Origin of the sequence: Sphingomonas oleivorans (genome assembly GCF_003050615.1) — a bacterium.
Classification (GTDB): Bacteria; Pseudomonadota; Alphaproteobacteria; order Sphingomonadales; family Sphingomonadaceae; genus Sphingomonas_H; species Sphingomonas_H oleivorans.
Genome location: NZ_NWBU01000007.1, coordinates 56222 through 168006, shown reverse-complemented (window position 1 = coordinate 168006; position 111785 = coordinate 56222). Strand labels below are relative to the sequence as shown.

General features: G+C 67.2%; 113 protein-coding genes, 1 tRNA gene and 1 pseudogene (2 of these 115 running past the window's edge). 37 read left to right on the top strand and 78 right to left on the bottom strand.

Features of this window, described 5'->3' with window-relative positions:
- From purL to bfr, 4 genes are all read left to right on the top strand, one after another.
- On the top strand, positions 1-1473 hold the 3' portion of the coding sequence (gene purL / locus CLG96_RS09045) for a phosphoribosylformylglycinamidine synthase subunit PurL (RefSeq protein WP_107967682.1). Its footprint begins 747 nt before the window's first position; 1473 of the gene's 2220 nt are visible here — the last part of the coding sequence; the start codon falls outside the window, past its left edge; its stop codon occupies positions 1471-1473.
- A gap of 192 nt (positions 1474-1665) precedes the next feature.
- Positions 1666-2940, top strand: coding sequence for a DUF418 domain-containing protein (locus tag CLG96_RS09040; protein WP_107967551.1), 1275 nt, complete (start codon positions 1666-1668; stop codon positions 2938-2940).
- Positions 2941-2979: 39 nt separating this feature from the next.
- Positions 2980-3150, top strand: a complete 171-nt coding sequence (locus CLG96_RS09035) for a (2Fe-2S)-binding protein (protein WP_107967681.1) — start codon at positions 2980-2982, stop codon at positions 3148-3150.
- Between the two features lie 102 nt (positions 3151-3252).
- Entirely contained in the window at positions 3253-3738 is a 486-nt protein-coding gene (bfr, locus tag CLG96_RS09030) for a bacterioferritin (RefSeq protein WP_107967550.1), read from the top strand.
- A 31-nt stretch (positions 3739-3769) separates the two neighbouring features.
- On the opposite strand, the gene CLG96_RS09025 is transcribed toward bfr, so the two are convergent.
- The 6 genes from CLG96_RS09025 to CLG96_RS09000 all read right to left on the bottom strand — a co-directional run bounded on the left by CLG96_RS09025 (position 3770) and on the right by CLG96_RS09000 (position 8992).
- The gene (locus tag CLG96_RS09025) at positions 3770-3985 is read right to left on the bottom strand and encodes a sulfurtransferase TusA family protein (RefSeq protein WP_279330599.1); all 216 of its coding nucleotides are present in this window, start codon (positions 3983-3985) and stop codon (positions 3770-3772) included.
- Complete coding sequence (gene der, locus CLG96_RS09020) at positions 3982-5337, bottom strand: ribosome biogenesis GTPase Der (protein WP_107967549.1); 1356 nt, start codon at positions 5335-5337, stop codon at positions 3982-3984. Before der ends, CLG96_RS09025 begins: the two co-directional genes overlap by 4 nt.
- A gap of 125 nt (positions 5338-5462) precedes the next feature.
- Positions 5463-6776 (bottom strand): PQQ-like beta-propeller repeat protein, encoded by a 1314-nt coding sequence (locus CLG96_RS09015; protein ID WP_107967548.1) that lies wholly within the window; start codon positions 6774-6776, stop codon positions 5463-5465.
- Between the two features lie 5 nt (positions 6777-6781).
- A complete protein-coding gene (locus CLG96_RS09010; protein WP_107967547.1) occupies positions 6782-7492 on the bottom strand; it encodes a tetratricopeptide repeat protein in 711 nt (236 codons plus the stop codon).
- Positions 7493-7580: 88 nt separating this feature from the next.
- Positions 7581-7973 carry a RidA family protein gene (locus CLG96_RS09005; RefSeq protein ID WP_107967546.1) on the bottom strand — a complete coding sequence of 131 codons (393 nt, stop codon included), beginning with the start codon at positions 7971-7973 and terminating at the stop codon, positions 7581-7583.
- 209 nt (positions 7974-8182) lie between these two features.
- Entirely contained in the window at positions 8183-8992 is an 810-nt protein-coding gene (locus tag CLG96_RS09000) for a flagellin N-terminal helical domain-containing protein (RefSeq protein ID WP_107967545.1), read from the bottom strand.
- A 280-nt stretch (positions 8993-9272) separates the two neighbouring features.
- On the opposite strand from CLG96_RS09000, the gene CLG96_RS08995 reads away from it, so the two are divergent.
- The 20 genes from CLG96_RS08995 to CLG96_RS08900 all read left to right on the top strand — a co-directional run bounded on the left by CLG96_RS08995 (position 9273) and on the right by CLG96_RS08900 (position 27360).
- The gene (locus tag CLG96_RS08995; protein WP_107967544.1) at positions 9273-10523 is read left to right on the top strand and encodes a sigma-54 interaction domain-containing protein; all 1251 of its coding nucleotides are present in this window, start codon (positions 9273-9275) and stop codon (positions 10521-10523) included.
- 11 nt (positions 10524-10534) lie between these two features.
- Positions 10535-10876 (top strand): flagellar hook-basal body complex protein FliE, encoded by a 342-nt coding sequence (gene fliE, locus CLG96_RS08990; protein WP_107967543.1) that lies wholly within the window; start codon positions 10535-10537, stop codon positions 10874-10876.
- Between the two features lies 1 nt (position 10877).
- Positions 10878-12590 (top strand): flagellar basal-body MS-ring/collar protein FliF, encoded by a 1713-nt coding sequence (gene fliF, locus CLG96_RS08985; RefSeq protein WP_107967542.1) that lies wholly within the window; start codon positions 10878-10880, stop codon positions 12588-12590.
- Positions 12583-13605: a flagellar motor switch protein FliG gene (fliG, locus tag CLG96_RS08980; RefSeq protein WP_107967541.1), complete on the top strand. Its 1023-nt coding sequence runs from the start codon at positions 12583-12585 to the stop codon at positions 13603-13605. Before fliF ends, fliG begins: the two co-directional genes overlap by 8 nt.
- Complete coding sequence (locus CLG96_RS08975; protein ID WP_107967540.1) at positions 13598-14257, top strand: FliH/SctL family protein; 660 nt, start codon at positions 13598-13600, stop codon at positions 14255-14257. The genes fliG and CLG96_RS08975 overlap by 8 nt, the downstream gene beginning before the upstream one ends.
- Positions 14258-14326: 69 nt before the next feature.
- Entirely contained in the window at positions 14327-15655 is a 1329-nt protein-coding gene (locus CLG96_RS08970) for a FliI/YscN family ATPase (RefSeq protein ID WP_423828195.1), read from the top strand.
- Complete coding sequence (locus tag CLG96_RS08965) at positions 15652-16083, top strand: flagellar FliJ family protein (RefSeq protein WP_107967539.1); 432 nt, start codon at positions 15652-15654, stop codon at positions 16081-16083. Before CLG96_RS08970 ends, CLG96_RS08965 begins: the two co-directional genes overlap by 4 nt.
- Before the next feature lie 1007 nt (positions 16084-17090).
- Entirely contained in the window at positions 17091-17807 is a 717-nt protein-coding gene (locus CLG96_RS18740) for a flagellar hook-length control protein FliK (RefSeq protein WP_165799608.1), read from the top strand.
- Between the two features lie 13 nt (positions 17808-17820).
- Positions 17821-18387 (top strand): flagellar basal body-associated FliL family protein, encoded by a 567-nt coding sequence (locus tag CLG96_RS08955; protein WP_107967537.1) that lies wholly within the window; start codon positions 17821-17823, stop codon positions 18385-18387.
- Positions 18384-19376 (top strand): flagellar motor switch protein FliM, encoded by a 993-nt coding sequence (locus tag CLG96_RS08950; RefSeq protein ID WP_107967536.1) that lies wholly within the window; start codon positions 18384-18386, stop codon positions 19374-19376. Before CLG96_RS08955 ends, CLG96_RS08950 begins: the two co-directional genes overlap by 4 nt.
- On the top strand, positions 19376-19696 hold the full coding sequence (gene fliN, locus CLG96_RS08945) for a flagellar motor switch protein FliN (protein WP_107967535.1): 321 nt from the start codon (positions 19376-19378) through the stop codon (positions 19694-19696). The genes CLG96_RS08950 and fliN overlap by 1 nt, the downstream gene beginning before the upstream one ends.
- A complete protein-coding gene (locus CLG96_RS08940) occupies positions 19693-19980 on the top strand; it encodes a flagellar biosynthetic protein FliO (RefSeq protein ID WP_107967534.1) in 288 nt (95 codons plus the stop codon). The genes fliN and CLG96_RS08940 overlap by 4 nt, the downstream gene beginning before the upstream one ends.
- A 13-nt stretch (positions 19981-19993) precedes the next feature.
- The gene (gene fliP, locus CLG96_RS08935) at positions 19994-20785 is read left to right on the top strand and encodes a flagellar type III secretion system pore protein FliP (protein WP_165799607.1); all 792 of its coding nucleotides are present in this window, start codon (positions 19994-19996) and stop codon (positions 20783-20785) included.
- Positions 20778-21059 (top strand): flagellar biosynthesis protein FliQ, encoded by a 282-nt coding sequence (fliQ, locus tag CLG96_RS08930; protein WP_107967532.1) that lies wholly within the window; start codon positions 20778-20780, stop codon positions 21057-21059. Before fliP ends, fliQ begins: the two co-directional genes overlap by 8 nt.
- Complete coding sequence (gene fliR, locus CLG96_RS08925; protein ID WP_107967531.1) at positions 21056-21838, top strand: flagellar biosynthetic protein FliR; 783 nt, start codon at positions 21056-21058, stop codon at positions 21836-21838. Before fliQ ends, fliR begins: the two co-directional genes overlap by 4 nt.
- A 3-nt stretch (positions 21839-21841) precedes the next feature.
- Positions 21842-22981, top strand: coding sequence for a flagellar type III secretion system protein FlhB (gene flhB, locus CLG96_RS08920; RefSeq protein WP_107967530.1), 1140 nt, complete (start codon positions 21842-21844; stop codon positions 22979-22981).
- Between the two features lie 109 nt (positions 22982-23090).
- Positions 23091-24704 carry a flagellar filament capping protein FliD gene (gene fliD / locus CLG96_RS08915; RefSeq protein WP_107967529.1) on the top strand — a complete coding sequence of 538 codons (1614 nt, stop codon included), beginning with the start codon at positions 23091-23093 and terminating at the stop codon, positions 24702-24704.
- A gap of 20 nt (positions 24705-24724) precedes the next feature.
- Positions 24725-25120, top strand: coding sequence for a flagellar export chaperone FliS (locus CLG96_RS08910; RefSeq protein WP_107967528.1), 396 nt, complete (start codon positions 24725-24727; stop codon positions 25118-25120).
- 118 nt (positions 25121-25238) lie between these two features.
- Positions 25239-25856: a YitT family protein gene (locus tag CLG96_RS08905; RefSeq protein WP_107967527.1), complete on the top strand. Its 618-nt coding sequence runs from the start codon at positions 25239-25241 to the stop codon at positions 25854-25856.
- 1 nt (position 25857) lies between these two features.
- Positions 25858-27360, top strand: a complete 1503-nt coding sequence (locus CLG96_RS08900; protein ID WP_243395713.1) for an adenosine deaminase family protein — start codon at positions 25858-25860, stop codon at positions 27358-27360.
- Positions 27361-27405: 45 nt separating this feature from the next.
- On the opposite strand, the gene CLG96_RS08895 is transcribed toward CLG96_RS08900, so the two are convergent.
- From CLG96_RS08895 to CLG96_RS08805, 19 genes are all read right to left on the bottom strand, one after another.
- Complete coding sequence (locus tag CLG96_RS08895) at positions 27406-27927, bottom strand: phosphoribosyltransferase (protein WP_107967526.1); 522 nt, start codon at positions 27925-27927, stop codon at positions 27406-27408.
- A gap of 86 nt (positions 27928-28013) precedes the next feature.
- Positions 28014-29036, bottom strand: coding sequence for an adenosine deaminase (locus CLG96_RS08890; RefSeq protein WP_107967525.1), 1023 nt, complete (start codon positions 29034-29036; stop codon positions 28014-28016).
- A gap of 54 nt (positions 29037-29090) precedes the next feature.
- Entirely contained in the window at positions 29091-30386 is a 1296-nt protein-coding gene (gene guaD / locus CLG96_RS08885; RefSeq protein WP_107967524.1) for a guanine deaminase, read from the bottom strand.
- Positions 30383-31285 (bottom strand): xanthine dehydrogenase accessory protein XdhC, encoded by a 903-nt coding sequence (gene xdhC / locus CLG96_RS08880; RefSeq protein ID WP_107967523.1) that lies wholly within the window; start codon positions 31283-31285, stop codon positions 30383-30385. Before xdhC ends, guaD begins: the two co-directional genes overlap by 4 nt.
- Positions 31286-31298: 13 nt before the next feature.
- Positions 31299-33611: a xanthine dehydrogenase molybdopterin binding subunit gene (gene xdhB / locus CLG96_RS08875; RefSeq protein WP_107967522.1), complete on the bottom strand. Its 2313-nt coding sequence runs from the start codon at positions 33609-33611 to the stop codon at positions 31299-31301.
- A complete protein-coding gene (xdhA, locus tag CLG96_RS08870; protein ID WP_107967521.1) occupies positions 33604-35052 on the bottom strand; it encodes a xanthine dehydrogenase small subunit in 1449 nt (482 codons plus the stop codon). The genes xdhB and xdhA overlap by 8 nt, the downstream gene beginning before the upstream one ends.
- A 1-nt stretch (position 35053) precedes the next feature.
- The gene (gene uraH / locus CLG96_RS08865) at positions 35054-35389 is read right to left on the bottom strand and encodes a hydroxyisourate hydrolase (protein WP_107967677.1); all 336 of its coding nucleotides are present in this window, start codon (positions 35387-35389) and stop codon (positions 35054-35056) included.
- The gene (locus tag CLG96_RS08860; protein ID WP_107967520.1) at positions 35386-36825 is read right to left on the bottom strand and encodes an FAD/NAD(P)-binding protein; all 1440 of its coding nucleotides are present in this window, start codon (positions 36823-36825) and stop codon (positions 35386-35388) included. The genes uraH and CLG96_RS08860 overlap by 4 nt, the downstream gene beginning before the upstream one ends.
- A complete protein-coding gene (gene uraD, locus CLG96_RS08855) occupies positions 36822-37328 on the bottom strand; it encodes a 2-oxo-4-hydroxy-4-carboxy-5-ureidoimidazoline decarboxylase (RefSeq protein WP_107967519.1) in 507 nt (168 codons plus the stop codon). Before uraD ends, CLG96_RS08860 begins: the two co-directional genes overlap by 4 nt.
- A complete protein-coding gene (gene puuE / locus CLG96_RS08850; protein WP_107967518.1) occupies positions 37325-38215 on the bottom strand; it encodes an allantoinase PuuE in 891 nt (296 codons plus the stop codon). The genes uraD and puuE overlap by 4 nt, the downstream gene beginning before the upstream one ends.
- Positions 38212-39438 (bottom strand): pyridoxal-phosphate-dependent aminotransferase family protein, encoded by a 1227-nt coding sequence (locus CLG96_RS08845; RefSeq protein WP_107967517.1) that lies wholly within the window; start codon positions 39436-39438, stop codon positions 38212-38214. Before CLG96_RS08845 ends, puuE begins: the two co-directional genes overlap by 4 nt.
- On the bottom strand, positions 39431-40684 hold the full coding sequence (locus tag CLG96_RS08840; RefSeq protein ID WP_107967516.1) for an allantoate amidohydrolase: 1254 nt from the start codon (positions 40682-40684) through the stop codon (positions 39431-39433). The genes CLG96_RS08845 and CLG96_RS08840 overlap by 8 nt, the downstream gene beginning before the upstream one ends.
- Positions 40678-42255, bottom strand: coding sequence for a gamma-glutamyltransferase family protein (locus CLG96_RS08835; protein ID WP_107967515.1), 1578 nt, complete (start codon positions 42253-42255; stop codon positions 40678-40680). The genes CLG96_RS08840 and CLG96_RS08835 overlap by 7 nt, the downstream gene beginning before the upstream one ends.
- A 9-nt stretch (positions 42256-42264) precedes the next feature.
- Entirely contained in the window at positions 42265-43356 is a 1092-nt protein-coding gene (locus tag CLG96_RS08830; protein ID WP_107967514.1) for a purine-nucleoside phosphorylase, read from the bottom strand.
- 28 nt (positions 43357-43384) lie between these two features.
- Positions 43385-44719 carry an NCS2 family permease gene (locus tag CLG96_RS08825; protein WP_107967513.1) on the bottom strand — a complete coding sequence of 445 codons (1335 nt, stop codon included), beginning with the start codon at positions 44717-44719 and terminating at the stop codon, positions 43385-43387.
- Positions 44720-44868: 149 nt separating this feature from the next.
- Positions 44869-45156, bottom strand: a complete 288-nt coding sequence (locus CLG96_RS08820; protein ID WP_107967512.1) for a hypothetical protein — start codon at positions 45154-45156, stop codon at positions 44869-44871.
- 195 nt (positions 45157-45351) lie between these two features.
- Positions 45352-46716, bottom strand: coding sequence for an AtzE family amidohydrolase (locus CLG96_RS08815; protein ID WP_107967511.1), 1365 nt, complete (start codon positions 46714-46716; stop codon positions 45352-45354).
- On the bottom strand, positions 46713-46898 hold the full coding sequence (locus CLG96_RS08810) for a DUF4089 domain-containing protein (protein WP_107967510.1): 186 nt from the start codon (positions 46896-46898) through the stop codon (positions 46713-46715). Before CLG96_RS08810 ends, CLG96_RS08815 begins: the two co-directional genes overlap by 4 nt.
- Before the next feature lie 55 nt (positions 46899-46953).
- A complete protein-coding gene (locus tag CLG96_RS08805) occupies positions 46954-48138 on the bottom strand; it encodes an acetyl-CoA C-acyltransferase (RefSeq protein WP_107967509.1) in 1185 nt (394 codons plus the stop codon).
- A gap of 238 nt (positions 48139-48376) precedes the next feature.
- On the opposite strand from CLG96_RS08805, the gene CLG96_RS08800 reads away from it, so the two are divergent.
- Together CLG96_RS08800 and CLG96_RS08795 are read left to right on the top strand one after the other, a co-directional pair.
- Entirely contained in the window at positions 48377-49615 is a 1239-nt protein-coding gene (locus CLG96_RS08800; protein WP_133175383.1) for a L,D-transpeptidase family protein, read from the top strand.
- Between the two features lie 48 nt (positions 49616-49663).
- Positions 49664-50290, top strand: a complete 627-nt coding sequence (locus tag CLG96_RS08795) for a murein L,D-transpeptidase catalytic domain family protein (protein WP_107967507.1) — start codon at positions 49664-49666, stop codon at positions 50288-50290.
- A 12-nt stretch (positions 50291-50302) separates the two neighbouring features.
- Here CLG96_RS08795 and CLG96_RS08790 read toward each other — a convergent pair whose 3' ends face one another.
- From CLG96_RS08790 to CLG96_RS08755, 8 genes are all read right to left on the bottom strand, one after another.
- The gene (locus tag CLG96_RS08790) at positions 50303-51463 is read right to left on the bottom strand and encodes a serine hydrolase (RefSeq protein WP_107967506.1); all 1161 of its coding nucleotides are present in this window, start codon (positions 51461-51463) and stop codon (positions 50303-50305) included.
- 232 nt (positions 51464-51695) lie between these two features.
- Positions 51696-53558, bottom strand: a complete 1863-nt coding sequence (gene pepF, locus CLG96_RS08785) for an oligoendopeptidase F (protein WP_107967676.1) — start codon at positions 53556-53558, stop codon at positions 51696-51698.
- 156 nt (positions 53559-53714) lie between these two features.
- A complete protein-coding gene (gene proC / locus CLG96_RS08780) occupies positions 53715-54533 on the bottom strand; it encodes a pyrroline-5-carboxylate reductase (protein ID WP_107967505.1) in 819 nt (272 codons plus the stop codon).
- 8 nt (positions 54534-54541) lie between these two features.
- Positions 54542-55051: a type III secretion system chaperone family protein gene (locus tag CLG96_RS08775; protein WP_107967504.1), complete on the bottom strand. Its 510-nt coding sequence runs from the start codon at positions 55049-55051 to the stop codon at positions 54542-54544.
- Positions 55052-55180: 129 nt separating this feature from the next.
- Positions 55181-55480: an accessory factor UbiK family protein gene (locus CLG96_RS08770; RefSeq protein ID WP_107967675.1), complete on the bottom strand. Its 300-nt coding sequence runs from the start codon at positions 55478-55480 to the stop codon at positions 55181-55183.
- A 104-nt stretch (positions 55481-55584) separates the two neighbouring features.
- Entirely contained in the window at positions 55585-58683 is a 3099-nt protein-coding gene (locus tag CLG96_RS08765; protein WP_107967503.1) for an efflux RND transporter permease subunit, read from the bottom strand.
- 12 nt (positions 58684-58695) lie between these two features.
- The gene (locus tag CLG96_RS08760) at positions 58696-59751 is read right to left on the bottom strand and encodes an efflux RND transporter periplasmic adaptor subunit (protein WP_107967502.1); all 1056 of its coding nucleotides are present in this window, start codon (positions 59749-59751) and stop codon (positions 58696-58698) included.
- A 108-nt stretch (positions 59752-59859) separates the two neighbouring features.
- A complete protein-coding gene (locus tag CLG96_RS08755; RefSeq protein WP_107967501.1) occupies positions 59860-60609 on the bottom strand; it encodes a TlyA family RNA methyltransferase in 750 nt (249 codons plus the stop codon).
- Positions 60610-60769: 160 nt separating this feature from the next.
- On the opposite strand from CLG96_RS08755, the gene CLG96_RS08750 reads away from it, so the two are divergent.
- A complete protein-coding gene (locus tag CLG96_RS08750; RefSeq protein WP_243395709.1) occupies positions 60770-61432 on the top strand; it encodes an RBBP9/YdeN family alpha/beta hydrolase in 663 nt (220 codons plus the stop codon).
- Between the two features lie 118 nt (positions 61433-61550).
- Here CLG96_RS08750 and dxs read toward each other — a convergent pair whose 3' ends face one another.
- The 3 genes from dxs to CLG96_RS08735 all read right to left on the bottom strand — a co-directional run bounded on the left by dxs (position 61551) and on the right by CLG96_RS08735 (position 64465).
- The gene (gene dxs, locus CLG96_RS08745; protein WP_107967499.1) at positions 61551-63476 is read right to left on the bottom strand and encodes a 1-deoxy-D-xylulose-5-phosphate synthase; all 1926 of its coding nucleotides are present in this window, start codon (positions 63474-63476) and stop codon (positions 61551-61553) included.
- A gap of 85 nt (positions 63477-63561) precedes the next feature.
- On the bottom strand, positions 63562-64023 hold the full coding sequence (locus CLG96_RS08740) for a Fur family transcriptional regulator (protein WP_107967498.1): 462 nt from the start codon (positions 64021-64023) through the stop codon (positions 63562-63564).
- Between the two features lie 73 nt (positions 64024-64096).
- A complete protein-coding gene (locus CLG96_RS08735) occupies positions 64097-64465 on the bottom strand; it encodes a MerC domain-containing protein (protein WP_107967674.1) in 369 nt (122 codons plus the stop codon).
- 119 nt (positions 64466-64584) lie between these two features.
- On the opposite strand from CLG96_RS08735, the gene CLG96_RS08730 reads away from it, so the two are divergent.
- From CLG96_RS08730 to CLG96_RS08715, 4 genes are all read left to right on the top strand, one after another.
- On the top strand, positions 64585-65622 hold the full coding sequence (locus CLG96_RS08730) for a COX15/CtaA family protein (protein ID WP_107967497.1): 1038 nt from the start codon (positions 64585-64587) through the stop codon (positions 65620-65622).
- Between the two features lie 280 nt (positions 65623-65902).
- On the top strand, positions 65903-66382 hold the full coding sequence (rplM, locus tag CLG96_RS08725) for a 50S ribosomal protein L13 (protein WP_107967496.1): 480 nt from the start codon (positions 65903-65905) through the stop codon (positions 66380-66382).
- Positions 66382-66930, top strand: coding sequence for a 30S ribosomal protein S9 (gene rpsI, locus CLG96_RS08720; protein ID WP_107967495.1), 549 nt, complete (start codon positions 66382-66384; stop codon positions 66928-66930). The genes rplM and rpsI overlap by 1 nt, the downstream gene beginning before the upstream one ends.
- Positions 66931-67291: 361 nt before the next feature.
- Complete coding sequence (locus tag CLG96_RS08715; RefSeq protein WP_107967494.1) at positions 67292-68155, top strand: GGDEF domain-containing protein; 864 nt, start codon at positions 67292-67294, stop codon at positions 68153-68155.
- 65 nt (positions 68156-68220) lie between these two features.
- On the opposite strand, the gene CLG96_RS08710 is transcribed toward CLG96_RS08715, so the two are convergent.
- Genes CLG96_RS08710 through CLG96_RS08700 form a run of 3 tightly spaced genes read right to left on the bottom strand, consistent with a single transcriptional unit; the run spans position 68221 to position 71037 of the window.
- A complete protein-coding gene (locus CLG96_RS08710) occupies positions 68221-69441 on the bottom strand; it encodes a serine hydrolase domain-containing protein (RefSeq protein ID WP_165799606.1) in 1221 nt (406 codons plus the stop codon).
- Between the two features lie 42 nt (positions 69442-69483).
- Positions 69484-70236, bottom strand: coding sequence for a metallophosphoesterase family protein (locus CLG96_RS08705; RefSeq protein ID WP_107967673.1), 753 nt, complete (start codon positions 70234-70236; stop codon positions 69484-69486).
- Between the two features lie 60 nt (positions 70237-70296).
- Complete coding sequence (locus CLG96_RS08700; RefSeq protein ID WP_107967672.1) at positions 70297-71037, bottom strand: SDR family oxidoreductase; 741 nt, start codon at positions 71035-71037, stop codon at positions 70297-70299.
- Positions 71038-71156: 119 nt separating this feature from the next.
- Between CLG96_RS08700 and CLG96_RS19175 the strand changes: the two are divergent.
- Positions 71157-71285: pseudogene (locus CLG96_RS19175) on the top strand (helix-turn-helix domain-containing protein); the annotation flags it as partial.
- A gap of 182 nt (positions 71286-71467) precedes the next feature.
- Positions 71468-72058 carry a LysR substrate-binding domain-containing protein gene (locus CLG96_RS08695; protein ID WP_243395708.1) on the top strand — a complete coding sequence of 197 codons (591 nt, stop codon included), beginning with the start codon at positions 71468-71470 and terminating at the stop codon, positions 72056-72058.
- A gap of 34 nt (positions 72059-72092) precedes the next feature.
- Here CLG96_RS08695 and CLG96_RS08690 read toward each other — a convergent pair.
- The 7 genes from CLG96_RS08690 to CLG96_RS08660 all read right to left on the bottom strand — a co-directional run bounded on the left by CLG96_RS08690 (position 72093) and on the right by CLG96_RS08660 (position 78408).
- Positions 72093-72166 (bottom strand) — tRNA-Gly (locus CLG96_RS08690).
- Between the two features lie 78 nt (positions 72167-72244).
- Positions 72245-73015, bottom strand: coding sequence for an exodeoxyribonuclease III (locus CLG96_RS08685; protein WP_107967492.1), 771 nt, complete (start codon positions 73013-73015; stop codon positions 72245-72247).
- 51 nt (positions 73016-73066) lie between these two features.
- Positions 73067-73402, bottom strand: coding sequence for a HesB/IscA family protein (locus tag CLG96_RS08680; protein ID WP_107967491.1), 336 nt, complete (start codon positions 73400-73402; stop codon positions 73067-73069).
- Between the two features lie 78 nt (positions 73403-73480).
- Positions 73481-74269 carry a M23 family metallopeptidase gene (locus CLG96_RS08675; RefSeq protein WP_243395707.1) on the bottom strand — a complete coding sequence of 263 codons (789 nt, stop codon included), beginning with the start codon at positions 74267-74269 and terminating at the stop codon, positions 73481-73483.
- Between the two features lie 84 nt (positions 74270-74353).
- On the bottom strand, positions 74354-75214 hold the full coding sequence (locus CLG96_RS08670) for a ferritin-like domain-containing protein (protein WP_107967671.1): 861 nt from the start codon (positions 75212-75214) through the stop codon (positions 74354-74356).
- Positions 75208-75687: a peroxiredoxin gene (locus CLG96_RS08665; RefSeq protein ID WP_107967489.1), complete on the bottom strand. Its 480-nt coding sequence runs from the start codon at positions 75685-75687 to the stop codon at positions 75208-75210. The genes CLG96_RS08670 and CLG96_RS08665 overlap by 7 nt, the downstream gene beginning before the upstream one ends.
- A gap of 27 nt (positions 75688-75714) precedes the next feature.
- Positions 75715-78408, bottom strand: coding sequence for a bifunctional [glutamine synthetase] adenylyltransferase/[glutamine synthetase]-adenylyl-L-tyrosine phosphorylase (locus CLG96_RS08660; RefSeq protein ID WP_107967670.1), 2694 nt, complete (start codon positions 78406-78408; stop codon positions 75715-75717).
- A gap of 77 nt (positions 78409-78485) precedes the next feature.
- Between CLG96_RS08660 and CLG96_RS08655 the strand changes: the two genes are divergently transcribed.
- Complete coding sequence (locus CLG96_RS08655; RefSeq protein WP_107967488.1) at positions 78486-78665, top strand: hypothetical protein; 180 nt, start codon at positions 78486-78488, stop codon at positions 78663-78665.
- Positions 78666-78682: 17 nt separating this feature from the next.
- Here the strand turns inward: CLG96_RS08655 and CLG96_RS08650 are convergent, their stop codons facing one another.
- The 3 genes from CLG96_RS08650 to CLG96_RS08645 all read right to left on the bottom strand — a co-directional run bounded on the left by CLG96_RS08650 (position 78683) and on the right by CLG96_RS08645 (position 80509).
- Entirely contained in the window at positions 78683-79327 is a 645-nt protein-coding gene (locus tag CLG96_RS08650) for a sigma-70 family RNA polymerase sigma factor (protein WP_107967487.1), read from the bottom strand.
- A gap of 102 nt (positions 79328-79429) precedes the next feature.
- Positions 79430-79573, bottom strand: a complete 144-nt coding sequence (locus tag CLG96_RS18735) for a hypothetical protein (RefSeq protein WP_165799605.1) — start codon at positions 79571-79573, stop codon at positions 79430-79432.
- 138 nt (positions 79574-79711) lie between these two features.
- Positions 79712-80509, bottom strand: coding sequence for a response regulator (locus tag CLG96_RS08645; RefSeq protein WP_107967486.1), 798 nt, complete (start codon positions 80507-80509; stop codon positions 79712-79714).
- Positions 80510-80912: 403 nt separating this feature from the next.
- Here CLG96_RS08645 and CLG96_RS18730 point away from each other — a divergent pair, with 403 nt between their 5' ends.
- Together CLG96_RS18730 and CLG96_RS08640 are read left to right on the top strand one after the other, a co-directional pair.
- Positions 80913-81059, top strand: coding sequence for a NepR family anti-sigma factor (locus tag CLG96_RS18730; protein WP_243395706.1), 147 nt, complete (start codon positions 80913-80915; stop codon positions 81057-81059).
- Positions 81060-81080: 21 nt separating this feature from the next.
- Positions 81081-82658: a sensor histidine kinase gene (locus CLG96_RS08640; protein ID WP_107967485.1), complete on the top strand. Its 1578-nt coding sequence runs from the start codon at positions 81081-81083 to the stop codon at positions 82656-82658.
- A gap of 7 nt (positions 82659-82665) precedes the next feature.
- On the opposite strand, the gene CLG96_RS18725 is transcribed toward CLG96_RS08640, so the two are convergent.
- On the bottom strand, positions 82666-82827 hold the full coding sequence (locus CLG96_RS18725; RefSeq protein ID WP_165799604.1) for a hypothetical protein: 162 nt from the start codon (positions 82825-82827) through the stop codon (positions 82666-82668).
- Positions 82828-83201: 374 nt separating this feature from the next.
- On the opposite strand from CLG96_RS18725, the gene CLG96_RS08635 reads away from it, so the two are divergent.
- Positions 83202-83336, top strand: a complete 135-nt coding sequence (locus CLG96_RS08635) for an entericidin A/B family lipoprotein (protein ID WP_107967484.1) — start codon at positions 83202-83204, stop codon at positions 83334-83336.
- 57 nt (positions 83337-83393) lie between these two features.
- Here the strand turns inward: CLG96_RS08635 and tatC are convergent, their stop codons facing one another.
- From tatC to CLG96_RS08500, 28 genes are all read right to left on the bottom strand, one after another.
- On the bottom strand, positions 83394-84161 hold the full coding sequence (tatC, locus tag CLG96_RS08630) for a twin-arginine translocase subunit TatC (protein WP_107967669.1): 768 nt from the start codon (positions 84159-84161) through the stop codon (positions 83394-83396).
- A gap of 5 nt (positions 84162-84166) precedes the next feature.
- Positions 84167-84538, bottom strand: coding sequence for a Sec-independent protein translocase protein TatB (tatB, locus tag CLG96_RS08625; RefSeq protein ID WP_107967483.1), 372 nt, complete (start codon positions 84536-84538; stop codon positions 84167-84169).
- 104 nt (positions 84539-84642) lie between these two features.
- On the bottom strand, positions 84643-84897 hold the full coding sequence (locus tag CLG96_RS08620) for a twin-arginine translocase TatA/TatE family subunit (RefSeq protein WP_107967482.1): 255 nt from the start codon (positions 84895-84897) through the stop codon (positions 84643-84645).
- Between the two features lie 31 nt (positions 84898-84928).
- Complete coding sequence (gene scpB, locus CLG96_RS08615) at positions 84929-85498, bottom strand: SMC-Scp complex subunit ScpB (RefSeq protein WP_107967481.1); 570 nt, start codon at positions 85496-85498, stop codon at positions 84929-84931.
- On the bottom strand, positions 85495-86256 hold the full coding sequence (locus tag CLG96_RS08610; RefSeq protein WP_107967480.1) for a segregation and condensation protein A: 762 nt from the start codon (positions 86254-86256) through the stop codon (positions 85495-85497). The genes scpB and CLG96_RS08610 overlap by 4 nt, the downstream gene beginning before the upstream one ends.
- Before the next feature lie 49 nt (positions 86257-86305).
- The gene (gene nagZ, locus CLG96_RS08605) at positions 86306-87313 is read right to left on the bottom strand and encodes a beta-N-acetylhexosaminidase (RefSeq protein ID WP_107967479.1); all 1008 of its coding nucleotides are present in this window, start codon (positions 87311-87313) and stop codon (positions 86306-86308) included.
- 57 nt (positions 87314-87370) lie between these two features.
- Positions 87371-88132, bottom strand: a complete 762-nt coding sequence (locus tag CLG96_RS08600) for an SPOR domain-containing protein (protein ID WP_107967478.1) — start codon at positions 88130-88132, stop codon at positions 87371-87373.
- A complete protein-coding gene (argS, locus tag CLG96_RS08595; protein ID WP_243395705.1) occupies positions 88132-89862 on the bottom strand; it encodes an arginine--tRNA ligase in 1731 nt (576 codons plus the stop codon). The genes CLG96_RS08600 and argS overlap by 1 nt, the downstream gene beginning before the upstream one ends.
- Before the next feature lie 108 nt (positions 89863-89970).
- Positions 89971-90129 carry a hypothetical protein gene (locus tag CLG96_RS18720; RefSeq protein WP_165799603.1) on the bottom strand — a complete coding sequence of 53 codons (159 nt, stop codon included), beginning with the start codon at positions 90127-90129 and terminating at the stop codon, positions 89971-89973.
- A 93-nt stretch (positions 90130-90222) separates the two neighbouring features.
- On the bottom strand, positions 90223-91389 hold the full coding sequence (locus CLG96_RS08590; protein ID WP_107967668.1) for a deoxyguanosinetriphosphate triphosphohydrolase: 1167 nt from the start codon (positions 91387-91389) through the stop codon (positions 90223-90225).
- Positions 91390-91444: 55 nt separating this feature from the next.
- Positions 91445-92806 (bottom strand): SPOR domain-containing protein, encoded by a 1362-nt coding sequence (locus CLG96_RS08585; protein WP_243395704.1) that lies wholly within the window; start codon positions 92804-92806, stop codon positions 91445-91447.
- A 177-nt stretch (positions 92807-92983) separates the two neighbouring features.
- The gene (ftsZ, locus tag CLG96_RS08580; RefSeq protein WP_107967475.1) at positions 92984-94510 is read right to left on the bottom strand and encodes a cell division protein FtsZ; all 1527 of its coding nucleotides are present in this window, start codon (positions 94508-94510) and stop codon (positions 92984-92986) included.
- A gap of 129 nt (positions 94511-94639) precedes the next feature.
- Entirely contained in the window at positions 94640-95902 is a 1263-nt protein-coding gene (gene ftsA, locus CLG96_RS08575; RefSeq protein WP_107967474.1) for a cell division protein FtsA, read from the bottom strand.
- A 19-nt stretch (positions 95903-95921) separates the two neighbouring features.
- Entirely contained in the window at positions 95922-96833 is a 912-nt protein-coding gene (locus tag CLG96_RS08570) for a cell division protein FtsQ/DivIB (protein WP_107967473.1), read from the bottom strand.
- The gene (locus tag CLG96_RS08565; RefSeq protein WP_107967472.1) at positions 96830-97753 is read right to left on the bottom strand and encodes a D-alanine--D-alanine ligase; all 924 of its coding nucleotides are present in this window, start codon (positions 97751-97753) and stop codon (positions 96830-96832) included. The genes CLG96_RS08570 and CLG96_RS08565 overlap by 4 nt, the downstream gene beginning before the upstream one ends.
- Positions 97750-98652 carry a UDP-N-acetylmuramate dehydrogenase gene (gene murB, locus CLG96_RS08560; protein WP_107967471.1) on the bottom strand — a complete coding sequence of 301 codons (903 nt, stop codon included), beginning with the start codon at positions 98650-98652 and terminating at the stop codon, positions 97750-97752. Before murB ends, CLG96_RS08565 begins: the two co-directional genes overlap by 4 nt.
- The gene (gene murC, locus CLG96_RS08555) at positions 98649-100064 is read right to left on the bottom strand and encodes a UDP-N-acetylmuramate--L-alanine ligase (protein ID WP_107967470.1); all 1416 of its coding nucleotides are present in this window, start codon (positions 100062-100064) and stop codon (positions 98649-98651) included. Before murC ends, murB begins: the two co-directional genes overlap by 4 nt.
- Positions 100061-101236 (bottom strand): undecaprenyldiphospho-muramoylpentapeptide beta-N-acetylglucosaminyltransferase, encoded by a 1176-nt coding sequence (murG, locus tag CLG96_RS08550; RefSeq protein ID WP_243395703.1) that lies wholly within the window; start codon positions 101234-101236, stop codon positions 100061-100063. The genes murC and murG overlap by 4 nt, the downstream gene beginning before the upstream one ends.
- Entirely contained in the window at positions 101233-102486 is a 1254-nt protein-coding gene (locus tag CLG96_RS08545; RefSeq protein WP_107967468.1) for an FtsW/RodA/SpoVE family cell cycle protein, read from the bottom strand. Before CLG96_RS08545 ends, murG begins: the two co-directional genes overlap by 4 nt.
- On the bottom strand, positions 102486-103793 hold the full coding sequence (gene murD, locus CLG96_RS08540; RefSeq protein ID WP_107967467.1) for a UDP-N-acetylmuramoyl-L-alanine--D-glutamate ligase: 1308 nt from the start codon (positions 103791-103793) through the stop codon (positions 102486-102488). Before murD ends, CLG96_RS08545 begins: the two co-directional genes overlap by 1 nt.
- The gene (gene mraY / locus CLG96_RS08535) at positions 103790-104860 is read right to left on the bottom strand and encodes a phospho-N-acetylmuramoyl-pentapeptide-transferase (RefSeq protein WP_107967466.1); all 1071 of its coding nucleotides are present in this window, start codon (positions 104858-104860) and stop codon (positions 103790-103792) included. The genes murD and mraY overlap by 4 nt, the downstream gene beginning before the upstream one ends.
- Positions 104848-106248 carry a UDP-N-acetylmuramoyl-tripeptide--D-alanyl-D-alanine ligase gene (locus CLG96_RS08530; RefSeq protein ID WP_107967465.1) on the bottom strand — a complete coding sequence of 467 codons (1401 nt, stop codon included), beginning with the start codon at positions 106246-106248 and terminating at the stop codon, positions 104848-104850. Before CLG96_RS08530 ends, mraY begins: the two co-directional genes overlap by 13 nt.
- Positions 106245-107687 (bottom strand): UDP-N-acetylmuramoyl-L-alanyl-D-glutamate--2,6-diaminopimelate ligase, encoded by a 1443-nt coding sequence (locus CLG96_RS08525; RefSeq protein WP_107967464.1) that lies wholly within the window; start codon positions 107685-107687, stop codon positions 106245-106247. Before CLG96_RS08525 ends, CLG96_RS08530 begins: the two co-directional genes overlap by 4 nt.
- Positions 107674-109398 (bottom strand): peptidoglycan D,D-transpeptidase FtsI family protein, encoded by a 1725-nt coding sequence (locus tag CLG96_RS08520; protein ID WP_107967463.1) that lies wholly within the window; start codon positions 109396-109398, stop codon positions 107674-107676. The genes CLG96_RS08525 and CLG96_RS08520 overlap by 14 nt, the downstream gene beginning before the upstream one ends.
- Complete coding sequence (locus CLG96_RS08515) at positions 109395-109958, bottom strand: hypothetical protein (protein WP_107967462.1); 564 nt, start codon at positions 109956-109958, stop codon at positions 109395-109397. Before CLG96_RS08515 ends, CLG96_RS08520 begins: the two co-directional genes overlap by 4 nt.
- Positions 109955-110920, bottom strand: coding sequence for a 16S rRNA (cytosine(1402)-N(4))-methyltransferase RsmH (rsmH, locus tag CLG96_RS08510; RefSeq protein ID WP_107967461.1), 966 nt, complete (start codon positions 110918-110920; stop codon positions 109955-109957). Before rsmH ends, CLG96_RS08515 begins: the two co-directional genes overlap by 4 nt.
- A complete protein-coding gene (locus tag CLG96_RS08505) occupies positions 110917-111435 on the bottom strand; it encodes a division/cell wall cluster transcriptional repressor MraZ (protein WP_107967460.1) in 519 nt (172 codons plus the stop codon). Before CLG96_RS08505 ends, rsmH begins: the two co-directional genes overlap by 4 nt.
- A gap of 299 nt (positions 111436-111734) precedes the next feature.
- A protein-coding gene (locus CLG96_RS08500; protein ID WP_107967459.1) for a Gldg family protein crosses the window boundary here: on the bottom strand, positions 111735-111785 show its final stretch. 1188 nt of this gene lie beyond the right edge of the window; only the last 51 of its 1239 coding nucleotides appear in the window; its start codon lies off the right edge, out of view — the gene reads right to left on this strand; its stop codon occupies positions 111735-111737.

Below are 111785 nucleotides of genomic sequence, written 5' to 3'. Positions count from 1 at the left end.
CTGATCGAGGCCTGCCTCGAGCTGATGGCCTCCGACGCGATCGTCGCGATCCAGGATATGGGCGCGGCGGGCCTCACCTCCTCCTCGGTCGAGATGGCGTCCAAGGGCGGCGTCGGCATCGACCTCGACATGGACACGGTCCCCTGCCGCGAAGAGGGGATGACGCCCTATGAGATGATGCTCTCCGAATCGCAGGAGCGGATGCTGATGGTGCTGAAGCCCGGCCGCGAGGCCGAGGCGGAGGCGATCTTCCGCAAATGGGAGCTGGATTTCGCCGTCATCGGCCGCGTCACCGATACGGGCCGCATGGTGCTGAAGTTCAAGGGCGAGACGGTGTGCGACATTCCGCTCGGCCCGCTTGCCGACGATGCGCCCAGCTATGACCGCCCCTGGGTCCCAACCCCCAAGCCCGCGCCGCTGGGCGAGGTGCCGGCCGCAGGCGATATCGGCGAAAATCTGCTCCGGCTGATGGCCTCGCCCGATCTCGCCAGCCGCCGCTGGATCTGGGAGCAGTACGACCATATGGTCGGCGCGGACACGCTTCAGCGCCCCGGCGGCGACGCGGCCGTGGTCCGCGTCCACGGCACGGACAAGGCGCTGGCGATCAGCACCGATTGCACGCCGCGCTATTGCTATGCCGATCCGGTCGAGGGCGGCAGGCAGGCGATCGCCGAATGCTGGCGCAACATCACCGCCGTCGGCGCCAAGCCGCTCGCCACCACCGACTGCATGAATTTCGGCAATCCGCAGCGGCCCGAGATAATGGGCCAGTTCGTCGGCTGCATCGAGGGCATGGCCGAAGCCTGCGCCGCGCTCGACTTCCCGATCGTCTCGGGCAATGTCTCGCTCTACAATGAGACCAAGGCCGAGGACGGCAGCGGCTCCGCTATCCTGCCCACCCCCGCCATCGGCGGTGTCGGCCTGCTTCAGGACTGGTCCAAATCCGCCACCATCGCCTTCAAGGCTGAGGGCGATGCGATCCTGCTGATCGGCGCGGCATCGGCCGAAAATGGCGGCCATCTCGGCCAGTCGCTCTGGCTGCGCGAGATTGCCGGCCGCGAGGCGGGACCGCCGCCGCCGGTCGATCTTTCCGCCGAGCGCCGCAATGGCGATTTCGTGCGTGCGGCGATCCTCGCCGGCCAGGTCGATGCCGTGCATGACATTGCGGACGGCGGCCTGCTCGTCGCCGCTACCGAAATGGCACTCGCCGGCGGGATCGGCGCGACGCTCGACGCCGGATCGGCGCCGCTCCATGGCTGGGCCTTCGGCGAGGATCAGGCGCGTTATCTCATCACCACCTCCGATGCGACAGCACTCCTCGCCGCCGCGGCCGAAGCCGGCGTCCCTGCTACGATCATCGGCCGCACCGGGGGCGAGGCGATCGTCGCCGGCGGCGCCAATGTCCCGCTCGCCGATCTCCGCCGCGCCTATGAAGGCTTCTTCCCGGCGCTGATGGGCACCACCATCGCCTGACCTTTCCGTCGCCCCGGCCTTCGCCGGGGCGACACGTGGATCCAAAACGAGTGGGTCAATCAGCCGCCGCGCGCCTCAGCACTTCTCCCCCGCTCAAGCCCCGGCTTTTCTACACGGCCTCAACCTGTCATCCTCCGACCGGGCCCGCCTGATGGACCCGTTGGCTGGCGGTTGAGACCTTCCTTTCCTGGCATGACTTTTACTGACCTTCCGGGCGCGGGCGAACGCCATCACACGCTCGACGGCCTGCGCGGCGTGGCTGTCATGGGCATATTGCTCATGAACATCGTCGCCTTCGCCATGCCGTTTGCCGCCTATGACAATCCTGCGGCCTATGGCAGCACCAGGCCGGCCGACATTGCCGTCTGGGCGATCAACTTCGTGCTCACCGACGGCAAGATGCGCGCGCTCTTCTCGCTGCTGTTCGGCGCGAGCATGCTGCTCGTCATCCAGCGCGCCGAGGCAGCGGGACGGAACGCCGCCAAGGTCCATTATTCGCGGATGATCTGGCTGCTCGTCTTCGGCCTGATCCATCTCTACCTGATCTGGTTCGGTGACATTCTCGTCCATTATGCGCTGATCGGGATGATCGCCTTCCTGTTCCGCGACAAGGATGCGGCTTCGCTCCGCCGATGGGGGATCGGCCTCCTCCTTTTCCAATTGCTGCTCATGGTGCAGAGCTTCGGCGAGGTCGCCGCGATCTCGCATGCCGCCCATCTGCCCGGCGCGGACGCGGCAGCGGTGGCGACATGGGAGAATCTTCGCGAGGATATCGGCGTCCCCTCGCCCGCCGATATCGCCGAGGATCTGGCCCTCCATCGCGACGGCTATATCGGCATCCTGATCGACCGGCTGACGGACGATTATGGGACGCCGATCGATCAATTGGAATTTTCCGGCTTCGAGACGCTGGGGCTGATGCTGCTCGGCATGGCCGGCTTGAAGAGCGGCTTTCTCACCGGCCGGCTCGATCGGGCGCGGTACCGGCGCACGGCGATCCTCGGCTATGCGCTCGGCCTTCCGCCGATGATCCTACTCGCCTGGCTCTCCATCCGGTCCGGCTTCGATGATCTGTTGACCTATGGCGCCGTCAATGTCGCCGCCATGCCGTTCCGCTGGATCCTGCTCGCCGCGCACACCTCGCTCATCATCCTCTGGCTGACGCGGGGATCAAGCCCGCTTCGTACGCGCGTGATCGCCGTCGGCCGTGCCGCCTTCACCAACTATCTCGGCACCAGCATCGTCATGACCACTTTATTCTATGGCTATGGCCTCGGCCTTTACGGCCATGTGGCCAGGGCCTGGCTCTATCCGATCGTCTTCGTTGCCTGGCTGGGCATGCTGCTGTGGAGCCGGCCCTGGCTGGACCGATTCGCCTATGGTCCGCTCGAATGGCTGTGGCGGTCGCTGGCGCGGCGGGCGCCCCAGCCGATGCGACGAAAGGCGCCCTCCGCTATTGCGAGTTAGTCTCAGTAGCGCTACTTACCGATTCAAGGAGTGGCGCTGATGGTTGTTTGCGTTTGCAATGCGATCCGGGAAAATGATGTGCGGGCGGCGGCCCGCAAGGGGCATGACAGCCCCTGTAGTGCCTATGCCTCGCTTGGCCGGCGCGCCCGTTGCGGCCAATGCGTGCCATTCGCACGGCAGATCATCGCCTCCGAACGTGCTACTGCGTAACTCTCTCAACCCGATTTTCCGGCGGAAAATCGCGGTTTTTTCGGTGTCAATGTAGGTTTCCGTCGGTTAGGCTTCTCGCCTGTCCAAGGTCGGAGGCCTGCCATGAAGGGTGACGAAAAGGTCATCGAATATCTCAACGTCGCTCTCAAGAATGAGCTGACGGCGATCAACCAATATTTCCTTCATTATCGCCTGCTCGACCATTGGGGGATCGAGCGTCTCGCCAAATTCGAATATGGCGAGTCGATCGACGAGATGAAGCATGCCGACGAGCTGTCGAAGCGCATCCTCTTCCTCGAGGGTCTGCCCAACTTCCAGCTTCTCGGCCGCCTCCGCATCGGCGAAACGGTGGAGGAGATCCTCCGCGCCGATCTCGAGTTGGAGAATGAGGCGCTGCCCCTGCTCCGCGAGGCGATCGCCCATTGCGAGCAGGTGCGTGACTATATCAGCCGCGACCTTCTGAAGCAGATCCTCGACAGCGAGGAGGAGCATGTCGACCATCTGGAGCGGCAGTTCGACATGATCGAACGGATGGGCATCCAGAATTATATCCAGCTCCAATCGAAGCCGGCCGACGAAGCGGAGTGATCCGGCCCGTGAACAGGCGGGCCAGGGAGCGCTATTTCGTTACGATGAAGGCGTGATCCTGGTCCGCCGGCCGGACCGTCCAGCCATGATGATCGGCCAGCGCCGCTATCTCGCCCGGTGCGATCGGATCGTCGGCCAGGATCAGGAGGCGCATTCCCTCCCCCGCCTCGCGCATCGCCCGCGCGAGGCGGAGCGCCGGCCAGGGGCAGCGCATCCCCCGTGCATCGATCACCCTGTCGGGCGTCACCGGTCGAACGGATTGCGGGGCGCCCTGACGGTCAGCCGCACGGGCACCGCGCCGAAGCCCAGGTCGCGGCGAATGCCGTTCACCAGATAGCGGCGATAGCTTTCGGGAAGCTGATCCACCCGCGTTCCGAACAGCACGAAGCTCGGCGGGCGCGTCCTCGCCTGCGTCAGATAGCGCAGCTTGATCCGCTTGCCCCCCGGCGCGGGCGGCGGATTCTGCTCGATCGCGCGTTCGAACCAGCGGTTGAGCTGGCCGGTCGAAACGCGGCGCGACCAGGCATCACGCGTCTGGAAGGCGACGTCGATCAGCTGATCGATGCCCCGCCCGGTGAAGGCCGAGACGGTCAGCAGCGGCAGGCCCTTCACCTGCGCCAGTCCCTCGTCGAGCGCGGCGCGGACGCCCTGGAACAGAGCCGGCGGATTATCCGCCACATCCCATTTGTTGAGCGCGATCACCAGCGCGCGCCCTTCCTGGAGCACCTGATCGGCGATGCGCAGATCCTGCGCCTCCAGCCCCCGGGTGGCATCGAGCAGCAGCACGACCACCTCGGCAAAGTCGATCGAATGGCGCGTATCGGCGGCCGAAAGCCGCTCCAGCTTATCCTCCACCTTCGCCTTGCGGCGCAGGCCCGCAGTGTCGATCAGGCGGACGGGACGGCCCTGCCATTCCCAGTCGATCGAGATCGAATCGCGGGTGATGCCGGCCTCGGGCCCGGTGATCATCCGCTCCTCGCCCAGCATGCGATTAACCAGCGTGGACTTGCCCGCATTGGGCCGCCCGACGATAGCGAGCTTCAGCGGACCGTCCTCCGCCGGCTCCTCCTCTTCCTGCTCCTCGCTCCCATCGTCCGGCCGGTCGATATGGGGCAGCAGCGCCTCGAACAGATCAGCCATGCCCTCGCCATGCTCGGCGGAGAAGGGAACGGGATCGCCGAAGCCGAGGCCGAACGCCTCCAGCACGCCGCTCTCGCCCGCCCGGCCCTCGGCCTTGTTGGCGAGCAGGATGACGGGCGTGTCGCCCGAACGCAGCCAGCGAGCGATCTCCTCGTCGAGCGGCGTCACGCCCGCCCGCGAATCGATCAGGAACAGGGCGACATCGGCCTGTATGACCGCGGCCTGCGTCTGGGCACGCATGCGGCCGGGCAGCGTCTCGGGATCGTCTTCCTCGAAGCCCGCCGTGTCGATCACGCGGAAATCGAGGCCGAGCAGGTTCGCATCGCCCTCGCGCCGATCGCGCGTGACGCCCGGACGGTCATCGACCAGCGCGAGCCGCTTGCCGACGAGCCGGTTGAAGAGGGTGGACTTGCCGACATTCGGACGGCCGACAATGGCGACGAGAGGGAGCTTGGCCATGGATTTTTCCTAGCGCTCTCGCGCCCAAATAAAAATGCCGATCCCGCCGAGACGAGAATCCGGCTCCGAGAGAAACGCGGACTCCCGCCCCGGCGGGACGGACGAAGGATGGAAAGGGTCGCGGCTCAGCGCCAGGCGGAAAGCCGCCCATCATTATCGAGCACGAACAGCGTGTTGTCCGCCACCACGGGCGGCAGATTGACCGACGCGCCGATGCGCGTGGCGGTGCCGATCTTGCCGTCCTCGAGCGCGACATTCTGGAGCACGCCTTCCGTGCTGGCGACGAGCAGGCGCGATCCGGCGATGATCGGCCCGGTCCAGCCGATCGCGCCGCTCCGCTTCTTCTCATTCTTCCAGCGCGGAAGCTGCGTGATCCAGCGCACCTTGCCGTTGACGCGGGCGATGCACAGCAGCTTGGCCTCGTCGGTGACGACGAACAGCCATTCGCCCGCCACCCAGGGGGTGGAGATGCCGGCGACGTTCAGCTCCCACAGGCGCTGGCCGGTGATCAGGTCCATCGCCACCATGCGGCCGCCCTGCCCCACGGCATAGACGCGGCCCTGATCGATGACGGGGCTGGCGTCGATGTCCGACAGGCTGGAGACGGAGGTGGAGATGCTCGTGCGGGAAAGCTGATCCTGCCAGACGGCGCGGCCATTTTCGTAGCGGAAAGCGGTGAGCTCGCCCGAAGAGAAGCCGGCGACGACCGTGCCCTGCGCCACCGCCGGTGCGGCGACACCGAACACGCCCGCCGTCTCCAGCGTCGCGGCCTCGTTCCACACCGTCTCGCCATTTTCCGGCTTGAGCGCGAAGATCTGATTGTCCTGGCTCAGCACATAGATATTGCCGCTGCCGATCGACGGCGCGCCCCGCAGCGGGCCGCCGGGGCGGACCTTCCAGAGCTGCTTGCCGGTCGCGGCCTCGAGCGCCACCGCATCGCCCAGGCCCGTCGTGGCATAGAGGCGGCCTTCCTCATAGCTCACGCCGCCGCCGAACAGCGACCCACGATTCTCCCGATCGTCGCTCAGCTTGGCCGACCAGAGGAGCGCTCCGCTCTTCACGTCGAAAGCACGGACGACCGCCTGGATATCGATCGCATAGACGCGGCCTTCCGCCACGACGGGCGAGGCAGCGAGGCGCGCCTTGGGCGTGCTGCCGGCGATCTTGGCGGTCCAGGCGCGGCCGAGCGCAGCGGCGAGCGAGGGATTGCCCATCGACTTGGCGGCATTGCCCCCGGGCTGCGTCCAGCCATTATTCACCTCGGGCGCCGGCACGGACACGGGCAGGTCGGCGAGGCTGGGATCGACCTCCGCACCTGTCTCCGCCGTAAGCACCGGCAGGCGCTCGCCGAGCACCGCCGTCTTGGGCTTATTCTCCCCGCCCCTGCCGCAGCCGGCGAGCGCCGTGACCGTCATCAGGCCGATAATGATGCGCTTCATTCGGATCATTCCTTGCTGGGCGAGGCCGGTTGCGCCGGCGCGGCCGAGGCGGGCACTGCGAGCAACGCGGCCATGCGCTGGGCGCGCTGGCGGATGGTTTCGGGCACCGTCTCATCCTTCTGCAGCGCCGCGAAGATCGGGGCGGCGGCCTGCGGACGGTTCATCTTGAGATGGGCCATGGCGGTCATCTCGCCGGCGCTGCCGAACCAGGGATTGCCGGCCACCGCGAGCGGCTTCAGCCGATCGATCACCGCGGCCGGGGGCAGCGTATCGAATTCCACGGCCGTGCCGCGGACGAGCGCCAGATCGCGAAATTCCTGCGGCAGGCTCGCATCGGCCGCCACCGCGCGATAGGCGGCTGCGGCGCCCTTCATATCGCCCTTCTCAACCGCGCTGGCGGCGAGCGTGAGCTTGGCCGCGGCGCGATAGCCGTCGCGCGGCGAATTGACGAGCGGGTCCAGCTTCGACCGGGCGGCGTTGGCCTTATTCTCGTTGAGGTCCGCGATCGCCTGGGTGAACTGCTCGCTGTCGAGCCCGGCCTTCTTCGCCCGATCCGCCTGCCACCACAGGAAGGCGGCGAGCGCGGCCAGGCCGATGACGATCAGCGCAACCAGGATACGGCCATAGCGTTGCCAGAAACCCTTCAACTGTTCCCGGCGCAGTTCCTCATCCACCTCACGGAAGAAGGCGTCTTCATTCTGGGGCGTCAGAGCCAAACCTAATCTCCAAGAACAGCCGCCCAAACCCCGGGCGCGCGCCCTTCTAGCGAGGAGCGCGGCTGAACGAAAGCTGTGCGGCGCAGGATCAGGGCCAGCCGGCCTGTCGGCGGGCGGTCACCTCTATCTCCACCTTCATCTCCGGCTTGACGAGACCGACGACAAGCGCGGTCGCCGCAGGGCGGATCTCGCCAAATGCATCGCCCAGCACGGGCCCGACCTCGTTCCAATAGGCCGCGTCGGAGAAATAATAAGTGGCGCGCACGACATGGGCGAGCGTGAAGCCAGCCTCGCCCAGCGCCTTCTCGATCGTCGCAAGCGCGTTGCGCGCCTGGTCCGCCGCCCGCTCCGGCATGGTCATGGTGGCATAATCATAGCCGGTCGTGCCGGAGACGAAACACCAGTCGCCATCGACGACCGCGCGGGAATAGCCGACACTCTTCTCAAAGGGCGATCCGCTCGAAATCAGTTTCCGTGTCATCGATTGGGCCACCCTCTTGCAACGCCGCTTCCCGCGCGCCGCCTTAGGCGCCTTCGCGGCGCGGCCGCAAGCGACCTGAACGACCGCACTCCGCCACGCAGGGACTCGAGGCATTCTATATATAGGAACGGATGCAGCCAGGCATGACGAAACCCCCGGCGCCGGATGTGCGGCGCCGGGGGTCTTTCCCGAGCGGGTCGGGAAGCCGTTTAGCGGAGCAGGCTCATCACGCCCTGCTGGCTCTGATTGGCCTGGGCGAGCATCGCCGTCGAAGCCTGGCTGAGGATCTGCGCCTTGGCGAGGTTGGTCGTCTCGGCGGAGAAGTCCGCATCCTCGATCCGCGAACGCGCGTCCGACAGGTTGGTGACGTTCGAGGTCAGGTTGTTGACCGTTGATTCGAGGCGGCTCTGCGCGGCGCCGAGCGAGGCGCGGGTCGTGGCGACCGCCTTCAGGGCGGTGTCGGTGTCGGTCAGCGCCGTGGCGGCGCCGGCAGCGGTGGAGATATCGGAACCGACCGCCGCACTGAGATCGAAGCCCTTGACGACGAGGGCCGTCTGATCACCCGAATTGGCGCCCGTCTGGATGTTGAGCGTCACGTCGGCCGTGCCGAACACGGTCACGCCGTTGAACTTGGTCTTGGTCGTGATGTCCGTGATCTGCGCGGTCAGCTCCGTGACTTCCGCCTGGAGGTTGGTGCGGTCGTCGGCGGAATAGGTGCCGCTGGCGCTCTGCACGGCCAGTTCGCGCACGCGCTGGAGCATGTTGGTCACTTCGCCCAGCGCGCCTTCGGCTGTCTGCGCCAGCGAGATGCCGTCATTGGCGTTACGGATCGCCTGGCTCATGCCGCGGATCGACGAGGTCATCGAGCTGGCGATGGCGAGGCCGGCGGCATCGTCCTTCGAGCTGTTGATGCGCTTGCCGGACGAAAGGCGCTCCATCGCGGTCGCAAGCTGGCTGTTGGCCATGCGCGAGGCATTCTGGGCACGAAGCGCGCTGGAATTGGTGTTGATGACGGTCATTCGTAAATCCTTTCCCGCTCAAGATTGGCGCCTCGAGGGAAATCGTCGGCAGCCACGATCCGGGTAACGACGCCCGCCGGAAGAGCTTAAATCGAAAGCTGAAATTTTTTGGCCGGGCCGGCCATCCGCGCGGAACGGAACGACGCGCAGGCACGGTCACGCGCACGCCCGCTTGCGGGGACGCGGGTCGCGCAGGCCATTAAGAGCTCCTTAGTTAATTGGCACGTAACGCTGTGCCAACGAACGGGCGGCAGGGGGCCGCCTTATCCGGGGGAGCGCTATGAGCGACATCGGCTTGAGCAATCTGGCGGCGGAAACCCATCCCGCGCTCGCGGCGTGGCTCGCCGGGACCGGCCTGCCGACCGCCCGAGTCGCCGCCGCCACGCCTGCCCCGCGCGATGCGATTCGCATCCTTCACATCACCGAACGATCCCATGCTCGGCATCGCGACATATTGGTCGATCTGGCCGAAGGCACCCCGGTCTTCACCGCCGCGGCCGACGGCCAGCCTGCGACCGTGCGATTCGGTTTCGAAGACATGGCGTTCGGCCATGCGCTCATCGCCGAGTTGGTCCGTCCCGCCGAGCGCCCTGCCTGTGGTGAACCCGAAAGCGCCGCCTTCCTGGCCATGGCCGCCCGGATCGCCGTCGCCGATGCCACCGCGCTGCTGCTGGGCGAAACCGGCACCGGCAAGGAAGGGCTCGCCCGCTTCATCCACGCCTCCTCGCCCCGCGCGGCGCGGCCCTTCGTCGCAGTCAATTGCGCGGCGCTGCCCGAAACGATGCTGGAGGCGATGCTGTTCGGCCATCAGAAGGGCAGCTTCACCGGCGCCGCCGGCGCGAGCGAAGGGCTGTTCCGCGCGGCGGACGGCGGCACGCTGCTGCTCGACGAGGTGGCCGAGCTGCCCCTCGCGCTCCAGGCCAAGCTGCTCCGCGCGCTGCAGGAGCGCGAGGTACTGCCCGTCGGCGCCACCAAGAGCATTTCCGTCGACGTGCGCGTGATCGCGGCAGCCAACCGCGATCTTGCCACCGAGGTAGCCCAAGGCCGCTTCCGCGCGGACCTTTACTGGCGGCTCAATGTCATGCCGCTCCAGCTCAAGCCGCTCGGCGCCCGCCGGCTCGACATCCGCGCGCTCGTCGCGACGCTGATGCTGCGCCATGCGCGGCCGGGCGAGGCCTTCCCCTGGCCGACCGCCGCTGCGCTCGACCGGCTGATGGCGCATGACTGGCCGGGCAATGTCCGCGAGCTCGAAAATGTGATCCAGCGTGCCATGCTGCTGCGCAGCGGCGAGCGTATCGAGGCGGAGGATCTGGCGATCGATGCCGCGCTCCTCCCCCGCCCTGCCGCCGAAACCGCAACCACGGCCCACGCGCCCATCCGCCTCGCCGAAGCCGCCCGCAGCTCCGAGGCGCGCGCGATCCAGGATGCGCTGACCGCGACCGGCGGGCATCGCGTCCGCGCCGCCGAGCGCCTCGGCATAAGCGAGCGGACGCTGCGCTATCGCCTCGCCTCGCTGCGTGCCGCGGCATGAGGAGCTGACCCATGAAGCCCATCGACACGAGCGGCCTGATGGCCATGCGCGCCGCGATCCTGCAGCAGAACAGCGCGCTTCAGAAGGCGGCCGCGCCGCCCGCGAAGCTGGATGGCGCCGCCGAAGCCAAGGGCACGGACTTCACCGGCGCGCTCAAGCAGGCGCTCGGCCAGGTCAATGAGCTCCAGGCCAAATCTGCCGCCGCGACGGAAAGCTTCGAGCGCGGCGAGACCACCGACATCGCCGCCGTGATGCTTGCCCGCGAACAATCGTCGGTCGGCTTCCAGGCCACCCTCCAGGTCCGCAACAAACTATTGTCCGCCTACAAGGACATTATGAGCATGCCGGTGTGACATGAGCGAATTGGCCCTCACCTCCGGCGGTTCGCCCCGCCTTCCCGCGCCGCTTGCCACCGGCGGGATCGGCACCGTGCTGGAACGCATCCGCACCTTCACGGCCCAGCCTGCCGTCGCCAAAAGCCTGCCGACGATCGCTATCGTGGCACTTCTCGGTCTCGCCGCGCTCGTCTGGATGGCGATGAGCCAGCCGCCGCAGCGCGACCTTTTCCGCGGCCTTTCCGACGCGGACAAGGCGGCGGTGGTCGAGACGCTGAAATCGGCCGGGATCGACTATGGCATCGATCGCGACAGCGGCGCGCTCACCGTCTCCGAGAGCGATTTCCATCAGGCGCGGATGATGCTGGCGCAGGCCGGCCTGCCCAAGAGCGCGCCGGACGGCGATGCGATGATTTCCTCGCTGCCCATGGGCGCCAGCCGCGCCGTGGAGAATGAGCGGCTGCGCGGCGCACGCGAGCTGGATCTCGCCCGCACGATCGAGGCGATCGACGCGATCGAGAGCGCCAAGGTGCATCTCGCGGTCGAGCAGCCGAGCGTGTTCCTGCGCGAACGGTCCAAGGCGGCGGCCTCGGTGATGGTGCGCATGCATGCCGGCCGCACGCTCAGCGAGGGCCAGGTCCAGGCGATCGTCAATCTCGTCGCCTCTTCGGTGCCGGGCCTGTCGCCCGACGGCGTGTCGGTGGTCGACCAGGCCGGCCGGCTGCTGTCGCGCACGGGCGAGGCCGACGCCGGCGCCCCGGACAAGCAGGTGGAGATCCAGCAGCGGATCGAGGCGCGCTATCTGGAAGCGCTTACCAAGCTGCTCAGCCCGATCGTCGGCGAAGGCAATTTCACCGCCGAGGTGCATGCCGATCTCGATTTCGCCGAGGTGCAGGCGACGCGCGAGACCTATCCCAAGGATACCGCCGTGATCCGCGAGGAACAGGGCGGCTGGACCAATGATGCGGGCGCCAAGGAAGCGGGCGGCATTCCGGGCGCAATCGCCAATCAGGCGCCCGAGGCCGCGCAGGTGACCGCCGCCCCCGGCCAGACGCTCACTCCGCCCGTCCCCGGCGCGACCGCCGCGGCCGGCACCACCCGCACGTCCGAAAATTATAATCGCAGCTTCCAGCTCGGCCGCGAAGTTTCCATCACGCGCAATCCGGTGGGCACGGTCAGGCGCCTGTCGGTTGCGGTCGCGCTCAAGCAGGGCGCCAAGCCGCGGAGCGTCGCGGAGCTCGCCGCGCTCGAAAATCTGGTCAAGGGCGCGGTCGGTTTCGATCAGGCGCGCGGCGACCAGATCGCGCTCACCTCCCGCACCTTCGCGCCCGTCGAGGCGGCGGAAGCCCCGAAATGGTGGGATGCGCCCTGGGTTGCGACCGCCGCACGCAACGGATCGGCGCTGCTGATCGCGGCGCTGCTCATCTTCGGCCTCGCCCGGCCGATGCTCCGGCGCCGCGCTTTGGCCGCCGAGGCCGCCGCGGCGGAAGCTGCGGCCATGCAGACGCCCAAATCGGTGATCGGCAATGAGATCGGCGCCGCCATCGCCAGCGAGGCGCTGGCCGATCCGGATCGGCCGGTGACGCTCGACATGATCGAGGCGGCGCCGGGCTATGCGGATCGCGCAGCACTCATCCGCAATTTCGTCCGCCAGGATCCGGCGCGCGCAGCACTCGTCGTGCGCGACCTGATCCGCAGCGACATGCCCCGCGGAGAAGAGCAGAATGGCTGATCCGGCGCTTCTTCCCAACCTGCCCGTTCCCGGCGGCAGCGAGGCCGCCGCGATCCTGCTGATGCTGCTCGAGGAAGCTGAGGCTGCCGAGGTGCTGAGCCGGCTGGAGCCTGAGGAGGTGCAGCATCTGGGTGGCGCGATGTTCGGCGTGGCCGATGTTTCGGAGCCGCAGGTGAATGGCGTGCTCGACCTGTTCGTCGAACGCGCCCGCGCCCGCACCACGCTCGGCTTCGACGCCAATCGCCAGATCCGCGGCATGATGGAGCGCGCGCTTGGGCCCGACCGGGCGGACGACATGCTCTCCCGCATCGCGCCACCGACACGGACCGGCACGCTCGAAGCGCTGAAATGGATGGATGCGCGCACCATCGCCAGCCTCGTCGAGCAGGAACATCCACAAATTGCTGCGCTGCTGCTCACCCATCTCGAGCCGCCGGTCGCGGCGGACGTGCTCCAGTTGCTGGACGAGGCGATGCAGGCCGACGTGGTCTATCGCATCGCCACGCTCGGCCCCGTCACGCCGCAGGCGCTGGACGATCTCGAAAAGCTGCTGATGCGCCCCGTCCCCCGCGCCCGGATCGGCAATATGACGAAGCGCGGCGGCACCAGCGAGGCGGCGCAGATCGTCAATAATTCGCGCAAGAGCGCGGAAGAGCGGATCATCAAGGCGCTCGCCAAGCTCGACAAGAATCTCGCCCGCACGATCGAGGAGGAGATGTTCGTCTTCGAAAATCTCCTGTCGCTCGACGACAAGGCGATGGGCACGCTGCTCCGCGCGATCGAGAGCAACATACTGGTGGTCGCGCTCAAGGGCGCGGACGAGCGGATGAGGACCAAGATGTTCGGCTGCATGTCCAGCCGCGCCGCCCAGTCGATCCAGGACGAGATCGCCGAACGCGGGCCGACGCGCCTGGCCGAGGTGCAGGAAGCGCAGAAGGAAGTGCTCGCCGTCGCCCGCCGCCTTGCCAGCGAAGGCGCGATCATTCTCGGCGGCAAGGGAGAGGATTATGTCTGAATTCTGGTCGCCCGACGCGATCGGCGCCGCCGTGCGCGTACCCGTCTGGACGCAGCCCGAAGGCCGGAGCTTCGCTGCGCCGAAGCCGATCGCCAATCGCTTCACCCCATGGCAATCCGAACCGGCGGAGCCCGCCGCCCCGATCGACGAGGATGCGGGCGAGCCCCCGATCGAGATCGTCGATCCGGACCGCATCCGTGCCGAAGCTTTCGCCGAGGGCTTTGACGAGGGGCGCCGCACGGTGGAGATGGAGGTTGCCGCGGAGCGTGACGCCGTCCGCCGGCTGGTGGAAAGGCTGGAAACGCTGAAGCCCGAGGCGCCGCACGCGCTCGCGGCACTGCTGTCCGAATCGGTGAAGCGCCTGGTGCGCCAGATCGTCGGCGAAGTCTCGATCGATCCCGATCTGTTGCTCGATCGCGCCCGGGCCGCAGCCGAATTCATCACCGACGATGCGGCACCCCGGCGGATGCGGCTTCACCCCGCCGACCATGCCCGGCTGCAGGGCGCGCGCATCGATATCGAGCTCGTCGCCGATCCCGGGCTGGCGGAAGGCACGGTGCTGCTCGAAACCGATACGGGCTGGATCGAGGATGGGCCCGAGGTGCGGCTGGAAAGGCTGCGCGCCGCGCTCGATCGCGCGGGCGTGCGGTAAACCCCTTCTTTACCAACCCGCCGCCATGCTGCTCCCCTGTCAGTCACCCGGCCCGGAGCGATCGCATCCATGACCAGCCTTGCCGCCCGCGCCGCGACCATGCTCGATCAGGTCGATATTTCCGGCATGGGCCCGCGCCGCATCGGCCGGCTCGCCGCCTTTGACGGGCTCATGCTCGAAGCGACCGGCTTCCAGCAGCCGATCGGCGCCAATGCGCGCGTGATCGATGCGGACGGCCATGCAGCACTTGCCGAGGTCGTCGGCTTCCGGGGCGATCGCACGCTGCTGATGGCGCTCGATGCCGATGCGCCGCACAGTTGCGGCGCACGCGTCGAGCCGGATCGGCGGGGCACGAAGGTCGATGTCGGCGAAGGGCTGCTCGGCCGCGTCGTCGACGCGCTCGGCAACCCACTAGACGGGCTGGGGCCGATCGCCACCAAGTCGCGCTGGCCGCTCGCGGGAAGGCGCGGCAACCCGCTCGATCGCGCGCGCGTCGTCGAGCCGTTCGACCTGGGCGTGCGCGCGGTCAATGCGCTGCTTACCGCCGGCGTGGGACAGCGTATCGCGATCATGGCGGGATCGGGCGTCGGCAAATCCGTGCTGATGGGGCAAATGATCGCGGGCGCGGACGCGGATGTGATCGTCGTCGGCCTGATCGGCGAGCGTAGCCGCGAGGTGAGCGATTTCCTGGCCACCAAGCTTTCGGGCGAGGTCAGGGGCAAGAGCGTGGTCGTAGCGGTCCCGGCCGATCATCCGCCGCTGCTGCGCCTGCGCGCCGCGATGCGGGCCACCGCCATCGCCGAACATTTCCGCGCCCAGGGCAAGCGCGTGCTGCTGCTGATCGACAGCCTCACCCGCGTTGCCCATGCGCAGCGCGAGATCGGCCTTTCGCTGGGCGAGCCGCCGACGATGAAAGGCTATCCGCCCTCCGCGCTCGGCCTGATCCCGCGTCTTGTCGAGCGTGCCGGCGCCGATGCGCGTTCGGGCGGATCGATCACCGCGCTCTACACGGTGCTCGCCGACGGCGACGATACCGACGATCCGATCGTGGATACCGCCCGCGCCATCGTCGACGGGCATATCGTGCTCAGCCGCGCGCTCGCCGAGCAAGGCGTCTTCCCCGCGATCGACGTGGGCAAGTCGCTGTCGCGCGTGATGGCGGACATTGTCGGCGCGGACCATGCCGCCGCCGCGCGCACGCTGCGCCGGCTTTGGTCGGCCTATGAGGAAAATCGCGACCTGATCCTGATGGGCGCCTATCGCGAGGGCAGCGATCCGATGATCGACGCGGCGATCGCGCATCATCCGCTGATCCTCGATTTCCTGCGCCAGGGGCAGAAGGAACGGATCGACATGAATGTCGCCATCGCCACGCTGATCGGGAGCTTCGGGGCATGAAGGCGCTCGCCGACCGCCGCGCGCGCGTCGTCCGCGTCCGCCGCGTCCAGCATCTCCAGGCCGCAAGCGAGGCCGCCAACGCCCAGGGGCGCCTCGACCAGCTCGAGGACAATGCCGCGCGGCTGACGGCGCTGCGCTCCAGCCTTTCGGTTGCTCCGGGCATGTCGAGCGGCGCCGCGCTCGCCAATGCGGTCGAGCTCGCGCAGCGGCTCGATATGGCGCGCGAGGGACTGGCCAGCGCGATCAGCAACGCCCGCACCGTCGCCGCCGATCGCGCCGCCGACCGGCTCGACGCGCGCCGCCGGCAGGAAAGCGCCGAGAAGCTGGAGATGCGCGCCGTGGCGGAAATGCAGCGCATGATCGAATTGCGCATGTCCAGCTTCGCCCGCCTTCGCCCGGCGCGGCCTGGAGAGGAGGATGAGGCATGATCGGTGGCAGCTTACCGCTTCCCTCCGTCCCGACTATGCTACCGGGTGGCGACACGCCCGCGCCCGTCCCTACAGACGATCAGGCGAATATCTTCGCTGCGCTGCTCCAGTCATTGCAGCCTGAAGGACAGGCCTCCCGGGCGGAGAGTGTTACCGCGTTGCCCGATATAGGCGGGGATGAGAAGGACTTGGCCGAAACGGCGGCGCCCGAGGTCCTAGAGACGCCCGTTTCGCCGGATCCTAACCAGCTACCACTGTCCATCGCCGCGGCACCCCTCCTCGTCGCGGCTGTCGCGCCCCTGCCCGCGACAGAGGCGCGGGAGATTCCGATCGACAACGCTCCGGCCGGAAAGACCATCGAGCCCCTCGCGGCGCTTCCCGGCCGGACCTCTCGCCCGGAACCGGCCCCTACCCTGCTCACGGACATGCCGGCGATCGAACGGCAGGCGCCCGCGCCATCGCCCGAAACCATTCCGCCAATTGCCGAGAATATCGGGAATATAACGCCACCCATTAGCCATGCTGCGCAAAGGGCGAGCATTCCGGCGCCAGCTCCGTCAGCCGCGCCCGCCGCGTTCGCCTCGGCACCCGATATGGCACAAGCGGCCGCCACGGATCCCCAGCCCGGCCCGGACCACTCTATGCAGCGCCCGGCGGATGCCACCGCCTCGGCTGACGCGCAAAGGACCATGCGCGACACATTGTCGCCCGACATCGCCACGACAATTGGGAAAATGTTACCGGAACCGGCCGTTCCGAATGGTGGTGAATTGCAGCTGCCTGCTCGCGACCGGACCAGTGCTGCTGCACCATCGCCCATAGCAGCCATGGAGATCTCGCCTCGCGCGCAGCAGGCCGAGGCACCGGGCGAAAGGAAGCCGGTCCCACTCCCGCCAGCTCCCGCATCGGCCGCTCCGAGGGAAAGCGGGCTCCCGGTCAGCCGACCGACATCTCCCATCCAGACGGCATCGCCGCCCGCACCGGCCTATCCAATCCTCGCGGCATTGATGGAGTCCACGCCGGCTGCACAGACGCCGTCGCCGGACATGGCGATGCCGCGCGCGCGCATCGGCGCTCCGATGCGCGACACCGCCCCGCTGCCTGCCACCCAGCCCGATCCGACGACGCCCGATCTGATCACAGTCGCTCCGGACACCCCGGCCGCCATTCCGCCCCAGCCCATCCCCGCTGCGCCGATGTCCCCAATCATATCCGACACACCAAATAGGTCCGACACAGGCCTCACGACGGATCCGCGTCCGGCGCCCGCCGATCTCGTGCTGCAAAGCCAGCTCGACCTCGCCCATGACGGCGCCTGGCTGGACGGGCTTGCCCGCGACATCGTCCATGCCGCTGCGCGGGAGACGGAGCTGCGTTTCCATCTCAATCCCGAGCATCTCGGCACGCTCAAGATCGAGCTGCAAAATGGGGCGGACGGCACGGCGGTGCGGCTGACCGCCGATACGGAGGCCGCGCGCCAGATATTGGCCGATGCCCAGCCGCGCCTGATCGCCGAGGCGCGCGCGCAGGGCGTGCGGATCAGCGAGGCGCATGTCGATCTCGGCCAGCAACAGCCCGGCGGCCAACAGCCACAATTTGGCGGGCAGCATCCGCAGCAGCAGCATCGTACCCGCGAGGATTGGCAACCTTTTAACCATATCCGGCGACAAGCAGCCGAAGCGGTGAGCGAATCGAGCAGCGACACCGCCGAACGCTACGCATGACCGAGGACCAGCGATGAGTGACGCGACCGCCGCCCCCGCACCGAAGAAGGGCGGCAAGTTCAAAACGATCATAATCTATGGCGTGGGCGCGCTCGTGCTGCTGGGCGGCGGCGTCGGCGGCGGCATCTATGCGGCCGGATCGGGTCTTGTCGGCAGCAAGGCCAAGCATGAGGAGTCGAACAAACCCAGGCTCGTCATGAAGGGCGAGGAAGGCCATGAAGTGCCGAAGATCGAGGAGTCCTCGGCTCCCGATCCTTCGCGCTTCCGCGCAACCTATTATCCGATGGAACAGAGCTTCACCTCGAACCTGCGCGATTCGGACGGCTTCGTGCAGATCGGGCTCGGCGTCTCGACCTATTATGACGAGCGGGTGATCGAAAATCTCAAGCGCAACGACATGCCCGTCCGCTCCGCGGTGCTGATGACGCTGGCCGATCAGGATTCTGAAAGCATCACCACCAACCAGGGCAAGAAGGCGCTGCAGGCCGCACTCAAAAAGTCGATCAACGACGTGCTCAAGGCCAAGGAAGGCTTTGGCGGGATCGAGGACGTCTATTTCACGAGCTTCATCATCCAATGACCGGCATTTCCCCGGCCCTCGACGAAACGGAAACCGCCATCCTGAGGGATGAACTGGCCGATGCCGCGCCCGGCGCGCCCTTTTCGCGGGACGTGCGCAAATTCGCCCTGGGCCGGGAAAGCGTCCACCCGACGGCGCGGCTGTCCGGGCTCCGGCGGATGGGTGATCGGCTGGCGCGCGGGCTTCGCTCGGTGATCGAGCCCTTGGCAAATGCCCGGACGCAGGTCACGGCGCTTGCGCCGGAGACGCAGCGTTTCGACCAATGGATGCACGCGCAGCCCGATTTCACCTCGCTCAGCCTCTATCGCCTCCGCCCCCTGAAGGGCGGCATGTTGATCGCGCTGGAGCCGAACTTCATCGCGGCATTGGTCGACAGCTTCTATGGCGGCAGCGGCATCGTCGCGGCCAAGACGGTGCGCGAGTTCACGCCCAGCGAGGAACGGCTGCTGAGCCGGTTGACCGATGCGATCGTCGCAGCACTCGTCGAAGCCTGGGCGGAGGTGACGCCGCTCGCGCCCCAGCTCGTCTCGCGCGAGACGAATCCAGCCCATGCGGCGCTCGTCCGGCCCGACGAGGCCGTGGCGGTGCAGAAATTCACTGTGCAGCCGGGCGTGATCGGGCCCAGCAGCGTCGCCATCCTCTATCCACTGGCGACGCTCCGCCCGATCGAGGAGGAACTGGCCGCCAAGACGGATGAGGATGCCACGCCCGGAAAAGACGCATGGCGCGCGCGCCTCGCCACCGCACTGGAACAGGTGCGCCTGCCCGTGCGCAGCGTGCTGGCACGGCCCGAAATCTCCGTCTCGCAACTGCTCGCACTCAAGCCCGGCGATGTGATCCCGATCACGCTTTTTCCCCGCGCGCCGCTGATCGCCGGCACGAAGCGGCTTGCCGAAGGCGTGATCGGCGAGCAGGAGGGGCGCGCCGCGCTCATGATCGAGAGGATGGGCGACAAGATGAGCGACAAGAGCCGGAGGGGAGAGGCGTGATGAGCGACATGACCGGAAATCCGTTCGGTTCGCCCGATGGCGCGCTGGCCGAGCGCAACTACCGGCTGCTCGCCGATATTCCGCTCCGCCTGTCGGTCGAAGTGGGCAGCACCTCGCTCAAGCTCGCCGAGCTCATGGATCTGGCCGAGGGCAGCGTGGTCGAGCTCGACCGCCAGGCCAATGAGCTGCTCGACATATTGGTCAACGGCACGCTCGTCGCGCGCGGCGAGGTGGTGACGGTGAACGGACGGTTCGGCATAAGGGTGGTCGAGGTGGTCGCTGCCGATGCGCGGCTTACGGGGATCGAACGCCGGGCATGATGCTGGATTATCTGTTGCGATTGCTGCTGCTCGTGCCGCTGGTGGGCGGGCTGGCATTCGGCACATTATGGCTGCTTCGTAAGCTTCAGCCGGGCCTGTCGGGCTTCGGCCAGCGCGAACGCGCGGTCAGGCTGGTCGATGCGATTCCCGTCGGCGCGACGGGGCGGCTGGCTGTGGTCGAATTCGCCGACAAGCGCCTGCTGGTCGCGATCTCCCGCGGCCGCATCGAGAAGCTGGCCGAGGCGCCCGCCCCCAAATTCTCCCTGCCCGATGCCGACGCATAAGGCGGCCTTGGCCATGCCGTCCCGTCCGTTCGTGCCGCGATGGGCCGCAAGATCATTGGCGGTAGCGGCGGTGGCCCTGCTCCTCGCCACGCCGGCTTTCTCCGCAGTCGGCGGCGCGGTGCAGTCCGGCACGATCGATCGCGCGCTGAACACCATCTCGGGCGACGGGCGGCCGCTTTCGCTGTCGCTCCAGATCCTGCTGCTGATGAGCCTGCTGACGGTGCTGCCGTCGCTGGTGCTGATGATGACGAGCTTCACGCGCATCATCATCGTGCTGTCGATCCTGCGCCAGGCGCTCGGCCTGCAACAGACGCCGCCCAATCAGGTGCTGGTCGGCCTCGCCCTGTTCCTCTCGCTGTTTGTGATGCGGCCGGCGATCGACCAGATCGGCCAGACCGCCTACACCCCCTATGGCGCCGGGCAGATCAACATGGAACAGGCGATCCAGCGCTCCGGCATGGTGCTGCACGGCTTCATGGTCCGCCAGACGCGGCAGACCGATCTCAAGCTCTTCGCCGATCTCGCCCAATCGCCGCCCTTCGCCAAGTCGGCGGACATACCCTTCTCGATCCTGCTGCCGGCCTTCGTGACGAGCGAACTCAAGACCGCGTTCCAGATCGGCTTCCTTATCTTCCTGCCCTTCCTGATCATCGATCTGGTCGTCGCCTCCACGCTGATGGCGCTCGGCATGATGATGCTCTCGCCCTCGATCGTGTCCATGCCGTTCAAGCTGCTGCTGTTCGTGCTGGTCGATGGCTGGGCGCTGACGATGGGCTCGCTCGCAGGGTCCTTCCAGGGTGGATAGCGCCGACAGCGCCGACTATTTCATCGGCGTCGCGCAGCAGGCGCTGTGGGTGCTGTCGCTCGCTTCCGCGCCGATCCTGATCCCGGCGCTGGTGGCGGGGCTGATCCTTGGCATGATCCAGGCGGCGACCTCGATCAACGAACAGACTTTGAGCTTCGTGCCCAAGCTGATCATCGTCGGCCTCGCGCTCGCGCTGTTCGGCGGCGCGATCATGATGCTGCTCGTCGATTTCACGCGCGACATGTTCGCGCGCATCCCCGAACTGATGCGATGATCCCGGGCGGCTTCGCCGGCGTCGAAGCGCAGCTCTGGCTGTGGCTGGTGGCGATGATCCGGCCCGGCGCCGCCTTCCTCGTCGCGCCCGTCTTCGGCGCGGAAGGCGTTCCGGTGCAGCTCCGGCTGATCATCTCGCTCGCAATCGGCATGCCTGCGCTCGATCTCGTCCCCTTCGCGCTGCCCGATGACGGGCTCGCCTCCTTCGCAGGCGTGGCGCTGGTGGCAAGCGAGGTGATGGCCGGGCTAGCATTGGGCTTCGCGGTGCAGATCGGCTTTTCCGCCGCACTGCTCGCGGGCGAGACGATCGGCAACGCCATGGGGCTGGGCTTCGCCGGCATGGTCGATCCCTTGTCCGGCGCCTCGACGCCCGCGCTGGGCCAGTTGCTGTCGATCATCGCCACCTTCCTGTTCCTCGCCATGGGCGGCCATCTCGCGCTCGCCGCGATCATCATCGAAAGCTATCGCGCGCTGCCGCCCGGCCAGGCATGGCTGGGCGCGGAGAGCATCCATGGGCTGGCCCTGTTCGGAGGCGACCTGTTCGCCGCCGGCCTCGCCATCGCGCTGCCGGTCGGCTTCTCGCTGGTGCTGGTGCAAATCGTGATGGGCATGCTCGCTCGCTCGGCCCCGGCAATGAACCTCTTTTCGGTGGGCCTGCCCGCAACGCTGCTCGCTGGCCTCGTGCTGATGGCCATCGCCGCCCCCTCGATGGGCGAAGGTATCACCGCCGCGATCGAGCGCGGCCTCGCCACCGCCCGACAGATCGCCACGGGACGCTGAGCGATGGCCGAAACGCCCGATCGCGACGAGAAGACCGAAGCCCCGACCGAAAAGCGCCGCCGCGACGCGATCGAGAAGGGTGACGTCCTCCAGTCCAGGGAATTGGGCACCGCGCTGGTGGTGCTCGCGGGCGCCGCCTGGTTCGCACTCGCCGGACCATGGATGCTCACCGCCTGCCAGACGATGCTGGTCGACGCGCTCAGCTTCGATCGGTCGACGATCGAGAATTTCGATCCGCTGGGAACGATCGTGCGGATGCTGGCGGGCGTGGCGCTCCCCCTCGCCTCGCTCTTCGCGCTCACCCTGGTCGCCGCGATCGGCACGCCCGCACTGCTGGGCTCACTCGGCTTCCGCTGGAGTGCGATCGCCTTCAAGGGCGGCAAGCTCAATCCCGCCTCGGGCATCAAGCGCATCTTCGGGCTCCAGGGGCTGATCGAGCTCGGCAAGTCGCTCGCCAAGGTGATGCTGATGGGCGCCGTCGGCTATTGGCTGCTCTCGGGCCGCATCGCCGGGCTCACCGCGCTCGGCCGGCAGGATCTGCGCGCAGCGCTCGGCGAGATCGGCAACACCTTCGTCTTCGCGATATTGGTGATGGCGCTGGCGCTCGCAGCTATCGCCGGCATGGATATCCCCGCGCAGGTCTTCCAGCGCGGCGGGCGGCTGCGCATGACCAAGCAGGAGGTGAAGGACGAACATAAGCAGAGCGAAGGCTCGCCCGAGCTGAAGGCGCAGCTTCGCCGCCGCCAGCATGAGGTGCTGCGCGGTTCCGCCCGCACCGCCGTCACCGAAGCGAGCGTCGTGCTCACCAACCCCACCCATTTCGCGGTGGCGCTGCGCTATCGCCCCGGCTTCGATGCCGCGCCGATCGTCGTCGCGCGCGGCAAGGGCGCCACCGCCCAGGCGATCCGTGCGCTGGCCGAGGAGAATGCCGTGCCCGTGCTCCATTATCCGCAGCTCGCCCGCGCCATCTATTTCACCGCGCGCGCAGGCCAGCTGATCCGCGAGGATCTCTATATGGCGGTGGCGACGGTGCTCGCCTTCGTCTTCAATCTCGACCGGGCGATGGCGGATGGGATCGCGCAACCGGATATCGAAGTGCCACCCGAGGCGCGCTTCGACGAAAATGGCCGGCCCAGCACCTGATCCTCCCGCCCGATAAACCGCATCTTAACCGGCAAGCGGCAATATCGCCGTCCGGCACTAAACACGCGCGCTCCCGCGCCGTTAACAGCGAGGAACGGAGGGTGGAGCCATGCCATCGATCGCAAGCAGCCTGGGGATCGGCTCGGGCATCGACACCAGCGCGCTGATCGACCAGCTCGCCAACGCCTCCCGCGCACCCAAGGAAGCCGTGATCAAGCAACGCGAGGATGCGAACAGCGCGCGCATCTCCTCGCTCGCTTCCGCCAGCAACGGCATCAGCAATTTCACCTCCGCCCTCTCCACGCTGATCTCCGGCGGCACGCTCCTTACCCAGCCGAACAGTTCGGATACGAGCATCCTGACCGCGAGCGCGCTTCCCGGCGCGCGGATCGGATCGCTTTCGACACAGATCGAGGTGCGCCAGATCGCCCAGGCCCAGTCGCTGGTTTCCGACTATCTGGCGGACGCGACGACGGCGCCGGTCGGCAAGGGACAGCTCACCATCACGACCGCATCCGGCGACCATGTCATCACGATCAACGACGGCAATAACAGCCTGTCCGGCCTCGCCAGCGCGATCAACGCGGCCGCGGCGGGCGTCACGGCGAGTGTCGTCAACGACGCCAATGGCGCGCGCCTGATCGTGAAGGGCGCAACCGGCAGCGCCAATGGCTTCTCGCTCACCCCGGCGGCGGATGCCGAACCCGGCCTCGCCCGCTTCTCCTATGGCGCTGCCACCCCCGGCATGACGCGCGCGCAGGCGGCGCAGGACGCGATCGTCAAGATGGACGGGGTGGAGGTCGTCCGCGCCTCCAACAGCCTGACGGACTTGATCGAAGGCGTGACGATCGACCTCAAATCGGCGCGGCCCGGCACCTCCGTCACGCTCGGCGCGACCCGGCCGACCGCTTCGATCAAACAGGCGGTGCAGGATTTCGCCGCCGCCTATAATGAGCTGAAGACGGTGCTCGATGCCGCGACGGCTGCCGGCGCAGGCGGATCGAGCGCGGGCCCGCTGCGCGGCGATCCCGGTATTCGCGAGATGCAGCGCCAGCTCGCCCGGCTCACATCGACCACGCTCAGCAGCGGCGATGGCCCCACCACGCTGGCGGAGATCGGCGTCTACACCAATCGCGACGGCACGCTCGGCGTCGATATCGGCAAGCTCGACGCGATCCTCGCCTCCGATCCGGACGGCGTGGAAGCGCTGTTCAACCCCACGCAGCGCAGCGACAATCCGGCGGTCAAGATTGTGAGCCCGATGGGACGCGCCAAGCCCGGCACCTATGTGCTGACGGGCCTCGTCGCTGCGACCGGATCGACCGGCCCCTCGGGCACGATCGCGGGCAAGCCCGGCCTGCCGCTTGCGGGAAACCGCCTTGCCGCATCGATCACCTCGCCCGCGAGCGGCCTCGTGATCGAGCCGCTGGCCAATGTGGCGGGCGCCACCATCACCGTCGATCTGGGGCTGGGCGGCGCGCTGCAACAGATCCGCGATGCGCTGCTCGCCCCTCGCGGGCCGCTCAGCCGCACGCAGGACCGGCTTGCGGCCGAAGGCAAGACAATCAGCGAGGATCGCATCAAGATGGAGATGCGCCAGACCGCCTATCGCGATCAGCTCGTCAAATCCTTCACCGCGATGGATTCGCGCGTCACGGCCTACAAGGCGACGCAAAGCTATCTGGAACAGCAGATCGCGATCTGGACCAACGGCAACGACTGATTCCCAAGAGGACCAAGAAGATGTTCAGGGCAAGGGGATATGGCGGGGCAGGCGCGAGCGCGCGCTATCGCGACATCGATGTGGCGAGCCGCGTCGAAGGCGCAACGCCGCACGGGCTGGTCGCGATCCTGTTCGACGAGCTGCTGAAGGCGCTCGAGATGCTGATCGTGCATCAGCGCCAGGGCGATCTTGCCCGGCGCAACGAGCGGCAGGCGCGCGCGCTTTCCATCCTCCATGGCCTGGAAGCGTCGCTGGATTTCGATCGCGGCGGGGAGATTGCGAACAGCCTGTCGCAAATCTATCGCGAGGCGCGGCGGCTGATCGCGCTCGGCGTGCGCGATGGCGATGTCGCGCCGATCGAGCAGGCGCGCGCCATGCTGGCCGACATAGCCGGGGCCTGGACCAGCATCGGCTGATCGCCTGTCTGCGGATCGAAGCGACGCGATCCGCACCCCATATTTTTCGCGCCGCAGCATTGATCCCCCCGCGCCTTGCCGCCAATGTCGCGCCCATTGTGAAGGCGTTGGGGGCGCAATGGATCGGACAGGCGAAAGCAGAAGCATTCGGCATTCGCCCGCGGAAGATGCGCATGCGCTGCTGCTCAGCACCTCCTTCATCGCAGTCGGCCTGTTCCTGCTGCATGCGGCGGGGCTGACGACCGGCGGCCTGGCCGGCATCGCGCTGCTCGCCTCCTATTTCGTGGCGCTGCCCGCGGGCATGCTGTTCGTGCTGCTCAACATCCCTTTCTATTTCTTCGCCTGGCGCGGGCTCGGCATGGCCTTCGCGATCAAGACGATGATCGTCTCGCTGCTGATCGGCGGCATGGCGCTGATGCTGCCCAGGCTGATCATGCTGGCGGGGCTCAACGATTATTTCGCGGCGATCTTCGGCGGCACGATCATCGGCATGGGCATTCTGGGGCTCGCGCGGCACCGGGCGAGCGTCGGCGGGGTCGGCGTCCTCGCCCTCTATCTTCAGGAGCGGCGCGGCATCCGTGCCGGCATCGTCCAGATGGCGGCGGACGTCGCCATCGTGCTGGCCTCGCTGGTCGTGCTCGCTCCCGCCCGCGCGCTGCTTTCGATCGTCAGCGCGGTGGCGGTCAATCTCGTTCTCGCAATCTATCACAAGCCGGGGCGCTATGCAGGTTATTAGGATGATCGGAGCAGCATTGCTGCTCGCCACGGCGGGGACAACCCCCGCCGCACCGCCGCAAACGGACGAGGCGCGCACCGCCGCGCTGTTCGACAAGGTCGCAGGGAACGGGCCCGCGCTCCGCGTATTCCTGAGGGGGATGCCCAAGGGCGGCGACCTGCACAATCATCTGTGGGGCGCCATCTATGCGGAGGATTTCCTGCGCTGGGCGGCGGACGATGATCTGTGCGTCGTGCCTGCGCGCAGCACCCTGGCGCCCGGGCCGTGCGCCGCGCCCGATACGGTGCCCGCGCGCGGCCTCGGCCAGCGCGACCCGGCGCTGTACGGGCGCATGGTCGATGCCTTCTCCACCCGCTGGCACGAAGCGGGCGTGGGCGACGACGCCATAACGGGGCATGAGCGCTTCTTCTCCACCTTCGGCCGCTTCGCCGCGATCGGCGTGCGCGCCATGCCGCGCATGCTGGCGGCCGCGCGCGCGGAAGCGGCGGCGGATCATCTCGCCTATGTCGAGCTGATGCAGAATCCCAGCCAGGCGGGCGAGGCCGGCCGGCTCGCCGCGTCGCTGCCATGGAATTCCACCGATCTGGCGGCGAACCTGCGCGGGATCGAGGCGGAGCTACCCCGCCTCGTCACCGCCGCGCGCGCGGAGATGGATCGAGCGGAGGCGGAGGCGCGGCGGATCGGCGGATGCGACGATGCCTCCCCCGCCCCGGCCTGCGCCGTCACGGTGCGCTATATCGCGACGGTCGATCGCTCGCAGCCGCCCGCAACCGCCTTCGGCCAGATGGCGCTGGGCTTCGCGCTGGCGGAGGCCGATCCCCGCTTCCCCGGCATCACCATCCTGGCGCCCGAAGACCTGCCCGTGGCGGTGGCCGATTATCGGCTGCACATGCAGATGTTCCGCTTCCTCCACAGCCGCTATCCCAAGGCGAAGCTGACGCTCCATGCGGGCGAGCTGGTGCAGGGGCTGGTGCCGCCGGCGGACCTGTCCTTCCACATTAGCGACGCGATCGAGACGGCGGGCGCACGGCGGATCGGCCATGGCGTCGCGATCGCGCATGAAAAGGATGCCCCCGCGCTCCTCGCCCGCATGGCGCGCGAGAAGATCGCGGTGGAGATCAACCTCACCAGCAATGCGGTCATACTGGGCGTGAAGGGGCGCGATCATCCGCTCGCCCTCTATCGCGCGGCGGGCGTGCCGGTGGTGCTTTCCACCGACGATCAGGGCGTCTCGCGCAGCGACATGACCAACGAATATTTCCGCGCCGCGATCGAGCAGGGGCTGCGCTATGCCGATCTCAAGAAGATGGCGCGTGACAGCCTGGAATATTCCTTTCTGCCGGGCGCGAGCCTCTGGACAGGGAATGGCCGCGTGCCCGTCTGCGCGACGATGACGGAAGCGTGCCGCGCCTATCTGGGGAAGAATGAGAAGGCCGCGATCCAGTGGCGGCTGGAGCAGGATTTCACCGCCTTCGAGCGGGAAATCCTGAAGTCCAAACTATAAGGGAAGGGCCCTCTCCCGATCCTGTCACGGGAGAGGGCGTTTCGTTCAGGCCAGCCGCTCGGGCACGGCGCCTGCATCCTCGACGAGCGTATCCCGGCCCGACATCGCTTCCCAGGGGAAGACGAACCAGTCCTTGTTGACGTCGCGATCGATCTCACGCGACCAATAATCGACCATCGCGCGCGAACGGACATTGTTGATCAGCACCGCGACGCGGACATTCGCCGGATCGCCGCCATTGGCACTCAACGCCTCGCGCAGATAGACGATCGTCGATCCGCTGTCGTTGATATCGTCGACGAACAGGATGCGCTCGCCTCCCTGCGTCTGGCGCGCCAGCTTGGCGAGCAGCTCGTCGGCAAAGCCATAGACTTTCGAGCTGTGATCGACCGACAGCATCGAAATGCCCGTGCGATGCGACAGATAGGCACCGGGCACCAGCCCGCCGCGGCCGATGCCGACGACGAAGTCCGGTATCCAGTCGCCGTCCAGAAGCCTGACGGCGAGCGCCTTCACGTCGGCGACGAAATCATCATAGGGGATGTAGGAAAGGTTCGGCTGGGACATGATCCGCCCTTTATCTGCCCTGTTGCGTCAGGGGAAGTTGCCAAACTGCATCATCATCGCGAATCCCGGCCCGCCGCACGATCGATTCACTGCCCCCGGCCGGCCACATAGGCGTCGATCGCCGCCAGATGCGCCGACACCTCCCCATCGGGCAGGAAGGAGCCGAGAAAGCTGTGGCGCGCGAGCGTCACGAAATCCTGCGCGCTGAGCGTGCCGTTGCCGGCGATCGCGCGATAATTGTCGTTCACATAGCCGCCGAAATAAGCGGGATCGTCCGAATTGATCGTCGCGCGCAGGCCCAGGCGCAACATCCGCTCGATCGGATGCTGGCGAATATCCTCCACCACGCACAGCTTGAGGTTGGAGAGCGGACAGACGGTCAGCGTCATGCCCGATCGCGCGAGGCGCGTGACGAGCAGCGGGTCCTCGAGCGATCGATTGCCATGGTCGAGCCGATCGATTTCCAGCAGGTCGAGCGCCTGGGCGACATATTCGGGCGGCCCCTCCTCGCCTGCATGGGCAACCAGCTTCAGCCCGTGCGAGCGCGCGGCGGCGAAGACGCGGGCGAACTTCTCCGGCGGATGGCCAAGCTCCGAAGAATCGAGCCCGACGCCTGCGATGCGATCATAATAAGGCGCCGCCTGCTCCAGCGTCTCGAACGCGTCGGCTTCCTCCAGATGGCGCAGGAAGCAGAGGATCAGCCTGGAGGTGATGCCATGTTCCGCTTGCGCATCCGCCATGCCGGCGAGCAACCCGTCCGCGACCACGCCGAAGGGGATGCCGCGCGCGGTATGCGTCTGCGGATCGAAGAAGATTTCGGCATGGCGCACATTATCCGCCGCCGCGCGCGCGAAATAGGCACGGGCGAGGTCGCGGAAATCCTCCTCGGTGCGCAGCACGTTCGCGCCCTGATAGTAAATATCGAGAAAATCCTGCAGGCGCGAAAAGCTATAGGCGGCACGCACCTCCTCCACCGAGGCGAAGGGGATGTCGATCCGGTTGCGCCGGGCGAATTCGAACATCTGCTCGGGCTCGAGGCTGCCCTCGATATGGAGATGGAGCTCGGCCTTGGGCAGGCCGGCGACGAAACTGTCGAGATCGCTGGTCATATCCGCTTGTGCCTTATCTTGCCGCCGTCATGCCAGCGAAAGCTGGCAAGACGATCAGGCATTGCGCGCATGCGCCAGCCGGCCCGCCACATAGGTTTGCGCCACCGCCCGGTCGTCGCCCAATATCTGGAGCGCGAAGAGCCGGTCGTGAAGCGTTTCCGCCGCGGCGCTGCGCCGCGCGAGAAGCGGCGTCGCGGCAGGATCGAGGACGAGGAAATCCGCCTCATATCCCGGCGCAAGCGCGCCGATGCGATCGCCCAGCCCCAATGTGCGCGCGCCGCCCAAGGTCGCCAGATAGAGCGCGCGGAAGGGATCGAGGCTGGCCCCGCGCATCTGGCAGACCTTATAGGCCTCCCCAAGCGTGTGGAGGATCGAGAAGCTGGTGCCCGCGCCGACATCGGTGCCCATTCCGGCCTTCACGCCATGCGCATCCGCCCGCGCCAAATCGAACAGGCCCGATCCGAGGAACAGGTTGGAGGTGGGGCAGAAGGCGATCGAGGCCCCTGCCCGCCCCATATGCGCCATCGCCGCATCATCGAGATGGATGCAGTGCGCGAAGACCGAGCGATCCCCGACCAGCCCGAAACGGTCATAGACGTCCAGATAATCGCGCGCCGTGGGGAAACGGCCGGCGACCGCGGCGATCTCGCCCCTATTTTCGGAAAGATGCGTGTGCATCAGCACGTCGCGATGCGTCGCCACCATCGCGCCGGCATCGGCGAGCTGCGCGTCGCTGGAGGTCAGCACGAAGCGCGGCGTGACGGCATAGCCCAGCCGCCCGCGCCCACGATAGGCGGCGATCAGCGCCTCGCTGTCGGCCCGGCCGCCTGCCACCGTATCGCGCAGTCCGTCGGGCGCGCCCTGATCCATCAGCACCTTGCCCGAGACGATACGCATGTTGCGGGCCAGCGCCGCGTCGAACAGCGCCTCGACCGACGCCTTGTGAACCGTTGCGAAGACGAGCGCGCTGGTGGTGCCGTTGCGCAGCAACTCGTCGAGGAAGAAAGCCGCGACCTCGTCCGCATGCGTACGATCGGCGAAGGCACGCTCAGCCGGGAAGATATGGCGATCGAGCCAGTCGAGCAGTTGCTCGCCATGCGCGGCGATGCGGTCGGTCTGCGGATAATGGACGTGCGTATCGACAAAGCCGGGCACGATCAGCCCGCCAAGCTCGGTGACGGGCACGCCATCATATTTCCAGGCGAGATCCGAATAGCGGCCGACATCGGCGATGACGCCGTCCTCGACGACGATCATCCCCTTCGGGTGATGGACGACCGCGCCTTCCCCACCGCGCAGCGGATCGTCCAGCGTGGTCAATATCTCGCCGCGATAGGCGTGGACGGTCATGCCGCGCCTCTCAGCATCAACAGTTCTGCCGCCACCGCCACGGCGATCACCTCCGGTTCCTTGCCGGCGATGCCGGGCACGCCGATCGGGCAATGCAGCCGGGCGATCGCCGCCTCGCCATATCCGTCCTTGGCCAACCGCGAAAGGAAGCGTGCGCGCTTGGTGGCCGATCCGATCAGGCCGACAAAGGATGCCCTCCCGTCGAGCGCGGCGGAGACGAGGCGATAGTCGAGTCCATGATCGTGGGTCATTATCAATATCGGCCCATCGGCACGGCGGGCGCGCTCGGCAAGGGCGTCGTCGTCGAGGATCGTGACGCCCGAAGGCACGTCCGCGCGGTTGTCATACCAGTGGAGATCGAATGGCAGGCCGGGCAGGATGCGGGCGAGCGCGGCGCCGACATGGCCAGCCCCGAACAGGTGAAGCGGCATGAGATCGGCGCCGATCCGCTCGACAACGCGGTCGCCGGGCATGGGACGAGGCCCCCGGGCCTCCGCCCTGGCCGGATCATTGCCGGGTTCCGTGCCGCGGAAAGTGCGGCGCAATCCGCCTTCCTCGAAAATCGTTTCCAGCAGCCCCGTGCCGTCGCGCACCGCCGCCAGCCATTCCGCCTGCCCCATATCGACATGCTCGATCAGCAGCCGCACGCGCCCGCCGCAACATTGGCCGAGCAGCGGCCCCAGCGGATAATCCTGGACCCGCCATGCACCGGCCGGCTGATCCAGCAGCAGCCGCGCCTGCTCGATCGCGCGATATTCCAGATTGCCGCCGCCGATCGTGCCGATCGTCATTCCATGCGTCACGATCATCCGCGTGCCCGCCTCGCGCGGCACGGAGCCTTCGGTGGCGAGGATGGTGACGAGCGCTGCATCCTTCCCCTTATCCAGCAGATCGAGCATGGGCGAAGCCCAGTCAGGCACGGCCGCGCAGATCCGCTATGGCAGCGAGGACGCGCTCGGGCGTCGCCGGCGCATCGAGCCTTGGCAGGCCCTTGCCCGGTGCCGTGGCTGCAACCGCATGGGTAAGCGCGGAGAAGACGGATATGGCGAGCATGAAAGGCGGCTCGCCCACCGCCTTGGAGCGATGGATCGTCTCCTCCGCATTGCGGCCGCCCTGCCATAGCTGGATGTTCATCACCGGCGGCCGATCGCCGGCGGTCGGGATCTTGTAGGTGGACGGCGCATGGGTGAGCAGCCGGCCGTCGGCCGCGAACACCAGTTCCTCGGTGGTGAGCCAGCCCATGCCCTGGATGAAGCCGCCCTCCACCTGGCCGAGGTCGATCGCCGGATTGAGCGAGCGGCCGACATCATGGAGGATATCGACGCGGAGCACGCGATGCTCGCCCGTCAGCGTGTCGATCGCCACCTCGGAAACCGCCGCGCCATAAGCGAAATAATAAAAGGGCCGGCCGCGATGGCTGGCGCGATCATAGCCGATCTTGGGCGTGGCATAATAGCCCGTCGAGGAAAGCGAGATGCGGCCGAGATAGGCCATGCGGCAGAGCGTCGCGAAATCGATCGTCTCATCACCGGCATGGACCTGACCGCCCGCGAAGAGGACCTCGTCCGCGCGGCAGCCATTGCGCTGCGCGATGAAGGCGGCCAGCCGATCGCGGATCACGCTGGCGGCGTTGAACGCGGCCATGCCGTTCATGTCCGCGCCGGAGGAAGCGGCGGTGGCCGATGTGTTGGGCACCTTGTCGGTCACGGTCGCGGATACGCGAATGCGTTCGATGCCCACGCCGAACACGTCGGCCACGACCTGCGCGACCTTGATGAACAGGCCTTGCCCCATCTCCGTCCCGCCATGGTTCAGATGGATCGAACCATCGGCATAGACATGGACCAGCGCACCCGCCTGATTGAGGAAGGTGGTGGTGAAGCTGATGCCGAACTTCACCGGCGTCAGCGCGATGCCGCGCTTCAGATGGGAGCTGCCCGCATTGAATTCGGCGATGGCGGCACGGCGGGCTGCATAGTCGGACGAAGCGGCCAGCTCGTCGATGAGCTGCGGCGCGACATTGTCCTCGACGGCCATATGATAGGGCGTGATGTCCCGCCCCGGGCCGTAGAAATTGGCGCGGCGCACCTCCAGCGGATCCTTGCCGAGCGCAGCGGCGACATGGTCCATCACCCGCTCGATCGCGATCATCCCCTGCGGGCCGCCAAAGCCGCGAAAGGCCGTGTTGGACACGGTATGCGTCTTGAAACGGTGGGAGAGGATCTCGACCGCGTCCAGATAATAGCAATTGTCCGAATGGAACATCGCCCGATCGTTGATCGCCATCGACAAATCGGCGGTCGATCCGCAGCGCGAGGCGAGGTCGAGCGCAATGCCCGTTATGCAGCCCGCCCCATCGAAGCCGACATCATAGGAAATGTCGAAGTCGTGGCGCTTGCCCGTCATCACCATATCGTCGTCGCGATCGGCGCGGATCTTGGCGGGACGCCCGGTCTTGGCAGCGACGAGCGCGGCAGCCGCGGCGAAGAGCGCTGCCTGCGTCTCCTTGCCGCCGAATGCGCCCCCCATGCGGCGCACCTCGACCGTCACATCCGCATCGGCGAGTCCCAGCACCTTGGCGACGAGATGCTGCACCTCGCTCGGATGCTGGGTGGAGCTCAGCACATGAACGGCGCCGGCCTCGCGCGGCGTGGCGAGCGCGATCTGCGCCTCCAGATAGAAATGATCCTGTCCGCCAATCTCCAGCCTGCCCTGCAGCCGATGCGGCGCAGCGGCGAGCGCGGCGGCGGCATCGCCGCGCGCCATGCGCTGCGCCTCCTCGATGATCGATCCGGCGGCGCGCGCCTCCTCGATCGTGATATGCGCGGGCAGCGCTTCATATTCGACCTTCGCCAGCAGCGCGGCGCGGCGCGCGGCCTCGGCGCTGGTCGCGGCGACGACGAACAGCGACTGGCCGACGCAGACCACCTCGCCATCCGCGAACAGCCAGTCGTCGCCCATCACCGGGCTCACATCATTCTTGCCGGGAATGTCCTCGGCCGAGAATACGGCGACCACGCCCGGCGCGGCGCGGACGGGAGCGAGGTCCATCGCCACGATCCGGCCATGCGCCACGCTGCTCTTGCCGAAGGCAAGATGGAGCAGGCGCGGCGACTCCGGCAGGTCGTCCGCATAGAGCGCACGTCCGGAGACATGCTGCTCGGCGCTGTCATGCGGCAGTGGCTGGCGCACGATGCGCAATGGCCGGGGCTCGACATCAGCCATGGATCGGCTCCAGCGCGAGAAGGCTTTCAGGCGCCTGCTGCTCGATCCACAGGCGGCGCAGCAGGTTGGCGGCGGCGGTGAGACGATAGTCGGCCGAGCCGCGCACGTCGGTCAATGGCGTATAATCCTGCGCGAGCGCCGCGGCGGCGGCCTCGATCGTCGTCTCGCTCCAGGGCTGTCCGGCCAGCGCCGCTTCGGCATTGTGCGCACGGGCAGGGGTGCCTGCCATGCCGCCGAAGGCGATGCGGGCGGAGACTATCCTGCCCGCCTCGATCGTCAGCGCGAATGCGCCGCAGACGGCGGAAATGTCGCTGTCGAAACGCTTGGAAAGCTTGACGATGCGGATCAGCGTGCCGGGCGCGGGGCGCGGCACGGTCACGCTCTCGACGAACTCGCCGGGTACGCGATCCTGCTTGCCATAGGCGATGAAATAATCCTCCAGCGGGATCTGACGCCGTTCGGCCCCGCGCCGCAGGGTCAGTGTGGCGCCGAGCGCGATCAGCGCGGGGGGCGTGTCGCCGATGGGAGAGCCGTTGGCGATATTTCCGCCGATCGTGCCGGAATTGCGGACCTGGACGGCGCCGATGCGGCGGATAAGCTCGCCCAGATCGGGGTGGAGACGGGTGAGCGCGGCATGCGCCTCTGAATAGCGGACATTTGCGCCGAGGCGGACATGCCCTTCTTCTTCCTCGATAATTTTGAGGTCGGCGACATCGCCGAGCCAGATGATGTCGGGCAGGACGCGATGCTGCTTCGTCACCCACAGGCCGACATCGGTGGCGCCGGCAACGATGCGGGCGTCGGGATGGTCGAGCAAAATCTGCGCCAGCTCGTCCGAAGTGCGCGGGGCGAACCAGCGGCGATCACTATCGGCGAGCGGATCGCGCCAGGAAAGCTCCAGAGGCCGGTCGCGATCGAGCGAACGCAGCGCAGAGACAATGGCGTCCTCTTCGGACGGCGCGACTTCCGCCTCCTCCGCGACGGCGAGGATCGGGCCATAGCCGGTGCAGCGGCAGAGATTGCCCGCGAGCAGATCCTTGGCCGGAACCGCCGTGCCCGCCGCGCCGACGGTGCGCGCATAGAGCGACATGATGATGCCCGGCGTGCAGAAGCCGCATTGCGAGCCATGCTTTTCCACCATCGCCCGCTGCACGGGATGGAGCGTGCCGCCGCGCGACAGGCTCTCCACCGTCATCAGCGCGCGGCCATCGAGCATCGGCACGAAGAGGATGCAGGCATTGACCGCGCGCCACGCCACGCGATCGCCGTCAAGCTCGCCCAGCAGAACGGTGCAGGCGCCGCAATCCCCCTCGGCGCAGCCCTCCTTGGTACCGGTGCGGCCAAGCCTGTAGCGCAACAGATCGAGCACGGTTGCGGTGGGATCGACGTCGCGAAGCGTCTGAACCTCGCCGTCGAGCAGGAAGCGGATCGAGTCTCCCATCTCAGCTTCCCCTGTACGTCGAATAGCCGAAGGGCGAGACGAGCAGCGGCACATGATAATGGCCGTCCGGATCCGCCACGCCGAAATCGATCGCGACCACGTCCAGGAAGGGTGGATCGGGCAGATCCGCGCCCTGCGCCCGGAAATAATCGGCCACCGCAAATTCGATGCGGTAGCGGCCGCGCTCGAGCGGCTCCGGCAACAGGCCGGGGCAACGCCCATCATCATTGGTGACGCCCTGATGGATGAGCCGCCCCTCGCGCATCAGCCGCACGGCGACGCCTGCCGCCGGCCGGCCATGAGCAGTGTCGAGGACATGGGTGGTAAGGCCGGTCATGCGCGCAGCGCCTCCGCGGGCGGAGTCCATTCGCCAAGGAACTCCGGCTCGGCATAATCATGGTAAGCGGCAAGCGCCGCCTCGCGATCGTCGAGGAAAAGCTGTCCGGCAATGCCGTTCACCAGCTTCGGAATCGCATATTTGAGGCCGGACAGGGCCGAGGCCGAAATGCCTAGGCTGATAAGCCCCGAATAGTTGAAGGCGAACAGGCCATGCAACCGCGCCTGCCCCTCCGCACTATCCGAGAGATATTCGAAGCTCGGCCCCAGATAGGGATGATCGTCCACCACGGGATTGGCGATCTCGACCGGCGGCGAATAGCGATCGCGCCAGCGGGCGATATCGCCGGCGACAAGGCCAAGCTCGGGCCGGAGCGCCGGATCGGTGACGAGGCCGGTCGACAGCACAAGGAAGTCGTGCGTGAAGCGGCCTTTGGGCGTCGTCACGACCACGCCTGCCGGCGTTTCCTCCACGTCCAGCCAGGGCGAGCCGAGATGCAGCGCGAAGCCGGGCCAGGCCGCCGCGCGCTCGAACGTATCGTTGGTCGGCGGCTGGTTGCGCGTCATGAAGCTCGCCATCACCGCATATTTGGCGGCATCGTCGAGCGCGGTGAAGCGGCCGATCAGGCCCGACGCCTCCATATAGCGGATCGGATTGACGCGCGGCAGCACCTGGCGGCGGACATAGACATGCGCCTCGGCCACGCCCTGCCCCAGCGCGAACTGGGCATTGTCGAAAGCGGACGCGCCGCCACCCAATATGCCAATGCTCTTGCCCGCCAGCGCCGCATAATCGACCGCCTCGGAGGTGTGAGCGTAACGCGAGCGGGGCAGCTTCTCCGCGATCATCGGCGGGGTATGCCATTCGCCGCCGCCCTGAATGCCGGTAGCGAGCACCACCTTGCGCGCGAGCAATATTCCCGAGGCGGGAGCCCCGGCGCCCTCGACATGAAGGCGATGGACGCCGTTTTCCTGCGGCTCGATGCGCGTGAGGCGCACCTCGTTGCGCACCGGAAGGTCCAGCACCTCGCGATACCAGCGCAGATAGTCCATCCAGTCGCCGCGCGGGATCTTGCCGATCGCCTCCCAGCCCTCGGTCCCATGCTGCGCCTCCCAGAAAGCGCGGAAGGTGAGTGACGGAATGCCGAGATCGATCGAGGTGATCTGCTTGGGCGTGCGCAGCGTCACCATTCGGGCATAGGTGATCCACGGCCCTTCCTGGCCCGCCGGATTTTCGTCGATGACGAGGATGTTGGAGATACGCTCGCGCATCAGGCCGAAGGCGGCGCCGAGCCCGCTCTGGCCGCCACCGACGATCAGCACATCATAGACATGCTCGCCGGAAGCATGGGTCCGCGGCCGGGTCCAGTCCGGCGCGCCATGATCGAGTGCCGCGAGATCGGCACGGACGCGTTCGTTGAGGTCTGCGAGGCTCATGCCGAAACCTTGTCATAGAGGCGCAGGCGGACGATCTCGCCTACCTGCTCGATCGCGGTCGTCAGTTCCGTTTCCCCGTCATTTTCGAGCCGTCGCTCCATCGCCGCCAATATTCCCGCCTTGTCCGTCAGCCGGACGCAGATGATGAAGGGGAAGCCAAAGCGCGCGCCATAGGCCGCATTCAGCGCATGAAACCGCTCAAACTCCGCCGGAGTCAAGCGATCGAGCCCGGCCGAGGCCTGCTCGGCGGTGGATTCGGCGGTCAGCGTCCGGTCGATCGCCGCCTTGCCCGCAAGCTCGGGGTGAGCGCGGACCAGCGCCAGCCGCTCCTCGTCCGTGGCATCGGCCACCACCTGCATCAAGGCGGCATGCATGTCCGCCATTTCGGTGAAGGGGCGGCGATCGGCGGCGGCGGCCACGATCCAGGGCGAATGTTCGAACAGGAAACCGAAGGTCGCGACGAAGCTGTCGCGATCCATCGCGTCTATCTCGTCGATCGTCATGCCGGGTGTACCTCCAGCCAGTGGCGCGCAATATCGATGCGGCGCGCGATCCATGCCCCTTCATGCGCCAGCACATGATCGAGGAAGCGCGCCACCGCCAGCGCCCGACCCGGGCGGCCGGCGATGCGGCAATGGAGGCCGATCGACATCATCCGCCCCCCTTCCGCATAAAGCATGTCGAATGTGTCGCGCAGATAGCGGAAAAACTGCTCACCCTCGCTGAAGCCATTATAGGCGACGATCTTCATGTCGTTGGCGTCGAGCGTATAGGGCACGATCAGCTGCGCGCGGCCATGCTGCCGGTCATAATAAGGCAGATCATCCGCATAGGAATCGGCATCATAGACGAAGCCTCCTTCCTCCGCGACGAGGCGTGCGGTGTTGGGGCTGGTGCGGCCCTGATACCAGCCGAGCGGACGGCTGCCGGTGACGCGGGTGTGAAGTGCCACCGCCTCGGCGATATGCGCGCGCTCCACATGCTCGGGGATATTCTGATAGTCGATCCAGCGCAGGCCGTGGCTGGCAATCTCCCAGTCGGCGTCGAGCATCGCCTCGACCGCCGCCGGGTTGCGTTCCATGGCAGAGGCGACGCCGAACACGGTAAGCGGCGCGCGCCGCGCGGTGAACAGCCGGTGCAGCCGCCAGAAGCCGGCGCGGGAGCCATATTCGTAGAGGCTCTCCATCGCCATGGCGCGCGCGCCAACTTGGGCTTGCGCGCCGACCATCTCGGACAGGAAGGCTTCCGATCCGGCATCGCCATGGAGGATGCTGTTCTCGCCCCCTTCCTCATAGTTGAGGACGAACTGGACGGCGATGCGCGCACCGCCGGGCCATTTCGCGTCGGGGGGCGAGCCGGCATAGCCGAGGAGATCGCGCGGATAGCTCATGACGCGTAGCTTTCGAGCGCGGCATCGACCCCGGCGCCGGACTTCACCGGGAAGCCTTCGGCCCGCAGCACGGCTTCGAGCGCGCCGAGCGTGATCAGGACCTTATGCTTCATCGCATTATATCCCATCGCGCCGATGCGCCAGATCCGCCCCTGGAGCGGGCCGAAGGCGGTGCCGATCTCGATCTCGAAATCCTCGCGCATGCGGGTGCGGACGCGTTCGCCATCGACGCCATCGGGGATGTAGACGCCGGTGACGTTGCTCATCCGATAGGCATCGTCGCCGAAGACGGTGAGGCCCATCGCGCGCAGGCCGGCGGTGACGGCGCGGCCAGCGGCGGCATGGCGGGCGAAGCGTGCCTCCAGCCCCTCGGCCAGCGCGATCCGGGCGCATTCGCGCGCGCCATAAAGCATGGTCGTCGCCTCCGTATGGTGGTTGAGGCGCTTTTCCGACCAATAATCCATGATCATCGCGAGATCGAAATAGTTGGACGCGATGCGCGGGCGGCCGCCATCCGAAAGATCGTCGCGCCGTATGCCCTTCTCGGTATGGCGGCGGGCGAAGATGAAGTCCGCCGCGCGATCCGAAATGGTGATCGGCGCCGATCCGGAGGGGCCGCCCATGCATTTCTGGAGCCCGCCGGTGACGATATCCGCGCCCCAGGCGTCCGTTTCCACGGCCATGCCGCCGAGCGTCGCGGTCGCATCGACATAGGAGAGCGCGCCCGCCGCGCGGCAGATCTCGCCCAGGCCGATGAGCGGCTGCGCCATGGTGGTGGAGGTATCGCCATGGACGCAGGCGACGACCTGTGGGCGGACCCGCGCGATCGCGTCCGCGATCCGCTCCATCGGCACGACCGCACCCCATTCGGCATCGACCGTCTCGATCCGGCCGCCCGCCCGCTCGACAATCTCGGACAGGAGCAGGCCGAAGCGGCCCGCGCGGACGATGAGGACGGTGGCACCGGGCTCGACCAGCGAGACGAGCGCCGCCTCGATCCCCGCCCGCGCCGTACCGTCGATCAGCATCGTCCAGCGGTTCTCGGTCATGAAGACGCGGCGATAGAGCGCCATCGTCTCGTTCATATAAGCAGTGAATTCAGGATCGAACTGGCCGAGCAGGTCCGCCGACATGGCGCGCAGCACGCGCGGATGGGCGTTGACCGGCCCCGGCCCCATCAACAATCGCTGCGGCGGATCGATCTCGCCATAAAGTTCAGGCATGTTTTTCTCCAAGGCGATCGATGAAGCCGAGCATGGCGCGGAGCGCGAGCTCGACATCCTCCGGCTCGACGCTTTCGGCGGGATTGTGGCTGATGCCGCCGGCGCAGCGGATGAAGAGCATGGCGGTGGGGCAGAGCGCGGCCATCACCATCGCATCATGCCCCGCGCCCGAGACGAGCCGGCGGACGGGCTGGCCGACGGAGGCGACCGCTTCGTCCAGCAGGTCCATCAGCGCGGGATCGCAGGGGCTGGCGGCAAGATCCTGCACCTGCTCGATTTCGAGCGTGACGCCGCGCGTTTCGGCGATCATGTCGAGCGCGGCGTGGATCGCCAAAGCGGCATCGTTGCGCACCGTCTCGTCGCCGGAGCGCACGTCGATCGAGAAATCGACGCGGCCGGGGACGACATTGACCGCACCGGGAGCGACCGTCATCCGGCCAACGGTGGCGACCAGATCGGCGGGACCTTCCCTGGCGATACGCTCGACCGCCAGCACCATTTCGGCGGCGGCCGTGAGGGCGTCACGACGGAGCGGCATCGCGGTCGTGCCGGCATGGCCGGCCCTGCCGCTGATGCGCGCCTGGAAGCGGAGCTGAGCGGCGATGCCGGTGACGACGCCGAGCGCCAGCCCTTCGGCCTCGAGCACGGGGCCCTGCTCGATATGCGCCTCGAGGAAGGCGATGCTGGTGCCCGGCGCGCGGGCGGCCTCGGCGAGCCGGCCGGAGGCAGGGAATGCCTCAAGCGCGGCGGCGAGGCCGATGCCGTTGCGATCCGCCACATCGAGCGACTGGTCGCCCAGCGTGCCCGCCACCGCGCGGCTGCACAGCATCGAGGCGGGGAAGCGCGACCCCTCCTCGTCGCCGAAGGCGAGAATCTCGATCGCGAAGGGCAGGCGCCGGCCCGCCGCATTCAGTGCCGCGACGCATTCGATCCCGAGCATCACGCCGAGCGGCCCGTCATAGCGGCCGGCATCGCGCACGCTGTCGATATGGCTGCCGATCAGCAGCGCGGGCGCGTCCGGCGTCGCCCCCTCATAGCGGCCGATCAGATTGGCGGCGGGATCGAGGCGGACGGTCATGCCCGCTTCCTCCATCCAGCCCCGGAGCGCATCGAGCGCGGCGGCATGGGCCCGGCTCAGATAGGAGCGGAAGAGCATGTCGGGCTCGTCCGTATAGGGCCCCTGCCCCAGCGCGTCGCAACGCGCGACCGCGCGCGCGCCACCGGGAATGTCGAGCGCGCTCACCATGAAGCCACCGCCCCGTCGCTGCGCGGATCGGCGGCGCCCTCGAGCAGGCCATTGTCGTGGCGCACGATCGCGCCGGCATGACCCATCATCGCGGTGAAGGGAGCGACCAGCTCGACATCATGGCCGGCCGCACGAAGCTGATCATAAAGCATCGGATCGAAACGGTCCTCCAGCTTGAGCGTCACGCTCTCCTCACCCCAGGTGCGACCGAGCAGCCAGCGTGGTGCCGTCACCGCCTGCTGCAGCGGCATGCCGAAACGGGCATAGCGGGAGAAGATCGCCGCCTGCGTCTGCGGCTGCCCCTCGCCACCCATCGTGCCGTAGATCATCGTCCGCCCGTCATCGAAGCGGGCAAGCGCGGGATTGAGCGTATGGAAAGGCTTGCGGCCGGGCCTCAGCGCGTTCCAGCCATCCGCGGCGAGACGGAAGCTGCTGCCGCGATTCTGCCAGGTGATGCCCGTGCGGGGCAGCACCACGCCCGATCCGAACTCGAAATAGGTGGACTGGATGACGCTCGCCACCCGCCCCTCTCCGTCGATCGCGCCGAACCAGACGGTGTCGCCCGCCGCCGGCGGCTGGGGCCAGCCAAGCGCGCGCGCCGGATCGATCCGCGCGGCCATGGCGTCGATCGCGGCGCGATCGTCGAGCAGATATTGCGCATCGACCGTCATATAGGCGGGATCGCCGACATGCCTGTCGCGGAAGAGGAAGGCCTGCTTGGTCGCCTCGACCAGCCCATGGACATGCGCGAAGCCGTCCGCCGCCTCCGCCTCCAGCCGGTCGAACAGGGCGAGGATCAGGAGCGAGGCCACGCCCTGCGTCGACGGCGGCATGTTGAACAGCCGCGCGCCGCGGATCGCGACCGACAGCGGATCGCGCACTTCCGCCCGGTGCGAAGCGAGATCGAGCGCGGTGACGGGGCTGCCAACGGCGGACAGATCGGCCGCGAGGTCGCGCGCGATGGAGCCCGAATAGAAGCTTTGCGGCCCTTCCTCGGCGATACGACGAAGCGTGCGGGCAAGCGTCGGCTGGCGATGGATCGCGCCTTCGGCAAGCGGCCTGCCTTCATCCATGAAATGTTCGGCATAGCCGGGCACGTCGCGCAGCTCGGCGGCCTTGGCGCGGGCGATCTCCGCCCCGCCCGCCGTGACCGCGACGCCTGATTCGGCATGGTGGATGGCATCGCGCAGCAGCCGAGCAAGCGACAGCGTGCCGCCTCCCAGATTGAGCGCCGCCGCCCAGCCCGAGACGGTGCCCGCCACCGTGTTCGCGGCGAGCGGGCCACGCCACGGTATCGTGGAATGGCCGGCATAGAGATCGAGCGTGGCGGCCCCGGCGGCGGCACCGCAGGCGTCGATCGCATGGACGGCGCCGCCCGGCTCGGCCACCAGCCAGAAGCCGTCGCCGCCGAGCCCCGTCATGTGCGGGTAGACCACCGCCAGGGCCGCCGCCATGGCAACCCCCGCCTCGATCGCATTGCCGCCGTCCCTCAATACATCCAGCCCCGCCTGGCTGGCGAGGTGGTGCGGCGAGGTGACCATGCCGCGAAGCGATCGAGGCGTATTCAGCATTTACTTACTTTAGCGCACCGAAGGCAGCTTGTCAGCATATTGCGACCAGTTTCGTGAAATCTCCTGCACGACGCGGTTTCCCACGAGGAAGGCGGCGTCGAGCGAGGCCTGGAGCGCAGACAGGCCGGTGCTTTCGGACGCGAGGCTGGCGGCCGCATCACCGCCCTTGGGCTGGGTCGAATAATTGCTTCCCGTACGCAGCACGAGCAGCCGGTTGGGATCCACCTTGCCGACCCGGCCGAGCATGGAGAGCGACTGAATGACGCCCGTATCCTCCATGGCGGTCATCACGAAGCTGTCCTTGCGGCCGGTCCAATATTCCGCCCAGCGCTCGAAATGCGCGTTGAGCATCGCACCGTGCCAGAAGCCCTGCCCCGAAACCTCGTCGCCGACCAGCACGCGCGGCGGCTGCTCCGCCTGCGGATAGCCCTTATAGGCGGCGCGCAGCGTACGCAGCGTATCGCTGTCCGGGATCTTCACATCCTTGGTGAGCTTATAGGCCCAGTCGCGCAGATCCTTGTTGGCGGGGAAAAGATTGTAGCTGCTGTCCTGCGGCACGGGCAGCTGATAGGGCCGCGTGCGTTCACGCGGGAACATGCCGGTGACCCAGTCCTTCGGCGCCTCGCGCGGATCGATCAGATAGCCATGATCGGTATCCACCACATCGCCGATCCAGGCGGCCGAGCCGATCGAGCCGGTGTTCGGATTGACGCCCGCGATCGCCGCGATCAACCAGTAGCTCTTCCGCAGATCGAAGCGCGGATCCATGCCCAGCGCCATGATCGAGGCGGCCGCCCGGCTGGTGCCGATGCTGGTGTTGATCGCCAATACCTGCGTCTTGGGATCATAATGAAGATCGCGATAGCCGGCCGGGAACGGAATCTTTTCCGGCAGCACCTGCGCCCAGGCCTGAAACTCGCCGGCCTTGTCGCCCGTATCCTCGCCAATCTCGAAAGCGGTGACGACGACGACGCGCACGGGGATCGGCGCCGTGACGGGCACGGCGGCAACGGCCGGCGCCACGGGTTGGGCGGCCGCCGGGACGGCAGGCAGCAGCGCCAGCGCACTGGCGAGCAACATCGATCGGAAATTCGTCTTCATGGATACTCCTATGGGCATCGCCATCGGCTCAGCCCGCCGCAAGATAGAGGAAGCGGAACACGAACAGCCCCGCAAGGACGAAGAGAAGCCAGTCCTTGACCGTCGCCTGGCCACGGACGATCTTGAGCACCGCATAGCTGGTGATGCCGAAGGCGAGACCATTGGCGATGGAGAAGCTGAGCGGGATCATCACCAGCGTCAGGAAGGCCGGCACCGCGATCAGCGGATCATCCCATTCGATCTCCACCAGCGGCGCCATCATCAGCCCGCCGACCAGGATCAGCGCGGGCGCGGTAGCGGCAACGGGGATCGCCTGCGCATAGGGCGCCACGAACATGGTGACGAGGAAGAGCAGCCCGGTGACGACCGAGGTGAGCCCCGTGCGCCCGCCTTCCTGCACGCCGGCCGCACTTTCGACATAGGAGGTGATGGTGCTGGTGCCGGCGAAGGAGCCGACGATGGTGGCGGTCGCATCGGTGAAGAGGATGCGGCGCAGATTGGGAATGCTGCCGTCCGGCCCGGCCAGCCCCGCGCGCTTCGACACGGCGACGAGCGTGCCGATATTGTCGAACAGATCGACGAACAGGAAGACGAAGATCACCTCGACCAGGCCGAAGCCATGATTGCCGAGGCCCAGCGCGCCGGACAGGTCGAGCTTGAACGCCGTCTCGGTCATCGCCGACAGGCTGTAGGGCTGCGGCTTGATCTCGACCAGGCCGAAGGCCCAGCCGAGCGCGGTGGTGACGAGAATGCCGATCAGGATCGCGCCCTTCACCCGCCAGGCGCTGAGCCCCGCGACGAGGATCAGGCCGAGCAGCGCCAGCGCGGCCGACGGCGCGCGCAGATCGCCCAGCGCGACGCTGGTGGCGGGATTGCTGACGACGATGCCGGCGTTGCGCAAGCCGATGAAGGCGATGAACAGGCCGATGCCGCCCGCCACCGCGGCAAAGAGATGCGGCGGGATGGCAGCGATGATCATCTGGCGGATGCCCGCCGCCGCCATCAGGAAGAAGGCGATGCCGGAAATGAGCACGCAGCCCAGCGCGACCGGCCAGGGCACGCCCATCTGCTGCACCACCGTGAAGGAGAAATAGGCGTTGAGCCCCATGCCGGGCGCAAGCGCGAGCGGCACATTGGCGCTAAGGCCCATCAATATGCTGGCGAAGGCGGCGGCGAAGCAGGTGGCGGCGGCGACCGCCGCGACCGGCATTCCGGCGAGGCCCAGGATCGCCGGATTGACGATCACGATATAGGCCATTGTGAGGAAGGTGGTGACGCCCGCGAGCACCTCGGTACGTACCGTCGTGCCGCGTTCGCGCAGATGGAACATCCGCTCGAGCCTCGTCACAGCCATATCATGCATATATCATGATCCCAGACATAGAGTTTCTCCCCGCATTCCGGCGCATGTGCCGGAATTCCCCTTCATAGCCCGACTTTAGAATGAGCAAGATCCCGGCCTCAGCCGCCGGGATGGCGTGGGCCGACGGATATGCCCGCCGGCCCATCGGATCAGAACTTCTTGCTCAACGACACGCCGATAATGCGCGGCTCGTTCACCATGCCCGTCAGATTGTTGAAGTCGATCGCGCTGACCGAACGGATCTTATCGGCGATATTGCGCGCGAAGACGGCGAGCTTCTCGCCGCCGATGGACGTCACCGCCACGGGCACGTCGATCGCCCGCTCCTCGCGGCGCGACGCGGTAACGACGATATCGCCCAGCCCCTCGCTTGCGGCGGGCTCGGCAGTCTGGGCCGGAGCCGCGCTGCCGGCAAAAGCGAGCACGAGCGCCGACATCCCGCCGAGCAACGACAGAACACGATCTTGATTACGGAGATGCAGCATGGTTACCCTTTTTTGCCTGCTATCTCCTCCTGCGAACATTCATCCCCGTATTTTTCAGGGTTGATCGACGGTAGCACAGTTCATGCGCCGCACAATAGGTCAGAAGTCATTTACTTAACTACTGCATCTTTTCGGATTTACCCTTTTTTATCTGCTGGATAGCTCCATTTCCACCGGCTCGGAGAAGCCGATGATCCCGGCTTCCTCCAGCGCCGCTGCGGCCGCGAACAGCAGATCCTCCCGTCCCGGCGCGGCGATGAGCTGGACGCCCAGCGGCAGCTCGCCCGGCCGGGCGAGCGGCACGGACAGGACGGGAAGCCCGATCAGCGTCAAGGGCTGGGTATAGAGGCCGAGATTCGCCCGAGCGGAGACGGGCTTTCCTTCCACCATGATCGTCGCCGAGGCGATACGCGGCGCAGGGCCCGGACAGCCTGGCGCCACGAGCAGATCGAATCGATCGAACAGCGCCAGCGCCGCATCGCGCGCCCAGCCGCGGAAACGCTGCGCCTGGATATAAGTGGCGGCGGGCAGCATCGCGCCGGCGAGCAGCCGGTCGCGCGTCGCGGGATCATAGGCCATGGCGCGGCTGCGCAGATCGGGCAGATGGAGATTGCCGCCTTCCGCCGCAGTGATGAGGAAGGCCGCCGCGCGCGCGCGCTCGGCCTCGGGCAGCTCGACCGGCACGGCGCCGCCGAAATGATCGGCAATGCGATCGATGCCGGCCAACAGCTCCTCGCTCGCATTGCGGCGGAACCAGCCTTCGAGCCGGCCGACGCGCAGCCCCTCCGCGGGGACATCGGCGGAGCGACATCCCGCCAGCGCATCGAATATGAGGCGCATATCGGCGACGCTGCGGGCGAAGGGCCCGACCATGTCGAAGCTGGCAGCGAAGGGGAAGGCACCGCGGCGCGACAAGCCTCCCTGCGTCGCGCGCAGGCCATAAAGGCCGCAGAGCGCAGCGGGCACGCGGATCGATCCGTTGGTGTCCGATCCCAGCGACAGCGGCACCAGCCCCGCCGCCACCGCCGCCGCCGATCCGCCCGACGATCCGCCCGCGATCCGATCCGGATCATGGGGATTGCGGGTCAGGCCGAAATGGGCGTTGTCGGTCGCGAATCCATAAGCGAACTCGTCCATGTTGAGCGTGCCGACGAGCACGCCCCCGGCTTCGTTGAGCGAGGTGATCGCATCGGCGTCGCGCGCGGCCGGCGACGCATCACGGCGCAGCGCCGCGCCGGCCGTGGTGGGAATGCCGGCCACGTCGAACAGGTCCTTGACCGCGAAGGGCACGCCCGCGAGCGGGCCCGGATCGATCCCGCGCGCGATCTTCGCATCCACCGCGCGCGCATCGGCAAGCGCGCGTTCCGGCAGCAGCCGGGTGAAGGCGTTGAGCGGCGGATCGCGCCGGGCGATATCGGCGAGCGCATCGCGCGCCACCTGCTCCGCGCTGGTCCGGCCGGCGCGGACATCGGCGGCAATCGCGGCGGCGCTGCGGCTATCGGGACCGCTCATGGCCGATATTCCGGCGCAGGCTCGCGCTCGGGCGGCAGCGGGAAGGCATGGAGCAGATCGGCAAAGGCGCCGAGCAGCGCCATATTGCTGTCGATGCCCGGCAGGCAGGCTTCGTCCAGCGGCAGGTCGAGCGCCGCCGCCTGGGCGAGGATATGGTCACGAATGGTTGAATGTTCCGGCATGGCGCCACCGTGCCCAAGTAAGTCGCCGCTTACAAGCCCGGAAATCGCCCGCCGCTCAATCCAGTTCGAGCGCGATCGCCGTCGCCTCGCCGCCGCCGATGCACAGCGCCGCCACGCCGCGCCTGAGGCCGCGTGCCTGCAACGCCGCAATCAGCGTCGCGACGATCCGCGCACCGCTGGCGCCGATCGGATGGCCGAGCGCGCAGGCGCCGCCATTCACATTGATCTTCTCATGCGGAATGCCGAGCTCGCGCATGGCGATCATCGCCACCACGGCGAAGGCCTCGTTCACTTCGAACAGGTCGACATCCTCCACCGCCCAGCCCGCCTTGCCCAGCAGCTTGCGGATGGCAGGCACGGGCGCGGTGGCGAACAGGCCCGGCGCATGGGCATGCGCGGCGGTCGCCACGATCCGCGCCGCCACGGGCAACCCCTTCGCCGCCGCCACGCTCGCGCGCGTCATCAGCAATGCCGCAGCGCCATCGGAGATGGAGGAGGCATTGGCCGCGGTGATCGTGCCGTCCTTCGCGAAGGCGGGCTTGAGCGTGGGGATCCGCTCCGGCCGCGCCTTGCCCGGCTGCTCGTCCTGCGCGACGACCTCCTCGCCGCCGTGCGTCGGGACGATGACGGGCACCAGCTCGGCGGCGAAGGCACCCGTCCGGATCGCGGCATTGGCGCGGCGCAGGCTTTCGATCGCATATTCGTCCTGCGCCTCGCGCGTGAACTGATAGTCGCGCGCCACATCCTCGGCGAAGGCACCCATCAGCCGGCCCGGATCATAGGCGTCCTCCAGCCCATCGAGATACAGGGAATCCGTCACCACATCATGGCCGATGCGCGCGCCGCCACGATGCTTGGGCAGCAGATAGGGCGCGTTGGTCATGCTCTCCATCCCGCCGGCGACGACCATGTCCGCCGATCCGGCAGCAAGCGTCTCAGCCGCCATGATCGCGGCCTGCATGCCCGATCCGCACATCTTGTTGACGGTCGTCGCCTCCACCGATCGGGGCAGACCCGCGCCCAGCGCCGCCTGCCGCGCGGGCGCCTGGCCCAGGCCGGCGGGCAGCACGCAGCCCATATAGATGCGCTCCACATCCTCGCCCGCGACGCTCGCCCGCTCGACCGCCGCCTTCACCGCGACGGCGCCCAGCCCGGTCGCGCTGACGGCAGACAAGGCGCCCTGAAAGCCGCCCATCGGCGTGCGGGCAAAGGCGGAGATGATCACGGGATCGGCGAGCATGGAGGCTATTCCCCTGAAATCAGGCGACTTTAGATCGCATCGTCCCGCCCCATGCACGCGCTGCCCCGGGCATTAGCGGGACATGGGCCATCAGATGGGAAAGCGCGTTGCCAAGACAAGGTCCCGCCCAGGCAAGGCGAGGACCGACAGGCGTCACTCAGGGAAATGGCGCTGCTCAATAGCGATGGATCGGAGGAGACAGTCGATCGTTACAGGAAAGAAGGTTCAGGAGCGTCAGATGTCAGCAATTCCGTCCTGCGCGCGCTGCGTTGGGCGACATCAGCTTGCGACCATATCATTTGCCCTCTTCGTCATGATGACGAGCCTGGGGCTTGCTTCCGCCCCGCCCGATGCGACCGAGCAGGAGGCCGCGGCCCCGATCGCGGAGCCTGCGGCTCCGCAAGTCCCCCACTGGTCGCAGGCCGCCGCGCAGGAGCTGATCGAAACGGTCGAGGCCGCCGGCCGGGAGGGGCTCGATCCCGCCGACTATGGGCCGTCCGAGCTGCGCCACGCGCTGGAGCAAGGCGAGGGCCCGGCGCTGGACGCCGCCGCGCGGGCCACGGCGCTCGCGCTGGCGCGGGATTATGCGCTGGGCCGCGTCACCGATCGCGCGCGTGTCGGCTGGCATATCAAGCGCCCGCCCGATGAGCTCGGCGATCTGGAGATGCGGCTGGACGAGGCGGTGCGCCAGGGCCAGATCCGCACCTGGCTGGAAAGCCTGCTGCCGGCCGATCCCCGCTATGCCGCGCTGCGCGACGCGCTCGCCGCGACACCCGAAACCGATGGCGCGGCGCGCGACCGGCTGCGCGCCAATCTCGAACGCTGGCGTTGGATGCCGCGCGCGCTGGGCGACAGCTATATCTATGTCAACGTACCGAGCTACAGGCTCGATCTGGTCGAGGGCGGCGCAACGCTTTCCAGCTATGACGTGGTGGTCGGCGCGAAGAAAACGCCGACGCCGCAGATCGTCGCCCCCGCGCAGCGGCTGGTGGTCAATCCCTGGTGGAACGTGCCGAAGAGCATCGTCAAATCCTCGAAGCTGCGCGCCGGCCGCAAATATCGCGCGGCCCCCGACGGGCGCCTGCGCCAGCCGCCAGGGCCGAACAATGCGCTCGGCAAGATCAAGATCGACATGGACAATGCCCATGCCATCTATCTGCACGACACGCCGTTCAAGACGGCCTTCACGCGCACCGACCGAGCGTTGAGCCATGGCTGCATCCGCGTGAAGGATATCCGCCAGCTCGCCACCGAGCTCCTCCTCCACGGCCAAGGCGACGCCGCCGCGTTCGAGAGTGCCCTTGCCGGATCGAAGACGCGGACGATCCCGTTACAGCGCAACCTGCCGGTCTATCTCGTCTATTTCACCGCCGATGTGGACCAGAATGGCCAGATCGTCACCTATGGCGATCCCTATGGCCGGGATGCCGCGATACTGGCGGGGCTCGACGGCGGGATGAAAATAACTGCGAGCTGAAGGGAATCGATTCCCGCCGCACCGCCAAAATGCTATGAAGCAGGGGCAATGCGCGCCATCAGCCGCCGCCACCTGCTCCGTTCCGCGACGCTCGGCCTTACCGGCCTCGCCGTTGAAAGGGCTGCGGCCGCGAGCTTCATGGGTGGATCGGCCAGCGCCGCGCGGGGCGTATCGCCACGGCTGCTGGAAAGCGCGCTCCGGGCGCTGGCCCGGCACCATCGCCGCATCTGGTCACAAGACGTGATCGCCATCGCCGATTTCAGCAGCTTTTCCGCCCGGCCCCGGCTGTACCTGATCGACATTCTCGACGGCCGCACGACCAGCCTGCTCGTCGCCCATGGCCGGGGCTCCGATCCGGACAATTGCGGCTTCCTCAGATATTTCTCCAACCTCGTCGGATCCAAGGCGACATCCGAAGGCGCCTATCTGACGGGCGAACGCTATGAAGGCATGCATGGCACGGCACGACGCCTGATCGGGCTCGATCCCAGCAACGACCGGGCGGAGGAACGCGCGATCGTGATCCATTCGGCCAAATATGTCGGGCAGGACATATTGGCCAGACGGGGCCGGCTGGGGCGGAGCGAAGGTTGTTTCGCGGTCTCGCCGCAGGATATCGTGCAGGTGCTGGCCCGGCTGGGCACGGGCCGCCTGCTCTATGCCGGCAAGGCGTGAGTCCCCAAGCCGTCACCCCCCAATAGCGGTCGCATAGGCAGGCCGGATGGATCGGGCGATCACCGCGCGGGTCACGTCCTGCATCAGCCGCTGGCGCTCGGGAATGCCGCGCCGCGTGCTGCCGATCATCACCGCCACGGCATAGCTGCGTCCATCGGGCGAGGTGAGCAGGCCGACATCATTATAGCCGGTGGCGAGCCCGCCAAGCTCCTGCCCCGTGCCCGTCTTGTGCGCGAAGGACCAGTCGGGCGAAAGGCCGCCGCGCAGCCGCTGCGGCCCCGTGCGGCTGGAGGACATCAGGCCCAGCAGATAGTGGGTGGAGGCGATCGAGAGCAGCTCCCCCCTGCGCAGCCGGGAAAGCGCGGCGACGATCCCCACCGGCTGCGCCCCATCCATAGGATCGGCCAGATAGCGGCGCATCGCTTCGGAGCGGACCTGCATCGGCAGCGCCGCGCGGGCCTGATAGAAGGCGCCGCCCAGCGCATATTCGGGCCGCCATTCCAGCCCCGCGATCCGGCTCTGGAGCAGCCTTTCGCCCGGGCCGAAGGCGATGCCCGCCAGCCCCTTGCGCAGGAACATCGCGCGCACCGCATCCGGCCCGCCCGCACGGCGGAGCAGCAGATCATTGGCAGTATTGTCGCTCTGCGTCATGGCGAGCGACAGCAGCGAGCGATAGCTGGTGCGATAGCCACCCGCGCCGACCAGCGCGCGGATCGGCTGGTGAAAGACGGTGAAGTCGCGCGGGCCGATGAGAAGCTGCTCGTCGAGCGACAGCTCGCCCCGGTCGACCGCGTCGAGCAGGGTGATCGCCACCCACAGCTTGCTCACGCTCTGCTGCGGAAAGGCAAGACCGCCATTATAGGCGACCGTCCATCCGGCCTGCACGTCGCGCACGGCGATGCCGACCGTTCCGTTAAAGCCGCTGCCCAGTGCAGTGATCGCCGAATCGAGCCCGACCGGCGGACCCGAAATGGCGTCGGGCAGCAAGGCCCTGGGGACGGCCGTCGCCATGGGCATTTGCGGTGCGCCCACGGGCGCGCGGACCGGCGCCGCCACGGCCTTGGAGGGGGGCGCCGCCACCAGATCGGGCTTGGGGACGCAGCCGGTGAGCAGCAGCAGGGCAAGGCCGCCCGAAAGGCCGAGCGGGCTTCCCGAAATGCACCTGCCGTTCATTCGCAAGCCCCCACTTCGCATTGAATTCACCCGACTTTAGCAGATCTCAGGTGAAGCGATGAGGCCCGCGCGCGGCTCTCGCCGGCGAGAGCGACGAAACGGGCGACACGCGCGCCGATCCGTGATCGGCCCCACGCTTGCCGTCAGGAAGCCGGCTTCGCCTTCGGTGCTGCGGAGAGATGCTCATAGGCAAGCCGCCAGCCCTCTTTCGTGCGGCGATAGAGGTTGGTGCCTAGCCGGCCAGCAGCGCCTCCGCCTGATCGAGCGTTCGGTCGAAGGCGGAAACGAGCGCGCGATAGGGGGCAGGCGTCGCCATATCGAGCCCGGCGCGCTTCAATATCTCGGTCGGATAATCGGATCCGCCGGCCTTCAGCACGGCCAGATAGCGATCGCGCGCGGCAGCACCGCCGCCCGCAATATCTTGCGCGAAATAGACCGCACCCGCGATCGACGTAGCATATTTGAACACATAGAAGTTCATGTAGAAATGATTGATATAGGCCCATTCGATCGCATAGGCCGGATCGATCTCCACCTTCGGCCCATGATATTTCTTCAGAAGATCGAGATAGATGGCCGTGAAACGGGCGCCGGAAAGCCCCTCCCCTTTCTCGGCCAGATCATGGATCGCCAGTTCGAATTCGGCGAACATCGCCTGGCGGAAGAATGTGCCGCGGAAGCTTTCCATCTGCTGGCCGAGATAGAAGAGCTTTTCCTCGCGCGTTTTCGCTCTCTCCAGCATATGCTGGACGAGGATCTGCTCGTTGCAGGTGGACGCGATCTCGGCGGTGAAGATCGAATAGTTGGCGGTCTCGAACGGCTGGGCGGCATTGGCGAGCAGCGAATGCATCGCATGGCCCCATTCATGCGCGTAGGTCGTCAGCCCATCATAATTTTCGGAAAGGTTGAGCAGCAGATAGGGATGCACATCATAGGCGCCAGGGTTCATATAGGCGCCCGATCGCTTGCCCTTGCGCGGCAACGGATCCATCCATTTCGCCGCCGTGGCCCGCGCCAGTTGATCGGCATAAGGCTTGCCGAGCGGCTTCAGCGCCTCCAGCGTGATCGCGCGCATCTCCGGCAGGGTGAATTTGCGGTCGAGCGACACCAGCGGCGGATAAATGTCGTAATAATGCATGTCCGGCAGCTTCAGCATCCGCCGGCGCAGCTCGAAATAGCGATGGAGCACGGGCAGGCCGCGATTGGTTTCGGCGACGAGCGTGCGATAGACCGTCTCGGGAATATTGTCGGCGGACAGCGCAGCTTCCAGCGAATTGCCATATTTGCGTGCCCGGGCGGCGAACATGTCGCCCTTGATCCGCGCCGCAAGCGCCGCGCCGAGCGCGCTTTCGAACTTGCCGTAGCTCTGCCAGAAATTGTCGAACACCAGCTTGCGGTCCGCCCGGTCGGGCGCGTCGCGATGCATGGTATAGCCCTGATCGTCGAGCGTCGCCTTGACGCCGGTCGAAAGCGTTACCTCGGCGCGCGGCATGTCCGAAGAGACGATCTGGCCGCGAATATCCTGCGGCGCCGCCTGAAGCGTGCCCGCCGCCGCGATGATGCCCTCGCCCTCCTCGCCCAGCGTATGCGGCGCCTGGCGCAGCACGTCTTCCAGCCCAAAACGGCATTTGGCGAGGCCCGGATCGGCAGCGAGAAAGCCATCTATCTTCGGCTTGCCCACAGCAAGCAGCTCGGGATTGAACCAGGCGGTCGCCTCGCCCAATGCGGTGGCGAGGTCCGTCACCTGCTGCCGACGCTCCTGATTGACGGCGACACGCAGATCCTCATCCGCCTTCAGGCTGGCATAGACATAGATGCGATAGACCTGCCGGCTGAGATCGGAGATGGCCTGAAGTGCGGCCTTGAGCGTGGCGGCGCTCCCGCCCAGCATGCCCTTGTAGCGCAAAAGGCCGGGCACCGCTTTGGCAGCCGCCTCGCGCGCCGCATTCCATTCCGCGTCGGTCGGGTAGAGCTCGGTCAGGTCCCAGGCGGCGGCCGTGCCCGCCTCAGCCGCAGCAAGGGCCGGATTGGCAGCCGCGAGCGCGGCGAACGTGCCGGCGGAAAGCAGCAGGTCGCGGCGTGAAATATCGGTCATCATCGTCCCCCGAAAATCATCGGCAACGTCGCAGGCGGCGGCCGGATGGCAGCCATCCTGTGCGAATTTTCCGGGATCGGCAAATGGATGTCGGACCGAAACGATCTGCGCCCCCTACCCATCGTCGCCCCTGCCTATGCCGGGGCGACGATGGGCTTAGGCTGCGTTACGCGCGGCCTCGGCCAGTTCGGCGTTGCGGCGGGCGGAGGCGGCGAGCATCGCCGAGAGGAGCTTCACCAGCGCGCCACCCTCGTCGAGCACGTCCAGCCCCTTGCGCGTGCTGCCGCCGGGGCTCGCCACCCGGTCCGCCAGCAGCGCCGGGGATTCGTCGGCGGTCGCGGCGAGCAGCGCTGATCCCTCGACCGTCGCCAGCGCCAGCCGCGCCGCCTGATCTGCCGGAAGACCGATCGATGCCCCCGCCGCGCCCAGCGCATCGATGAAGCGGAACAAGAAGGCGGGACCCGAGCCGGCGAGCGCCGTCACCGCATCGAACAGCGCCTCATCGACCCATTCGACCAGCCCGAGCGGCGCCATCAGCGCCTCCGCCAGGCGCCGCGCGACGGGATCGAGCCCCTCGCCACCAAGCGCCACCACGCCCTTGCCGATCGCGACCGGCGTGTTCGGCATGGCGCGCACTATGGCGGAAGGATTGGGAAAGCGCGCGCGCAGCGATGCCGTCTCGACGCCCGCCAGGATCGATACGAGCAGCGTTTCCGTAGCCAGCGCGGGCGCGATCAGCGGCGCCACCTGATCCAGCGCCTGCGGCTTCACCGCGAGCATCAGCATGGTCGGGCTCGGCCCGTCGGGCGGCGGCATGGTGAGCACGGTCACGCCCGGCGCGACCGGCTCGGCCGTGCGACGGATCACGGTCACCTGCGCCGGATCGAGCCCGGCATCGAGCCAGCGGCGCAGCATCGCGCCACCCATATTGCCCGCGCCGACCAGCCAGACGGGCCCTTCGATCGGAAATGCCATGCCGGGCGTCAGGCCTCGCCCTGCGTCTCGATCAGTGCGGCGGAAATCGCCTCCTGCGGGCTCTTGTCGCCCCACAGGACGAACTGGAACACCGGATAGAAGCGCTCGCATTCGTCGATCGCGGCTTCCACCAGCGTTTCCGCCTGATCGAGCGTCAGCGCCGCGTCGCGCTCGGAATCGAGCAGGGCGGCATGGCGGAACAGCAGCATGCCCGAGCTCGCCCACATTTCGAAATGGCCGATCCAGAGCTGCTCGTTGATCAAGCCCAGCGTCTCATAGACCGAGCCGCGCTTGTCCGCCGGCACGCGAATATCGGGTAGGGCCAGGAATTGGAGGACGCGATCCTCGTCCCGCCACACGGCGCGCAGTTCATATTGCGCCCAGCTTCCCTGGAAGCTGGCGACGATCTCCTCATCGGAGGTACGCTCATTGGCCCAGCCATGCGCCTCGAAATAATGTTCGAGTATGTCGATGGGGGCGCCGCCTTCGCGCGCGGCTTCATATTCGTCGACCGTCATGGGCTCCCTTCCCGGCGGCAGCCCCAATATATGGTGGATCCGCCGCAATATATGGTGAACCTGCGACCGGAGATAGGCAAGCGCCGCCCCGCCGGAGCGGCGACAAATCTGTGGATGAAAAAAGCGGGATCAGATGTCCAACCCCGCCGCCGGTGGCGTCGCGGGCCCGGCCTTGCCCGCCTTGCCCGTGGATCTGGCCTCGAGCGCGTCGAGCCGGGCCTTCAGCGCATCGGCCTCGTCGCGCGCGGCGGCGGCCATGGCCTTCACCGCCTCGAACTCGTCACGGCTGACGAAATCGAGTCCGCCGATCCATTCCCGGGCACGTTCGCGCGCGGCGGCCTCCGCCTCGCGGCCCATGCCGGCCAGCGTGCCGGCGGCGCCGTTCACCATCTTCACGAAATCGTCGAAAAAGCGGTTCTCGCTCTGCATTTGGCCCGGCTCCTCGGAGGCGTTGATCATCTCGGCCAGATTTGGGGGCTGGGCGGGATAGGCGCAAGCTCCATCCACGGATTTCCGCGGAAATCGGGAAAAATCTACTCCGCGGGCTGCGGCGCGAGCGCGGCCTCCAGCCTGCGGGAAACCGCCTCGGGCGAGCCCGTTTTCCGCGCGAGCATCGCATAGAGCAGCGGAATCAGAAAAAGCGTGATGAGCGTGGCAAGGCTGACGCCCCATACCACCACCACGCCGATCGACCGACGCGCAGCCGCCCCCGCCCCGCTCGCCACCATCAGCGGCACCGCGCCGGCAACCGTCGCGATTGAGGTCATCAGGATCGGCCGCAAGCGGCGGATGGAGGCCTGGCGGATGGCGGTCGCGAAGGCGACGCCCTCGTCGCGCAGCTGATTGGCGAATTCGACGATCAATATGCCGTTCTTGGCGGCCAGGCCCACCAGCATCACGATGCCGACCTGGCTGTAGAGATTGATCGTCTGGCCCATCACGGCGAGGCCGACGATGCCGCCCGCCACCGCCAAGGGTACGGTGGTGATGATCACGGCCGGGTGGATGAAGCTTTCGAACTGGGCGGCGAGCAGCAGATAGACGACAAGGATGGTGAGCGCGAAGACGATCAGGATCGATCCTCCCGCTTCCTTGAAGGCCTGGCTCTCGCCGCGATAACCCACCGCCGTCACCTCGGGCGCAGCTGCCGCCTGCTCCTCGAGGAAGCTCAGCGCCTCGCCCAGTGAATAGCCCGGCGCGAGCCCGCCGGTCAGCGTGATGGCGCGCAGCTTGTTGAACCGGCCGAGCTCCTTGGCGCCCGCCCCCTCGCGCGTGCGGACGAGATTGGACAGCGGCACCAGCGCGCCGGACATGCTGCGGACATAGACGGAGGAAAGCGCCTTCTCGTCCAGCCGGCCTTCCTCCTCGGCCTGGAGCACGACGCGATATTCCTCGCCGCGATCGACATAGGTGGAAACGCGGCGCGAGCCCATCAGCGTCTGCAGCGCCTGGCTGACGGCATCGACCGACACGCCGAGATCGCCGGCGCGCGCCATATCCACGTCGATCAGCAGCTGGGGCTTGGTTTCCTTATAATCGGAATCGAGGTTCAGAATGCCGGGGTTGTCGCGCGCGGCGGCGATGATGCGATCGCGCGCACGGGCCAGATCCTCATAGGTCGCGCCCGCGATCACGAAATTGAGCGGCTGGCCACGGCCCCGGCCGAGCGATGACGGCGCCGCTGCATTGCCGCGCAGCGCGGGCGACTTGGCCAACTGCTTGTTGACCGTGTTGATCACGTCCTGCGTCGTCTCGCTCCGCTCCTCCCAGGGCTTCAGGAAGATGATGAGGCGGCCGTCGTTGAAATCCTCATTGGCACCGAAATTGGACGGAACACGCGCGATGACGCGGCGGACCGCGCCCTGCCCCACCATCGGCAGCACCGCGCGCTCGATATCGTCGACATAGCGGACCATCTGGTCGAAGCCGGTGCCCTCGGCGGCGCTGAGCTGCACCTGGAGCTGGCCGACATCCTCCTGCGGCGCGAGTTCGGAGCGAAGCAGCGTATAGAGGAAGCCTGCCGCGACGATGAAGGCCGCAACGCTCGCCAGCACGATCAGCGGCCGGGCGAGCGCGCCGTCCAGCATCGCGGCATAGCGCACCTCGATCCGCTGAAACCGCGCCTCGATCCAGTGGGCGAGCCGGCCACGCTCCTCATGGCGCAACAGCTTGGAGCAGAGCATCGGCGCAAGGCTCAAGGCGAGGAAGCCCGAAAAGGCGACCGATCCGATCAGGGCGGCGGCAAGCTCGCGGAACAACATGCCCGTCTGCCCGGCGATGAACATCACCGGCACGAACACGGCGCAGACGACGAGCGTGGTGGAAATGACCGCGAAGCCCACCTGGCGCGTGCCGAGATAGGCGGCGACCAGCGGCGGCTCGCCCTGCTCGATGCGGTGATGGATATTCTCCAGCACCACGATCGCATCGTCGACGACGAGGCCGATGGCGAGCACGAGCGCGAGCAGCGTCAGCAGGTTGATCGAAAAGCCGCAGGCCCATAGCACGGCGAAGCTGGCAAGCAGGCAGATCGGCACGGTGACGGCAGGAATCAGCGTCGCGCGCCACGATCCCAGGAACAGGAAGATCACGACCACCACCAGCACCGCCGCCTCGCCCAGCGTGTGCCACACCGATTCGATCGCACGCTCGATGAACAGCGAGCTGTCGATGGCGATGCCCAGCTTCATGCCCGGAGGCAGGCTCTGCTGCATCTCCGCCGCGACCTTCTTGGCTGCCGCAGCCACGGCCAGCGTGTTCGCGCCCGACTGGCGGACGATGCTGATGCCGACCGCCGGCGCACCGTTCGCATGATAGGATTGGTAACGATCCTCCGGCCCCTGCTCGACACGCGCGACATCGCCCAGCCGGACGAGATAGCCGTCGGCCCCGCGCGAGACGACGAGCTGCGCAAATTGTTCGGGGCTGACGAACTGGCGGTCGACGCGGAGGGTGACGTTCTGCGTCGCGGATTCGATGCGGCCGGCAGGCAGCTCCACATTCTGCTGGCGCAGCGCCTGCTCCACATCCGCCGGCGTCAGCCGATAGGCGGCAAGCCGATCGGGCTGCAGCCAGACGCGCATCGCCGGCCGCGCCTCGCCGCCGATATTGACGCGCGCCACGCCGTCGATCGCGGAAAAGCGGTCGACAAGGTTGCGGTCGGCATAGTCGGACAGCTGCAGCCGCGACATGCCCGGCGCAGTGAGATTGAAGAAGAGGATCGGCTGCGCATCGGCATCGACCTTGCGCACCTCGGGCGGATCGACATCGTCGGGCAGGTCCTGCGCGGCGCCGCCCACCCGATCGCGCACATCGTTCGCCGCCGCATCCACCGGCCGGCCGGGATTGAATTCGATGCTGATCTCGGACCGGCCGTCGCGCGAGCGCGAGGTGATCGTCTGAATGCCCTCAATGCCCGACAGCCGGCTTTCGAGCACCTGCGTGACGCGGCTCTCGACGACATTGGCGGCGGCGCCCCGATAGACCGTCTCGACCGACACGATCGGCGGATCGGTGTCCGGATATTCGCGGACGGAGAGCGCGAAATAGGCGACGATGCCGATGATGGTGAGCAGGATCGCCAGCACGGTGGCGAAGACGGGGCGTCGGACGGAGAGATCGGACAATTGCATCGCGATTGCCCGTCAGCCCCCCTTTTTCGCGGACGCGCCCGCCTTGGCGTCGGCATCACCGGCAAGCTGCACCTTGGCGCCGTCGGAAAGCTTGACCACCCCTTCGGTCACGACCCTGTCGCCCGGCTTCACGCCCTGGACGATCTCGACGCGCCCGGCATCGCGCACGCCGACGCGCACCGCCGTCCGCTTCACGCTGCGATCGGGCTGGAGGAGATAGACGAAACGCTGCTCGCCCTGCCCCACCACCGCCAGCTCGGGCACCGAAGGCGCCATGCGCGGGGCGGATTCGACCGCAACGGTCATCAGCATTCCGGGCTTCAGCCGATTGCCCGGATTGGGCAGGATGGCGCGCACCAATACCGCGCGCGTATTGGGATCGACCACCGGATCGATCGTCGCGATCCGCCCGGCGAACGACATGTCCGGGAAGGCCGCCGCCTTGGCCGCGATCGGCTGGCCCGGGCGAACGGCGCCGAGCAGCGTCTCGGGCACGGGGAAATCGAGCTTGATCTCGGAAAGATCGCTGATCGTCGCAATCTCGGTGCCCGCCGTCACGACCGCGCCTGCGGAGATCATGCGCAGCGACACCCAGCCCGAAAAGGGCGCGCGGATCACCCGATCGCCGATCGCCGCGCGTGCCTCGGCGGCGGCAGCGCGTGCCTGCGCGGCGAGCGCCACCTGCGTATCGAGGCTGGCATTGGTGGCAAAGCCGCGCTCCTTGAGCGCCTGGAGCCGGGTGAGCTGCTGGTCCGCCTCGCGCTGGCGCGCCTGCGCATCGGCAAGCTGGGCCGATTGCTGCCCCTGTGCCAGCACGGCGATCACCTGGCCGCGCCGCACATAGCCGCCATCATCGAAATAGAGCCGCTCGATCCGCTGCGTGACGGGCGCCGCCAGCGTTACCTGTTCGCGCGCGCGGGCCGTGCCGAGCGCGTCGATCCGGTCGACGAAGCGCGCCCCGGCCACGGGCGCTACCGTCACCAGCGGCGCGGAGCGCGGCTTGTCGTCCCCGCCTTTGCCGCAGGAGATCAGGAGGCAGGAAAGGAGGATGGGCAGGATCGGGCGCATGGGTCGTTGCGGATCGCTAATGGCGCGACAGGGCGATGACAAGCGGGTGAGAGGCCTGGCTGTCAAAAGATTGTCGCAGTGCACAAGACAAAGCTGTTTCGGGGGGATTCAGCCCCTTCGCGCGGCGAGCAGGAATTCCACATTCCCCTCCGGCCCGGTGATCGGGCTCGGCACGATCCCCTCGACCGTCCAGCCCTGCGCTGCCACCCATTCGGCCGCCTCGGCGCAGACCCGCTCATGGACCGCCGGATCGCGCACCACACCGCCCTTGCCCACTTCCTCGCGCCCCGCCTCGAACTGGGGCTTCACCAGCGCGATCAACCCCGCGCCCGGTTTCGCAAAAGAAAGCGGCGTTTCCAACACCTTGGCGAGCGAAATGAAGCTCGCATCACACACCACCAGATCGACTGGCTCGACGATCTCGGCCGCCGTCAGATGGCGCGCATTAGTCCGTTCATGAACGATCACCCGCTCGTCCTGCCGCAGCTTCCAGGCGAGCTGGTTGGTGCCCGAATCGACCGCATAGACGCGCGCCGCCCCCTTGGTCAGCAGCACGTCGGTGAAGCCGCCGGTGGAGGAGCCGACATCGATCGCGACCGCGCCCGTCACGTCCCAGCCGAAATGATCGAGCGCATGGGCGAGCTTGATGCCGCCGCGCGACACCCAGGGATGATCGCGCCCGCGCACCTCGATCGCGGCGTCCAGCGGCAGCGCCTGCCCTGCCTTGGCGACCTTGCGATCGGCGACATAGACGAGGCCGGCGAGGATCAGCGCCTGGCCGCGCGCGCGGCTTTCGACAAGACCGCGATCGACGAGGAGCTGATCGGCACGGACGGTGTGGGAACTACGGATCGACATGGACGCGTTCATGGCCGATCCATTCGGCCCGGGAAAGACGCAGGCTGGCGAAAGCGGACTTGTCGATCCGAAGAGTAGACATACACTCTTCCCCACGAATCGCATGGACTAGCCTTTCGTTGCTTAACGGAAGATTGACGACGAAAAAAAGGAGATGCCCGTGCTCCACGGCCATTCCGAATTTCGCGGCCGGCGGCCGACGATACTCACCGTGCCGGGCCTGAACGGATCGGGCCCGAGCCATTGGCAGACACTGTGGGAAAAATCGCGCGCGGATTGCGTGCGCGCCGATCTCGGCCAATGGGCGTCGCCGCGCCGCAATAGCTGGGTAACGAAGCTCGATCGCGCGATCCGCACCTCCGAGGCGCCGGTGATCCTCGTCGCGCATTCGCTCGGCTGCCTCGCCGTCGCCTGGTGGGCGGAGCTCGCCGGACAGCCCTGGGGCTGGCCGGTGGCGGGCGCGCTGCTCGTCGCCCCGCCCGATGTGGACCGCGCAAATGCGTGCGATGAGCTTGCGAGCTTCGGGCCCAGCCCGCGGACGATCCTTCCCTTCCCGTCGATCCTGGTGGCGAGCGAGGACGATCCTTATGCCTCGATCCAGCGCTCCTTCGACATGGCGCGCGACTGGGGCAGCCATTTCGTCGATATCGGCGCCTGCGGCCATATCAACGCATCGAGCGGCGTCGGCTGGTGGCAGGAGGGACAGGAGCTGCTCGACCGGTTGATCGGCACGGCGGAAGGGCCGGTCGCGCATGGCGGCGGCATCGCCGACGTACAGGCGATGCTGGCCGGAAACGGCGCGCGCGCGGCGCGCGCGCCCTGACCGGACGGGCTTTCGACGGCTCCTATCCCCTGTCCACCGAAAGCCTGCCCGCCGCCACGAGTCGATAGGATCGCACCGTCATCCCTGCGCAGGGATGACGGCAAAAGCTAAAGCCCCATCAGGCCCGCGCGCCGCCGACCACGCCGACGCTGTTGCGGCGAAGTGCGGAGAGCACCGTCTTCACGATCGCATCCGCATCCAGCCCCGCCTCGGCATATTGCCGCTCGGGCTTGTCCTGATCCTGGAAAATGTCGGGCAGGCGCAGCGTGCGCAGCTTCAGCCCCGCGTCGATCAGCCCCTGGTCGGACGCCATGGTCAGCACATGCGCGCCGAGGCCGCCGATCGAACCTTCCTCGATCGTCACCGCCACCTCATGGCTGGTCAGCAGGCGGCGGATCAGCGCCTCGTCGAGCGGCTTGGCGAAGCGCAGGTCGGCAACGGTGGTGCTGAGGCCCAGCGCGTCGAGCTGGTCGGCGGCCTTGCGCGCTTCCTCCAGCCGCGTGCCGAGCGACAGGATCGCCACCTTCTTGCCCTCGCGCACGATCCGGCCCCGGCCGATTTCCAGCCGCTCAGGAACGGCCGGGATCGCGACCCCCGTGCCATTGCCGCGCGGATAGCGCAGCGCGATCGGCCCCGCATCATGGAGCGCGGCGGTGTGCACCATATGCGTCAGCTCCGCCTCGTCGGCGGCGGCCATCACGACGAAATTGGGCAAGCTCGCCAGATAGGTGATGTCGAAGCTGCCGGCATGGGTGGCGCCATCCGCCCCCACCAGCCCGGCGCGATCGAGCGCGAAGCGGACAGGCAGATTCTGGATCGCCACATCATGCACCACCTGGTCATAGGCGCGCTGGAGGAAGGTGGAATAAATGGCGCAGAAGGGCCTGAAACCCTGCGCCGCCAGCCCCGCTGCGAAGGTCACGGCATGCTGCTCGGCAATGCCCACGTCGAAGCAGCGATCGGGAAAGGCCTTCTCGAACTTGTCGAGCCCGGTGCCCGAGGGCATGGCTGCGGTGATCGCACAGATCTTCGGATCGCGCTTCGCTTCGCCGACCAGCGCGTCCGCGAAGACGGCAGTATAGCTGGGCGGCCCCGGCGGCGCCTTGGCCTGCACGCCGGAGACGACGTCGAACTTCTGCACGCCATGATATTTGTCGGCCGCCGCCTCGGCCGGGGCATAGCCCTTGCCCTTCTTGGTGACGACATGGACGAGGATCGGCCCATGCGCCTCGTCGCGCACATTTTCGAGCACAGGCAGCAATTGTTCGAGATTATGGCCGTCGACCGGGCCGACATAATAAAAGCCCAGTTCCTCGAACAGCGTGCCGCCGGTCGCCATGCCGCGCGCAAACTCGTCTGCCTTGCGCGCCGCCTGATGGAGCGGACGCGGCATGCGCCGGGCGAGCTTCTTCAACGTCTCGCGCACCGAGATGAACGGGCCGGACGAGATCAGCCGGGCGAGATAGGCGGACAGCGCGCCGACCGGGGGCGCGATCGACATGTCATTGTCGTTCAGGATCACGACCAGCCGGTTGCCCGCCGCCTGGGCATTGTTCATCGCCTCATAGGCCATGCCGGCGGACATGGCGCCATCGCCGATCACCGCGATCGCCTTGCCCGGCTCACCCGCCAGCCTGTTGGCCACCGCGAAACCCAGCGCCGCCGAGATGGAGGTGGAGCTATGCGCCGCGCCGAACGGATCATATTCGCTCTCGGCGCGCCGGGTGAAACCGGAAAGGCCGCCGCCCTGGCGCAGCGTGCGGATACGGCTGCGCCGGCCGGTGAGGATCTTGTGCGGATAGGCCTGGTGGCCGACGTCCCAGATCAGCGTATCGCGCGGCGTATCGAAAACATAATGAAGCGCCACCGTAAGCTCGACCACCCCCAGCCCCGCGCCCAGATGCCCGCCGGTGACGGACACGGCCGAGATCACCTCCTCGCGCAATTCCGCCGCGAGTTGCGGCAGCTGCTCGGGCTTCAGCCGCCGGAGATCCTGCGGCGTATCGACGATGTCGAGGAGGGGTGTGGTCGGACGATCGGGCATGGGACTATATATTTCCTTATCGTCCAGCAGCCTTAACCCAAGTTGGGAGCAAGGTGAACCTGCACCGCCGGCGCGGCGGCATGCGTCAACGCTTGGCGCAATCCTCGCAGCGACCGCGCACCTCGATCACGGGGCGCACGGGTGCGAATCCCGCCTGCTCCGCCGCGCTGCGAACCCGCTCGGTCACGCTGTCATCATCGATATGCGTCGTCTGCCCGCAATTGTCGCACACCAGGAAGATGCAGTCGTGCAGGCAATCGGGATGGGCATTGGCGACATAGGCATTGGCGCTCTCGACCCGGCGGACGAGATTCGCGCCGACGAACAGGTCGAGGATGCGATAGACGCTGTTGGCCGCGACCCGACGGTTCTCCGCCTTCGATACCGCCTCGGCGATATCATAGGCCGATGCCGGCCGGCCGAATGCGGTCAGCGCATCGAACACGGCGGCGCGCATCGGCGTCCATTGCTCGCCCGCGCGCTGCAATGCGTCCTGCGCCGCGCGGCTGAGCGAGTTGCCTTCATGCAATATGTGGACATGCGCCATGGATGGATTTTAGGGATGCGACCGTCCAGCGGCAAGGGCCCGCCACCCTTCCGCAAATCCAAGCCCGCTAAGATCAGGCGGTCGCGCGCCGGTTGAGCAGATGCGCGATCGCCACCATGGCAACGCCGGCCATGGTCAGCCCCGTCTCGGCGGCGCCATGCGCCACGGTCAGCGCCCCGGCCATCAGCGAAATGCCGATCCCGCCGGTCAGCGCCGGCAACCAGCGCCGGTGCCGCGCGACACCGATGCCGAGCGCCGCACCGGCAAGGATCGTCGCCAGCACCAGCCCGATTTCATGAATATGCGGATTGAGCAGCGCCCCGCCCGCGCTCGTCAGCGCGGCCACCAGCACGATGCTGGCGAGACAGTGCAGGATGCACAGGCCCGATACGCCGATGGCGAGCCGGTCCAGCAAGTCCCTGTCTGTCAAAGCGCGTAGCATGTCCGCAAGCATCCCTTCGTTCCGGCGCCATGCCACGGATCAGGAAAAGATACAACATTACATTGATGGGACGGCGCGCTTGTTGAACAAGTGCGGCCGAAGGGGCATAGGCGACGCCCATGCTCTTTTCCCGCCCCGCCGCCCCTTCCCCCCGCCCCCGCGCAATCGCCAACTGGCTGCTTCTCGTGGCGCTGATGGTGCTGCTGATGGTCGTCGTCGGCGGCACGACGCGGCTCACCGAGTCGGGCCTGTCGATGGTGAGGTGGGAACCGGTCTCGGGCGCCATCCCCCCGCTCAATGCCGAGCAGTGGAATGCCGAGTTCGACGCCTATAAGGTGAGCCCCGAATATCAGAAGATCAATCGCGGAATGTCCCTGGAGGAGTTCAAGGGCATCTTCTTCTGGGAATATCTTCATCGGCTGATCGGCCGGCTGATCGGCCTGGTCTTCGCCCTTCCCTTCCTCTGGTTCCTATGGCGCCGCGCGATTCCCAAGGGCTATGGCCCGCGTCTCGCGGCACTGCTCGCGCTCGGCGGGCTGCAGGGGGCGATCGGCTGGTGGATGGTCGCCTCCGGGCTGATCGACCGGCCCGACGTCAGCCATATCCGCCTCGCCATCCATCTGCTCGCCGCGCTCCTCATCTTCGCCGGGCTGATCTGGACGGCGCTTGATCTTCGCGCGCTCGCCCGCAATCGCGCCCGGCCGGCGCGAATGACAGGCCTCGCTGCCGCAGCGCTGGCGATCCTCGCGGTGCAACTCCTGCTCGGCGCCTTTACCGCCGGGCTCGATGCCGGCTTCGCCTTTTCGAGCTGGCCCAAAATGGGCGATCAATGGTTCCCCGCCGGCGGCTGGCATCAGGGCTGGGATCCCGTCCGCAACGCGATCGACAATCCGATCGTCGTACAGTTCATCCATCGCTGGTTCGCCTGGATCGCGGCCGCCGCGGCGCTGATGCTCGCCTGGCGTGCGCAGCAGAGGGGGGTGAAGGGTGCCGCGCACATGATCGCGACGATGGTGGTGCTCCAGATTTCGCTTGGCATCGCCACGCTGCTGAGCGGCGTCGCCATCCCTATCGCCGTCGCGCATCAGGCAGTCGCGGCGCTGCTGCTTGCTGGCCTGGTCTGGGCGGCGCACGGAATCGGCGCGGTACGCCGCTGATCGTCCGGCCTGCCCTCGCCGGCATCGCGCCATGCTGCGCGTGGCTGGCTTCCAATTGGAACATAATGGGCTCCCCGGACAGGACCGCGCTTGTGACGAGACACTCAAAGGTATCTAGATACCTTCTCTGAAACCCGCGCTTTTTCTTGACTATTTAGGGGCGATTCGTCATTAGCCCGCCATCGGCGCCGCCCCTCATCCGGGCGGCGCGGTTCGTTTTCGGAAAGGGGCCTTTTCTGCGCTTGCCGCAGCCTCGGCCTCGATAGCCAAGGGTCGAGCAATGAAGGCGCTCATGAAGACCACCAAGTCGGCCACGCCGGCGACGGTGGAAAAGAAATGGCATCTGATCGATGCCGAAGGGCTGGTCGTCGGCCGCGTCGCCACGATCATCGCCAATCTGCTGCGCGGCAAGCACAAGCCGAGCTTCACTCCGCACATCGATTGCGGTGACAATGTCATCGTCATCAATGCGGACAAGGTGCGCTTCACCGGCCGCAAGCTGCAGCAGAAGGTCTATTACAAGCACACCGGCTATGCCGGCGGCATCAAGGGCGTGACCGCCGCCAAGGTGCTGGACGGCCGCTTCCCCGAGCGCGTGCTCGAAAAGGCCGTGGAGCGCATGATCCCGCGTGGCCCGCTCGGCCGCGAGCAGATGCGCAACCTGCGCATCTTCAAGGGTTCGGAGCACCCGCATGAGGGGCAGAACCCGGAAGTCCTCGATGTCGCGGCTCTGAACCGCAAGAACAAGGTGGGCGCCTGATGTCCGACAATCGCCAGTCCCTTTCCGATCTCGCGGCGCTGACCGGCGCTGCGGCGGCGGCTCCGAAGCCGGAGGCCCCGGCCTACACCAGCGATGCCGGCGTCGCTCCGGAAGTCCCGGCCGAGCCGACCGCGCCGCTGCGCGAGCAGATCCTCGACGCGCAGGGCCGCGCTTATGCCACCGGCCGCCGCAAGGATGCGGTCGCCCGCGTGTGGCTGAAGCCCGGCACCGGCAAGATCACGATCAACGGCCGCGACCAGGAAGTCTATTTCGCGCGTCCGACGCTGCGTCTCGTCATCAACCAGCCGTTCGACATCGCCGAGCGCACGGGCCAGTATGACGTCGTCGCCACCGTCAAGGGCGGCGGCCTTTCGGGGCAGGCCGGCGCGGTCAAGCATGGCATCGCCCAGGCGCTGACCCGTTACGAGCCGGTGCTGCGCACGCCGGTCAAGCGCGCGGGCTTTCTCACCCGCGACAGCCGCGCGGTCGAGCGCAAGAAGTACGGCAAGGCGAAGGCCCGCCGCAGCTTCCAGTTCTCGAAGCGCTAAGCCGCTACTTTCCCGAAAATTCGTTTTCGCGATCAGGGGGCGTCCTTCGGGGCGCCCCTTTTTCGTTTCGCCCGCCATGCCGGAGCTTCCCGTAGGGAAAGAAGCGTCCGGCCCGAACGTTCTAGAGCGTCGTTCACCTGACCACGCTCAGCCTGAGCTTGTCGGAAGGATGCATTCTGAGCCCTCGAAGGAGGCCGAGACTCACATGGGGCCGGAGGGACTCGACACAGGCTTCGACAAGCTCAGCCTGAGCGCGGTGAGTCAATTCAGGTGGAGGTTGGTTTAGCTCCAGGTTACGGCTGGCATCCCGATAGGCCTGCGTTCGGATTGCTGTCGCGCAACAGGGGCAGGAGGTGGTTTCATGCGCTTCTATCGCGCCACGACCTTTCTTTTCCCGCACAGCTATCTGCTGCGGATCTTCACCATCTGCTTCATCGGCACCCATGTTCCGCTGCTGTCCTTCATCGGCTGGCAGATTGCGGCGGGCAACATAATATGGGAGGCCACCGCGCTCCTGACGGGCGCCTCGCTTATCGGCACCATCGCCACGCTCACGGCGCTGGGCGGGCTGCTCTCGCCGATCCGCGCCGCGACCGAGGCGCTCACCGCCTATGAGGCAGGACGGATGGTACCTTCCCTCCCCCAGGGCGGGCCCGATCTGGTCGGCCAGTTGCTGAACGGCATCAATGCCACGGTAGGTCGGACGGAATCGCTGGTCGCCAAGCTGGCCGATGCCGCCAATCGCGATGCCCTGACGGGCCTGTGGAACCGCCGTGCCTTTCTCGAATTTTCCGCACGGCTAGTGGAAGGCGGCCGCAAGCTCGCTATCGCGCTGATCGACGTCGATCATTTCAAGAAGATCAACGATCGCCTCGGCCATGAAGAGGGGGACCGCGTGCTGCGCGAGGTTGCCGCCGTCCTGCAATCGAGCGTGCGCCGGACGGACATGGTCGCACGCTGGGGCGGCGAGGAATTCGCGATCCTGTTCACCGGCGAGGATGACGGCAATGCCGCCGCGCTGCTCGATCGGATCCGCCTCCGGATCGAAAGCGCCCGGATCGCCGAGATTGACGGCCAGCCGCTCACCTTCTCGGGCGGCGTATCGCTCGTCCAGGCGGGGGAGGCATCGATCGAGCCCGGCCTCGGCCGTGCCGACATGCTGCTCTATGCGGCCAAGCATGGCGGTCGAAACCGGCTCGCCGTGGTCGGCGGCGTTCCCAGCTGATAGCCCGAACGTCCGCCTGGATTGCATCACCGCGCTCAGGCTGAGCGCGGTCAGGTGGAAAGGCTCTAGCGCAGTGCGCGCGCCACCGCCGCGAAGAAGCTGCTGTCGGGAATGACGGTCGTCGTCACCGGCTTCGATCGGGCGGACAGCACCACGATCACCAGCCTCTCGCGCGGATTGAGATACATGGTCTGGCCGAATATCCCGCTCGCCATGAACGCGCCGGAATGGATCGGGTCCGCCATGTGCGGATAGAGCCACCATTGATAGCCATAGGCCAGATCGCGCGGCTGCCCCGTCGAACGCGCGGGGATGGTCGCTTCGGCGAACCAGCTTCCCGGCACGATCTGCTGCCCCTCGATCCGCCCGCCATCGAGCACGAACAGGCCGAAACGGGCATAATCCCTGAGCGTCGCCGAAAATCCGCCGCCGCCGGTTTCCACTCCGTCGGTCTGGAGCCACCAGCCGGCATCGCGTTCCATGCCCAGCTTCGACCAGATCTTCTCGGAAAGATAGGCCGCCAGCGGCCTGCCCACCGCAGCGCGCACGACATCGCCGACCAGATAGGTCTCGCCCGTATTATAATTCCAGCGGGTGCCGGGCGGCGCCGCGCGGCGGAGCGTCGCCATATAGCGCAGTTCCGCCCCCGGCTGGCCCGCAATCTGCGCCTCCAGCAGGCGCCGGCGATCGGATGTCGGGTCGGCATGGACCTCGTTCCAGGCGACGCCCGACGACATCTGCAATAGGTGGCGCACGCTGACGCCCTCATAAGCGCTGCCCCGGAGCGCCGGCAGATAGCGGGTGACGGGATCGTCGAGGCTCTTGATATAGCCATCGCGCAGCGCCACGGCGACAAGCGTCGAGGTGATCGACTTGGCCATTGAGAAGGAGGCCCAGAGCGTATCGGGCCGCGCGCCCAGCTCATAATCCTCATAGGCGATCTTGCCGTCCTTGAGCACGATCAGGCCGGCGACGCGGTTGAGCGCGAGATAATCGTTCAGATCATAGCTGCGCGCGCCCAGCGCGAAACGGAGCGTCGTGATCCGCCTGGCCGCCTGGGGCAGGATCCCGGCCGGAGCAGTCCCGCGCGAGACGGAGACGGACGGCGCCAACCGCTCCATATGCGAGAAGTTCGCCACCACCATGTCCGGCTTATAGGCGCCCTCATACATGGCGCGCACCGTCAGGCCATCCAACCGCGTTGGGGATTGGGCAGCCGACAACTGGGCAGGGGCCGCCGAGGCGATGGCGAGAATCGTCAGGAGAGCCGGGGCCGAGCGGAGCATCGGCGGGGACCATAGCCTGCCCATTTTCGGCGACAAGACAGATCAGGCGCGCGCGACCTCGCCCAGTATCCGCAACCGCACGTCCAGCGCGCCATCCTCCACGATCAGTTCGTTGAAGGACGGCCGGGTCGATCGCACCCGCTCCGAAAGCGTGCCCGCGCCGATCAGCCGGATGGCGCCGCCATCGGCCAGCGGCCAGCGCCGATCGAACGGATCATGGACATGGCCGCTCAGCACCGCATCCGCGCCCGCCGCCGCAAGCGCCGCGAGCGCGTCCTTGCCCCGCAATGTCTCGCCATGGCGGGAATGGCCGTCCGTATCGACCAGCGGATGATGGCAGGCGACGATCGCGACATGATCGGGCGGACGGGCACGCAGCAGATCGATTGCAGCAACCAGCCCCGATCGGCTGACGACGCCCCAGGACCAGTTCCACCGCCATTGAAACCGCGCCGTCGTCTTGAGCGGCACCAGCCACACGCCATGCACGTCGAGCGGCCGTTCGATCGCACGCGCCATCCGGCGATAGCGGCCATAGGGGGCGAGGAAGCGCGCAGCCGGATTGAAATAGGGCAGATCATGATTGCCCGGCTGGACCATCAGCGGCACGTCCAGCCGGGCCAGCCATTTTGCCGCCGCCGCATATTCGGCGCTGCGCGCGCGCATGGTGAGATCGCCCGTGCAGATCACCGCATCGGGCCGCTCGGCGGCGACGCGGCCGGCGAACCAGTCGAGCGCCTCCTGATCGGCCCGGCCGAAATGGAGGTCCGAGACATGGAAGAGACGCGCCGCCATGACCGACCAATCGCCCGAAGCCGATGGCTTGTTCCGCACGGGCGCCAATGGGGCGCGATCTCAAATGATCCCGCCATTAGCACGAAGGGTCTGGCCATTGATCCAGGCGCCGTCCGGGCCGGCGAGGAAGGCGACCGCGGCGGCGATATCCTCCGGCGTGCCAAGCCGCTCGAGCGGAGCAAGCTTGGCCAGCCGATCGACCAGCTCGGGCGTCTTGCCGTTCAGGAAGAGATCGGTCGCGGTCGGCCCCGGAGCGATCGCATTGACGGTGATGGAGCGCCCGCGCAGCTCGCGCGCGAGGATGGGCGTCAGCGTCTCGACGGCCGCCTTGGTGGCGGCATAGACGCCGTAGGTCGGCATGAGCATGCCCGTGACGCTTGACGAAAAATTGATGATCCGGCCGCCGTCGCGCAACCGCCGGGCGGCTTCGCGCAGCGTGTTGAACGTACCCTTGAGGTTGATGGCCACCAGCCGATCGAAAGCGGCATCGTCGGTTTCCGCTATGTTGGCCAGTTGCATGATCCCCGCATTGTTGACGAGCAGGTCGACTCCGCCAAATTCCGCCTCGGCCGTGTCGAACATGGTCCGCACCGCCTGTACGTCGCTGACATCGGCCTGCACCGCGAGCGCCCGGCCGCCTTCATTCCCGATCCTGCCTGCCAGTTCCTCGGCAAGTGCGGCATTGCCCGAATAATTGGCGATGATGTCGAATCCGTCGCGGGCAAGCCGCTCCGCTATCGCCGCGCCAATGCCCCGCGAGGCACCCGTGACGATCGCAACCTTGCCGTTCCTGTCATTCATATCTTCCTCCATCGCCGGCCTCAGCGCCCGCATGGAAGATATTTGAACATTGGCGCCCGAAAAATAATCGGCCCAAAATTGGCAAGACTGTTCCAGATTTGCAAACACAGGCGGGCTCGATGGATCGGCTGGATGCGATGCGCCTTTTCATCCGGCTCGTGGAGCGACGCAGCTTCACGCTGGCGGCACAGGATATGCGCCTGCCCCGTTCGACCGCGACCCAGGCGATCAAGCAGTTGGAAGAGAAGCTCGGCGCGCGGCTGCTCCAGCGGACGACGCGCCATGTCAGCCCCACCCTCGACGGCGAGGCCTATTATCGCCGCTGCACGGCCATCCTCGCCGACATAGAGGATGCCGAGGCCGCATTCAGCGGCGTCAAGCCACGCGGGCTGCTGCGCATCGACGTGAATGGCACGCTCGCGCGGCATTCGTGCTGCCGGAACTTCCCCGCTTCCTGGCCGACTATCCGGAGATACAGCTTCATATCGGCGAGGGCGACAGGTTCGTCGATCTCGTCCGCGAGGGCGTCGATTGCGTGTTGCGCGTCGGCGAGCTGACGGACAGCGCAATGGTCGGCCGCCGCGTGGCGATGCTCGAGGAGGCAACCGTCGCCAGCCCGGCCTATCTCGCGCGGCACGGCACGCCGGACACACCCGACGCGCTCGAGGGGCATTATGCGGTGAGCTTCGTCTCCTCGGCCACGGGCGCGGCCATGCCGTTCGAGTTCAGGGACAAGGGCTCGATCCGGAACATCGCCCTGCCCGCCACCATATCGGTGTCGGCGGCCGAAACGCTGCTCGCTGCGGCGAGGCTCGGCCTCGGCCTCATCCAGGCGCCGCTCTATCATCTCCAGAAGGATATTGCGGCGGGACGGCTGGTGCCCATTCTCACCGATTATGCGCCGACGCCGACGCCCGCCTGGCTGCTCTATCCGCACAACCGCCAGCTCTCACCCCGGGTGCGGGTCTTCATCGACTGGGTGGCGCGCCTGTTCGCATCGGAGAATATAGCGGCTGAATGAGCTGCCAGATCAGGGCCAAATCATTGGAAAGAAATGGAGCGGGTAACGGGGATCGAACCCGTATCACAAGCTTGGAAGGCTAGTGCTCTACCATTGAGCTATACCCGCATCCCGCCGAAGCGATGCGCGTGGCTATTGCCATCACCGTGCCGCCCTCGTCAACGAAGAGTTGGCGGATCCTGGGGATCAGCGCAGCATGATCCAGGTCGGCGCATGATCCGACGCCTTTTCCCGCCCCCTGGCCGCTTTGTCCACGCCGGCATCGACGAGCCGGTCGGCGGCGGCGGGGCTGAGCATCAGATGATCGATGCGAAAGCCCGCATCCCGCGCCCAGGCGCCCGCCTGATAATCCCAGAAAGTGTAGATCCGGCCGGAAGGATGGCGGGCGCGGATCGCGTCGGTCCAGCCGGCGAAGGCGAGGCGGCGGAAACGCTCGCGGCTCTCCGGCTGCATCAGCGCGTCGCCGGCCATCGCGCGGACCGAGAAGACATCCTCGTCCGTGGGGATAACATTATAATCGCCCGCGAGGATCACCGGCTGCTCGCGGGCGAACAGCGAGGCCGCATGATCGATCAGCCGATCGAACCAGGCGAGCTTATAATCGAATTTCGGGCCCGGCTGGGGATTGCCGTTGGGCAAATAGATTGAGGCGACGACCAAGCCGTTCACCTCTGCCTCGATATAGCGGCTGTGCGACGGGTCGGGATCATCGGGCAGGCCCCGGCGCGTCTCCACCGGATCGACGCCGCGCGCGAGGATGGCGACGCCGTTGAAGCCCTTCTGGCCATGCCAAATCGCGCCATAGCCGGCATCGCGGATCGCGGCCTCGGGAAAATTATCGTCGGCCGCCTTCAATTCCTGAAGACAGGCAATGTCGGGCTTCGTCTCCTCAAGCCATTCGAGGAGACGCGGAAGCCGGGCGTTGATCCCGTTGACGTTGAAGGTCGCGATTTTCATGCGAGGGCCTTAGCGGCCCTGCCCCGCCCCGTCACCCCGGCAGAGCCGCCCTCAGACCGAGAAGCTCGTCCCGCAGCCGCAGCCCGACGCGGCATTGGGATTGGTGACGCGAAAAGCAGCGCCGCCGAGCGATTGCACGAAATCGACTGCGCTGCCGCGCACCAGATCGAGGCTGACCGGATCGACGACGAGCGTAACGCCGTCGCACGATGCCGTCTCGTCATCCGACTCGATCGCATCGGCCAGCCCGAAGCGATATTGGAAGCCCGCGCAGCCGCCGCCTTCCACCGCAAGGCGAAGGATTGCAGGCTTGCCCTGCTTGCCGGCGATGGCGGCCACGCGCGCAGCGGCGGAGGGGGTGAGATCGATGGCGGCGGGCTGGGTCATGATCGGGAAATAGGCATGAAAAAGCCCGCCGGCAAGCGGCGGGCGGGCTTCTTCATATCCGGTCCGTAATGCCCGCGCTCATTCCTCGGGGCCGCCCAGCGCGATCTGCTGATTGGCGGTGCGCTGCTGCATCGCGACGACATAATCGGCCGACTGGAGGAAAGGCACCGGGTTCACCGCGCGGCCATCGATGCGCACTTCATAATGAAGATGGCTGCCAGTGGAACGGCCGGTGGAGCCCATCAGCGCGATGAGCTGGCCGCGCCGCACGCGGCTGTTGGGCGAAACGAGGATCTTGGAAAGATGGCCGAAGCGGGTCTGGATACCCTTGCCATGATCGATTTCCACCAGATTGCCATAGCCGCTGGCCCAGCCGGCGCGGCCGATCATGCCGTCCGCCGTCGCATAGACCGGCGTTCCGATCGGGCCGGCGAGATCGATGCCGGCATGCATCGCGGCCCCGCCCCGGAAGGGATCGGAACGAACACCATAAGCGCTGGTGAGCGTGACGCCTTCGACTGGCTTGCTCGACGGGATGGAGATCACGCCCTGCGACAGCGCATCGAGCTTCTTCCAGCCATCGAACAGCGAGCGGAACTGCGGATCGGCATCGGCCTGGGCGGCAGACCTGACGCTGCCGAGCGTTTCGCCTTCGGCCTTGCCGATCTTGAGCTTGCGGGCGATGGCGCTACCGAAATCCGCCAGCACATTCTTCTCGGCGGCGGCCGGCTGAATGGCGGCGATGCCGAAGCCGGCAATAGCGAGCGCCATCACGGCAAGGCGGCGGGCTGCGTAAAAAGCGGTGGGGGAAAACAGGGAAAGCCGACGGACCGAAACGACGTTATTGGAAGCAGCGGCAGACGACATTCGGTACCCCGGCGACAAGTGGCCCACGCGGGCGGCCATGGGCCGTCCATGCGGACGCTATGAATTGGGCCGTCCATGCGGACGCTATGAATTTGCCGTCTTCGGAAATTGCCCCTCCCGCGACGACGCGGATCGTTTCTGTTGGCCATGGCCGTCCACCGCAACCGCCTCATAGAATTCTTTCGTCAGACCGGCTGCGTCCCGCGCCGAACCGTTGAACGGACCCTTAATGACTCCGCGGAAATAGGTTTCGACCAGCGCCTGCCAGTGCAGGGCCGGAACGAGGCGCTGCGCCGCACAAAGCGATTCGAACCAGCGCACCCCGGCCGCGACATGGCCGATCTCGTCGCGATAGATACGGTCGAGCAGCCGCGCCGAAGCGACATCGCCCGCCGCCTCGAACCGGGCGACGGTGGCCGGCGTGACGTCCAGGCCGCGCGCCTCCAGCACCATCGGCACGATGGCGAGCCGCGCCAGCGGATCATGCGCCGTAACGGTTGCCGCCTCCCACAGCCCGTCATGCGCCGGCAGATCGCCATAAGCGGCGCCGAGCGCGCGCAAACGCCTGTCGAGAATGGCGAAATGCATCGCCTCCTCGCTCGCGACCTTCATCCAGTCATCGCTGAAGGCACGCGGGTTCGCGCTGCCGAACCGGCCGACCAGATCGAAGGCGAGGTCGATCGCGACATATTCGATATGGGCGAGCGCATGGAGCATGGCGATGCGCGTCGCGGGGCTGCCTGCTTTGCCCCGCTTCGGCATGCGCGAAGGCGGCAGCAGCGGCGGCCGATCGCCCCGCGCGGGGCGATCGGGCATGGCGACGTCGAAGCGCCAGGCCAGCCGGCCCGCGCGCCAATGCCGCGCCGCCGCCCGTGCCGCCTTGACCTTGGCGCGCGGATCCGCCGTCAGCAGGACGGCGCGAGCGGCTTGGGCGATGCTCAGGATCGCGCATTCCCCTTGAGCGCGCGGGCGGCCTTCAGCACCTCCTCGGCATGGCCCGGCACCTTCACCTTGCGCCAGATGCGCGCGATGCGGCCGTCCGCATCGATCAGGAAGGTCGCGCGATCGATGCCCATATATTTGCGGCCATACATGCTCTTTTCGATCCAGGTGCCGAACGCCTCGGTGACCGAACCGTCCGCATCGGTCGCGAGCGGGACCTTCAGCGCATGTTTCTCGATGAACTTGCCATGATCCTTGGGGCTGTTCTTCGATACGCCGAGAATGGCGGCCCCCTCCATCTCGAACGCGCCGAGCAGCTCGGAAAAGTCGAGCGCTTCCTTGGTGCAGCCCGACGTATCGTCCTTCGGATAGAAATAGAGGACGAGCGTGCGACCCTTCAGCGTCGACAGGTTGAAGAAGCTGCCGTCGCCGGCCTGCAGGGTGACTTCGGGTGCGGCATCGCCTTCGTTCAACATCAATGGATCTCCTTCCGGCGGAGCCCTCTAGCCCAGACCGGCCACGCGGCGCCACTCCCCACAGACCAGCGCGCGCGCCTCGTCATAGGCGGCAAGCAGCGCCTGCCAGTCGGCCTGTCCGCAGGCGCGCGCCACGATCGGACGGGAGGGCTCGGGCGGCTCGCCCGACTGCGGCGAGACGAGACGAAGCGTGACGAGCAGCCGTGTCAGAAATTCATGCGCCGGCACGAAATCGGGCGACAGCAGCCCCGCCTCCGCCAGCGCCCCCGCCGCGCGACGCAGGCGCGGATCGAAACCTATGCGATGGCGAAGCTGCAGCAGATGGACGGCGAATTCCGCATCGATCAGCCCGCCCTCGATCAGCTTCACGTCGAACGGGCCGGCGGGCGGCTTATGCTTGGCGATCTCGCCGCGCATATGCACCACATCCTCGGTCAGCTGGGCCGGATCGCGCTCGCGCATCAGCGTTTCGGCGATGATCGCCTCCACCGCCGCACGCGCCGCCGCCGATCCGAAGATCGGGCGGGCGCGGGTAAGCGCCATATGCTCCCAGGTCCAGGCGCTTTCCCGCTCATAGCGCGCGAAGCTTTCCACCGAAGAGGCGAGCAGCCCCTGCGCGCCCGAGGGCCGGAGCCGCGTATCGACCTCATAGAGCGGCCCCGACGGGGTCGGCACGCTGAGCGCGGCGGACACGCGCTGCGCAAGCCGGTTGAAATAATGGGTCGCGCCCAGCGGCCTGCGCCCATCGGACTCGGCCATATAGTCGCCGGTGAAGAGATAGATCAGGTCCAGGTCGGAGGCATGGGTGAGCGCGCCGCCGCCGAGCCGCCCGAGCGCCAGCACCACCAGCTCGCCGCCGAGGACGCGGCCATGCGCCGCCTCGAATTCCGCCACCGTCGCGGCGGCGAGCGCCTCGATCGCGGCTTCGGCCACGCGCGCATAACCCGACGCGACCTCGATCGGATCGCTTACGCCTTCGATGAGCTGGACGCCCAGCGCGAAGCGGCGTTCGCCGACCCGTTGGCGCACCCGGTCGAGCAGCGTCTGATAATCATCGCCTTTCTCGATGGCGGCGAACTCCGCTGCCAGCGCCTCGGTCGGTGGCGGCGGATCGAGGGCGGAGGCGTCGATCAGCCCGTCGAGCAGCTCCGCCCTGCGACCGAGCGCATCCGCGAGCGTCGGCGCATGGCTCAATATATTCGCCAGCATATGGACGAGCGCGGGGCGCGCCTCGAGCAGCCGGAAAAGATTGATCGCGCTCGGCAGGCGCGAGACCAGACCGTCAAAGCGGTTGAGCGCGCCATTGCCATCCGGCGCGCGCCCGAGCGCCGCGACGAGCGAAGGCAACACCGCCTCCAGCGCCGCGCGCGCGGCAGGATTGCGGAGCGTGCGAAGGCGCCCCTCGCGCCATCCCTCGATACGCGCGCGCGCCATGGCAGGATCGGCGAAGCCCGCTTCGTCCAGGCTGTTTTCCAGCAGTTGCGGATCGCGCGACAGGCCCGCTTCCCCCGCCGGATCCAGCCCGTCATAGATGCGGCCCGTCGCCTCGACATGCGGCGCGAGCAGCGCCACCAGCGCCGCGCCATCCGCCAGCCCATGCAGCCGCGCGACATTGTCGAGCGCCTCGGCGCGCGGGGGAAGCCGGTGCGTCTGCTGATCGTCCACCATCTGCAGCCGATGCTCGATCGTGCGCAGCAGGCGATAGGCCATGCCGAGCGCGTCCGCCTCATGCCTTGCGATGCGGCCCGCGCCGGCGAGCGCCGCAAGCGCATCCAGCGTGGCGGGCGCGCGCAAGGCAGGATCGCGGCCACCGAGGATGAGCTGGTGGATCTGCGCGAAGAATTCGATCTCGCGAATACCACCCCAGCCGCGCTTCACATCATAGCCGGGGCCCAGCCGCTGTCCCTGCGCATGATGATCGCGGATCCGGCGGGACATTTCGCGTATTTCCCGGATCGCGCCATAATCCAGGCCCCGCCGCCAGACGAAGGGACGGATATGCGCGAGGAAATCCTGCCCCAGCGCGATATCGCCCGCCACGGCCCGCGCGCGGATGAAGGCGGCCCGCTCCCAAGGGAGCGCGCTCGATTCATAATAGCTGATCGCCGCCTCGATCGGCAGCGCGAGCGGCGTCGCTTCGGGCGAGGGCCGAAGGCGCAGGTCGACGCGAAAGACATAGCCGTCGCCGTCCCGCGTCTGGAGCAGCTCCACGACGCGCCGGGCGATGCGCACCGCCGCGTCCACCGGCTCCTCCCGCTCGCGGCGCGGCAGCCTTTCCGGATCGAACAGCAGGATCGGGTCGATGTCCGACGAATAATTGAGCTCCCGGCTGCCATGTTTGCCCAACCCGAGCGCGGCGAAGCCCCGGACCGGCGCGCCGGGCGTGCGCTCCTCGATCGCGGCGGCGATAGCGCGGTCGAGCGCACGGTCGGCAAAGTCGGACAGGGTCGTGACGACCTCCTCCAGCGGCGCCAGCCCCGCCAGGTCCATCAGGCCGAGGCCGAGCGCGATCGCCTGCCGCTCGCGCCGGAGCGCGCGCGCGAGCCGGGCGGGATCGGCCGTCTCCTCGCGCGCGGCGGCGAGCACGATCGCAAGATCACCCACCCTCAAGCCCTCGACGATCTCGGGCCGTCGCGCGACGAGATTACGAAGAAAAGGCGAATGCGCCTCTATCCTGCCAAGCGCCCGATCGATGGCGGCGGAGCGATCTGTTCTCGACATGATGACGATGCCATAGCCGAGCCATCCAGGAAGACAATCCGGCGCAACCTCGGACAGCATGGGGCGTTATCGGCCCCATGGAAACGCGCTATCAATCCAGGACCGACCGACGGACGGCGAATATCAAGGTGGAAACCGTTCGCGCACCTTCCGGGCAGGAAGGCCTCGGCAATGCGCTTCGGGCCGCCTATTCCCCCCGGTCGACGGAATTGCCGCGCGACATACGCTGCCTGCTCGACAAGCTCTACCAGGCATAGCGAGGCCGCAAGAAGGCTCAGCGATTGCGGCTGAGCTCGTCCACCTCGCCCATGATCGACTGAAGCGCGCTCTGGCTCGCGTCTCCCTCATAGGCGCGGCGCGAAGGCAGCGTGCCCTCGCTGAGCAGCGTTTCCAGTGCGACGCGGCCGCGCGCCACGCGGCTCTTGATCGTGCCTACCGCACAGCCGCATATCTCGGCCGCTTCCTCATAGGCGAAGCCGCCCGCGCCGACCAGGATCAGCGCCTCGCGCTGCGGCTGGGGCAGATGCATCAGCGCGCGCTGGAGATCGCCCAGCTCGACATGCCGATCCTGGCTCGCCGGTGCTGCGAGGATCTTGCTCGCGGTCAGCTCGTCCCACTCGCCCTTGAAGCGGGCGCGGCGCATCTGGGAGAGGAAGAGGTTGCGCAGGATGATGAACGTCCAGGCGCGCATGTTGGTGCCCGCCTGGAAGCGCTTGCGCGCCGCCCAGGCCTTGAGCAACGTTTCCTGGACGAGATCGTCCGCCAGATCGCGATTGCCCGAAAGCGAGCGCCCGAAGGCGCGCAGATGGGGAATGACGCGAGCCAGCTCAGCCTTGAAATCGTCGTCCGACAGTGGAACATGCGCCACCGGATCGGACACCGCCTGCCGAGCCTGCTCGTCCCGGGCTTCTTCAGTCATGCGTGTCGATCCCCGGTATTCAGCGGGCGAGCATAGGCCCGGCCGCGATGCGCGCCTACATAGGCAGTGTCGGCACCATTTGCGATGACGGCGCTCAGAATTTTACTTCCAGATCAGAAGAATGGCGGCGAAGAGAAGGATGATGAGCAGGAGCGACGCCGATAGGACATAGCGAGTCACATGGCTCGACTGGCCGGCTCGCGCCTCGGTTCGCGTCAAGTGGGTCCGGTCGGTTTCATCCGCCATGCCACGCTCCTTCTCTTCCACCTTCCGCCATTTTCCCTGCCAGCCGGTTGACGATCCAGATCGTTACCCCTCGTCAACGATGCCCGGCGGATGCGGTTCCATCCCGGCCATCAGGCGGCATGGCGGCGCAAGGACGACTCAGGCCGGAACGGTCGCCGAATCGAAGAACAGCGCCTGGCTGATCGCCGCCTTCACGGTCGAACGCTGGAACGGCTTGGTGATGAGGAAAGTGGGCTCGGGGCGCTCGCCCGTCAGCAGCCGTTCCGGAAAGGCCGTGATGAAGATCACCGGCACGTTGAACTCGGCCAATATGTCCTTCACCGCATCGATGCCGGAACTGTCGTCGGCGAGTTGGATGTCCGCAAGCACCAGGCCGGGGCGCGTGGCGAGCGCCTGCGACACCGCCTCGTCGCGCGTGACGGCAACGCCCGTCACATTATGGCCGAGATCACGCACGATCGTTTCCAGATCCATCGCGATGATCGGCTCATCCTCGATGATCAGCACGTCGGCGCGCGTCTGCCGCTCAATCTCCGCGACGGCATCGACCACGAGTTGCTCCACCTCCTCGGCGCTGGCTTCGATCAGATAGCCCGCATCCTCCGGGGTGAATCCCTCCATGGCGGTTAGCAGCAGGGCCTGGCGCGAGCGCGGCGTGACCTGCGAGAGACGCGCCTGGGCAATCCCTTCCCTTTCCCCACCGAAGCCGACATCGTCATCATCCCCCTCGAGATTGGCCGACGCCCAGATGCGCTGGAAGGTCCGATAAAGGCCAAGCCGCGCATCGACCTCACGCGGGAAATCGTCCGGCGCGGCGACGATCGCCTCCAGCGCGGCCCTAACATAGGAATCGCCATGTTGCTGACTACCGGTAAGCGCGCGGGCATAGCGGCGCAGGAAAGGGAGATGGGGGGCGAGTTCCTGGCCGAGCGACATGATGTTACGATACTCCCTGAATGAACCGTCAGACGGGCCGACGCCGATGCCATTGCAAATGTTCTGGTGATCCGGCAGACCGATTGCAAGCGTGCCACCCGGCACCTCCGGGCATGCGGGACAAGGCCATCGGCCCGTCTCGCATGATGACGGGAACAAACATTTCAGTTTTTTGTTTCCATAGGCGCATGGGCATTTTATCCGCCGGTTGTCCCGACAGGGGTTCAAGCGTCGGATCATATGCTTGCGTAAACGGTATCAGCGGGGTTCGATCCGTTGGATTTTCGAGATGCGACCGCATGAGTCGCAGGTTGGCAAGGGGACGGGCGTCTTGGCTTCGAAAGAACAAGAGACGGGGGTAGCCGGACGCAGGAGTGGCGGTGGAACCGAAGGAAAGGCAAATGTGGATGCGGCAAGGCCGGCGGGCGGGCATGCCGTGCCTCGCATGCTGGACAGCCATATCGGCAATGCGCTGAAATCGGCCTATCAGCAGACCGTAAACGAGCAGGTTCCGCCCGAATTCCTTGATCTACTGGGCAAGCTCGGCTGATGCGAGCGAACAGCCGTTGAGATGAACGCCTCCTCGCGGCCCCCGGTGGCGCGGATTTCGCCTTCCTTCGCCAGGCTTTCCACCGGCATAAAGATGCTGCTCATCCTGTCCACGGCGCTGTTGCCGCTGGGCCTGATGGCATTGTTCGCCTCCATCCAATCCGCCAGCAACAACCGCCTCCAGCATGAGGCCGATGCACGCATCATCGCCACCGGCAGCGCCCGGCAGATCGACGCGCTGATCGGCCGGAACGCAAGCGGGCTGCGCGCGGTGGTGGACGCCGATCCGAGGACGATGCGGGATTGCCAGGCCTGGCTGACGGCGCTCCGCCAATCCGGCAGGCGCGACATGCGCTTCGCCCTGTATGACGCCAATGGCCGGCGCCGTTGCGCCACGCCCGGATATTCCGTGCAATCCGCCCAGGCGCCGCGCGGCGGCATCGGCACGGAGCTGCTGCTGCTCAACGATCCGCCGGCGATCCGCTTCACGGTTCCCGCCACCTATGGCGCCGCCTATGGGGTCGGCGAATTGCCCGCCGATCTTCTCCGGCAGGCCGCTTCCACCGGCACGAACAGCCATGGCGTCTCGCTGACGCAGGGCGATACCCGGATAGAGCTCGAACGAGGCGGACGCGACGGGCCGCTCGACCAGCAGGTGACGGTGCAATCCCTGATCGCCGGCGGCCAGGCGGCGCTGTCCATGACGGTCAACATCAATTCGGTGAGCGCCATCGAGGTCCTGCTCGTTCTGCTGCCGATGCTGATGTGGCTGGCGGCGGCGATGATCGGCTGGCTGGTGGTCGACAGGCTGCTGCTCCAGCCGCTCGGTCAGCTTCAGCGCGCCGTATCGGACTATCGGGTGGAGGATGGGCCGATGCAGCTTCCCAGGCTCACTACGCCTGCGCATGAGATTCGCGATCTGGCCGAAGCCTTCCGCCAGGCGGCGGACGAGCTGGTGGGGCATGAAGCGGAGCTGGAGGAAGGGCTGGAACGCCAGACCAAGCTTACCCGCGAAGTCCATCATCGCGTGAAGAATAATCTCCAGGTCGTCGCCAGCCTGATCAATCTGCATGCGCGCGGATCGAAGGGAGATGTCGCCTCGGCCTATGCCTCGATCCAGCGCCGGGTCGATGCGCTGGCCGTGGTGCATCGCAATCATTATGCCGAGGTCGAGGAAAATCGCGGCGTAGGCTTACGCGCGCTGATCGGCGAACTGGCGGCCAATCTGCGCGCGACGGCGCCCGCCGAGGCCGCGCATATGACAATCACGCTGAATATGACGCCGGCCTTCGCCAGCCAGGATGTCGCGGTGCCGGTGGCCTTCCTCATCACCGAGATCGTCGAGCTGGTAATGAGCTGCGATCCTCAGGGCACGGTCGCGGTATCGCTGTTGCCGGGGCCCGAGCCGGATCGGGCGCTGCTCGCGATCGAGGGACTAGGGCTCGCGATCAGCTCCTGCCGCGCGCATCCGACGATGGATCGTTTCCGCCGCATCGTCGAGGGCCTGTCGCGCCAGTTGCGATCGAAGCTCGTCTATGACGGCGATATCGGCCGATATGAGATCGAAATCTCCATCGTCCCCGAACATCAGGAGCGATAGCGGAAGATCAGGGTCGCGAGGGGGCGGGCCGCCCCTTGGCTTCACGATGCTCCTGATCGAAGCGCCGGCCCATTTCGGGATCGCTATTTTCCGGTCGGTTGATCGGCTTGCGATCCATGTCGACGCCCTTGATGTCGGACGAGGGAGGTGTCTTCGGGGGCTTGGCCATTCCTCTTCTCCTGCAATCCCGTAATAGACCTTCAACCACCCTCCGGCCGGGAGGTTGCCGGAAGCCCGCACAGGGCTCGGGGAAATGCGGGACGAGGAAGAAAAAAAGCGAAACGGCGGAACCTCCACCCCCCAGGCTCGTTCTCACATCCAGACAGCGACCTTTTGCCCCCCCGCTCTCGCTGTCTAAACGACAGGGCCCGGACGCGCCGATCCTCCCCCCGGCGGCGCCTCCGGGCCCAATTTCTTTCGGCCCATATCGATCATCATGCCTCCACGCTTAAGGAACCAGAGCTTCCTGCCGGGCATTATCCGGCCGGTTTCCGCCTAGGGAACGTACAGGAATGTTGCGTGAAACGATTGGGAGCAAGACAGATGCGTAAGATTTTCGCCCTGGCACTGGTCGCGGCGGGCCTGATGGCTTCGGCCTGCAACACGATTGAGGGCGCCGGCAAGGACGTTTCCTCCGCGGGTCAGGCGGTATCGAACGCCGCCGAGGACTCAAAATAAGCTGCGCATAAGCGCGATCAATTCATGACGCCGCCTCCCCTGGCGGCGTTTTTTTTCTCAGGCGTCGGGTTGGGGAGAGGCCGGCTGGGCCGCGCGACGACGCTCGGTGAACCAGATGCCGATCAGCGCAAGCTCGTAGAGAAAGACGAGCGGGATCGCGAGCAGGAGCTGCGAGCCAATGTCGGGTGGCGTCAGCACCGCCGCGACGGCGAAGGCGCCGACGATCGCATAGCGACGCGCGCCGACGAGCTGCTGGCGCGTGACAATTCCGGCCCGTTCCAGCAGCATCAGCAGCACCGGCAGCAGAAATGCGATCCCGAAGCCGAACAGGAACTGCATGATGAAGGCCAGATAATTGCCGACCGCCGGCAGCGCCTCCTGCTGGATGCCGCCCAGATTGCCCTGGAAGCCCAGCAGGAAATGAAGCGCCACCGGAACGGCGACATAATAAGCGAGCGAGGCACCGGCGAGGAACAGCACCGGAGTCGCCAGCAGGAAGGGCAGCAGCGCGCGCCTCTCATTACGGTAAAGCCCCGGCGCCACGAATTGCCATAGCTGGTTGGCGATCACCGGAAAGGCCAGCATCAGCGCGGCGAAGAAGGCCACCTTGATCTCGACGAAGAAGGCCTCGAAAATCTGGGTATAGATGATCTTCCCCTGCCCTGCCCGTACCAGCGGCTGCACCAGGAAAGCGAAGATCGGCCGCGCGAAATAGAAGCAGACGCCGAACGCCACCGCCAGCGCCGCCACGGACCAGAGCAGGCGACGGCGCAGCTCGATCAGATGATCGAGCAGCGGCGCGCGGCTGTCGTCGATATCGTTCACATCGTTCACGCGCGCGCCTCCGGGCGGCAGTCCGAGGGCGGTTCGGTCGAATCGGGTCCGGCCGGCTGGCTGTCGGCCGGCGCCGGCAGCGGCGTCATCGCCGCGTCGGCGAGATCGTCCCCACGCTCATCATGCCCGGCCTGCGGATGTTCCTGCATGATTCGCGCATTTTCCGCCGCCCATTTCTTCTCCATCTCCTCAAGCTCGGCCTGGCGGATCATCTCGTCCAGGCCGGAGCGGAAATGGCGGGCCACGCCGCGCGCGCGGCCGACCCACTGGCCGACGAAGCGCATCGCCCGCGGCAGATCCTTGGGCCCGATCACGACGAGGGCTACGACTGCCACGAGCAGCAGTTCGGTGGGTGCGATATCGAACATCGGGATGGGCTCTTAGCTTCGACCCCGCCCCTCGTCATGCTGAACTTGGCTCAGCATCCACCGTTCGTCCGCGCGCGATGGGCGCGCCGCAGGGGCGGCAGGGATCAATTGTGCGGCCGATCGTCCTTCATCGGCTGAAGCTCACGATCCTGATTGGGCTCGATCGGCGACTGCTGCTGCAGGCGAGGCGCCGACGCCGGCCGCGCGGCGGGTGCATCATCATCCTCGCTCATGCCCTTCTTGAAGCTCTTGATGCCCTTGGCCACGTCGCCCATCATATCGGAAAAGCGGCCCTTTCCGAAAAACAGCATCACAACCACGCCGACGAGCAGCCAATGCCAGATGCTCAGTCCACCCATGATGAATCTCCTTGCGCGCGTTGAGGCCTATCTAGTCGTCCGTTTCGTCCTTTTCCACCTCAAGCTGCTCCATCGCCAAATCGACGGGATCGAGCAGTCCTGCGGCCCTCAAATCCTCGATGCCGGGCAGGTCGCGGCGTGATCCAAGGCCGAAATGCGTGAGAAATGCAGGCGTCGTCGCATAGATGAGCGGGCGTCCGGGCGCCTCGCGCCGGCCTGCGGGACGCACCCAGCCCGCCTCCATCAGCGCGTCGATCGTGCCCTTCGAGATCTGCACGCCGCGAATCGCCTCAATCTCGGCGCGGCTGACGGGCTCATGATAGGCAATGATCGCCAGCGTCTCGATGCCGGCGCGGCTGAGCTTCCTCGGCTCCTCGCGCGTGCGCCGCAATATATGCGCCAGATCGGGCGCCGTCTGGAAATGCCAGCGCCCCGCCCGCTCGACCAGCTCGACGCCGCGCCCCGCATAATGTTCGCGCAGCCGGGACAGGGCCGCCCTCACGTCGCGCGCGCCCACCGCCGCCATGATCTCCCCGACGGTCATCGACGCCTCGGCGGCGAACAGCGCCGCCTCCACCGCGCGCTCATCCTCGTCGATCATAAGCGGCGAACCATCAGCGGCGCGAAGGGCGCCTCCTGCTCGAGCGCCACCTTGCCCTGCCGCGCCAGCTCCAAGGTCGCAAGAAAGCTGGAGGCGAGCGCCGAGCGGCGATAGAGCGGATCGAGCCCCTCGGGCAGGAAGCTTTCGAGCGACGCCCAATCGAGCCGTGCGCCGACCATGCGCGAGACGAGCTCGATCGCGGTCTCGAGGCTCATCACCGGCCGGCGCGAGACGATATGCACCGCGGGCCCCGTGCGTGCGCGGACCGCGCCATAGGCCGCGATCAGCTCGTAAAGGTCCGCCTCCCAGGCCGGCTTGCGCACGACACGCAGGCCTTCGGGCGCGCCACGCAGGAACACGTCCCGTCCGATCCGGTCGCGCGCCATCAGCCGTGCCCCCGCCTCGCGCATCGCATCGAGCCGCTGAAGGCGAAGCTGGAGGCGCAGCGCCAGCTCCTCGGGCGAAGGCTCGACCTCCGGATCGCGCGGCAGAAGCAGGCCCGATTTGAGAAAGGCGAGCCAGGCCGCCATCACCAGATAATCGGCCGCAAGCTCCAGCTTGAGCGCCTTGGCGCCCTCGACGAAGGCGAGATATTGCTCGACCAGCGCCAGGATCGAAATTTCGCGCAGATCGACCTTCTGCACCCGCGCGAGCGCGAGCAGCAGATCGAGCGGCCCTTCCCAGCCGTCGATATCGAGCGTCAGCGTCTCGCGCTCGGCCCGCAACGGCAGCTCGAAATTATCGTCCTCTTCGATCACCCGGGCAGATTATCCGCTCGCTTCCGGCGAAGTCGAGCCATGAGGTGCATCAGGCATAAGCGAGCAGCGCATCGCGCTTCGCCACCAGCTCCTCGAACGAGGCCGGAACCGCCGCCCCCGCCACAGTTGCCATCGCGCGCGCCAGCCGCTCGGCTCCCTCGGGCCTGATCTCGCCGACCGCATCCACGATCGCGCGCATCTCGGCGAAATCGCCCGAGCAATGGAGCGCGATATCGCATCCCGCCGCGAGCACGCCCGCCGCCCGGCTGCCGAAATCGCCGCTCAGCGCGTGCATCCCCAGATCATCCGACATCAGCAGCCCGTCAAAGCCGATGCGGCCGCGAATAATCTCGCCGATGATCTTGGCCGACAGGCTGGCGCAGGCCGCCTCGTCCCAGGCGCGATAGACGACATGCGCTGTCATCGCCATCGGCGCATCGGCAAGCGCGATGAAGGGCGCAAGATCGGTTTCCAGCGCCTCCGCATCGGCATCGACCACAGGCAGCTCGACATGGCTGTCGGCCATCGCCCGGCCATGACCGGGGGCATGCTTGACCACGCCGACCGCGCCGCCCGCGCGCAGCCCCTCGATCACCGCCCTGCCGAGCGCCGCCACCTGCATCGGCTCGCCGCCCAAGGCACGATCGCCGATAATGTCGTGCGCGCCCGGCTGGCGCACGTCGAGCAGCGGCAGGCAATCGACATTGATGCCCGATTCGGCGAGCATCAGCGCGATCGCCTGGGCATTGGCGCGAACCGCCTCGATCGCCGAGACGGGTGCCACCTCATAGAGCGCCGCGAAACGCTCGGCCGGTGGGAATGCGGGCCATTCGGGCGGCTGCATCCGCGCGACGCGCCCGCCTTCCTGATCGATCAGGATCGGCACGTCCGCCCGCCCCGAAAGCGCGCGCAGCGCGTCGGTCAGGCCGCGAAGCTGCGCCCGGTCGACGATGTTGCGGCGGAACAGGATATAACCCGCCGGATCCGCCTCGGCGAACAGCACGCGCTCGTCTGCCGACAGGGACGGACCGGCAAGGCCGAGGAAGAGTGGGGTCATGGCTCGGAAAAATCCTGATCTTCATCATCCCGGCGATTGCCGGGACGACATGCTGTTTCAGTTCACGATGGAGCAGCTTTCGCCCGCCACCCTCAGTCTGGCGCAGATGCTGCCCGCCTGCCCACCTGCGCCGGCGCGAAGGCGATAAAGGGTGGCGTCGTCGGTCTTGACCGGCAGGATCGAGATTTCGAGCCCGGACAGGAAGCCGAAGCGAGCCGACAGCGATTTCCAGGCGCTCCGGGCCTTGGCTTCGCTCGAAAAGGCGCCGAGCTGGATCGATCCGCTCCGTCCTGCCGGCTGACGGGGTGCCCGATCGGCCGGAGCCTGCGCCGTGACCGGAGGCTTGACCTGCGGGACTGCCGGAGCAGCGCCCGCCAAGGGAGAAGCAGCGGCAGGCGTCGGCGCAGCGGGCGGCGGGAGAATCGCGACCGGCACATCCGCGCCGGCCTCGCTGCCGGGGCCGGTGACGGGCGTTTCGGGAAGCGCGGAGAGGTCGATCGCGCTGTCGATATCCACTCCCTCGCTCGCGCCATAAGCGAGCTCGCCGGTGCCGTCGACGCGCATCCCACCGGCTTCCCGTGGCTTTTCGCGATAGGGCTCGGCCGGCGCCCGGATCAACTCACCCGAGCCGGCAACGCCCACATCGCGATCACGGAACCAAAGATAAGCGCCTGCTCCCACCGCGAACAGGCCCAGCAGGACCGCAAGGAAGAAGATCACCCGGCCCACGGCGGAGCCGGCATCCTCATCCTCATCCTCGACCGGCTCCAGCCAGGGAAGGCGCTCCTCCTGAGGCCGCCCACGGGCATGGTCGGACATCACTGCATCTCCTCGGCGGCGGCCACCCCCATGACAGCCAGGCCGTTGCGGATTATCTGCCCGATCGCATCGGACAGCGCCAGCCTCGCGCCCGTCCGGGCGGGATCATCCGCCAGCAGGAAGCGACGGGACGGATCGTCATTGCCGCGATTCCACAACGCGTGGAATGCGGCCGCCAGATCGAACAGATAGAAGGCGATGCGATGCGGCTCATGGGCCGCCGCCGCGCCCTCCACCACGCGCGGAAACTGTGCTGCGAGCTTGACCAGCGCCAGCTCCTCCTCGTCGAGCAGCGCCAGATCGGGCGTGGCCGGCAGCGCGAGCCCCGCCTCCGCCGCGCGCCGATGCAGCGAACGACCGCGCGCATGGGCATATTGGACATAGAAGACGGGATTGTCCTTCGATGCCTCGACCACCTTGGCGAAATCGAAGTCCATCTGCGCGTCGGCCTTGCGCGTCAGCATGGTGAAGCGGACGACATCCTTGCCGACCTCGTTCACCACATCCGCCAGCGTGACGAAGGAGCCCGAGCGCTTGGACATCTTCACCGGCTCGCCACCGCGCAGCAGCCGCACCATCTGGACGAGCTTGACATCGAGCGGCACGCGCCCGCCGGTGAGCGCCTTCACCGCCGCCTGGATGCGCTTGACCGTGCCGGCATGGTCCGCGCCCCAAATGTCGATCAGCTGATCGGCGCGCGCAGCCTTCTCGGCATGATAGGCGAGGTCGCCACCGAAATAGGTCCAGCTGCCGTTGGATTTCTTGACCGGCCGGTCCTGATCGTCACCGAACTGCGTCGAACGGAACAGGCTGAGCTCAACCGGCTCCCAATCGTCCGGCGTCTCGCCCTTGGGCGCTTCGAGCATGCCTTCATAGACGAGGCCATCCGCGCGCAGCCGATCGACCGCGGCCTCCACCTTGCCGGCGGCATGGAGCGCGGCTTCGGAGGAGAAGATGTCGTGATGGATGCCGAGCAGGCCCAGATCGGCGCGGATCATGTCCATCATCGCATCGACCGCGCGCGTGCGGAACAGGCCGAGCCACTCCTCCTCCGGCGCCGCCACATAGCGATCGCCATAATCGGCCGCGAGCGCCTGTCCCACCGGGATCAGATAATCGCCCGGATAAAGGCCCTCGGGGATGCTGACCGTCTCGCCCAGCGCCTCACGATAGCGCAGATGCGCAGAGCGAGCGAGCACGTCGACCTGCCCGCCGGCATCGTTGATATAATATTCGCGAGTAACCTCGTAGCCGGCATATTCGAGCAGGCTCGCCAGCGCATCGCCCACCACCGCGCCGCGGCAATGGCCCATATGCATCGGGCCCGTGGGGTTGGCCGAGACATATTCGACATTGACCCTCTGGCCCTGTCCCATGTTGGAACGGCCATAAAGCGCGGCGCTGTCGAGGATCGTCGCCAGCTCGTCCCGCCATGTATCGGAAACGAGGCGGACATTGATGAAGCCCGGCCCCGCGACTTCGGCCGACGCGATATGGCCGAGCTCGCCGAGCTTCGGCGCAATCAGTGCGGCCAGCGCACGCGGGTTGGTGCCCGCCGGCTTGGCGAGCACCATCGCCGCATTGGTCGCCAGATCGCCATGGGCAGGATCGCGCGGCGGCTCCACGGCGACATTGCGCCGGTCGATGCCGGCGGGCAGGTCTCCAGAGGCTTCGAGCTGGTCGAGGATCGCGGCAAGATCGGCGGCGAAACGGGCGTAAAGCGTGGGCAAGGCGGGTCGCAGTCCAGTAGTGGAATGAAGAGCGCGCCCTGTACCGGATCGCAACCGGATCGTCATCCCCGACCGGAGCGATTCCTCACGCCCTGCGCGGCCAGACAGTCATGCAAAGCCATCGCCGCCCTGAACCTGTTTCACGGTCCACGCCCAAGTCCGCGCGACGGTGCGGATGAGGAACGGATGCCGAAACAAGTTCGGCAGGACGATATGGGTTGTGCAGACACCCCTTCCTGCAGCGCCGAAAATGATCATGCCCACCATGCCGACGATCCTGTCGCCCGCATCCGGCTCTTTCTATCTATCGACGCACCAACATCCGGACCTTTCCCGGACCGATGCGAGGCATAGCACCCGTCACAGCCCGTCGGGCATCTCCACGGGGCCGACCACTTCGCGATGGCGGGCGACGGCATAGCGGTCGGTCATGCCTGCGATGAAATCGCCGATATGACGGGTGCGCCAGGGCTCTTCCTCGGGAAGACGCGCGCGCCATTCGGGCGGGAGCAGATTAGGATCGGCGCGATAGGCGGCGGCGAGCGCGGCGACGATGCGGCCCGCCGTCTCCGCGACGGCGAGCTGCACGGGATGATGATAGAGCTTGGCGTACATGAAGCGCTTGAGGCCGCGCTCCTCCGCCGCCATCGCTTCGGAGAAGCCGACGAGCGGACGGCCGGCGGCGCGGACATCCTCGACAGTGCGGGGTGCGGCGTCGGCGATGCGGGCGCGGGTTTCGGCGATGAGGTCATTGACCATCAGGCCGATCTGCTCGCGGATCAGCTCGCCCGTCAGGCGCCTGGCGGGAAGATCGGGGAAGCGGGCGCGGACCCGTTCCCAGCTCCTGGCGACGAGAGGCTGATCGAGGACCTCTTCAATATCCAGAAGGCCGGCACGGATTCCATCGTCTATGTCGTGATTGTCATAGGCGATGTCGTCGGCAAGTGCTGCGACCTGCGCTTCCAGAGAGCTATACCCTTGAAGGTCCAGGGGGAATTCGGCGTCTATGGCACGCAATGCCCAGGTCGGGTAGCGCACGGGACCATTATGCTTGGCAAGCCCCTCGAGCGTTTCCCAACTGAGGTTCAGGCCGGGAAATGCCGGATAGGGGCTGTCGAGCAGGCAGAGCGTACGCAGCGTATGCGCATTATGATCGAAACCGCCCGCATCCTTCATCGCCGCCTTCAGCGCCGCCTCCCCGCTATGGCCGAAGGGCGGATGGCCGATGTCATGGGCGAGGCAGAGCGCCTCGGTGAGATCCTCGTTCAACCCGAGCACGCGCGCGATGGTGCGGCCGATCTGCGCGACTTCGAGACTGTGGGTGAGCCGCACGCGGAAATGATCGCCATCGGGCGCCACGAACACCTGCGTCTTGTGCCTGAGGCGACGGAAGGAGATGGAATGGATGATCCGGTCGCGATCGCGCTGGAAGGCGTCGCGGGGGCCGCGCGTCTCGCCCCCGATAACGGCATGGAGACGGCCGCGGCTGGCGGCGGGATCGGAGGCATAGGGCGCAAGCGGAGACATCGGCGCTCCCATGCCGCCCCTCGGCGGCGAAGTCGAGCGCCGGACGAGGCCGCCGCTATTTGACGGAGAGCTTCTCCACCTCCTGCCCTGCCTCACTGGTGACGGCGAAGCTGGACATGCCGGCCTTGGCACCCGCATTTACGAAGGCCTGCGCCTCGGCATTGGTCTTGAACGGCCCGACCAGAAGCCGGTTGGTGAAGCGATAGGCCATTGTGGAGGGCGTGCGGCCGGCGAGCTGCTTGGGATATTTCTCCTTGAGCGCGGCCCAGGCCCTGGGAAGCGTCGCCTTGTTCGCTCCGCCTGCGACCTGCACCCAGATGCGCTCCGGCGCCGCCGGCTTGGCGGATTTGGCGGGTTTGGCGGGTTGCGGCTCGACCTTGTCCTTCTTCTCCTCTTCTGCCACGAGCGTCATCCGGGTGGACGCATGGTTCAGCGACTTGGCGGTAGCGGCGGAAGCGATGGCCATGGATGGCGGCTCGTCCCGGTCCGACGGCGCAGTGGCCAGCACCAGCTTGGCGCCGACCCCGGTCGAAACCGGTGCGGGGCTGCCAGTCACCGTCTGCGCAGCGGTGGGAAGCTTCCGATCGACCGGGAAATGGCCGAAATGGACGGCGGCGGCCTTCTGCCCCGCCTTCAGCGCGCCGATCCGGGCGAGATAGGGGCGAAGCGCCTCCGCCTGGGGACGGGGCATGACGGCGGCGGCGGCCTTCTCCGCCTCGATCACATCGCCGGTGATGGCAAGGATGAAGGCGCGGACGCGCCAGGCGGGAATATCCTGCTTGCGCAGCAGCGGATCGAGCGTGGCGAGCGCCGCCACCCGATCGCCGGAAATGGCCTGGGACAGGGCCAGGCGGCGGATCGCTTCGGGATCGGCAGATTGACGCAGCGCCAGCGCATAATCCGCCTGGGCGCGCTTATTATCCCCGCGCAGATCATAAGCGAGGCCACGATCGGCGGCGATTTCCGCCACGGGCACGCCATAGGAGACCGCATCATCGAAGAAACGCAGCGCAGCGCGCGGATTTTCCATCTGGACCATGGCCGAGCCGAGCCCCGCCTTGATCCGGCCGTTGCGGGGCGCAATCTCCTCCGCCCGGGCATAGAAGGCAATCGCGCTATTGGGATCGCCGATATCGAGCGCGGCGCGGCCTGCCCCGCCGAGCGCATCGAGATTGTCGGGCTCGCGCGCCAGCACGCGCAGATAGCGGGACAAGGCCTCGGCGGAATCCCCCCGGGCGAGCGCTGCGCGCGCCTCCGCCATCGGATCGCCGCGCAGCGCCGGCTCCGAGCCGCTGGGCAGGGTCAGCACATCCGGCATCCGCGCGAGCACCGGCGTCGCGCCGGCGAAGGCGAGCAGCAGCGCCGCACCCCGCAGCAGATCTTGCGGAAGCCTATGTCGGTAAATCGCAATCTTCATGGTCGCGGCTATAAAAGGCGGGACGATGATGGCCGCAAGATGAACGGAGGCGGTTTCACGCCGGGCTGGTGCACGCGGGCGATAAAGGCGGGAACGAAGTTTCACCCGGATGTTATCCGCCATGAACAATCCCGTCATCCCTGCACAGGCAGGAATGACGGGGAGAGGATTGCCGGCTTACTGATTGTTCTGGCGGTTGAGGAAGCGCGGGATTTCCAGCGGGTCGCGCGCGCGGGGAGCTTCGGGCTCCTGCTCGGGCTGGGGCTGGCGGGCGGCACCGCGAGCGATGTTGGACATGCGCTCGAACAGCGTGCCACCCTCGCGCGCCGGGCGCGGAGTACGCGGATCGGACGGGGCGGGCGCCGAGGAAATAGGCGTGCGCGGCGTGGGCACGGCCGGCGCCGGGGCGGGCGCGGCGACAGGCGGCGTCGGCGCGGATGCCGGCGGCGTGCCACCATCGAGCAGAAGCTCGTCATCGCCGGAGCTGGGCGGGGTGGGAGCGGCCGGCGCGGGCTTCACCACCCGGGCGGTCGACAGATCGAGCGGTGCGGGCTCCTCTGCCTTGGCAGCAGGCGCGGCGGGCGGTGGCGTGACAGGCGCGGCGGCAGCCGGCGTCACGGGCGCGGGCGCGGGCGCGGCAGCCGGCGCGGGCGGCGGCACGATCGAGGCAGGCTCGAGCGGCGGACGCGCGCGCGGCGGGAAGGTGAACAGCTTGCTCGGTTCCGGGCTGGTCGCGACATCCGCCTCGATGCCGGTCGCGACGACCGACACGCGGATCTTGCCGTCCAGCTCGTTATTGAACGCCGAACCCCAGATGATGTTCGCATCCGGATCGACCAGTTCGCGGATATGATTGGCGGCCTCGTCCACCTCCATCAGGCGCATGTCGTCGCCGCCGGTGATCGAGATGATGACACCCTTGGCGCCCTTCATCGACACGCCGTCGAGCAGCGGATTGGCGATGGCGCGCTCGGCGGCCTCGATCGCGCGATTGTCGCCGCCCGCCTCGCCCGTGCCCATCATCGCCTTGCCCATTTCGGACATGACCGAGCGGACGTCGGCGAAATCGAGATTGATGAGGCCGGGCATCACCATCAGGTCGGTGATGCTGCGCACGCCCTGCTGCAGCACCTGATCCGCCATCTGGAACGCTTCCTTGAAGGTCGTGTTCGGATTGGCGATCAGGAACAGATTCTGGTTGGGGATGACGATCAGCGTATCGACATGCTTCTGCAGCTCCTCGATCCCCGCCTCGGCCGCCTTGCCACGGCGATTGCCCTCGAAGCTGAACGGCTTGGTGACGACGCCGACGGTGAGAATGCCGCGATCGCGCGCCGCCTTGGCGATGACCGGCGCGGCACCTGTGCCGGTGCCACCGCCCATGCCGGCGGTGATGAAGCACATATGCGCGCCCTCGAGCGCCTTTTCGACCTGCTCCAGCGTCTCTTCGGCGGCGGCGCGGCCGATTTCGGGACGCGAGCCGGCGCCCAGGCCCTGCGTGATCTTCAGGCCGAGCTGAATGCGCTGTTCGGCCGGAGAGGCATTGAGCGCCTGCGCATCGGTGTTCGCGACGATGAAATCGACGCCCTGCACCTCCGCCGCGATCATGTTGGCAATGGCGTTGCCGCCCGCGCCGCCGACGCCGATCACGCTGATGCGGGGCTTTAGCTCATCCACCTCGGGCCGCATGAATTCGATCGTCATATAGAAAGATTCTCCGGAAACGGCGCCCTGTCCCCGACGCACGCCAATGCTACAAACTTGCCCCAAGCATCGGAGCGAAGCACTAAGAAAATATGCCTGTCCCTTAAAAACATGCGCGCGCGAAAGCCATCAATAACCGCTGCGAAATGCGGCGACCAGGCGCTGCACCATGTTCGTCGGAGAGATGCGCGTGACCGCCTGCGGCACGGGCGCGCCCTGCCGCAAATCGATCGGATCGGAGGCCGCGAACTGGATCAGCCCGGCAAGCGTGGCGAAGGCCGGGCCGGCATGCGCATCGGGTAGGCCGATCAGCCCGCGCGGCCGGCCAACACGCACGGCGCGGCCGAGCACGCCCTGGGCATAATCCGCAATCCCCTTGAGCTCCGCACCGCCGCCGGTGAGCACAACCTGGCGCCCGACGGGGCCGGAGAAGCCGAGCGATTTCAGCGCGCCCTCAATCTCGCCCATCCAATGTTCCAGTCGCTGACGGACGACGGCGATGAGCTGCGCGCGGGTGATGCGCGTAGGCTCGGCGGCGCCCTGCTCGCCCGACATGGGAGCGACCTCGATCATGTCATGATTGTCGCGCGGGCTGGCGAGCGCGGAGCCATGGAAGCATTTCATCCGCTCCGCCTGGGCGCGGCGCGTACCGAAGGCGGAGGCGATATCGTCGGTGATGTCGGCCGAGCCGAGCGGGATCGAGGCGAGGCCGACGAGCAGCCCGCCGGCGAAGAGCGAGACGTTGGTGACGCCCGCCCCCATCTCGACCAAGGCGACGCCGAGCTCGCGCTCCTCCTCCGACAGGCAGGCGAGGCCGGTCGCGATGGGAGCGGCGACGATCGACTTCACCGCGAGATGGGCCGAGCGGACGCACAGATCGAGATTGCGCACCGGCGAAGGCTCGGCGGCGATGACATGGATATCCACGCGCAACTGATCGGCATGGAGGCCGAGCGGCGTCTTCACCCCCTGAAGCCCGTCCAGCGTATAGAGGGTCGGCTGGGCATGGAGCACCATGCGGCCTTCGGGATCGATCGAGTTGCGCCCGGCGGCGAGCAGATCGTCGATGTCCGTCTGCTCGATGCGATGGCCACCCAGATCGACCTCGACCGAGGCGACGTTGGAGACGAGCCCGCCGGCGGAGAAGCCGACCCACACATGCTCGATATTGGTGCCGGCGATGCGCTCGGCCTGCTCCACCGCCTCGCGGATCGCAACCTCGGTACGCTCCATATCGGCGACATAGCCGCGCTGCACGCCCTTGCTCTCACGCTGGCCGGTGCCGAGCACATGCAGCTCGCCGCTCTCCGTCGGCCGCGCGATCAGCGCGCTGATCTTCGACGAGCCGATATCGAGCGCGGTGATGAGGCCGTCATTCCTGCCCTGCGCCATGATCCCTTCCCCCTGCCCCCTAGATGCTGTTGCCGGCGGGCGCATCGGCGATACGGCGGCCCGGCTCCCTGGAGACGCGCACCACCATGCGCGACGGATCGCGCATGTCGAAGCGGACATAGCCCTGGCCGAGCAGGCGCACCGCCTGATCGCGATGCGCGAAATAGGCGAGCGCATCCGCCGCGGCCTTGCGCCCCTCGGGCAGCGCCAACGTCTCGCCCGACTGGAAGCGCAGATCCCAGCGGCGGTCGCCGATCCAGGTGGCGCCTTCCAGCATGGCATGGAGCGAGGGCTGCGCCTTGATGAGCGCGGCCAGCTCGGCGGCATGGTCATTGGCGCCGGGGCCGATGACGAGCGGAAGCTGATCCGGCATGGCGGCGGGATCGACAGCTGCTATCACCACGCCCTTCTCGTCGATCAGCGCGAGGCGGCGCTGATGCTGCCAGACGGCGGTGGGCTTGCGCTCGACGATATCGACCACCAGCGTATCGGGCAGGCGGCGCGAGACGCGCGCCTCCGCGATCCAGCCGAGCTGGAGCAGGCGCTGGCGCGTGCCTTCGAGATCGACGAGCGGCATCGCCCGCGCCCGCTGCTCGCGCGCGATCATATAGACCGCGTCGCGATCGACATTGGCGCGGCCGGCAATCTCGATATTGCGGACGACGAAGCCCATGCGGCCGATCGCCTCGCCAATCTCGATCCCGATCATCTGCGGCAGGCGCATCGCGATGAGGCCCGCGAGGATCGCCGCCAGCACGAGCAGGGCAAGGGCATAGTTGCCGATACGCTTCAGCGTCTCGGCCGGGATCGGGATCGTAGCAAGCATGGCGGCGATGCGCGAGGGGCGCGCATTTTTCGGCTTGCGGATGGTCGGCCGCTTGGCGCGGCTGTTGCCGCGACCGATCCTGGGCGCCGAAACGCCCGCGCTCACAATGCTTCCTCCACGATCCGCTGGACCAGTTGCGGGTAGCTCATGCCGACATGTTTCGCCTGTTCGGGCACGAGGCTCAAGGGCGTCATGCCGGGCTGGGTATTGACCTCGAGCAGATAGAGGCCGGCCTCGCCCAACTCCTCGTCCCAGCGGAAATCGGAGCGGGACGTGCCGCGGCAGCCGAGCACATGATGCGCCTTGAGCGCCATCGCCATGGCCGACGAGGCGATCTCCGCCGGGATCTGCGCAGGGCAGATGTGGAGCGTCAGCCCATCGGTATATTTGCTGTCATAATCATAGAAGCCGCTCTTCGGCTGAAGCTCGGTGACGGCGAGCGCGCGATCGCCGAGCACCGCGACCGTCAGTTCGCGGCCCTTGATGAAGGGTTCGGCGAGCAACGTGTCGAAATGCTTCCATGGCCCCTCGACATCGCGGCCGATAGGATTGCCGTAATTGCCATTGTCGGTGACGATCGCAACGCCGACCGACGAGCCTTCATTGACCGGCTTCAGCACATAGGGGCGCGGCAGCGGATCGCGGGCGTAGAGGCTTTCGGACGCGACGATCATCCCGCCCGGCATGCGGATGCCATGGGGGATGAGCTCATTCTTGGTGAGCTGCTTGTCGATCGCGATGACCGAGGTGGCGAGGCCCGAATGGGTATATTTGAGGCCCATCAGGTCGAGCATGCCCTGCACCGTGCCGTCCTCGCCGGGGCAGCCGTGAAGCGCGTTGAACACCACGTCCGGCGCGGCCTCGGCAAGACGCGCGGCGACGTCGCGGCCCATGTCGATCCGCGTGACCTTGTGACCCAGCGATTCGAGCGCGTCGGCGACGCCCTTGCCCGAGGTGAGCGACACTTCGCGCTCGGACGACCAGCCGCCCATCAGGACGGCGACATGAAGGGGGGGGATGCTCATGCGGGATTTCCCACGCGCTGGATTTCCCATTCGAGAAGGATGCCGGATTTCTCGGCGACGCGGCGGCGGACCTCCTCCCCCAGCGCCTCGATCTCGGCCGAGGAGGCGGAGCCGAGGTTGAGGAGGAAATTGGTGTGCTTTTCGGAGACCTGCGCGTCGCCGTTGCGAAGCCCCCGACAGCCGGCGGCGTCGACGAGCGCCCAAGCCTTGTGGCCATCGGGATTCTTGAAGGTGGAGCCGCCGGTGCGGCTGCGCAGCGGCTGGCTCGCCTCACGCTCGGCGGCGATGCGGTCCATCTCCGCACCGATCGCGGCAGGATCGCCGGGCGTGCCGGCGAACAGCGCTTCCACCACCACCGCGCCTTCGGGAAGCATGCTGTGGCGATAGCTGTAGCCGAGCTTAGCGGCGGGCCAGGTCTCGATGCTGCCGTCGCGCAGGACGAGCGTGGTTTCGATCAATATGTCGCTCGCATCGCGGCCATAGGCGCCGGCATTCATGCGCACCGCGCCGCCGACCGTGCCCGGAATGCCGCGCATGAATTCAAGGCCGGCAATACCCGCGTCGCGCGCGGCGGAGGCAAGGGTAATCCCCATGGCGGCACCGCCCGCACGGATGCGATTGCCGGGCTCGACCGAGACCTTGGCGAAGCTCTTGGGCAGGCGCACGACGATCCCCGGAACGCCGCCATCGCGCACGATCAGGTTCGATCCGACGCCGACCGGCAGCACAGGAACCGATGGATCGAGGCGGCCCAGGAAAGCGGAAAGATCGGCCACATCGGCGGGACGCACGAGCCATTCGGCTGGCCCGCCCGTGCGGAACCAGATGAAGTCGGCGAGCGAGGCATTGGCCTCGATCGTGCCGCGCAGTCCGTCGTCGAAGGGCCGGGCCGGCTTCATGCAGCCACCTTCCGCACGGCGGCGATGCCGTCCGCAAGGCCCGCCGCCCATTTGGTGATGTCGCCCGCACCGAGGCAGATCACCATGTCGCCCGATTGGACGACATCCGCCAGCGCGCCGGCAAGCGCGTCGGGGCCGGAAATCTCCTGCGCATTGCGATGGCCGCGCATCTTGAGGCCCGAGACGAGCGCTGCGGCATCGACGCCATCGATCGGCTGCTCGCCCGCCGCATAGACGGGCGCGACATAGACGATGTCGGCATCGTTGAAGGCGGACTGGAATTCGGTGAGCAGATCGCGCAGCCGGGTGTAGCGATGCGGCTGGACGACGGCGATCACCCTGCTCTGCGCGCCTTCCCGCGCGGCGGAGAGGACGGCACGGATCTCGACCGGATGGTGGCCATAATCGTCGATGATGGTGACACCGTCGGTCTCGCCAACCTTGGTGAAGCGGCGCTTCACCCCGCCAAACTTGGCGAAGCCGTTGGCGATGATGTCGTCCGATATGCCGAGCTCGAGCGCGACGCCGATCGCGGCAAGCGCATTCTGCACATTGTGGCGGCCGGGCATGGGCAGCTCGATATTCTCGATCGAGCGGGTAGTGCCGTCGCGATGGCGGATGATCGCCTCGAAACGATTGCCGCCGGGGATCGGCGTGACGTTGACGCCGCGCACATCGGCCTGCGCCGAGAAACCATAGGTGACGACGCGGCGATCGCGGACACGCGGGATGATCGCCTGCACCTCCGGATGATCGAGGCAGAGCAGCGCCGCGCCGTAGAAGGGGACATTCTCGACGAACTCGACGAAGCTGTCCTTCACCTTGTCGAACGTGCCATAATGATCGAGATGCTCGGGATCGATATTGGTGACGACCGCGATCGTTCCGTCGAGACGCAGGAAGCTGCCGTCGCTCTCGTCGGCCTCCACCACCATCCAGTCCGACGCGCCAAGGCGGGCGTTGGAACCATAGCTGTTGATGATGCCGCCATTGATGACGGTCGGATCGACGCCGCCCGCATCGAGGAGGGCGGCTACCATCGAGGTGGTGGTCGTCTTGCCATGCGTGCCGGCGATGGCGACGGTGGACTTGAGGCGCATAAGTTCCGCCAGCATCTCCGCGCGGCGGACGACGGGAATGCGGTTCTCGAGCGCGAGCTCGACCTCCGGATTACCGCGCTTGATCGCGGTGGAGGTGACGACGACGGCGGCATCGCCGAGATTTTCCGCCCTATGGCCGATGGAGACGGGAATGCCGCGCTTGCGCAAGCCCTCGATCACATAGCCTTCGGCGACGTCGGAGCCCTGAACCTTGTAGCCCAGATTGTGCATCACCTCGGCAATGCCGGACATGCCGATCCCGCCGATGCCGATGAAATGGATCGTGCCGATGTCGGTGGCGACACCCTTCATGCAAATGCTCCCTTGAGCTGTCCTGATGCCGGAGCGTCCACGGGCAGGCCGTCCATCACCGGGGTAGGCCCGAGCCGCTCGATGAGATCGGCAAGGTCCTGCGCGGCATGGGGACGACCGCAGGCGCGGGCGCGATTGGCGGCGTTTAGCAATGTTTCGGGCTCCTCGGCCAGATGCAGCATCTGGCGCGCCAGCTCCTCCGGCGTGAAATGCGACTGGGCGATGGCGCGCGCGCCGCCGCCTTCCGCCATCTCGCGGGCATTGGCCGTCTGATGGTCGTCCATCGCGGACGGAAGCGGAACGAGGATCGCCGGGCGGCCGGCGACGCTGACATCCGCTATGGTCGAGGCGCCCGCGCGCGCGATGACGAGATGGGCCAAGGCCAGCTTTTCGGGCAGATCGGCGAAATAGGTGGCGAGATCCGCCGGTATGCCGAGAAAGCCATATTTGGCCCGGACCTGCTCAATATCCTCGGGCCGGCACTGCTGCGTCACCTGAAGCCGCTGGCGCAGCGGCATGGGAAGCTGGCCGAGGCCATCGGGCACGACATCGGAAAGGATCGTCGCCCCCTGGCTGCCGCCGGTGACGAGCACGCGGAACGGGCCGTCTTCGGAAAGCGGCGGGAAAGGCTGATTGCCGATTTCCTTGACGATGTCGCGCACCGGATTGCCGACGAGGACGGTCTTCGCCTGATATTTGGGCTTCAGCCGATCGACCTGCGGATAGGCGGTGGCAATCGCATCGACCTTCCCCGCGAGCAGGCGATTGACGCGGCCGAGCACGGCATTCTGCTCATGAACGGCGGTGGGGATGCCATCCTTGAGCGCCGCGAGAAGTGCCGGAAACGCCGGATAGCCACCGAAGCCGACCACGGCGGAGGGCCGGAAGGTCTCGTTCAGGCGGCGCGCCATGTCGCGGCCCGCGAGGATCGAGCGGCCCGCGCGCAGCCAGCCGATCGGCCCGCCCGACAGCCGCCCGGCGGGCAGCACATGCGTCTGCACGCCATCGAACAGGCCGGGGATCTTGGCGCCACGCTCGTCCGTGACCAGCGCGACATGATGGCCGCGCCGCATCAACTCCGCCGCCAGCGCATGGGCGGGGACCATATGGCCGCCGGTGCCGCCGGCGGCGAGGACATAGTGACGGACGATATTGGCGGGCTTGAGGCTCATCGACCGTTCCATTTCACGACATAGGGCGAGCGATTGAGATACGGGTTGGCGCGGGTGAAGGCTAGCAGAAGCCCGAAGCCGATCGACAGCGCGACCATCGAGGAGCCGCCATAGCTGATGAAGGGCAAGGTCATTCCCTTGGACGGCGCGATCTGGACATTGACCGCCATGTTGATGAGCGCCTGAAGCCCGAACTGGGCGACGAGGCCGGCGGAGGCGAGGAGAAGGAAATCATCCTCCTCATGCAACAGCTTGATGAACACGCGCACGACGATGGCGAGATAGATGAAGGCGATGGCGAGGCAGGCGACCAGGCCGAATTCCTCGCCGATCACCGAGAAGATATAGTCGGTATGCGGCTCGGGCAGGCGGAATTTCATCGTGCCGGCGCCGGGCCCGGTGCCGATCAGCCCGCCATTCGTGAGCGTATTGTGCGCGCTGTCCGTCTGATAGCTGTCGATCTGCGCGCCATCCTCGGCAAGGCCGAGAAAGGCGTCGATGCGCGTGCGCGCGACCGAATAGAAAAGATAGGCGGAGATGATCAGTCCCACCCCCGCCGCGCCAAGCCCCGCCAGGAAACGGATGGGCGCGCCGGACAAAGTAAGCAGCAACAGCCAGATGGAAGCAAAGATCACCGTCTGGCCGAAATCGGGCTGCTTCATCAGCAGGAAGGCGACGAGGCCGATCATCGGGAAAGACAGCCATATCACGGGAAGGCTGCCATCCTTCGCCTTGAGCGAGAGGAGCCAGGCGAGCGTGACCGTGAAGAGCGGCTTCAGAAATTCGGACGGCTGGACCTGGACCGGGCCGAGATGGATCCAGCGCTGCGCGCCGTTCACCTCATTGCCGATCATCGGCACGAGCGCGAGCAGAGCGACGAAGATGCCGGCGCCGACCATCGCGGCGCGACGGGCGACAGGCTTGGGCAGCATCGAGACGCCGATCATCACCGGCACCGCGATGGCGATCCAGATCGCCTGACGATAGAAATAATAAAGCGGCGGGAAAGTGAGGTTCGCGTTGGAATAGCGCATCGCGGCTGCCGGCGAGGCCGCGGCGACCGCGATCAGGCCGATGCCGATCAGCACCGTGACGAGCAGCAGCAGAACGCGATCGATTTCCCAGAACCAGGTGCCGAGCGGCGTGCGATCGGCCCGGCCGAGGCGCGCGCCCCGGCCGCGCTTGCGGCGGCGCTCCTGCGCCTTGTCGCGCACGTTGCGCCTGCCTTGATCGATCGCCCCGCTCGCCATCAGAGCGCCTCCACCGCAGCACGGAAGGCATCGCCCCGCGCCTCGAAATCGCGAAACTGATCGAAGGAGGCGCAGGCGGGCGAGAGCATCACCACCTCGCCCGGTCGCGCGGCGGCGGCGGCGGCGCGGACGGCGGCCTCCAGCGTACCGCTTTCCGTTACCGGCTTGCCCGCCGCGCGCATCAGCCGCGCGAACATCGGCCCCGCCTCGCCGATCGTATAGGCGGCGCGGACATGATCGAAATGCGGCGCGCATGCGTCGAGATCGTCGGTCTTGGCGATGCCGCCGAGGATCCAATGGATCGCGGGATAGGCGGCGAGCGCGGGCGCGGTGGAGGTGGGGTTGGTCGCCTTGCTGTCGTTGACGAAGAGCAGGCCGTCGCGCTCGAGGACGCGCTCCATGCGGTGCGGCAGGCCGGGATAGGTGCGCAGACCCTGCTCGATCAGCGCATCCGATATGCCGAGCGCGCGGGCGGCGGCGATGGCGGCGGCGGCATTTTCCGCATTGTGCGGCCCCTGGAGCGCAGGCCAGTCGTGCTGACGCGAAGGCTCGACGGCATGGACCAGCGCCCATTCGGCAGGCGCGCCGCGACGCGCATATTCGACAGCCGCAATCCGGCGCGTGCGATCGTCATCGCCGACGATCACCGCCCAATTATGAGGCGACTGCATCGCGAAAAGCCGCGCCTTCGAGGCAACATAGCCGGCGAAACCGTCATAGCGATCGAGATGGTCGGGCGTGATATTGAGCAGCACCGAGACGTCGCAATCGAGGCTATAGGTAAGATCGATCTGGTAGCTCGAAAGCTCCAGCACATAGATGCCGCCTACGGGCAGCGGATCCTGCCCCAATATCGGCAGGCCGATATTGCCGCCGAGACGCGCGGGAATGCCGGCCGTCGCGACGATATGGTGGATCAGCGCAGTGGTGGTCGACTTGCCGTTGGTACCGGTGATGCCGACGACCTTGTGCGGCGGGAGCGACGCGCGCGCCTGGGCGAACAGCTCGATATCGCCGATCACGGGGACGCGATCGGCATCGGCGCGCGCCTTCAACGGATGGCGGTTGAGCGGCACGCCGGGAGAGACGATGATCGCATCATAGCCGGCGAGGCTATCGGACTTCGGAAAATCGGTGATGCCGACGGCGGGATGGCTTGTGCGAAGCGCCTGGCGCGCCTCCTCCCGATCATCCCAGGCGACGACCTGCGCGCCCGAGGCGGCGAGCGCCGCGACGGTCGCGAGGCCCGACCGGGCGAGGCCGAGCACGGCATAGCGTTTGCCGCGAAAGGCGGGGCTCGTGATCATCGAAGCTTCAGGGTCGCGAGACCCGCCAGTGCGAGGACGAAGCTGATGATCCAGAAGCGGATCACCACGGTCGGCTCCGACCAGCCGAGCTGCTCGAAATGATGGTGGATCGGCGCCATGCGGAAGATACGCCTGCCGGTGCGCTTGTAGAAGAAGACCTGGAGGATCACCGAGACCGTTTCCAGCACGAACAGGCCGCCGACGATCAGCAGCACGATCTCATGATGCGCGACCACCGCGATCGCGCCGAGCGCGCCGCCAAGCGCGAGGCTGCCCGTATCGCCCATGAAGACGGCGGCGGGCGGCGCGTTGAACCAGAGGAAGGCGAGGCCGCCGCCGATGATCGCGGCGGTGAGCACCGTGAGATCGCCCGCGCCCAGCACATGCGGAATGCCGAGATAGTCCGCGAAACGGGCATTGCCGACCATATAGGTGATGACGAAGAAGGCGAGGCTGGCGATCACGACGGGCATGGTCGCAAGCCCGTCCAGCCCGTCCGTCAGGTTCACGGCATTGCCGAAGCCGACGATGATGAAGGCCGCGAAGAAGATATAGAGCGGGCCCAGATCGATCACCGGCCCGTTATAGAAGGGCACGTAGAGCGCGGTGCTGCTGCCCGAAATGATGATCCAGCTCGCGACGCCGGCAATGGCGAATTCCATGGCCAGACGCGTCCTGCCGGACACGCCCTTGTGGCTGCGCTTCTTCACCTTGTCATAATCGTCGAGGAAGCCGATCAGCCCGAAGCCGAGCGTCACGAGCAGACAAGCCCAGGTATAGCGGTTCGAAATGTCCATCCAGAGCAGGAGCGAGATGGTGACCGCCGTGAGGATCATCAGCCCGCCCATGGTGGGCGTGCCGACCTTGGCGAGATGCGTCTGGGGGCCATCCGAACGGATCGGCTGGCCCTTGCCCTGCCGCATGCGCAGCCAGCCGATGAACTTCGGCCCGATGATGAGGCCGATGAACAGCGCGGTGACCGCCGCTGCGCCCGCCCGGAAGGTGATGTAGCGAATGAGGTTGAGCAGCCCGGGGAAGCCGAGCTGTTCGGCGATCAGATAGAGCATTCGATGTTCCCGGCGGCCAGCGCGCCGTCCTTCAGATGATCGACGAGGCGGACGAGCCCGATGGCGTTGGATCCCTTTACCAGCACGGCATCGCCGGGGCCGATCAGGCCCGGAAGATTCGCCATGGCGGCCGAGGCGTCGGGCACATGCGCGAAATCGATCCGCCCCTCAAGAGCCTTGGCGAGCGCCGCCATTTCGGGGCCGACGAGCAGTGCGAAACCGACGTTCGCCGCGATCATCGGCTCGGCGAGCGCGGTATGGAAGGCGGCGGACTTCTCCCCCAGCTCGCGCATCTCGCCGAGGATGGCGATGCGACGGCCGGCCACCTCCTCCTCGCCGAGCAGCTTGAGCGTGGCGGCCATGGAAGCGGGATTGGCATTATAGGCCTCGTCGATGAGGAGCGCGCTCCCCTCTCCCACCGGCGCGGCGATGCGGCGGCCACGCCCGGGCAGCCCGGCCATGTCCGCGAGCGCGAGGCCGGCCGCCGTGAGATCGCCGCCGACCGCCTCGACCGCGGCCAGCACGGCGAGCGCGTTCGACACCCAATGCGCGCCCGGCGCGGCGATGGTGAAGGTGAGCTCGGCCGTGCGGAGCCTGGCCGAAACGAGCGTGCCGGCGGGCATACGGATCGCCTCGCGCGCAAAGATATCCGCCTCCTGCGCGCGGCCGAAGGTGACGATGCTGCCCGCATGCGGCCGGGCCGCGGCGATCAGCCGGTCGCGATGCGGGCTGTCATAAGGAATGATCGCGGTGCCGCCGGGCTCGAGGCCCTGGAATATCTCGCCCTTGGCATCGGCGATGGCGCTTTCGTCCGGGAAATAGGCGCTATGGGCGGGCGCGATCGCGGTTACGATCGCGACATGGGGGCGGACGAGGCGGGTGAGCGCGGCAAGCTCGCCCGCATGGTTCATGCCCATTTCGAAAATGCCGAAGCGCGTGTCGGCAGGCATGCGCGCCAAGCTGAGCGGCACGCCGGTATGATTGTTGTAGCTTTTGACCGAGCGATGCGCGCGGCCGGGATCGGCGCGGTCGAACGCGGCGAACAGCGCCTCCTTGGTGCCCGTCTTGCCGACCGAGCCGGTGACGCCAATGATCTTCGCCTGCGTGCGGGCGCGGGCGGCGACGGCCAGCGCGTTCAGCGCGGCGGTCGTATCGGCAACCAATATATGGGGGCGATCGATGGGCGTGCTGACGATCGCGCCCGCCGCCCCTTGCGAAAAGGCGCCGGCGACGAAGCGGTGGCCATCGGTCGCCTCGCCCTTGAGCGCGATGAACAGGTCGCTCGGCCCCACTTCGCGCGAATCGAAAGCGACGCCGGTGACGGCGAAGTCACCACTTGCGGTGCCGCCCGTGGCGGCCGCGATCTCCGCGGCGGTCCAGAGGCTCATGCGGCGCACTCCCGGGCGACGCTGACATCGTCGAAGGGCAGGACGCGATCGCCGACGATCTGGCCCTGCTCATGCCCCTTCCCCGCAAGCAGCACGATATCGTCGGGGCCGGCCTCGGCAATGGCGGCCGCGATCGCCTCGCGCCGATCGCCAATCTCGATCGCGCCGGGCGCCCCCGCCAGCACGTCGCGCCGGATGGCGGCGGGATCCTCGCTGCGGGGATTGTCGTCGGTGACGATGACATGATCGGCGAGCCGGACCGCCACCTCGCCCATTTCGGGGCGCTTGCCGGTATCGCGATCGCCGCCCGCGCCGAACAGCACGATCAGGCGCGAACGGGCATGCGGCTTCAGCGCGGCGATGGCGGCTTCGAGACCATCGGGCGTATGCGCATAATCGACATAGACGGGCGCGCCGGCCCGGCTGATGACCGCGCGCTCCAGCCGGCCGCGCACGGGCGCGACGCGGGCGAGATGCCCCAAGGTGGTGCGCAGATCGCCGCCGGTGGCCAGGACGAGACCGGCGGCGGTGAGCGCATTGGCGGCCTGGTATGCGCCGATCAGCGGCAGCTTCACCGTATGCACGGCGCCTTCCGCCTCGATCAGCAGCGTCTGGCCGAGCTGGCTAGGCTCGCGCGAGACGAGCCGGAGCGTCTCGCCCCGGCCGCCGACGGTGAGGAGCCTCAGGCCCCGTTCGGTCGCCAGCTCCGCGACACGGGCGGAGGCGGCGTCGTCCGCCCAGACGACCGCCGCGCCATCCGGATCGACCACCTCGGTGAAGAGGCGGAGCTTGGCCTCCAGATAGGCGTCCATCGTGCCATGATAATCGAGATGATCGCGGCTGAGATTGGTGAAGGCGGCGGCGCGGACCGGAAGCCCCTCGATCCGATATTGCGAAAGGCCGTGGCTCGACGCCTCGAACGCGGCATGGGTGACACCTTCGCGGCGCAGCCCGGCCATATTGGCGAGGAAGGTCACGACATCGGGCGTGGTGAGCCCGGTCGAGACCTGATCGTCGGCGGTGGTGACGCCGAGCGTGCCGATCGAGGCGGCATGATGGCCCGACATGCGCCAGAGCTGGCGGACGAGCTCGACCGTCGAGGTCTTGCCGTTGGTGCCGGTGACGGCGACGGTGGTTTCCGGGAAGGGCGCGAAAAAGGCAGCGGCCAAGCGCGCGAAGGCGCGACGCGGCTCCGCATCGGCAATGTGCAGCGCGCCCGACACGACGGCTTCGGGCCGGGTAACGATGGCGACCGCACCCGCCGCGATCGCCGCCTCTATATAATCCTCGCCATTGAAGCGGCTGCCACGAAAGGCGCCGAACACGGTGCCCGGCGCGACCTTGCGATGATCGATGGCGAAACCCGTGACCCTGGCATCGCCATCGCGCACGGATTCCAGCGGGATGGATGCTGCGGCAATCAACTCACTCAATCGCATTCGGATTGGCCCCTTCAGGCTCCCAGATCAGCGGCAAGGCATCGGACACGTCCACATCGCGGCTTTCATCCGGCATGACGCCCAGAAGCGGCCCAATACGCGAAAGCACCTTGGAAATCACGGGGGCCGCCGTCCAGCCGGCGGTCGCGAAACCGAAAGTTTCCTTGGTGCCCTTGGGCTCGTCCAGCATCGCGATCACGACATAGCGGGGATCGTCCATCGGAAAGGCGCCGGCGAAGGTGGAGACGAGCGACTTGTGCGCATAACCGCCGAGATGCGGCTTTTCCGCCGTGCCCGTCTTGCCGCCCAGGCGCAGGCCGGGGGCATTGGCATTCTTGCCCGTGCCCTTCATCACGACGAGGCGCATCAGCTCGCGCATCCGCGCGCTGGTCGCCTCCGAAATCACGCGGCGGCCCTGCGGCACTTGCGACGAATCACGCTTGAGCAGCGTGGCCGGCCGCCAGACGCCGCCATTGACCATCGCCGCATAGGCATTTGCGAGGTGAAGCGGCGTGACCGCGATGCCATGGCCATAAGCGACCGTCATCGTCGTGGTGCGCGCCCAGAATTTGGGCCAGAGCGGCATGCCGCGCGCGCCGAGCTCGATATCGGCGGGCTTGTCGAAGGCGAGCCTGCGGAAGAAGGCGGCCGTCCGCTCCGGCCCGAGCTCGTCCGCGATCCGGGCCGTGCCGATATTGGAGGAATGGATCAATATTTCGGGAATGGTGAGCCAGCGTTTCTCGGGATGATCGTCCTTGATCCGAAAGCGGCCGACCTGGAGCGGCGCGGTGGCGTCATAACGCTGCGCCATGGAGGTGACGACGCCGCTTTCGATCGCATTGGCGAGCGTCAGCACCTTGAAGGTGGAGCCCAGTTCATAGACGTTGAGCGTCGCCTTGTTGGCGAGATCCTCGACCCGGCTGAAGCTCGGCCGGTTGGGATTATAGCTCGGCAGCGAGGCCATGGCGATCACCTCGCCCGTATGCGCATCGAGCACGAGGCCGGTGGCGCCGATCGCCGAATGGCGGATCATCGCGGCGTTGAGCTCGCTCTCCATCGCCGCCTGCACGCGCGAATCGATCGAAAGCTGGACGGGCTGGCCGCGGCGCGCGGGATCGCTGAGCCGCGCGTCGAGCACGCGCTCCATGCCCGTCACGGCCTTTCCGTCCTGATCGAGATAGCCGAGGACGTGGCTCGCCAGATTGGCCTGGGGATAGAGGCGTTCGGGCTCGCGCCCGAAGGCGATGCCCGGCTCGCCGATCGCATTCACGCGCCGCACCAGATCGGGCACGGCGCGGCGGCGCAGATAGACGAAGCGCTTGGGCGAATTGAGGATGGCGAGATATTGCCCCTCGCTGCGTTCGGGCATCAAGCGGGCGAGATCCGCGGCGATCAGCCCCTTGTCACCGACGATCTTCTGCGGATGGACGGCGATCGACCAGGCATCGATCGTGCTGGCGAGCGTCATGCCGTTGCGATCCACAATGTCGCCGCGCGCGGGCAGCAGGCCGTCGCGCGCCTGCCCCGCCTCGGGCCGCCCCTCAAAGGCGAGCAGATAGACGAGCCGCACGCCGATGATCGCGGTCACGCCCATGAACAGGAGCATGACCACCATCAGCCGGAAATGCGCGACGGAAATGGCCTCCGCGCGCTGACCCGCGACGCGCTCGGCCGCGCGATCCCGGTCGCGGCGGACGGCGACGGCAGTCATCGGGCGCCGGGCTTCGCCGAGGCCTGCTCCATCCGCGCGATCCGGCCGATGTCATCGGGCAGCAGCACCGCCTTGACCGGCTCGGGCGCGATCCGCTCGGCCTTGGGCCTGATATAGGTCGCCTGACGCAGCAGCGGCTCGGGCGCAGCCGGCGCCGGAGCGGCCGGCTGGGCAGCGGGAGCCGCCGGCGCGGTGGAGGCAGGCTGATAGGCCACGCTGCGCACCGCACCGCGCTTGGCCTCGACCGTCGGATCGAGGGGCAGCGGCGTCGCCTGGTTGAGGCTGGCGAGGCGGACCTCGCTATCCATGAACTGGCGCGCGCCGGGTGCGGCGAGGCCGAGCACGGCGGCATTCCACCGTTCGAGCTGGGGCATGCGGCTGCGCGTCATGATCTCCATGCGCAGATGGCGGATCGCCTGCTGCCCTCTAAGGATATCGCGCTCGATCAGGGCGAGCTCGGCCCGCTCGGCCGCAACGCGCTGCGAGATGAGATAGCAGAACAGCGCCGCCACGGCGACTGCCGCGACCAGCCACACCGAGCGGAAACGCGTGGCGATCATGAACGAAGACCTTTCGGAACAGCGGCCCAGGGGGAAGCGGCGGTGCGGCGGGCGACACGCAACGTTGCGGAACGGGAACGGGGATTGCGGGCGAGTTCGGCCTCACTCGCGCGGACGGGCTTGGCAACCGCCTCGAAACTGGCTTCGCGCGTCTCGCCGGCGGCGGGGCGATGACGCGAGCCGGCGGGGGTGGCACCACTGCGTTCGCGCAGGAAGCGCTTGACGATGCGATCCTCGATCGAATGGAAGGAGACGACCGCCAGCCGGCCGCCCGGGCGCAACAGGCGCTCGGCGGCAGCAAGCCCTTCCTCCAGCTCCTCCAGCTCGCGATTGAGATGGATGCGGATCGCCTGGAAGGTGCGGGTGGCCGGATCCTTCTTGTCATGCTCACGATAGCCGAGCGCGCGGCGCACGACATTGGCGAGTTCCGACGTACGCGTGATCGGCCGGGCGGCGACGATCGCGCGGGCGACGCGGCGCGCGCGCGGCTCCTCCCCCAGCGTGAAGAGGATATCGGCGATCTCGGCCTCGTCAGCATTGTTCAGGAAATCGGCTGCGCTTTCGCCTTCCTGCTCCATGCGCATGTCGAGCGGGCCATCGGCCTGGAAGGAGAAGCCGCGATCAGCGCGATCGAGCTGCATCGAGGAGACGCCGATATCGAGCGTCACGCCGTCGACCGCCTCGATGCCGCGCTCCGCCAGCGCATCGGCCATGCGCGAGAAGCGCTCGGGCACGAGGATGAGGCGCCCCTGACTTTCGGCGACCAGATCCGCGCCCTCGGCGATCGCATCGGGATCGCGATCGAAGGCGAATACGCGCGCGGCGCCCCGGCCGAGAATGGCGCGCGTATAGCCGCCGGCACCGAAAGTGCCGTCGACATGGGTTTCGCCCTCGGCAATGGCGAGGCCAGCAAGCACCTCCTCCAGCAGCACCGGGATGTGGCGATCGGGAGCCGCGCTCATGCCTTGCCTCCCCGTTCCGCCAGCAGGAATTCGAGGTTGCGGCAGTTGCGCTTCTTGTCCGACTGGGTCTCCAAATAACGCTGGGGATTCCAGATCTGGAAGGTCTGGCCCGCACCGACGAAGAAGGCGAGATCGGTGATGCCCGCGATCGCGCGGAGCAGCGGCGAGAGCACCATACGCCCGCCCGCATCGAAGGAGACCGGGCTCATCGCGCCGAAGGCATCGGCCTGCGCATCGTCGAGCGCCATCATCGCATCGACCCCGTCCATGCCCTCCACCCGGCGCTGAAGCTGCTTGAAGAGGATGCTGGTGTAGGTCGCGTCGAAGGCCTGGAGACAGGGATGCGCCTCATGCTCGCCGAGCGAGATGGTCTTTTCGTCCAGCGTGTTGCCGGCGGCGGCGGCGGCGCGCGCACGGCGATCGATGATGCTGCGGAAATCGGACGGCAGCGACACCCGTCCCTTCGCGTCCACCGCGTTCAGCGCACTGCCGAGGAAGAAATCGACGATTTCCACGCGAAGGACCCTGTTCGACGAGCCAGAGGCCTTCCCCGTGCATCCACCGGCCGTCGCCGGTGAGCGCACATCACGACATCAAGGAAACGCCCCTCGCCCTCAAATCACATGAGTTAGGGGGTATCAGGGGATTTCATGGTTTTCAATGGCATTTCATGGGAAGTGGCTGTGTATTGCCGCGGGGACCAAATTGGTGGTCAACTGTGGGAAATGGCGCAAAACCGCCATCGTTCCTGCTTTGTCCAATCCTGGAGCCTGTGGATAACTTTGGTGGAAACTATTTGAAGGCGCGATCGTCGTCAGGAATAGCGACGCAAGCGCAGCAGCAGTCCGGCCAGGACGAGGAGCAA

Coding starts and splice junctions, on each gene's coding strand:
- CLG96_RS09040 (WP_107967551.1), top strand. CDS start 1,666: ATGACTTTTACTGACCTTCCGGGCGCGGGCGAACGCCATCACACGCTC.
- CLG96_RS09035 (WP_107967681.1), top strand. CDS start 2,980: ATGGTTGTTTGCGTTTGCAATGCGATCCGGGAAAATGATGTGCGGGCG.
- bfr (WP_107967550.1), top strand. CDS start 3,253: ATGAAGGGTGACGAAAAGGTCATCGAATATCTCAACGTCGCTCTCAAG.
- der (WP_107967549.1), bottom strand. CDS start 5,337: ATGGCCAAGCTCCCTCTCGTCGCCATTGTCGGCCGTCCGAATGTCGGC.
- CLG96_RS09015 (WP_107967548.1), bottom strand. CDS start 6,776: ATGAAGCGCATCATTATCGGCCTGATGACGGTCACGGCGCTCGCCGGC.
- CLG96_RS09005 (WP_107967546.1), bottom strand. CDS start 7,973: ATGACACGGAAACTGATTTCGAGCGGATCGCCCTTTGAGAAGAGTGTC.
- CLG96_RS09000 (WP_107967545.1), bottom strand. CDS start 8,992: ATGACCGTCATCAACACCAATTCCAGCGCGCTTCGTGCCCAGAATGCC.
- CLG96_RS08995 (WP_107967544.1), top strand. CDS start 9,273: ATGAGCGACATCGGCTTGAGCAATCTGGCGGCGGAAACCCATCCCGCG.
- fliE (WP_107967543.1), top strand. CDS start 10,535: ATGAAGCCCATCGACACGAGCGGCCTGATGGCCATGCGCGCCGCGATC.
- fliF (WP_107967542.1), top strand. CDS start 10,878: ATGAGCGAATTGGCCCTCACCTCCGGCGGTTCGCCCCGCCTTCCCGCG.
- fliG (WP_107967541.1), top strand. CDS start 12,583: ATGGCTGATCCGGCGCTTCTTCCCAACCTGCCCGTTCCCGGCGGCAGC.
- CLG96_RS08975 (WP_107967540.1), top strand. CDS start 13,598: ATGTCTGAATTCTGGTCGCCCGACGCGATCGGCGCCGCCGTGCGCGTA.
- CLG96_RS08970 (WP_423828195.1), top strand. CDS start 14,327: ATGACCAGCCTTGCCGCCCGCGCCGCGACCATGCTCGATCAGGTCGAT.
- CLG96_RS08965 (WP_107967539.1), top strand. CDS start 15,652: ATGAAGGCGCTCGCCGACCGCCGCGCGCGCGTCGTCCGCGTCCGCCGC.
- CLG96_RS18740 (WP_165799608.1), top strand. CDS start 17,091: ATGGAGTCCACGCCGGCTGCACAGACGCCGTCGCCGGACATGGCGATG.
- CLG96_RS08955 (WP_107967537.1), top strand. CDS start 17,821: ATGAGTGACGCGACCGCCGCCCCCGCACCGAAGAAGGGCGGCAAGTTC.
- CLG96_RS08950 (WP_107967536.1), top strand. CDS start 18,384: ATGACCGGCATTTCCCCGGCCCTCGACGAAACGGAAACCGCCATCCTG.
- fliN (WP_107967535.1), top strand. CDS start 19,376: ATGAGCGACATGACCGGAAATCCGTTCGGTTCGCCCGATGGCGCGCTG.
- CLG96_RS08940 (WP_107967534.1), top strand. CDS start 19,693: ATGATGCTGGATTATCTGTTGCGATTGCTGCTGCTCGTGCCGCTGGTG.
- fliP (WP_165799607.1), top strand. CDS start 19,994: ATGCCGTCCCGTCCGTTCGTGCCGCGATGGGCCGCAAGATCATTGGCG.
- fliR (WP_107967531.1), top strand. CDS start 21,056: ATGATCCCGGGCGGCTTCGCCGGCGTCGAAGCGCAGCTCTGGCTGTGG.
- flhB (WP_107967530.1), top strand. CDS start 21,842: ATGGCCGAAACGCCCGATCGCGACGAGAAGACCGAAGCCCCGACCGAA.
- fliD (WP_107967529.1), top strand. CDS start 23,091: ATGCCATCGATCGCAAGCAGCCTGGGGATCGGCTCGGGCATCGACACC.
- CLG96_RS08910 (WP_107967528.1), top strand. CDS start 24,725: ATGTTCAGGGCAAGGGGATATGGCGGGGCAGGCGCGAGCGCGCGCTAT.
- CLG96_RS08905 (WP_107967527.1), top strand. CDS start 25,239: ATGGATCGGACAGGCGAAAGCAGAAGCATTCGGCATTCGCCCGCGGAA.
- CLG96_RS08900 (WP_243395713.1), top strand. CDS start 25,858: ATGATCGGAGCAGCATTGCTGCTCGCCACGGCGGGGACAACCCCCGCC.
- CLG96_RS08895 (WP_107967526.1), bottom strand. CDS start 27,927: ATGTCCCAGCCGAACCTTTCCTACATCCCCTATGATGATTTCGTCGCC.
- CLG96_RS08890 (WP_107967525.1), bottom strand. CDS start 29,036: ATGACCAGCGATCTCGACAGTTTCGTCGCCGGCCTGCCCAAGGCCGAG.
- guaD (WP_107967524.1), bottom strand. CDS start 30,386: ATGACCGTCCACGCCTATCGCGGCGAGATATTGACCACGCTGGACGAT.
- xdhC (WP_107967523.1), bottom strand. CDS start 31,285: ATGCTCGATCTGCTGGATAAGGGGAAGGATGCAGCGCTCGTCACCATC.
- xdhB (WP_107967522.1), bottom strand. CDS start 33,611: ATGGCTGATGTCGAGCCCCGGCCATTGCGCATCGTGCGCCAGCCACTG.
- xdhA (WP_107967521.1), bottom strand. CDS start 35,052: ATGGGAGACTCGATCCGCTTCCTGCTCGACGGCGAGGTTCAGACGCTT.
- uraH (WP_107967677.1), bottom strand. CDS start 35,389: ATGACCGGCCTTACCACCCATGTCCTCGACACTGCTCATGGCCGGCCG.
- CLG96_RS08860 (WP_107967520.1), bottom strand. CDS start 36,825: ATGAGCCTCGCAGACCTCAACGAACGCGTCCGTGCCGATCTCGCGGCA.
- uraD (WP_107967519.1), bottom strand. CDS start 37,328: ATGACGATCGACGAGATAGACGCGATGGATCGCGACAGCTTCGTCGCG.
- puuE (WP_107967518.1), bottom strand. CDS start 38,215: ATGAGCTATCCGCGCGATCTCCTCGGCTATGCCGGCTCGCCCCCCGAC.
- CLG96_RS08845 (WP_107967517.1), bottom strand. CDS start 39,438: ATGCCTGAACTTTATGGCGAGATCGATCCGCCGCAGCGATTGTTGATG.
- CLG96_RS08840 (WP_107967516.1), bottom strand. CDS start 40,684: ATGGTGAGCGCGCTCGACATTCCCGGTGGCGCGCGCGCGGTCGCGCGT.
- CLG96_RS08835 (WP_107967515.1), bottom strand. CDS start 42,255: ATGCTGAATACGCCTCGATCGCTTCGCGGCATGGTCACCTCGCCGCAC.
- CLG96_RS08830 (WP_107967514.1), bottom strand. CDS start 43,356: ATGAAGACGAATTTCCGATCGATGTTGCTCGCCAGTGCGCTGGCGCTG.
- CLG96_RS08825 (WP_107967513.1), bottom strand. CDS start 44,719: ATGCATGATATGGCTGTGACGAGGCTCGAGCGGATGTTCCATCTGCGC.
- CLG96_RS08820 (WP_107967512.1), bottom strand. CDS start 45,156: ATGTCGGCGCTCGTGCTCGCTTTTGCCGGCAGCGCGGCTCCGGCCCAG.
- CLG96_RS08815 (WP_107967511.1), bottom strand. CDS start 46,716: ATGAGCGGTCCCGATAGCCGCAGCGCCGCCGCGATTGCCGCCGATGTC.
- CLG96_RS08810 (WP_107967510.1), bottom strand. CDS start 46,898: ATGCCGGAACATTCAACCATTCGTGACCATATCCTCGCCCAGGCGGCG.
- CLG96_RS08805 (WP_107967509.1), bottom strand. CDS start 48,138: ATGCTCGCCGATCCCGTGATCATCTCCGCCTTTGCCCGCACGCCGATG.
- CLG96_RS08800 (WP_133175383.1), top strand. CDS start 48,377: ATGTCAGCAATTCCGTCCTGCGCGCGCTGCGTTGGGCGACATCAGCTT.
- CLG96_RS08795 (WP_107967507.1), top strand. CDS start 49,664: ATGCGCGCCATCAGCCGCCGCCACCTGCTCCGTTCCGCGACGCTCGGC.
- CLG96_RS08790 (WP_107967506.1), bottom strand. CDS start 51,463: ATGAACGGCAGGTGCATTTCGGGAAGCCCGCTCGGCCTTTCGGGCGGC.
- pepF (WP_107967676.1), bottom strand. CDS start 53,558: ATGACCGATATTTCACGCCGCGACCTGCTGCTTTCCGCCGGCACGTTC.
- proC (WP_107967505.1), bottom strand. CDS start 54,533: ATGGCATTTCCGATCGAAGGGCCCGTCTGGCTGGTCGGCGCGGGCAAT.
- CLG96_RS08775 (WP_107967504.1), bottom strand. CDS start 55,051: ATGACGGTCGACGAATATGAAGCCGCGCGCGAAGGCGGCGCCCCCATC.
- CLG96_RS08770 (WP_107967675.1), bottom strand. CDS start 55,480: ATGCAGAGCGAGAACCGCTTTTTCGACGATTTCGTGAAGATGGTGAAC.
- CLG96_RS08765 (WP_107967503.1), bottom strand. CDS start 58,683: ATGCAATTGTCCGATCTCTCCGTCCGACGCCCCGTCTTCGCCACCGTG.
- CLG96_RS08760 (WP_107967502.1), bottom strand. CDS start 59,751: ATGCGCCCGATCCTGCCCATCCTCCTTTCCTGCCTCCTGATCTCCTGC.
- CLG96_RS08755 (WP_107967501.1), bottom strand. CDS start 60,609: ATGTCGATCCGTAGTTCCCACACCGTCCGTGCCGATCAGCTCCTCGTC.
- dxs (WP_107967499.1), bottom strand. CDS start 63,476: ATGCCCGATCGTCCGACCACACCCCTCCTCGACATCGTCGATACGCCG.
- CLG96_RS08740 (WP_107967498.1), bottom strand. CDS start 64,023: ATGGCGCATGTCCACATATTGCATGAAGGCAACTCGCTCAGCCGCGCG.
- CLG96_RS08735 (WP_107967674.1), bottom strand. CDS start 64,465: ATGCTACGCGCTTTGACAGACAGGGACTTGCTGGACCGGCTCGCCATC.
- CLG96_RS08730 (WP_107967497.1), top strand. CDS start 64,585: ATGCTCTTTTCCCGCCCCGCCGCCCCTTCCCCCCGCCCCCGCGCAATC.
- rplM (WP_107967496.1), top strand. CDS start 65,903: ATGAAGGCGCTCATGAAGACCACCAAGTCGGCCACGCCGGCGACGGTG.
- rpsI (WP_107967495.1), top strand. CDS start 66,382: ATGTCCGACAATCGCCAGTCCCTTTCCGATCTCGCGGCGCTGACCGGC.
- CLG96_RS08715 (WP_107967494.1), top strand. CDS start 67,292: ATGCGCTTCTATCGCGCCACGACCTTTCTTTTCCCGCACAGCTATCTG.
- CLG96_RS08710 (WP_165799606.1), bottom strand. CDS start 69,441: ATGCTCCGCTCGGCCCCGGCTCTCCTGACGATTCTCGCCATCGCCTCG.
- CLG96_RS08705 (WP_107967673.1), bottom strand. CDS start 70,236: ATGGCGGCGCGTCTCTTCCATGTCTCGGACCTCCATTTCGGCCGGGCC.
- CLG96_RS08700 (WP_107967672.1), bottom strand. CDS start 71,037: ATGAATGACAGGAACGGCAAGGTTGCGATCGTCACGGGTGCCTCGCGG.
- CLG96_RS08685 (WP_107967492.1), bottom strand. CDS start 73,015: ATGAAAATCGCGACCTTCAACGTCAACGGGATCAACGCCCGGCTTCCG.
- CLG96_RS08680 (WP_107967491.1), bottom strand. CDS start 73,402: ATGACCCAGCCCGCCGCCATCGATCTCACCCCCTCCGCCGCTGCGCGC.
- CLG96_RS08675 (WP_243395707.1), bottom strand. CDS start 74,269: ATGTCGTCTGCCGCTGCTTCCAATAACGTCGTTTCGGTCCGTCGGCTT.
- CLG96_RS08665 (WP_107967489.1), bottom strand. CDS start 75,687: ATGTTGAACGAAGGCGATGCCGCACCCGAAGTCACCCTGCAGGCCGGC.
- CLG96_RS08660 (WP_107967670.1), bottom strand. CDS start 78,408: ATGTCGAGAACAGATCGCTCCGCCGCCATCGATCGGGCGCTTGGCAGG.
- CLG96_RS08655 (WP_107967488.1), top strand. CDS start 78,486: ATGGAAACGCGCTATCAATCCAGGACCGACCGACGGACGGCGAATATC.
- CLG96_RS08650 (WP_107967487.1), bottom strand. CDS start 79,327: ATGACTGAAGAAGCCCGGGACGAGCAGGCTCGGCAGGCGGTGTCCGAT.
- CLG96_RS18735 (WP_165799605.1), bottom strand. CDS start 79,573: ATGGCGGATGAAACCGACCGGACCCACTTGACGCGAACCGAGGCGCGA.
- CLG96_RS08645 (WP_107967486.1), bottom strand. CDS start 80,509: ATGTCGCTCGGCCAGGAACTCGCCCCCCATCTCCCTTTCCTGCGCCGC.
- CLG96_RS08640 (WP_107967485.1), top strand. CDS start 81,081: ATGAACGCCTCCTCGCGGCCCCCGGTGGCGCGGATTTCGCCTTCCTTC.
- CLG96_RS18725 (WP_165799604.1), bottom strand. CDS start 82,827: ATGGCCAAGCCCCCGAAGACACCTCCCTCGTCCGACATCAAGGGCGTC.
- CLG96_RS08635 (WP_107967484.1), top strand. CDS start 83,202: ATGCGTAAGATTTTCGCCCTGGCACTGGTCGCGGCGGGCCTGATGGCT.
- tatB (WP_107967483.1), bottom strand. CDS start 84,538: ATGTTCGATATCGCACCCACCGAACTGCTGCTCGTGGCAGTCGTAGCC.
- CLG96_RS08620 (WP_107967482.1), bottom strand. CDS start 84,897: ATGGGTGGACTGAGCATCTGGCATTGGCTGCTCGTCGGCGTGGTTGTG.
- scpB (WP_107967481.1), bottom strand. CDS start 85,498: ATGATCGACGAGGATGAGCGCGCGGTGGAGGCGGCGCTGTTCGCCGCC.
- nagZ (WP_107967479.1), bottom strand. CDS start 87,313: ATGACCCCACTCTTCCTCGGCCTTGCCGGTCCGTCCCTGTCGGCAGAC.
- CLG96_RS08600 (WP_107967478.1), bottom strand. CDS start 88,132: ATGTCCGACCATGCCCGTGGGCGGCCTCAGGAGGAGCGCCTTCCCTGG.
- CLG96_RS18720 (WP_165799603.1), bottom strand. CDS start 90,129: ATGGTGGGCATGATCATTTTCGGCGCTGCAGGAAGGGGTGTCTGCACA.
- CLG96_RS08590 (WP_107967668.1), bottom strand. CDS start 91,389: ATGTCTCCGCTTGCGCCCTATGCCTCCGATCCCGCCGCCAGCCGCGGC.
- CLG96_RS08585 (WP_243395704.1), bottom strand. CDS start 92,806: ATGAAGATTGCGATTTACCGACATAGGCTTCCGCAAGATCTGCTGCGG.
- ftsZ (WP_107967475.1), bottom strand. CDS start 94,510: ATGACGATCGAATTCATGCGGCCCGAGGTGGATGAGCTAAAGCCCCGC.
- ftsA (WP_107967474.1), bottom strand. CDS start 95,902: ATGGCGCAGGGCAGGAATGACGGCCTCATCACCGCGCTCGATATCGGC.
- CLG96_RS08565 (WP_107967472.1), bottom strand. CDS start 97,753: ATGAGCATCCCCCCCCTTCATGTCGCCGTCCTGATGGGCGGCTGGTCG.
- murB (WP_107967471.1), bottom strand. CDS start 98,652: ATGAAGCCGGCCCGGCCCTTCGACGACGGACTGCGCGGCACGATCGAG.
- murC (WP_107967470.1), bottom strand. CDS start 100,064: ATGAAGGGTGTCGCCACCGACATCGGCACGATCCATTTCATCGGCATC.
- murG (WP_243395703.1), bottom strand. CDS start 101,236: ATGAGCCTCAAGCCCGCCAATATCGTCCGTCACTATGTCCTCGCCGCC.
- CLG96_RS08545 (WP_107967468.1), bottom strand. CDS start 102,486: ATGGCGAGCGGGGCGATCGATCAAGGCAGGCGCAACGTGCGCGACAAG.
- murD (WP_107967467.1), bottom strand. CDS start 103,793: ATGATCACGAGCCCCGCCTTTCGCGGCAAACGCTATGCCGTGCTCGGC.
- mraY (WP_107967466.1), bottom strand. CDS start 104,860: ATGCTCTATCTGATCGCCGAACAGCTCGGCTTCCCCGGGCTGCTCAAC.
- CLG96_RS08530 (WP_107967465.1), bottom strand. CDS start 106,248: ATGAGCCTCTGGACCGCCGCGGAGATCGCGGCCGCCACGGGCGGCACC.
- CLG96_RS08525 (WP_107967464.1), bottom strand. CDS start 107,687: ATGCGATTGAGTGAGTTGATTGCCGCAGCATCCATCCCGCTGGAATCC.
- CLG96_RS08520 (WP_107967463.1), bottom strand. CDS start 109,398: ATGACTGCCGTCGCCGTCCGCCGCGACCGGGATCGCGCGGCCGAGCGC.
- CLG96_RS08515 (WP_107967462.1), bottom strand. CDS start 109,958: ATGATCGCCACGCGTTTCCGCTCGGTGTGGCTGGTCGCGGCAGTCGCC.
- rsmH (WP_107967461.1), bottom strand. CDS start 110,920: ATGAGCGCGGCTCCCGATCGCCACATCCCGGTGCTGCTGGAGGAGGTG.